The sequence below is a fragment of the Parapusillimonas granuli genome, from assembly GCF_013416525.1.
Lineage (GTDB): Bacteria > Pseudomonadota > Gammaproteobacteria > Burkholderiales > Burkholderiaceae_B > Parapusillimonas > Parapusillimonas granuli.
This window is the reverse complement of record NZ_JACCEM010000004.1, coordinates 1-111569: the sequence shown is the minus strand read 5'-3', so window position 1 is coordinate 111569 and position 111569 is coordinate 1. Positions and strand designations below refer to the sequence as shown.

104 protein-coding genes, 4 tRNA genes and 1 pseudogene (1 of these 109 running past the window's edge) are annotated in these 111569 nt (G+C 64.7%); 61 read left to right on the top strand and 48 right to left on the bottom strand.

The window, feature by feature from the left end:
• From H0A72_RS08145 to H0A72_RS08100, 10 genes are all read left to right on the top strand, one after another.
• A protein-coding gene (locus H0A72_RS08145) for an N-ATPase subunit AtpR (protein ID WP_180154586.1) crosses the window boundary here: on the top strand, positions 1-115 show its 3' end. The gene continues 194 nt to the left of window position 1, outside the view; 115 of the gene's 309 nt are visible here — the last part of the coding sequence; its start codon lies off the left edge, out of view; its stop codon occupies positions 113-115.
• Positions 99-791, top strand: a complete 693-nt coding sequence (locus H0A72_RS08140; protein ID WP_180154585.1) for a F0F1 ATP synthase subunit A — start codon at positions 99-101, stop codon at positions 789-791. The genes H0A72_RS08145 and H0A72_RS08140 overlap by 17 nt, the downstream gene beginning before the upstream one ends.
• A gap of 53 nt (positions 792-844) precedes the next feature.
• Entirely contained in the window at positions 845-1135 is a 291-nt protein-coding gene (locus H0A72_RS08135; protein WP_180154584.1) for a F0F1 ATP synthase subunit C, read from the top strand.
• 3 nt (positions 1136-1138) lie between these two features.
• Positions 1139-1921, top strand: coding sequence for a F0F1 ATP synthase subunit B family protein (locus H0A72_RS08130; protein WP_180154583.1), 783 nt, complete (start codon positions 1139-1141; stop codon positions 1919-1921).
• The gene (locus H0A72_RS08125) at positions 1912-3414 is read left to right on the top strand and encodes a F0F1 ATP synthase subunit alpha (RefSeq protein WP_180154582.1); all 1503 of its coding nucleotides are present in this window, start codon (positions 1912-1914) and stop codon (positions 3412-3414) included. The genes H0A72_RS08130 and H0A72_RS08125 overlap by 10 nt, the downstream gene beginning before the upstream one ends.
• Entirely contained in the window at positions 3414-4304 is an 891-nt protein-coding gene (locus H0A72_RS08120; protein WP_180154581.1) for a F0F1 ATP synthase subunit gamma, read from the top strand. Before H0A72_RS08125 ends, H0A72_RS08120 begins: the two co-directional genes overlap by 1 nt.
• Positions 4305-4441: 137 nt before the next feature.
• The gene (gene sdhC / locus H0A72_RS08115) at positions 4442-4810 is read left to right on the top strand and encodes a succinate dehydrogenase, cytochrome b556 subunit (RefSeq protein ID WP_180154580.1); all 369 of its coding nucleotides are present in this window, start codon (positions 4442-4444) and stop codon (positions 4808-4810) included.
• The gene (gene sdhD, locus H0A72_RS08110) at positions 4807-5142 is read left to right on the top strand and encodes a succinate dehydrogenase, hydrophobic membrane anchor protein (protein ID WP_180154579.1); all 336 of its coding nucleotides are present in this window, start codon (positions 4807-4809) and stop codon (positions 5140-5142) included. The genes sdhC and sdhD overlap by 4 nt, the downstream gene beginning before the upstream one ends.
• Before the next feature lie 30 nt (positions 5143-5172).
• Positions 5173-5871: a succinate dehydrogenase iron-sulfur subunit gene (locus H0A72_RS08105; RefSeq protein ID WP_180154578.1), complete on the top strand. Its 699-nt coding sequence runs from the start codon at positions 5173-5175 to the stop codon at positions 5869-5871.
• A 24-nt stretch (positions 5872-5895) separates the two neighbouring features.
• Complete coding sequence (locus H0A72_RS08100; RefSeq protein WP_180154577.1) at positions 5896-6342, top strand: CBS domain-containing protein; 447 nt, start codon at positions 5896-5898, stop codon at positions 6340-6342.
• Between the two features lie 196 nt (positions 6343-6538).
• Here the strand turns inward: H0A72_RS08100 and H0A72_RS08095 are convergent, their stop codons facing one another.
• Together H0A72_RS08095 and trxB are read right to left on the bottom strand one after the other, a co-directional pair.
• Positions 6539-7261 carry a Smr/MutS family protein gene (locus H0A72_RS08095; protein WP_180154576.1) on the bottom strand — a complete coding sequence of 241 codons (723 nt, stop codon included), beginning with the start codon at positions 7259-7261 and terminating at the stop codon, positions 6539-6541.
• On the bottom strand, positions 7248-8207 hold the full coding sequence (gene trxB / locus H0A72_RS08090) for a thioredoxin-disulfide reductase (protein WP_180154575.1): 960 nt from the start codon (positions 8205-8207) through the stop codon (positions 7248-7250). Before trxB ends, H0A72_RS08095 begins: the two co-directional genes overlap by 14 nt.
• A 44-nt stretch (positions 8208-8251) precedes the next feature.
• On the opposite strand from trxB, the gene H0A72_RS08085 reads away from it, so the two are divergent.
• The 5 genes from H0A72_RS08085 to H0A72_RS08065 all read left to right on the top strand — a co-directional run bounded on the left by H0A72_RS08085 (position 8252) and on the right by H0A72_RS08065 (position 14809).
• Positions 8252-10603: a DNA translocase FtsK gene (locus H0A72_RS08085; RefSeq protein ID WP_180154574.1), complete on the top strand. Its 2352-nt coding sequence runs from the start codon at positions 8252-8254 to the stop codon at positions 10601-10603.
• Complete coding sequence (gene lolA / locus H0A72_RS08080; protein ID WP_180154573.1) at positions 10593-11216, top strand: outer membrane lipoprotein chaperone LolA; 624 nt, start codon at positions 10593-10595, stop codon at positions 11214-11216. Before H0A72_RS08085 ends, lolA begins: the two co-directional genes overlap by 11 nt.
• Positions 11217-11227: 11 nt before the next feature.
• The gene (locus H0A72_RS08075) at positions 11228-12577 is read left to right on the top strand and encodes a replication-associated recombination protein A (RefSeq protein WP_180154572.1); all 1350 of its coding nucleotides are present in this window, start codon (positions 11228-11230) and stop codon (positions 12575-12577) included.
• A 64-nt stretch (positions 12578-12641) separates the two neighbouring features.
• Positions 12642-13994: a serine--tRNA ligase gene (serS, locus tag H0A72_RS08070; protein WP_180154571.1), complete on the top strand. Its 1353-nt coding sequence runs from the start codon at positions 12642-12644 to the stop codon at positions 13992-13994.
• A 26-nt stretch (positions 13995-14020) separates the two neighbouring features.
• Complete coding sequence (locus H0A72_RS08065; RefSeq protein ID WP_180154909.1) at positions 14021-14809, top strand: SDR family oxidoreductase; 789 nt, start codon at positions 14021-14023, stop codon at positions 14807-14809.
• Positions 14810-14881: 72 nt separating this feature from the next.
• On the opposite strand, the gene H0A72_RS08060 is transcribed toward H0A72_RS08065, so the two are convergent.
• Genes H0A72_RS08060 through H0A72_RS08030 form a run of 7 tightly spaced genes read right to left on the bottom strand, consistent with a single transcriptional unit; the run spans position 14882 to position 21312 of the window.
• The gene (locus H0A72_RS08060) at positions 14882-15781 is read right to left on the bottom strand and encodes an alpha/beta fold hydrolase (RefSeq protein ID WP_180154570.1); all 900 of its coding nucleotides are present in this window, start codon (positions 15779-15781) and stop codon (positions 14882-14884) included.
• Between the two features lie 12 nt (positions 15782-15793).
• Complete coding sequence (locus H0A72_RS08055) at positions 15794-16678, bottom strand: polysaccharide deacetylase family protein (protein ID WP_180154569.1); 885 nt, start codon at positions 16676-16678, stop codon at positions 15794-15796.
• 29 nt (positions 16679-16707) lie between these two features.
• Complete coding sequence (locus tag H0A72_RS08050) at positions 16708-17457, bottom strand: ABC transporter ATP-binding protein (protein WP_180154568.1); 750 nt, start codon at positions 17455-17457, stop codon at positions 16708-16710.
• A 7-nt stretch (positions 17458-17464) separates the two neighbouring features.
• Positions 17465-18256 carry an ABC transporter permease gene (locus H0A72_RS08045; RefSeq protein WP_180154567.1) on the bottom strand — a complete coding sequence of 264 codons (792 nt, stop codon included), beginning with the start codon at positions 18254-18256 and terminating at the stop codon, positions 17465-17467.
• Entirely contained in the window at positions 18253-19236 is a 984-nt protein-coding gene (locus H0A72_RS08040; RefSeq protein ID WP_180154566.1) for an ABC transporter substrate-binding protein, read from the bottom strand. Before H0A72_RS08040 ends, H0A72_RS08045 begins: the two co-directional genes overlap by 4 nt.
• A gap of 56 nt (positions 19237-19292) precedes the next feature.
• Entirely contained in the window at positions 19293-20102 is an 810-nt protein-coding gene (locus H0A72_RS08035) for an enoyl-CoA hydratase (protein WP_180154565.1), read from the bottom strand.
• A gap of 13 nt (positions 20103-20115) precedes the next feature.
• On the bottom strand, positions 20116-21312 hold the full coding sequence (locus H0A72_RS08030; protein ID WP_180154564.1) for a CaiB/BaiF CoA transferase family protein: 1197 nt from the start codon (positions 21310-21312) through the stop codon (positions 20116-20118).
• Between the two features lie 265 nt (positions 21313-21577).
• Here H0A72_RS08030 and H0A72_RS08025 point away from each other — a divergent pair, with 265 nt between their 5' ends.
• Positions 21578-22240, top strand: coding sequence for a GntR family transcriptional regulator (locus tag H0A72_RS08025; RefSeq protein ID WP_180154563.1), 663 nt, complete (start codon positions 21578-21580; stop codon positions 22238-22240).
• A gap of 47 nt (positions 22241-22287) precedes the next feature.
• Here H0A72_RS08025 and H0A72_RS08020 read toward each other — a convergent pair whose 3' ends face one another.
• The 5 genes from H0A72_RS08020 to H0A72_RS08000 all read right to left on the bottom strand — a co-directional run bounded on the left by H0A72_RS08020 (position 22288) and on the right by H0A72_RS08000 (position 25764).
• Positions 22288-22611, bottom strand: coding sequence for a virulence factor (locus H0A72_RS08020; RefSeq protein ID WP_180154562.1), 324 nt, complete (start codon positions 22609-22611; stop codon positions 22288-22290).
• A 191-nt stretch (positions 22612-22802) separates the two neighbouring features.
• Positions 22803-23120, bottom strand: a complete 318-nt coding sequence (locus H0A72_RS08015) for an NIPSNAP family protein (RefSeq protein ID WP_180154561.1) — start codon at positions 23118-23120, stop codon at positions 22803-22805.
• 5 nt (positions 23121-23125) lie between these two features.
• The gene (locus H0A72_RS08010) at positions 23126-24079 is read right to left on the bottom strand and encodes a Bug family tripartite tricarboxylate transporter substrate binding protein (protein WP_180154560.1); all 954 of its coding nucleotides are present in this window, start codon (positions 24077-24079) and stop codon (positions 23126-23128) included.
• Between the two features lie 43 nt (positions 24080-24122).
• On the bottom strand, positions 24123-25019 hold the full coding sequence (locus H0A72_RS08005; RefSeq protein ID WP_218953228.1) for an SMP-30/gluconolactonase/LRE family protein: 897 nt from the start codon (positions 25017-25019) through the stop codon (positions 24123-24125).
• 13 nt (positions 25020-25032) lie between these two features.
• Positions 25033-25764 carry an RraA family protein gene (locus H0A72_RS08000; RefSeq protein WP_180154559.1) on the bottom strand — a complete coding sequence of 244 codons (732 nt, stop codon included), beginning with the start codon at positions 25762-25764 and terminating at the stop codon, positions 25033-25035.
• A 139-nt stretch (positions 25765-25903) separates the two neighbouring features.
• On the opposite strand from H0A72_RS08000, the gene H0A72_RS07995 reads away from it, so the two are divergent.
• Positions 25904-26695, top strand: a complete 792-nt coding sequence (locus H0A72_RS07995) for an IclR family transcriptional regulator (protein ID WP_180154558.1) — start codon at positions 25904-25906, stop codon at positions 26693-26695.
• Positions 26696-26709: 14 nt separating this feature from the next.
• On the opposite strand, the gene mgtA is transcribed toward H0A72_RS07995, so the two are convergent.
• Together mgtA and H0A72_RS07985 are read right to left on the bottom strand one after the other, a co-directional pair.
• The gene (gene mgtA / locus H0A72_RS07990) at positions 26710-29307 is read right to left on the bottom strand and encodes a magnesium-translocating P-type ATPase (protein ID WP_180154557.1); all 2598 of its coding nucleotides are present in this window, start codon (positions 29305-29307) and stop codon (positions 26710-26712) included.
• A 391-nt stretch (positions 29308-29698) separates the two neighbouring features.
• Positions 29699-29788: transfer RNA gene (locus H0A72_RS07985), tRNA-Ser, on the bottom strand.
• 233 nt (positions 29789-30021) lie between these two features.
• Between H0A72_RS07985 and H0A72_RS07980 the strand changes: the two genes are divergently transcribed.
• The gene (locus tag H0A72_RS07980; protein WP_180154556.1) at positions 30022-30804 is read left to right on the top strand and encodes a 3-hydroxybutyrate dehydrogenase; all 783 of its coding nucleotides are present in this window, start codon (positions 30022-30024) and stop codon (positions 30802-30804) included.
• A gap of 89 nt (positions 30805-30893) precedes the next feature.
• Positions 30894-31676 carry a peroxide stress protein YaaA gene (yaaA, locus tag H0A72_RS07975; RefSeq protein WP_180154555.1) on the top strand — a complete coding sequence of 261 codons (783 nt, stop codon included), beginning with the start codon at positions 30894-30896 and terminating at the stop codon, positions 31674-31676.
• 12 nt (positions 31677-31688) lie between these two features.
• On the opposite strand, the gene H0A72_RS07970 is transcribed toward yaaA, so the two are convergent.
• A complete protein-coding gene (locus tag H0A72_RS07970; protein ID WP_180154554.1) occupies positions 31689-33920 on the bottom strand; it encodes an FUSC family protein in 2232 nt (743 codons plus the stop codon).
• A 130-nt stretch (positions 33921-34050) separates the two neighbouring features.
• Here H0A72_RS07970 and H0A72_RS07965 point away from each other — a divergent pair, with 130 nt between their 5' ends.
• Together H0A72_RS07965 and H0A72_RS07960 are read left to right on the top strand one after the other, a co-directional pair.
• A complete protein-coding gene (locus tag H0A72_RS07965) occupies positions 34051-34734 on the top strand; it encodes a GntR family transcriptional regulator (protein ID WP_180154553.1) in 684 nt (227 codons plus the stop codon).
• Positions 34735-34749: 15 nt separating this feature from the next.
• Positions 34750-36108, top strand: coding sequence for an MmgE/PrpD family protein (locus H0A72_RS07960; RefSeq protein ID WP_180154552.1), 1359 nt, complete (start codon positions 34750-34752; stop codon positions 36106-36108).
• A gap of 4 nt (positions 36109-36112) precedes the next feature.
• On the opposite strand, the gene H0A72_RS07955 is transcribed toward H0A72_RS07960, so the two are convergent.
• The 8 genes from H0A72_RS07955 to acnA form a co-directional block, all read right to left on the bottom strand.
• Complete coding sequence (locus tag H0A72_RS07955) at positions 36113-37114, bottom strand: Bug family tripartite tricarboxylate transporter substrate binding protein (RefSeq protein ID WP_180154551.1); 1002 nt, start codon at positions 37112-37114, stop codon at positions 36113-36115.
• Positions 37115-37183: 69 nt separating this feature from the next.
• The gene (locus H0A72_RS07950) at positions 37184-38569 is read right to left on the bottom strand and encodes an MmgE/PrpD family protein (RefSeq protein ID WP_180154550.1); all 1386 of its coding nucleotides are present in this window, start codon (positions 38567-38569) and stop codon (positions 37184-37186) included.
• 52 nt (positions 38570-38621) lie between these two features.
• Positions 38622-40025 carry an FAD-dependent oxidoreductase gene (locus H0A72_RS07945; RefSeq protein ID WP_246436899.1) on the bottom strand — a complete coding sequence of 468 codons (1404 nt, stop codon included), beginning with the start codon at positions 40023-40025 and terminating at the stop codon, positions 38622-38624.
• A 27-nt stretch (positions 40026-40052) separates the two neighbouring features.
• Positions 40053-41072 carry a Bug family tripartite tricarboxylate transporter substrate binding protein gene (locus H0A72_RS07940; protein WP_180154549.1) on the bottom strand — a complete coding sequence of 340 codons (1020 nt, stop codon included), beginning with the start codon at positions 41070-41072 and terminating at the stop codon, positions 40053-40055.
• Positions 41073-41269: 197 nt separating this feature from the next.
• Positions 41270-42277 (bottom strand): CobW family GTP-binding protein, encoded by a 1008-nt coding sequence (locus H0A72_RS07935; RefSeq protein ID WP_180154548.1) that lies wholly within the window; start codon positions 42275-42277, stop codon positions 41270-41272.
• Positions 42278-42302: 25 nt separating this feature from the next.
• A complete protein-coding gene (locus tag H0A72_RS07930; protein ID WP_180154547.1) occupies positions 42303-43028 on the bottom strand; it encodes an isochorismatase family protein in 726 nt (241 codons plus the stop codon).
• A 32-nt stretch (positions 43029-43060) separates the two neighbouring features.
• Positions 43061-44431, bottom strand: coding sequence for a dihydroorotase (locus tag H0A72_RS07925; RefSeq protein WP_180154546.1), 1371 nt, complete (start codon positions 44429-44431; stop codon positions 43061-43063).
• Between the two features lie 19 nt (positions 44432-44450).
• Positions 44451-47171 carry an aconitate hydratase AcnA gene (acnA, locus tag H0A72_RS07920; RefSeq protein ID WP_180154545.1) on the bottom strand — a complete coding sequence of 907 codons (2721 nt, stop codon included), beginning with the start codon at positions 47169-47171 and terminating at the stop codon, positions 44451-44453.
• 362 nt (positions 47172-47533) lie between these two features.
• On the opposite strand from acnA, the gene H0A72_RS07915 reads away from it, so the two are divergent.
• The 4 genes from H0A72_RS07915 to ilvC all read left to right on the top strand — a co-directional run bounded on the left by H0A72_RS07915 (position 47534) and on the right by ilvC (position 52132).
• Positions 47534-48424 carry an isocitrate lyase/PEP mutase family protein gene (locus tag H0A72_RS07915; protein ID WP_180154544.1) on the top strand — a complete coding sequence of 297 codons (891 nt, stop codon included), beginning with the start codon at positions 47534-47536 and terminating at the stop codon, positions 48422-48424.
• 392 nt (positions 48425-48816) lie between these two features.
• Positions 48817-50538: an acetolactate synthase 3 catalytic subunit gene (locus H0A72_RS07910; protein ID WP_180154543.1), complete on the top strand. Its 1722-nt coding sequence runs from the start codon at positions 48817-48819 to the stop codon at positions 50536-50538.
• A gap of 10 nt (positions 50539-50548) precedes the next feature.
• Positions 50549-51040 carry an acetolactate synthase small subunit gene (ilvN, locus tag H0A72_RS07905; RefSeq protein WP_180154906.1) on the top strand — a complete coding sequence of 164 codons (492 nt, stop codon included), beginning with the start codon at positions 50549-50551 and terminating at the stop codon, positions 51038-51040.
• Positions 51041-51115: 75 nt separating this feature from the next.
• Positions 51116-52132, top strand: coding sequence for a ketol-acid reductoisomerase (gene ilvC / locus H0A72_RS07900; protein WP_180154542.1), 1017 nt, complete (start codon positions 51116-51118; stop codon positions 52130-52132).
• Between the two features lie 48 nt (positions 52133-52180).
• Here ilvC and H0A72_RS07895 read toward each other — a convergent pair whose 3' ends face one another.
• The 12 genes and pseudogenes from H0A72_RS07895 to H0A72_RS07845 all read right to left on the bottom strand — a co-directional run bounded on the left by H0A72_RS07895 (position 52181) and on the right by H0A72_RS07845 (position 63877).
• Positions 52181-52642 carry an SRPBCC family protein gene (locus H0A72_RS07895; protein ID WP_180154541.1) on the bottom strand — a complete coding sequence of 154 codons (462 nt, stop codon included), beginning with the start codon at positions 52640-52642 and terminating at the stop codon, positions 52181-52183.
• A complete protein-coding gene (locus H0A72_RS07890) occupies positions 52639-54333 on the bottom strand; it encodes a flotillin family protein (protein WP_180154540.1) in 1695 nt (564 codons plus the stop codon). The genes H0A72_RS07895 and H0A72_RS07890 overlap by 4 nt, the downstream gene beginning before the upstream one ends.
• Positions 54334-54351: 18 nt before the next feature.
• Positions 54352-55188 carry a phosphoenolpyruvate hydrolase family protein gene (locus H0A72_RS07885; RefSeq protein WP_425502496.1) on the bottom strand — a complete coding sequence of 279 codons (837 nt, stop codon included), beginning with the start codon at positions 55186-55188 and terminating at the stop codon, positions 54352-54354.
• Positions 55189-55191: 3 nt separating this feature from the next.
• Positions 55192-56436, bottom strand: a complete 1245-nt coding sequence (locus H0A72_RS22420) for a Tm-1-like ATP-binding domain-containing protein (RefSeq protein ID WP_343060167.1) — start codon at positions 56434-56436, stop codon at positions 55192-55194.
• Positions 56437-56895: 459 nt separating this feature from the next.
• Positions 56896-57369, bottom strand: a pseudogene (locus tag H0A72_RS22415) (ABC transporter ATP-binding protein); the annotation flags it as partial.
• Positions 57370-57397: 28 nt separating this feature from the next.
• Positions 57398-58186: an ABC transporter ATP-binding protein gene (locus H0A72_RS07875; RefSeq protein ID WP_180154538.1), complete on the bottom strand. Its 789-nt coding sequence runs from the start codon at positions 58184-58186 to the stop codon at positions 57398-57400.
• A 32-nt stretch (positions 58187-58218) separates the two neighbouring features.
• Entirely contained in the window at positions 58219-59460 is a 1242-nt protein-coding gene (locus H0A72_RS07870; protein WP_180154537.1) for an ABC transporter substrate-binding protein, read from the bottom strand.
• A 44-nt stretch (positions 59461-59504) separates the two neighbouring features.
• Positions 59505-60617, bottom strand: coding sequence for a branched-chain amino acid ABC transporter permease (locus tag H0A72_RS07865; protein WP_180154536.1), 1113 nt, complete (start codon positions 60615-60617; stop codon positions 59505-59507).
• On the bottom strand, positions 60614-61579 hold the full coding sequence (locus tag H0A72_RS07860) for a branched-chain amino acid ABC transporter permease (RefSeq protein WP_180154535.1): 966 nt from the start codon (positions 61577-61579) through the stop codon (positions 60614-60616). The genes H0A72_RS07865 and H0A72_RS07860 overlap by 4 nt, the downstream gene beginning before the upstream one ends.
• A gap of 2 nt (positions 61580-61581) precedes the next feature.
• Complete coding sequence (locus H0A72_RS07855) at positions 61582-62862, bottom strand: metal-dependent hydrolase family protein (RefSeq protein ID WP_180154534.1); 1281 nt, start codon at positions 62860-62862, stop codon at positions 61582-61584.
• 11 nt (positions 62863-62873) lie between these two features.
• Positions 62874-63662: an alpha/beta fold hydrolase gene (locus H0A72_RS07850; RefSeq protein ID WP_180154533.1), complete on the bottom strand. Its 789-nt coding sequence runs from the start codon at positions 63660-63662 to the stop codon at positions 62874-62876.
• Entirely contained in the window at positions 63659-63877 is a 219-nt protein-coding gene (locus H0A72_RS07845) for a hypothetical protein (protein ID WP_180154532.1), read from the bottom strand. Before H0A72_RS07845 ends, H0A72_RS07850 begins: the two co-directional genes overlap by 4 nt.
• A gap of 201 nt (positions 63878-64078) precedes the next feature.
• On the opposite strand from H0A72_RS07845, the gene H0A72_RS07840 reads away from it, so the two are divergent.
• The 8 genes from H0A72_RS07840 to pssA all read left to right on the top strand — a co-directional run bounded on the left by H0A72_RS07840 (position 64079) and on the right by pssA (position 72466).
• Complete coding sequence (locus tag H0A72_RS07840) at positions 64079-64729, top strand: TetR/AcrR family transcriptional regulator (protein ID WP_180154531.1); 651 nt, start codon at positions 64079-64081, stop codon at positions 64727-64729.
• Between the two features lie 100 nt (positions 64730-64829).
• Positions 64830-67148, top strand: a complete 2319-nt coding sequence (locus tag H0A72_RS07835) for a TonB-dependent hemoglobin/transferrin/lactoferrin family receptor (RefSeq protein WP_246436898.1) — start codon at positions 64830-64832, stop codon at positions 67146-67148.
• A gap of 62 nt (positions 67149-67210) precedes the next feature.
• Entirely contained in the window at positions 67211-68257 is a 1047-nt protein-coding gene (locus tag H0A72_RS07830; RefSeq protein WP_180154530.1) for a hemin-degrading factor, read from the top strand.
• Positions 68257-69072, top strand: coding sequence for a heme/hemin ABC transporter substrate-binding protein (locus tag H0A72_RS07825; protein WP_425502490.1), 816 nt, complete (start codon positions 68257-68259; stop codon positions 69070-69072). Before H0A72_RS07830 ends, H0A72_RS07825 begins: the two co-directional genes overlap by 1 nt.
• A gap of 10 nt (positions 69073-69082) precedes the next feature.
• Positions 69083-70093, top strand: coding sequence for a FecCD family ABC transporter permease (locus H0A72_RS07820; RefSeq protein ID WP_180154529.1), 1011 nt, complete (start codon positions 69083-69085; stop codon positions 70091-70093).
• Positions 70093-70929 (top strand): heme ABC transporter ATP-binding protein, encoded by an 837-nt coding sequence (locus tag H0A72_RS07815; RefSeq protein ID WP_180154528.1) that lies wholly within the window; start codon positions 70093-70095, stop codon positions 70927-70929. The genes H0A72_RS07820 and H0A72_RS07815 overlap by 1 nt, the downstream gene beginning before the upstream one ends.
• A gap of 60 nt (positions 70930-70989) precedes the next feature.
• Positions 70990-71655, top strand: a complete 666-nt coding sequence (locus H0A72_RS07810; RefSeq protein WP_180154527.1) for a phosphatidylserine decarboxylase — start codon at positions 70990-70992, stop codon at positions 71653-71655.
• Positions 71656-71659: 4 nt separating this feature from the next.
• Positions 71660-72466: a CDP-diacylglycerol--serine O-phosphatidyltransferase gene (pssA, locus tag H0A72_RS07805; protein ID WP_180154526.1), complete on the top strand. Its 807-nt coding sequence runs from the start codon at positions 71660-71662 to the stop codon at positions 72464-72466.
• A 16-nt stretch (positions 72467-72482) separates the two neighbouring features.
• On the opposite strand, the gene H0A72_RS07800 is transcribed toward pssA, so the two are convergent.
• Positions 72483-72947: a hypothetical protein gene (locus tag H0A72_RS07800; RefSeq protein WP_180154902.1), complete on the bottom strand. Its 465-nt coding sequence runs from the start codon at positions 72945-72947 to the stop codon at positions 72483-72485.
• A 252-nt stretch (positions 72948-73199) separates the two neighbouring features.
• On the opposite strand from H0A72_RS07800, the gene rpsO reads away from it, so the two are divergent.
• Positions 73200-73469, top strand: a complete 270-nt coding sequence (gene rpsO, locus H0A72_RS07795; RefSeq protein ID WP_180154525.1) for a 30S ribosomal protein S15 — start codon at positions 73200-73202, stop codon at positions 73467-73469.
• A gap of 92 nt (positions 73470-73561) precedes the next feature.
• Complete coding sequence (gene pnp, locus H0A72_RS07790; protein WP_180154524.1) at positions 73562-75709, top strand: polyribonucleotide nucleotidyltransferase; 2148 nt, start codon at positions 73562-73564, stop codon at positions 75707-75709.
• 163 nt (positions 75710-75872) lie between these two features.
• Here pnp and H0A72_RS07785 read toward each other — a convergent pair whose 3' ends face one another.
• Both H0A72_RS07785 and H0A72_RS07780 read right to left on the bottom strand, forming a co-directional pair.
• Positions 75873-76148, bottom strand: a complete 276-nt coding sequence (locus H0A72_RS07785) for a pyrimidine dimer DNA glycosylase/endonuclease V (RefSeq protein ID WP_180154523.1) — start codon at positions 76146-76148, stop codon at positions 75873-75875.
• A gap of 137 nt (positions 76149-76285) precedes the next feature.
• A tRNA-Leu gene (locus tag H0A72_RS07780) sits at positions 76286-76371 on the bottom strand.
• Between the two features lie 256 nt (positions 76372-76627).
• Here H0A72_RS07780 and H0A72_RS07775 point away from each other — a divergent pair.
• From H0A72_RS07775 to H0A72_RS07720, 12 genes are all read left to right on the top strand, one after another.
• Positions 76628-77896: an MFS transporter gene (locus H0A72_RS07775; RefSeq protein WP_180154522.1), complete on the top strand. Its 1269-nt coding sequence runs from the start codon at positions 76628-76630 to the stop codon at positions 77894-77896.
• A gap of 38 nt (positions 77897-77934) precedes the next feature.
• Positions 77935-79323: a NarK family nitrate/nitrite MFS transporter gene (locus H0A72_RS07770; protein WP_180154521.1), complete on the top strand. Its 1389-nt coding sequence runs from the start codon at positions 77935-77937 to the stop codon at positions 79321-79323.
• A 147-nt stretch (positions 79324-79470) separates the two neighbouring features.
• Entirely contained in the window at positions 79471-83202 is a 3732-nt protein-coding gene (locus tag H0A72_RS07765; RefSeq protein WP_180154520.1) for a nitrate reductase subunit alpha, read from the top strand.
• Positions 83203-83214: 12 nt separating this feature from the next.
• Positions 83215-84804 (top strand): nitrate reductase subunit beta, encoded by a 1590-nt coding sequence (gene narH, locus H0A72_RS07760; RefSeq protein ID WP_180154519.1) that lies wholly within the window; start codon positions 83215-83217, stop codon positions 84802-84804.
• Positions 84801-85442, top strand: a complete 642-nt coding sequence (narJ, locus tag H0A72_RS07755; RefSeq protein ID WP_180154518.1) for a nitrate reductase molybdenum cofactor assembly chaperone — start codon at positions 84801-84803, stop codon at positions 85440-85442. Before narH ends, narJ begins: the two co-directional genes overlap by 4 nt.
• Before the next feature lie 17 nt (positions 85443-85459).
• The gene (narI, locus tag H0A72_RS07750; RefSeq protein ID WP_180154517.1) at positions 85460-86143 is read left to right on the top strand and encodes a respiratory nitrate reductase subunit gamma; all 684 of its coding nucleotides are present in this window, start codon (positions 85460-85462) and stop codon (positions 86141-86143) included.
• A 33-nt stretch (positions 86144-86176) separates the two neighbouring features.
• Positions 86177-86944: a peptidylprolyl isomerase gene (locus H0A72_RS07745; protein ID WP_180154516.1), complete on the top strand. Its 768-nt coding sequence runs from the start codon at positions 86177-86179 to the stop codon at positions 86942-86944.
• On the top strand, positions 86941-87936 hold the full coding sequence (gene moaA, locus H0A72_RS07740; RefSeq protein ID WP_180154515.1) for a GTP 3',8-cyclase MoaA: 996 nt from the start codon (positions 86941-86943) through the stop codon (positions 87934-87936). Before H0A72_RS07745 ends, moaA begins: the two co-directional genes overlap by 4 nt.
• 4 nt (positions 87937-87940) lie before the next feature.
• Positions 87941-88585: a carbonic anhydrase gene (locus tag H0A72_RS07735; protein WP_180154514.1), complete on the top strand. Its 645-nt coding sequence runs from the start codon at positions 87941-87943 to the stop codon at positions 88583-88585.
• A 1-nt stretch (position 88586) separates the two neighbouring features.
• Positions 88587-89108: a molybdopterin-guanine dinucleotide biosynthesis protein B gene (mobB, locus tag H0A72_RS07730; protein WP_180154513.1), complete on the top strand. Its 522-nt coding sequence runs from the start codon at positions 88587-88589 to the stop codon at positions 89106-89108.
• Between the two features lie 85 nt (positions 89109-89193).
• Positions 89194-91146, top strand: coding sequence for a type IV pili methyl-accepting chemotaxis transducer N-terminal domain-containing protein (locus tag H0A72_RS07725; protein WP_180154512.1), 1953 nt, complete (start codon positions 89194-89196; stop codon positions 91144-91146).
• A 40-nt stretch (positions 91147-91186) separates the two neighbouring features.
• A complete protein-coding gene (locus H0A72_RS07720; protein WP_180154511.1) occupies positions 91187-91870 on the top strand; it encodes a response regulator in 684 nt (227 codons plus the stop codon).
• Between the two features lie 89 nt (positions 91871-91959).
• On the opposite strand, the gene H0A72_RS07715 is transcribed toward H0A72_RS07720, so the two are convergent.
• Genes H0A72_RS07715 through H0A72_RS07705 form a run of 3 tightly spaced genes read right to left on the bottom strand, consistent with a single transcriptional unit; the run spans position 91960 to position 94708 of the window.
• Positions 91960-93207, bottom strand: coding sequence for a CoA transferase (locus tag H0A72_RS07715; protein WP_180154510.1), 1248 nt, complete (start codon positions 93205-93207; stop codon positions 91960-91962).
• A complete protein-coding gene (locus H0A72_RS07710) occupies positions 93204-93722 on the bottom strand; it encodes a MaoC family dehydratase (RefSeq protein ID WP_180154509.1) in 519 nt (172 codons plus the stop codon). The genes H0A72_RS07715 and H0A72_RS07710 overlap by 4 nt, the downstream gene beginning before the upstream one ends.
• Before the next feature lie 11 nt (positions 93723-93733).
• Positions 93734-94708, bottom strand: coding sequence for a Bug family tripartite tricarboxylate transporter substrate binding protein (locus H0A72_RS07705; RefSeq protein WP_246436897.1), 975 nt, complete (start codon positions 94706-94708; stop codon positions 93734-93736).
• A gap of 112 nt (positions 94709-94820) precedes the next feature.
• On the opposite strand from H0A72_RS07705, the gene H0A72_RS07700 reads away from it, so the two are divergent.
• On the top strand, positions 94821-95879 hold the full coding sequence (locus H0A72_RS07700) for a LysR family transcriptional regulator (protein ID WP_180154508.1): 1059 nt from the start codon (positions 94821-94823) through the stop codon (positions 95877-95879).
• Positions 95880-95888: 9 nt separating this feature from the next.
• Here the strand turns inward: H0A72_RS07700 and H0A72_RS07695 are convergent, their stop codons facing one another.
• Complete coding sequence (locus H0A72_RS07695) at positions 95889-97115, bottom strand: CaiB/BaiF CoA transferase family protein (RefSeq protein WP_180154507.1); 1227 nt, start codon at positions 97113-97115, stop codon at positions 95889-95891.
• A gap of 207 nt (positions 97116-97322) precedes the next feature.
• Positions 97323-97412 (bottom strand) — tRNA-Ser (locus H0A72_RS07690).
• Positions 97413-97593: 181 nt separating this feature from the next.
• Here H0A72_RS07690 and H0A72_RS07685 point away from each other — a divergent pair.
• The 5 genes from H0A72_RS07685 (at position 97594) to H0A72_RS07665 (ending at position 101594) form a co-directional block, all read left to right on the top strand.
• Positions 97594-98571 (top strand): NAD(P)H-quinone oxidoreductase, encoded by a 978-nt coding sequence (locus H0A72_RS07685; RefSeq protein ID WP_180154506.1) that lies wholly within the window; start codon positions 97594-97596, stop codon positions 98569-98571.
• Between the two features lie 129 nt (positions 98572-98700).
• A complete protein-coding gene (gene tpiA, locus H0A72_RS07680) occupies positions 98701-99417 on the top strand; it encodes a triose-phosphate isomerase (protein ID WP_343060156.1) in 717 nt (238 codons plus the stop codon).
• 16 nt (positions 99418-99433) lie between these two features.
• Positions 99434-99982 carry a preprotein translocase subunit SecG gene (gene secG / locus H0A72_RS07675; protein WP_180154504.1) on the top strand — a complete coding sequence of 183 codons (549 nt, stop codon included), beginning with the start codon at positions 99434-99436 and terminating at the stop codon, positions 99980-99982.
• Between the two features lie 74 nt (positions 99983-100056).
• A tRNA-Leu gene (locus tag H0A72_RS07670) sits at positions 100057-100141 on the top strand.
• A gap of 187 nt (positions 100142-100328) precedes the next feature.
• Positions 100329-101594: a tyrosine-type recombinase/integrase gene (locus H0A72_RS07665; RefSeq protein WP_180154503.1), complete on the top strand. Its 1266-nt coding sequence runs from the start codon at positions 100329-100331 to the stop codon at positions 101592-101594.
• A 9-nt stretch (positions 101595-101603) separates the two neighbouring features.
• Here H0A72_RS07665 and H0A72_RS22130 read toward each other — a convergent pair whose 3' ends face one another.
• Together H0A72_RS22130 and H0A72_RS07655 are read right to left on the bottom strand one after the other, a co-directional pair.
• On the bottom strand, positions 101604-102215 hold the full coding sequence (locus tag H0A72_RS22130) for a helix-turn-helix transcriptional regulator (RefSeq protein WP_246436896.1): 612 nt from the start codon (positions 102213-102215) through the stop codon (positions 101604-101606).
• Between the two features lie 308 nt (positions 102216-102523).
• Positions 102524-102877, bottom strand: coding sequence for a helix-turn-helix domain-containing protein (locus H0A72_RS07655; RefSeq protein WP_180154502.1), 354 nt, complete (start codon positions 102875-102877; stop codon positions 102524-102526).
• A gap of 227 nt (positions 102878-103104) precedes the next feature.
• Here H0A72_RS07655 and H0A72_RS07650 point away from each other — a divergent pair, with 227 nt between their 5' ends.
• The 4 genes from H0A72_RS07650 (at position 103105) to H0A72_RS07635 (ending at position 106582) form a co-directional block, all read left to right on the top strand.
• Positions 103105-103341, top strand: a complete 237-nt coding sequence (locus H0A72_RS07650; RefSeq protein WP_180154501.1) for a hypothetical protein — start codon at positions 103105-103107, stop codon at positions 103339-103341.
• A 274-nt stretch (positions 103342-103615) separates the two neighbouring features.
• The gene (locus H0A72_RS07645) at positions 103616-105622 is read left to right on the top strand and encodes a ParB/RepB/Spo0J family partition protein (RefSeq protein WP_180154500.1); all 2007 of its coding nucleotides are present in this window, start codon (positions 103616-103618) and stop codon (positions 105620-105622) included.
• A complete protein-coding gene (locus H0A72_RS22510) occupies positions 105558-105899 on the top strand; it encodes a DUF4113 domain-containing protein (protein ID WP_425502489.1) in 342 nt (113 codons plus the stop codon). The genes H0A72_RS07645 and H0A72_RS22510 overlap by 65 nt, the downstream gene beginning before the upstream one ends.
• Positions 105900-106198: 299 nt before the next feature.
• Positions 106199-106582: a hypothetical protein gene (locus H0A72_RS07635; RefSeq protein ID WP_246436895.1), complete on the top strand. Its 384-nt coding sequence runs from the start codon at positions 106199-106201 to the stop codon at positions 106580-106582.
• A 183-nt stretch (positions 106583-106765) separates the two neighbouring features.
• Here the strand turns inward: H0A72_RS07635 and H0A72_RS07630 are convergent, their stop codons facing one another.
• Positions 106766-107161: a diacylglycerol kinase gene (locus H0A72_RS07630; RefSeq protein WP_180154498.1), complete on the bottom strand. Its 396-nt coding sequence runs from the start codon at positions 107159-107161 to the stop codon at positions 106766-106768.
• A gap of 496 nt (positions 107162-107657) precedes the next feature.
• Between H0A72_RS07630 and H0A72_RS07625 the strand changes: the two genes are divergently transcribed.
• The 4 genes from H0A72_RS07625 (at position 107658) to H0A72_RS07610 (ending at position 111445) form a co-directional block, all read left to right on the top strand.
• Entirely contained in the window at positions 107658-108608 is a 951-nt protein-coding gene (locus H0A72_RS07625) for a glycosyltransferase family 2 protein (protein ID WP_180154497.1), read from the top strand.
• A gap of 136 nt (positions 108609-108744) precedes the next feature.
• Positions 108745-109452 carry a response regulator transcription factor gene (locus H0A72_RS07620; RefSeq protein WP_180154496.1) on the top strand — a complete coding sequence of 236 codons (708 nt, stop codon included), beginning with the start codon at positions 108745-108747 and terminating at the stop codon, positions 109450-109452.
• 116 nt (positions 109453-109568) lie between these two features.
• On the top strand, positions 109569-110729 hold the full coding sequence (locus tag H0A72_RS07615; RefSeq protein ID WP_246436894.1) for a sensor histidine kinase: 1161 nt from the start codon (positions 109569-109571) through the stop codon (positions 110727-110729).
• Complete coding sequence (locus tag H0A72_RS07610) at positions 110711-111445, top strand: LTA synthase family protein (RefSeq protein ID WP_180154494.1); 735 nt, start codon at positions 110711-110713, stop codon at positions 111443-111445. The genes H0A72_RS07615 and H0A72_RS07610 overlap by 19 nt, the downstream gene beginning before the upstream one ends.
• Positions 111446-111569 lie beyond the last annotated feature (124 nt).

Here is a 111569-nt window from a genome sequence, read left to right as displayed (position 1 = left end):
GGACCAGCCCGCCATCGCCTTGCCGGCGGCCCTGGCGGGCTTCATGCTGGTACGCTTGCTGGTGTTCTGGCGCGTGCGTCGCACTGAACGGAGGACCGATGCAAATCACGCCTGACGGCAACATCGTATTCATCCTGCCGGCCGGCCCGCTGGGAAGCCTTCCCATCTCGGCCACCATCGTCAACACCTGGATCGTCATGACGATACTGGTCGTTGGCGGGCGGCTGATCACCCTGGGCATGGGGCCGGCCGCGCCCGCTTCGCGCTGGCACCTGGCGCTGGAAATCCTGATCGAGCAAATCCGGAAGCAGATCCAGGACGTCGGCGGCGGCGACCCCGGCCGCTACCTGCCCTTCATCGGCACGCTTTTCCTGTTCATCCTGGCGTCCAATGTGCTGGGCGTGGTGCCCGGCTTCACGTCGCCGACCGGCTCGCTGTCCACTGCCGCCGCGCTGGCCATTTGCGTGCTGGTCGCCGTGCCGTTCTATGGCATTGCCGACCAGGGCCTGCTTGGGTATTTGCGGCATTATCTGCGGCCCACGCCCCTGATGGCGCCGCTGAACGTGCTGGGCGAGATCTCGCGCACCGTCGCGCTGGCGATACGGCTGTACGGCAACGTCATGAGCGGCACGGTAATCGTCGCCATCCTGCTGTCCATCGCGCCCCTGATCTTCCCCATCCTGCTGCAATTGCTGGGCTTGCTGACAGGGGTCGTGCAGGCATACATTTTCGCCGTCCTGGCCATGGTCTACATCGCGGCGGCACAAGGAGACGAGCCGGGCGCCGCCTGAACGCCGGGCGCCGCCAAGCCGATTTCACCACCTTCCGGAAAAGGAAACATCGAATGGATGTCACTACGATAATTGCAGCGGTTTCTATCATTACGGCGGGCCTGACCGTGGCCCTCGGCTCGGTCGGCGCGGCGGTGGGCGAGGCCCGCGCCGCATCGCAGGCGCTGCAGGCCATCGCGCAACAGCCCGACGAGGCCAATACGATCTCGCGCACGCTGTTCGTGAGCCTGGCCGTGATCGAATCCAGCGGAATCTATTGTTTCGTCGTGGCGTTGGTCATGATCTTTGCCAACCCGTTCTGGACCTGGGCGGTCGGGTCCGCCGCCCGGGCGGCGGGGGGCTAGGCGATGCCGATAGACTGGGTGACGGTCATCGCGCAGATCGCGAACTTCGCGATCCTGGTCTGGCTGCTGCAGCGCGTGCTGTACCGGCCCTTGATGCGGGCGCTGGACGAGCGCAGGGCGAACGTCGACCGCCGCCTGCTGGAAGCCGAGGCCGCTCGCCGGGAGGCGGAAGCCGAGGCCCGGGCGCACCGCGAGGCGCTGCAGGAGCTCGAGCAGGCCCGGGGGCTGCGGCTGCAGGAGCTGGAGGCCGAAATCGAGGCGCTGCGGGCTGAAATGACGCAAGCCGCGCGGGAAGAAGCCAGGCTGCGCCGCGAGGCCTGGCGCCGGCAGGTCGAAGACGAGAAGGCGGATTTCCTGAATCGCCTGCGGCGGCGTGCGGGGGATGGCTTCGTCACCCTGGCGCGCCGGTCCCTGGCCGACATGGCGGACGAAGACCTGTCCGATCGCATGGCGCGGGTCTTTGCGCGCCGCTTGTCGGAGCTGGGACCGGAAGACCGGGCCGCCTTGCGGCAGGCGGCCCGCGCCGACGGCGGCGCGCGCGTCCTGTCTTCGCTGCGGCTGTCGGCGGGCGCGCAGGCGGACATCGCCCGGGCCGTTGCGGCGCTGCTGGACGCTTCTGCGGACGTCAGCTTCCAGCAGGACGGCGAGATCGACTGCGGCGTAGCGTTGCAAGTCGGCTCGCGGCGCCTGGGCTGGACGCTGGGCGAGCACCTCGATGCGCTCGAAGAGGACGTGGCGGCCTTTCTGGACTTGCGGCTCGAGGGCGGAGGCGAGCCATGGAACTGAGCTCGCTTGCCGACAGCCTGTTCGATGCGCTGGAAGGCAAGAGCGACCGTCCGGCGCGCTTGTCCTCCGAGGAGCGCGGCGTCGTCAGCAGCGTCCTGCGCGGCGTGGTCGAGGTCCGGGGCTTCACCCAGGCGACGCAGGACGAGCTGATCGCTTTTGAAAACGGCGCGAGCGGCCTGGCGCTGAATCTGGCCGAGGGCAGCGCGGGCATCGTGCTGCTGCACGATCCGCGCGGGCTGCGGCCGGGCGACCATGCGCGCCGGACCAGGCGGGTGGCCTCGGTGCCGACCGGCGACGCGCTGCTCGGCCGGGTGGTCAGCCCGCTGGGGCGCCCGCTGGACGAACAAGGCCCGATCGCCGCGGACCGGCACGATGCCATCGAGCAGCCGGCGCCCGCCATCATGGAGCGCGGCCCGGTATCGCGCCCCCTGCAGACGGGCATCAAGGCCGTCGATGCGCTGGTGCCCATCGGCCGCGGGCAGCGGGAACTGATACTGGGCGACCGCCAGACCGGCAAGACGGCGGTCGCCCTGGACACCATGCTGAACCAGGCCGGCACCGGGGTCATTTCCGTCTATTGCGCGATCGGGCAGCGGGGGGACGCCGTGGCCGGCGTCATCGCGCGCCTGCGCAAGTACGGGGCCATGGGCAATTGCATCGTGGTCGTCGCGGGGGCGGAAGAACCCCCCGGCCTGCAGTACATCGCCCCTTTCGCCGCGACCACCATCGCCGAACGCTTCATGCGGGCCGGGCGCGACGTCCTCATCGTCTTCGACGACCTGACCCGGCATGCCCGCGCCTATCGCGAGCTCTCGCTTCTGCTGCGGCGTCCGCCGGGCAGGGAAGCCTATCCGGGAGACATCTTCTATCTGCACGCCCGCCTGCTGGAAAGGGCCACGCAGCTGCGGGCAAGCGCGGGCGGCGGATCGCTGACCGCGCTGCCCATCGTGGAAACCCAGGCGCAAAACCTTGCCGCCTACATCCCCACCAATCTCATTTCGATCACCGACGGGCAGATCTATCTTTCGCCCCAGCTGTTCCGCCTGGGGCAGCTGCCGGCGGTGGACGTCGGGCGCTCCGTCTCCCGCGTGGGGGGCAAGGCGCAGCTGCCCGCGTTCCGCGCCGTCGCGAGTCCTCTGAAGCTGGCCTATGCCCAGTTCGAGGAGCTGGAGTCGTTCGCCAGGTTCGGCGCCAAACTGGACGCCGATTCCCGGGCGCGGCTGGAGCGGGGGCGCCGCGTCCGCGAGGTGCTGAAGCAGGCGGAAGAGTCGCCCATGCCCGTCCTCCACCAGATCGGACTCTTGCTGGCGGTGTCGGAAGGCCTGTTCGACTCATTGGCGCCGGATCGCCTGGCGGCGGCGGAGCAGGCCGTGCTGCGCGCCATGGACGCCACCCGGCTGGAACGCGACATCCTGGCCGGCGCGGCGCTGCAGGGCGAGCTTCGCGCGGCCCTGCTGCAGGCGGCCCGGGCCGCGCTGGCGGAAGCGGGCTGATGGCGAGCCTGGAGGAACTCTCGCGCCACATCGCGGTGGCGGCCGACCTGAAGTCGGTGGTGCACACCATGAAGGCGATATCGGCCGTCAGCATCCATCGCCATGAACAGGCGGCGCGGACCATGAAGCAGTATCTGGCCAATGTGGAGCACGGCTTGCAGATCGTGTTGCGCACGCGCGGGCGCGGGGCGGGGCCGTCCCCGGCGCCCGCGGGCCGGGAGCGGGTGGCCGTGGTGCTGGCGGGTTCGGAAATCGGCCTTTGCGGCGCCTTCAACGAGCGGCTCACCGCGTTTGCGCGTTCCCATCTGGCCGCAATGGGCGTGCACGCCGGTCGCCGCCTCGTCCTGACGATAGGCGCGCGCATCGATGCCGGCTGGCGGGCGGAAGCGGAGCCCCCGGCCGCGCACCAAGAGGCCCCGGCCACGGTCGATGCGCTGACCGCGACCGTCGGGGCCGTGCTCACGCGGCTGGACCAATGGCGCAAGGACGAGGAGGTGGGCCGGCTGGAACTCTTCTTTCAGCGCCAGGACGCCGGCGGCGGTACGGTTCCGGCGCATATGCCGCTGTGGCCGCTGGACCAGGCCTGGCTGGACGACGTGGCGGCCCGCCCCTGGCCGTCGCGCAGGCTGCCGGTGGTGATGGGCGATCCCGAAGCGGTGTTCAGGCGGCTGGTCCGCCAGCTGTTGTTCGCGCGCGTCTTCACGGCGATCATCGAGTCGCGCACCGCGGAACATGCGGAGCGCCTTGCCGCCATGCAGGCCGCGGACCGGAGCATCGAAGAGAAACTCGAGGAATTGCGCATCGCGCACCGCCTCAAGCGGCAGGAAGTGATCACCTCGGAGCTGCTGGACATCGTGTCCGGCTATGAGAGCATCGTCGGCGACGCATAATCACCCTGCCGGCGAAAGCGGAATGGCCCCCCGCGGCGCCGGGCCGTGGTAAGGTATTTCGTTCGCAGCGGACTTGTCCGGCAAATATGGCGCAGCCTGCCGGATCCGGGACGCGGCGGTCCCGAAACGGAGGCGGCATGAAAAAACCCGTGTTTTTCAATGTGTTCCGAATCCAGATGCCGGTTGGCGCGGTCACTTCCATTACGCACCGCGTCACCGGCGTCCTGCTCGCCGTGGGCATTCCGCTTGGAATATACCTGTTCAGCACCTCTCTCGATGGGCCCGAAGGCTACGCCAGGGTCGGCGCCTTCTTCGACGCCTTTGCGGTCCGGTGCGCGGCGGTGGTGTTCGCCTGGGCGTTGGCCCATCACCTGCTGGCGGGCCTGCGCCACATGCTGGGCGACGTCGACATCGGCTCCCGCCTGGCGCCCGCCCGCCGCAGCGCCTGGGCGGTGAACCTGCTGGCCGTCCTGATCGCAGCGCTCGCGGCGGCGGTGTGGCTATGAAAAAAGCACCCCTGAGCGGTCTTCGGGCCTGGCTGATCCAGCGCCTGACGGCCGTCTATCTGCTCGTCTCGCTGCCGCTGTTCATCGCCTCTTTCGTGTTCGACCCGCCCGGCTCCTACGACGCCTGGCGCGAGCGCGCATCCAGCGCCTTCTTCGTGGCGGCGGGCGGCGTCTTCATCGTCGCCTTGCTGGTGCACGCCTGGGTCGGCCTGCGCGACGTGGCGCTCGATTACGTCAAGCCGCTGCCGCTGCGCATCGGCGTGCTGGCGCTGCTGGGCTTCGGCCTGGTCGGCATGGGAGCATGGGCCTTGCATGCGCTGTTCGGCGCCTGACGGCCGCCATTCGGAACACCGGAGGACGCAATGAAGTTTTCCATATACAGGTTCGATCCCGATGCGGGCGCCAAGCCCAGGATGCAGGACTACGAAATCGAGGTGGGCCCGGCCGACCATATGCTGCTCGACGCCATCCTGCGGATCAAGGCCGAACAGGACGATACGCTGAGCATACGGAAATCCTGCCGCGAGGGCATTTGCGGCTCGGACGCCATCAATATCAACGGCCGCAACGGGCTGGCCTGCATCACGCCGCTTCGCTCCCTGAAAGAGCCGGTGATGCTGCGCCCGCTGCCCACCTTCCCCGTGATCCGCGACCTGGTGGTCGACATGACGCAGTTCTACAAGCAGTATTGGTCGGTCAGGCCGTACCTGATCAACCCCGAGCCCCCGCCCGACAAAGAGCGGCTGCAGACGCCCGCGCAGCGGGAATCGCTCGACGGGCTGTACGAATGCATCTTGTGCGCCTGCTGTTCCAGCCAGTGCCCCTCATATTGGTGGAACCCCGACAAATTCGTGGGGCCGGCGGGCTTGCTGAACGCTTTCCGCTTCATCAACGACAGCCGCGACCTGGCCACGGACGAACGCCTGGACGACCTGAACGACGCCTATCGCGTGTTCCGCTGCCGCAGCATCATGAATTGCACGGAAGTCTGTCCCAAGGGCCTGGCGCCGTCCCGGGCGATCGAGCACATCCGCCTGGCCATGCTGAAGCATACGCTGTGACATCCCGACAGGAGGGTAGGCAAAATGAAATTGGTTCGAACCGTGCTGGAGACCGCCAGAAAGCATCTGGTGACCATTCCCGACGCCGCGCCCCTGGTCGAGGCGGCCCGGCTGCTCAGCGAGCGCGAAGCCGGCCTGCTGGTGGTGTGCGGCGCCGACGGCCGCATGCGCGGCGTCATCACGAAAAGCGACGTCGTGCGGCAGATCAGCCATTGCCAGGGCTGCAGCTGCACCACCATGATCGCCGACGTCATGAGCAAAGAACTGGTCGTGTGCCGGCCCGAAGACCGCCTGCACGATGCCTGGCTGCTGATGAAGGACCACGGGCTGAAGCAGCTGCCGGTCTCGAACGACGCGGCCGAGCCGCTGGGCCTGCTGTCCGTCAGCGACACCCTGGAGGCGCTGATCAAAGACAGCGAATACGAGGAATCCTTGCTGCGCGACTACGTGATGGGAATCGGCTATCGATAGCGCCGGGCCGAAAAGTGTGTTGACCTAGTGCATACCCTAAGTGTCGCGCCGCGAATTATGTTGCACAATTCGTTCCATGCAGGTGAGGAGACAAAGCCCTGCATGGGCAAGCCGGTAAGTCGGTAGAACAATAATGTAGCAGGTCCCATAAGAAATAAAAAAGCACGAAGGCTGACGACAAAATCGTCGGCCTTCGTCATTTCTGCAGCAAGACCTGCACGGCGCCCGCGCCGCCGTCCTGTTCGGAACACTCCACATAGGCCTGTACGGCTTCCAGCTGGCTCAGCCAGCGCCTGATCGTCTGGCGCAGCACCGGCTCGCCGTCCTTCGAGCCATAACCTTTTCCGTGCACGATGCGCACGCAGCGCAGCTGGTGCAGGCGGCAAGACTGCAGGAAGCGGTCCAGCCGCTCGCGCGCCTCGTCCAGCGTGCTGCCGTGCAGGTCCAGGCTGGCGCCTATGGGCCATTTCCCGCGCCGCAAGTCCCTCAGCAGGTCGGGGCCGCAGCCCGGGCGCAGGTATGAGGAATCGTCCCGCTCGATGCCGGGCGGGCTGTACTGGTCGGAGATCCGGGGCGCGGGCGGGGCGTCCCGGCCCATGGCGCGGGCGCGGCGCTCGGCCAGCAGGGCGGCCGGAGCCAGCGGCACGGGGGGCAGGACGGCGCGATCGCTGCGCTTCAGGCGAATCACCGACTTGACCGCGCGCCGGAAGAGTTCGGCGTCTTCCTGGGGCAGGGTTTCGGGATCGCCGCCGCGCCGGGCCGATGGGCCTCGCCCCGCGCGAGGCAAGGCCCCAGCCGGTTCCTTGCGGGATCTGGCCGCGGCCCGGGCCGCTTCGGCTTCCTTGCGCAGGCGCTTCAGGTCGGCGAGCCCGCGACCCGTGGCCCCGCCTGGATCGCGCCCGCCTTTATTCGCCGGCATTCTCCAGCCAGCGCTGTGCATCCAGGGCCGCCATGCAGCCCGTGCCGGCGCTGGTGATGGCCTGGCGATAGACGTGGTCCTGGACGTCGCCGGCGGCGAAGACGCCCGGGACGGAAGTCATGGTGGCAAGGCCGTTGAGGCCGCTGCGCGTGATGATGTAGCCGTTCTCCATGTTCAGCTGGCCTTCGAAGATGCCGGTGTTGGGCTTGTGGCCGATGGCGATGAACGCGCCGGTGACGGCCAGGTCTTCGGTTTCGCCGGTTTGGTTGTTGCGCAGCCGCACGCCGGTGACGCCCGATTGGTCGCCCAGCACTTCCTGGAGCTCGCAGAACAGCTTGAGCTTCATGTTGCCGTTCCGGACCTTGTCCATGAGCTTGTCGGTCAGGATGGGTTCGGAGCGGAATTTGTCGCGGCGGTGGACCAGGGTGACGCTGCGGCAGATATTGGACAGATACAGGGCTTCTTCGACGGCGGTGTTGCCGCCGCCCACGACGACGACGTCCTGGTTCTTGTAGAAGAAGCCGTCGCAGGTGGCGCAGCCCGATACGCCGCGGCCCATGAATTCCTGTTCGGACGGCAGGCCCAGGTACTGGGCGGACGCGCCGGTGGCGATGATGAGCGCGTCGCAGGTGTAGACGGCGCCCGTGTCGCCCGTGAGGGTGAACGGCCGCTTGGAGAGGTCGACGCTGGCGATGTGGTCGAAGACCATTTCGGTGTCGAAGCGTTCCGCGTGCGCCTGGAAGCGCTGCATGAGGTCGGGGCCCTGCACGCCTTGGGCGTCCGCCGGCCAGTTGTCGACGTCGGTCGTCGTCATGAGCTGGCCCCCTTGTTCCAGACCGGTGATGAGCACGGGCTTCAGGTTGGCGCGAGCGGCATAGACGGCCGCCGTGTAGCCGGCGGGGCCGGAGCCCAGGATCAGTACTTTGGCGTGTTTGGGAGTCGTCATTACACAAAATCCGAAAATGGTGAACAGCCAATTATAATGAGTCCATGGCTAGATTACCCGCTACATCCCCACGCTCCTCCCGCAATGTCCGCAACGGGCCGTCGCCCCTGCAGTCGCGGCTGTCAGGACTGTTCCGCGAGGCACGGTGGATCGTGTTCGCGGCGCTGGCGGCATGGCTCGGCCTGGTGCTCGCCACCTGGGATCCGGCCGACCCCGCGTGGTCGCATTCGGTCCAGGCCGCCACCACGCATAACCGCGGCGGCACGCTCGGCGCCCATATTTCAGATTTCCTGCTCTTTCTTTTCGGCTATTCGGCCTGGCTGTGGGTCGTGCTGCTGGCGCAGCGGGTCGCCATGGGCTTCTACCGGCTGACCAGCCTGCTGCTGCCCAGCGCCCAAGGGCCGCTGCCGCGCGTGCGCTGGGAGGTCGGCGGCGGCTTCTTCCTGCTGCTGGTGGGCTGCATGGGCATCGAAGCCCTGCAAATGAAGCAGCTCGGCGCCGCGCTCCCGGCGGGGGCGGGCGGGCAGCTGGGCCAGCTGCTGGCGAACGTCATGTCCGCCTCGCTGGGCGTGGCCGGCTGCACGCTGCTCCTGCTGGTCTTCATCGCGGTGGGCGCCAGCCTGTTCTTCGGCTTTTCCTGGCTGCACATCGCGGAGCGCGTCGGCCAGGCCGTCGAACGCGTCGTGAAGCGCCTCTTCGAATTCAAGACCGCCTACGAGGACCGCAAGGTCGGCCAGGTCAAGAAGGCGGAGCGCGAAGAAATCGTCGTCGCCAAGCAGGAACAGCTGGTGCACGAACAGCCGGTGCGCATCGAACCGGCCATCACCTCGGTGCCCAAGTCGGTGCGCGTCGAAAAGGAAAAGCAGAAAACGCTGTTCACCGCGCCCATCGAAAGCGGCGGCAGCGGCGACCTCCCGGCGGTGAGCCTGCTGGACGCCCCGCAGGACAGCATCGAAACCGTCTCCCCCGAAACCATCGAATACACCTCGCGCCTGATCGAAAAAAAGCTGTCGGATTTCGGCGTCAGGGCGGTGGTGGTGGCGGCGCAGGCCGGGCCGGTCATCACGCGCTATGAAATCGAGCCCGCAACCGGTGTCAAGGGCAGCCAGATCGTGAACCTCGCCAAGGACCTGGCGCGCGCCCTGAGCCTGGTCAGCATCCGGGTGGTCGAGACCATCCCCGGCAAGAACCTGATGGGCCTGGAACTGCCCAACCCGAAGCGCCAGATCGTGAAGCTGTCCGAGATCATCGGTTCGCAAACCTATCACGCCAGCCCGTCGCTATTGACGATGGCGCTGGGCAAGGACATCGCCGGCAATCCCGTCGTGGCGGACCTGGCCAAGATGCCCCACCTGCTGGTGGCCGGCACCACTGGGTCGGGCAAGTCGGTGGGAATCAACGCCATGATCCTGTCGCTGCTCTACAAGGCGGACGCCACCCAGGTCAGGCTGATACTGATCGACCCCAAGATGCTGGAAATGAGCGTCTATGAAGGCATACCGCATCTGCTGGCGCCGGTGGTGACCGACATGCGGCACGCCGCCAACGCCCTGAACTGGTGCGTGGGCGAAATGGAAAAACGCTATCGGCTCATGAGCAAGCTGGGCGTGCGCAACCTGGCCGGCTACAACAACAAGATACGCGACGCCCTCAAGCGCGAAGAGCCGATACCGAACCCGTTCTCGCTGACCCCCGACGCGCCGGAGCCGCTGTCCACGCTGCCCATGATCGTCGTCGTCATCGACGAGCTCGCCGACCTGATGATGGTGGTGGGCAAGAAAATAGAAGAACTCATCGCGCGCCTGGCGCAAAAAGCCCGCGCGGCGGGCATACACCTGATTCTGGCCACCCAAAGGCCCAGCGTCGACGTCATCACCGGGCTCATCAAGGCCAACATCCCCACCCGGATCGCCTTCCAGGTTTCCTCCAAGATCGATTCGCGCACCATCCTGGACCAGATGGGGGCGGAGACCCTGCTGGGGCAGGGCGACATGCTTTACTTGCCGCCGGGCACGGGCCTGCCCGCGCGCGTGCACGGCGCTTTCGTGCATGACGACGAAGTCCACCGGGTGGTCGAATCGCTCAAGCAGCAGGGCGAGCCCAACTACATCGACGGCCTGCTGGAAGGCGCCCTCGAGGGCGAGACGGGCGACGGCGTGGGCGGCGTCACGGGCTTCGCCGACGCCGAATCCGATCCCTTGTACGACCAGGCCGTCGAGGTCGTCCTGAAGAACCGGCGCGCGTCCATTTCGTCGGTGCAGCGGCATTTGCGCATCGGCTACAACCGCGCGGCCCGCTTGCTGGAACAAATGGAACAGGCGGGCCTGGTGTCGGCCATGCAGTCCAACGGCAACCGTGAGATCCTCGCACCGGGGAAGGCGTCCAATGAAGATTAGGCATATCGTGGCCGCGGCCGTCATGGCCGCCAGCCCCGTGCTCGCGTGGCCTGCCTCGGGCACCCAGCAGCTGCGGGATTTCGTCGCTCAGGTGCAGTCCGCCAGCGGCCGCTTCACCCAGCAGGCCGGCGACAGGCAGGGGGCGGGCAAGCCGGCGCAAACGGGCGAGTTCTCCTTCCAGCGGCCGGGCAAGTTCAAATGGGACGTGCGCAAGCCCTACGAGCAGCTGATCATCTCCGACGGCAAGCGGCTCTATCAATATGATCCCGACCTGGCCCAGGTCACCGAACGCAATGTCGACCAGTCCATCGGCGCCTCGCCGGCGGCGATTCTGTTCGGGTCGGGGGCGCTCGAAGATGTCTTCGAGCTGCAGGACCTGCCCCCCCGGGACGGCCTGGAGTGGCTCAGGGCCAAGCCGCGCAGCGCCGACGCCGGCTTCACCCACGTGGAGATCGGTTTCAAGGGCAGCATGCCGCAGCGCATCGACCTGCTCGACTCCTTCGGCCAGACCACCCGCATTAGCCTGACCGACATCCGCGCCAATCCCAAGCTGGATGCCGCGGCGTTCAAGTTCACGCCGCCGCCCGGGGTGGACGTCGTCAAGATGCAATAGAGCCCGCGTCCATGGCCGGATCCCAGGACCTCTTCTCCGGCGACCGGGCAAGCGCCCGGCATGCGCCGCTTGCCGAGCGCATGCGCCCGCGCGATCTCTCCGAAGTCGTCGGCCAGTCGCATCTGCTGGGCCCCGGCAAGCCGCTGCGGGTGGCGTTTGAATCGGGCCGCCCGCATTCCATGATCTTCTGGGGGCCGCCCGGCGTGGGCAAGACGACCCTGGCCCGGTTGATGGCCGACGGCTTCGACGCCCAGTTCATCGCCATCTCGGCCGTCCTGGGCGGCGTGAAGGACATACGCGAAGCGGTCCAGGTCGCGCAAGTGGCCCAGGGGCAGGGCCGGCGCACCATCCTGTTCGTCGACGAGGTGCACCGGTTCAACAAGGCGCAGCAGGACGCTTTCCTGCCCTATGTCGAAAGCGGCTTGTTCACCTTCATCGGCGCCACCACCGAGAACCCTTCTTTCGAGGTCAATTCGGCGCTGCTGTCGCGGGCGCGGGTCTACGTGCTGGAACCCTTGTCGGTCGAAGACCTGCTGCAGCTGATCGACCGTGCGGTCGCCATGCTCGGGCGGGACGCCGGCGCCGAAGCGGGCGGTCCGGCGCCGCTGGAATTCGCGCCGGAGGCGCGCGAGCTGTTGGCGCGCTGGGCCGACGGGGACGCCCGGCGCGTCATCAACGCCATCGAGGTCGTGGCGGAATCGGCGCGGGGGGCGGGCCGCACGGTTGTCGACAGCGCATGGCTGGAAAACTCGCTTTCCCAGAACCTGCGCCGTTTCGACAAAGGCGGCGACGCGTTCTATGACCAGATCAGCGCCCTGCACAAATCGGTGCGCGGCTCCGACCCCGACGCGGCCTTGTACTGGTTCGCGCGCATGCTGGACGGCGGCGCGGACCCCCGCTACCTGGCCCGCCGCATCATCCGCATGGCGGTCGAGGACGTCGGGCTGGCCGACCCGCGGGCGACGCAGCTGGCGCTGCACGGGGCCGACATCTATGAGCGGCTGGGCTCGCCGGAGGGCGAGCTGGCGCTGGCGCAAGCCGTGGTGTACCTGGCTTGCGCGGCAAAATCGAACGCGCTGTACATGGCCTACAAACAGGCCAGGCGCTACGCCGAAGAACACGGCAGCGCGCCGGTCCCCATGCATTTGCGCAACGCGCCGACCAAGCTCATGAAGCAAATGGGCCACGGCAGGGAATACCGCTATGCCCACGACGAGCCGCATGGCTATGCGGCGGGCGAGACCTATTTCCCCGAGGGCCTGGGCGCGAACTTTTATCAGCCTACCGACCGCGGCCTTGAAGGTAAAATCGCCGACAAGCTGGCTTTTCTCAGGCAACTGGACGAGCAAGGCAAATCATAGCGATCCGCATGCGCGCCGCGCCATGCCGGCATCTCCGTATCCTTAAACATTCTTTTGGTTAATTATGTTAGATCCCAATCAGTTGCGTAAAGACTTGCCGGCGGTGACCCGGGCGCTGGCCGTGCGCGGCATCGAATTCGACGCCGACCGCTTCAACCAGCTGGAAGCCCGCCGGAAATCCGTCCAGGTGGAGACCGAAGCGCTGCAGGCGCGGCGCAACGCGGTTTCCAAGCTGATTGGCCAATTGAAATCCAAGGGCGAGGACGCCAGCAAGGAAATGGCCGAGTCGCAGCGCATCCCCGCCCGCCTGAAAGAGCTGGAAGCCGAACTGGCGGCCGTGCAGGGGGAACTGAACAGCTGGCTGACCACCATTCCCAACCTGCCGCACGAAAGCGTTCCGGCCGGCAAGGACAGCGACGACAACGTCGAAGTGCGGCGCTGGATTCCCGCCGGCACCGAGGTCGGCCCCGACGGCTGCCCCAAGCCTCTGCCGTTCGAAGTCAAGGACCACGTCAGCCTCGGGGAGCCCATCGGCCTGGATTTCGAGACCGCGCGCAAGCTGTCCGGCTCGCGCTTCATGATGCTGCGGGGCCAACTGGCGCGCCTGCACCGGGCACTGGCCCAGTTCATGCTGGATCTCCAGACCACCGAGCACGGCTACCAGGAATGCTACACGCCCTACATCGTCAATGGCTCGACCCTGTTCGGCACTGGCCAGCTGCCCAAATTCAAGGACGACATGTTCTGGGTGACCAAGGGCGGGCAAGGCCTGGAGCCCGAACTGGACGAGCACGGCAATCCCGTCGAGCACGAAGACCTCTACCTGATCTCCACGTCGGAAATCACGCTGGCCGGGTCGGTGCGCGACACCATCGTGCCCCAGCAAGACCTGCCGCTGAAGCTGACGGCGCACACGCCGTGCTTCCGGTCCGAGGCCGGCAGCGGCGGGCGGGACGTGCGCGGCATGATCCGGCAGCACCAGTTCGACAAGGTGGAAATGGTGCAGGTCGTCGACCCGGCGAAATCCTACGAGGCGCTCGAGGAAATGGTCGGCCACGCGGAAACGGTGCTGCAGCGGCTGGGCCTGCCGTATCGGGTCGTGCTGCTGTGCGGCGGCGACATGGGTTTCGGCGCAACCAAGACCTATGACCTGGAAGTCTGGCTGCCCGCCCAGAATACCTGGCGCGAAATTTCCTCGGTATCGAATTGCGAGGCTTTCCAGGCGCGGCGCATGCAGGCGCGCTATCGGCCCGAAAAGGGCAAGCCGGAGTACCTGCACACCCTGAACGGCTCCGGCCTGGCGGTCGGGCGGGCGCTGGTCGCGGTGCTCGAGAACTACCAGCAGGCGGACGGCAGCGTCGTCGTGCCCGCGGCGCTGCGCCCCTACATGGGCGGCATTGAAAAACTGAACGCATGAACGACACCCAAAGGAGTGGAGACAAGATGGACCTGGAATTGAATGGCAAGGTGGTTCTGATAACCGGCGGCAGCAAAGGCATAGGGCTGGCCTGCGCGCACGCCTTCGCACGCGAAGGAGCGCGGGTCGCGATCGTCTCGCGCAGCGCCGAGAACCTCGAGGCGGCCCGGCGCGAGCTTGAAAGCGCCGGTCACGAGGTCATGGCGCAGCAGGCCAACCTGAGCCAGGCCGACGCCGCCCAGGCGGCCGTCGAGGCGGTGAGCCGCGAACTGGGGCCCATCGACATCCTGGTGAATTCGGCGGGCGCGGCCAAGCGCTATCCGCCCGCCGCCCTCACGCCGCAAGCCTGGCGCGACGCCATGGACGCCAAATACTTTCCCTACATCAACGCCATGGACGCCGTCATCAAGCGCATGGCCGAACGGGGCAAGGGCGCCATCGTGAACATCATCGGCACGGGCGGCAAGGTGCCCAAGCCCATCCATCTGCCGGGCGGCGCCGCCAATGCGGCGCTGATGCTGGTCTCGTCGGGCCTGGCCAACGCCTTCGGCCCGCAGGGCATACGCGTGAACGCCATCAACCCCGGGTCCACCCTCACCGGCAGGGTGCAGGGCTCGCTGGACGCCGAGGCGGAGCGGTCGGGCAGGTCGGCGGAAGACGTGCTCAAGGCGATGGAACAGCATCTGCCGCTGGGCCGCCTGGCACGCCCCGACGAAATCGCCAACACCGCGCTGTTCCTGGCGTCCGAACGGGCCAGCTACGTCAATGGCGCTTTGGTGGCGATGGACGGCGCGATGTATCCCATGGTTTGCTGAAGCGGCCGCGGGCCGCCCGGCCCGCGCGCTTCGGCTGGCGGGCGGCCGGCGTATTGCGCGCCGGCCATGGCGTCACGGCCGTGGCCGTGGGTCGGCCGCGACTTTCATGATTTCCTGAGTGGCGCGCGGGTCCCGGGCCGTCCAGCGCCCCGCTTCCACGCTGTGCAGGAAATCCAGAACCGCCCGGTTGAACAGGTCCGGCTCTTCCAGGTTGATCGTATGGCCGGTCTTGGGCAGGACCAGCAGGCCGCTGCGGGGCAGGGTCCGTTTCAGGAACAGGGACGGCTGCAGGCAATGGTCGTCTTCATCGCCGGTCATGATCAGGGCCGGCACATCGAGGCCTTGCAGGGCTTCCTGCAGCGTATACAGGGAAGGGCGGCGCGCCTGCACGCCGCGCATGGTGCGCGCGGCGCCCGCCGCGTCGTGCTGCGACAGATGCTCGACGAACTCGGCCCAGCCGCGCGGGTCCTTGTTCTGCAGCTGCACGCGGGAAGCCCCTTCGGCATAGATGGGAGCGAACCCCGGGCTGCCGAGCGCCTCGAACTGGTCGGCGACCTGGTGGGAAAGGCGGCGGAAGGTGTCCGCATGCTCGGCCTCGGAGCCATAGCCGACGCCGGCGATGGTCAGGGAAAGGGCGCGTTCGGGAAACATCAGCCCGAAGTGCAGGGCGGCGAAACCGCCCATGGACAAGCCCACGACATGGGCGCGCTCGATCCGCAGGGCGTCCAGCACGCAGCCGATGTCGCGGGCGGCCCTGGCTTGCGAGTAATCGTCCATGCTCGCCGGCACGCCGGAAGGCGGATAGCCCCGCGCGGCATAGGCGATGCAGCGGTAGCGCCGGGAAAAGAACCGCACTTGGGCTTCCCAGCTGCGGTGGTCGCCCGCGAACTCGTGCACCCAGATGATGGGCGCGCCTTGCCCGGTGGCTTCATAGTAAAGCTGTACGTGGTCGTCGGTCTGTATGTGGGGCATGGGGCCTCGCGGTCAGGCGTCGGGTTCGGGGGCGGGTTCCTGCGCGCGGTACCAGTCGGCGATCTGGCCGCCCGTCATGAAGCAGACATGCTGGCTTCTGAGCAGCAGGTCGAGCATTTCCTCGAAATAGCCGTAGCGGTGCGGCACGCCGATCAGGTGCGGGTGCAGGCCCAGGGCCAGCACCCGCGGCTGCTCTTCCGATTCGCGCTCGAACAGGCTCAGGGTTCGCTGCAGCCGCAGCAGGAACTCGTCGGACGAATGCTTTTCGATGGCGTAGATGATGGAGTCGTTCAGCTCCAGGTTGTAGGGCATCTGCATCAGGCTGCCGCGCTTGACGCGCATCCAGTTCGGCAGGTCGTCGACCACCCAGTCGCAGACGTATTCCACGCCGGCCTCCACCAGCAGCTCGGGCGTGTCGAAGGTTTCGCGCAGGCCCGGGCTCAGCCAGCCGCGGGGCCGGACGCCGGTGAAGGACTGGATTTTTTCCAGCGACTGGAAGATGTTGTCGGCTTCGTCCTCGCCGAAGTTCAGCGACTTCTGGTGCAGGCCGTGCCCGATGAATTCCCAGCCGGCCTCCAGCATCGCTTCCGCGGCGGCGGGGTAGGCGTCTATGACGCTGGCATTGAAGCTGGTGGAAGCCGGCAGGCCCCGCTGGACGATGGCGTCGAGGATCCGGGGCAGCCCGGCGCGCATGCCGTAGTCGGCCCAGCTGAAATTGGGCACGTCGGGTATCGTTTCCTTGCCGTGGGGAGGAGTGATGATGCTGCGCGGCATGGCTTGGTCAAAGCGCCAGTTTTCCACGTTGACCACGAGATGCACCATGATGCGCCCGGCTTCGGGCGGGGTGAGCTTGGGCCGGCGTGTGGACAGGCGGTAGGGAATGCGTGGGTTGGCCATAGTCGTTTCCGGTGAGTTGAATGGCGCGGTCAGTGCCGGATCTGCCTGAGGATTTCGCGCTTCAGTTCGTTGAACGCCGCGGTCGTGGTGTCTTCGATCGTCCTGGGGCGCTCGATCGGCACGTCGATGCGGGTCTGGATGCGGCCGGGGCGGGCGCTCATGACGTAGATGGTGTCGGCCAGCAGAATGGCTTCGTCGATGTCGTGGGTCACGAACAGGACGGTGGTGCGCAGCTTGCTCCATACGGACAGCAATAGTTCCTGCATGGTGAGCCGGGTCTGGGCGTCCAGCGCGCCGAAGGGCTCGTCCATCAGCAGGACCCGCGAACCCAGCGTCAGGACCCGGGCGATGCCGACCCGCTGGCGCATCCCGCCGGACAGCTGGACCGGGAGGTGGTCCAGGAAGCCGGACAGGCCGGTGATTTCCAGCATTTCCCTGGCGCGCGGCTCGTATTCGCTTTTTTTCGCGCCCGCCACCTGCGGGCCGAAGATGACGTTCTCCCAGACGGTGAGCCACGGAAAGAGCGCGGCCTCCTGGAAGACGACCCCGCGGTCGGGGCCGGGCCGGCTGACGGCGCGCTGGTTCACGAGCAGGGTGCCAGACGAGCTCCGCTCGAAGCCCGCGATCAGGTTCAACAGGGTGGATTTGCCGCAGCCCGACGGGCCCAGCAAGGCCACGAACTCGCCCGGCTGGATTTCCAGGTCGATGTTGTCCAGGGCCTGGACCGGCGTCGCCCCCGGATAAGTCTTGTATACCTGGCTGATTGAAATTCCCGACATGATTTCCTCAGTGACTTTGAAGCATGCGCCAGACCAGCACCCGGCGCTCTATCAGCACGATCAGGCGATCGCTGATGTATCCCATGATGCCGATGGACACCATGTCGGCCAGCACGATGTCCATGCGGCCTACATAATAGGCGTCCCAGAGCACGTAGCCCAGCCCCGATTTGACGGCGACCATTTCCGAGACGATCACGGCGGTCCAGGACACGCCCAGACCCAGGCGCAGCCCGGTGAACAGCGACGGCATCGCCGAGGGCAGGACGACGCGGCGCAGCAGCTGGGTGGGCGACGCGCCCATCATGGCGGCGGCGCGCACGAGGTTGCGCTCGACGTCCCGGGCGCCCTGCGTGGTGTTGACGACGATGGGATAGAAGCCGCCCAGGAAGATCAGGAAGACGGATCCGAAGTCGTGTATGCCGAACAGGGCGATGGAAAAGGGCAGCCAGGCGGTGATCGGTATGGGGCGCATGCCCTGTACCATGGGATCCAGCATGAGCGCCGCCGTGCGGTTCCAGCCTATCGCCAGGCCCAGCGGCACGCCCAGCAGGACCGCCAGGAGAAAGCCCTGGCCGACCCGCATGGCGGAATACTGCACGTTGCTCGCCCAGGTGCCCAGGTAGGGGTTCAGCCCCATGCCCGGATCGGCGAAGATCCAGTCCCACCAGGCATACGCCACGTTGACCGGGGTCGGGACGACCCCGGCCATGCCGGCGCTTTGGCCCAGCAACTGCCAAAGCGCCAGGAGTGCGATGGGTACGACGACGCCGAGCGCAAGCCGCCTTCTGGCATTCATTTCTTCATTACCTCATCCAGCAGGGATTGGTCCCACACCGTCGAAATCTGTCCGCTGGTGTCTTTGGGGATGACGCCCAATTCGTTGAAGACCTTGGCCTGGCGCTTCAGCTGTTCCAGGTCGAGCACGCCGCCCAGCTTGATGATCTTCACCGATTCACGCGTGACCTCCGGTGGCAGGCCGGTGTATTTGGTGTAGGCCTGCGCGAATGCCTCGGGGTCCCGGGCGAGCCGCTCTTCCGCGTTCTTGTAGGACCACAGGAAGCACTTCAGGGCGTCCCGCTTGTTCTTCATGGCATCGCGCGTGGCGGCCAGCAGGCCCAGTTCGGCGCCCACCGCCTTGGACCGGCTGTAGTCCATGGTGTCGGCGAAATAACCTATGCCGTTGGCCACCGCCTGGGATTCGAACGGCTCCCACAGCGCGACGGCGTCCACGTCGCCCCGTTCCAGCGCCTGCACGAAGGCGGTGCCGCCGCCTTGTATGTTGACGGCGGTGAAGGACTTGTAGGGTATGCCTTTTTCGGCCAGCGTCGCCGCCCATTGGAACCAGACGGCCGAGCCGGGGGCGATGCCGATTTTCTTGCCCGCGATGTCTTTCCAGTCGCGGATCTCGACGCCTTTGCGCACGACCAGGTACTTGGCCGACGACGCGACGCCGGTCAGCCCCACGATCTTGTCGCTGCCCTGCGCCAAGGCGATGGCCAGGTCCGCCGGCCCGATGCCGGCGACGTCGACCGAGCCGGACAGCAGCGCGGTGCGGGCGTCGGCATAGCGCACGAATTCCGCCGTCTTGACCTCCACGTTGCATTGCTTGAGGTCCTCGGGCACGAAGATGATGGGCGAAAGATGGCCCACCTTCACGTTGCCCACGGTCAGGGTCTGCCTTTCCTTTGCCGGTTCGGGCCGGGGGCCGACGGCCAGGCTGGCGGTGGCGAAGGCCGCCAGCGCCGCGCCGAGTGCGATTCTGTGTAGCGTGTTCATGATGTCTCCTGGTGAGGTCAGCGTGTTCGTTTGTGTGGTGGTGCTGCTGAGTACAACTAGGTGCCGCTGAATCGGGGGGGGCGCCTGCTCTGGAATGCCAGCCGCCCCTCCTGGTAGTCCTTGCTGTCGAAACAGTCCTGGACAGCCTGGTCGACGGCGGTTTCGTCTTGCGCGGCGGGGTCGCCGACGGCGTGCCGGATGGCCAGCTTCGCGGCGCGGATCGTCAGCGGGGCGTTGGCGGCGATTGCGCCCGCCAGCGCGGCGATCTCGTCCGCGAAGACGGCGCCGGGGAAGCTTTGGTGGACCATGCCTATGCGCTCCGCTTCGGTTCCGTTGAAATCCCTGGCCGTGAAGAACATCTCGGCCGTTCTCGCCGCCCCCAGCATCTGGACGGCCCGGCGAATGCCCGCTCGGTCGTAGCCCAGCCCCAGCTTGGCGGCGGGCATGCGAAAGCGCGAATCGTCGGTGCAATACCTGAGGTCGCACGCCAGCGCCAGCCCGATCCCGCCGCCCATGCAGACGCCGCGTATGGCGGCCACCACCGGCTTGGCGCATCGGCTCAGCGCTTCCTGGGCGTGATCGACCGCGATGCCGTAGGCCCGCACCTGTTCCGTGGAGCTGCGCAGGCTGTCGAATTCCGAAATATCGGCGCCGGACACGAAGGCCCGGTCGCCGTCGCCCTGCAGCATCAGCACGCGGACCGCGGGGTCTTGCTCGGCCTGCCGCGCCAGTTGGGCCAGTTGCCGCCACATGGCGAGGGACATGGCGTTGTAGCGCCCCGGATTGCTGATCGTGATGCGGCCGACGCCGCCGAGGACCTCTAGTGTGAGCTTGCCGGCGGGCTGGTCTTTCTGGGTCTGCGCCATTCTTCCGCCTCCGTCAGACTACGCCTGTTTCGTGGAAACGCGCAATGGTGGAATCATCGTAGCCGGCTTCGCGCAGGATTTCATCGGTGTGTTCGCCCCAGCCCGGCGCGGTCCGAGCCAGGTCGGCGGGCGTGCGCGCCAGGGTGACCGGCTGGGTGATGAAGCTGCGTTCGCCCCCTTGCCATGCGGGGAGGGTCCTGGCCACGCCCAGGTGCCGCACCTGCGGGTCCTGGAACATCTGGGGAACGGTGTAGACCGGGCCGGCGGGCACGCCCGCGTCGTTCAGCAGCGTCACCCAGTGCTCGACGCCATGCTCGCGGAAAACGCCCTGGATCATGTCGTTCAGGCGGGTCCGGTTCTTCACGCGCAGCTTTTCCGTGGCGAAATCGGGGTCGTCCAGCCACTCGGGCCGGCCTATGGCGGCGCAGAAACGGTGCCAGTTGCCCTCGCCCGACGCGCCCAGGTTGAATTGCCCGTCGGACGCGGTGAACAGGCCCATGGGGCTGCTGGTGGGATGGTCGTTGCCGGCCTGCACGGGCACGTCGCCATCGTTCAGATAGCGGGCGCCCTGGAAGTCCATCATGGCGATCTGGGAGTGCAGCAACGAGGCATGGACCCATTGCCCCTTGCCCGATCGCTCGCGTTCGAGCAGGGCCGTGAGTATCCCGATGGCGGTGTAAAGGCCGGTGCTGGAATCGGCGACCGCCAGGCCGGCGCGCACGGGGCCTTGCCCCGGCAGCCCGGTCACTGACATCAGCCCGCCCATGCCTTGCACGATCTGGTCGAAGCCCGGCCGCTTGGCATAGGGGCCGGTCTGGCCGAAGCCCGATATGCTGGCGAGTATGATGCGCGGGTTGACGAGGGCGAGCGATTCATAGTCCAGGCCCAGCCGGGTCTTGACGTCCGGCCGCCAGTTCTCGACCACGACGTCGGCATCGGCCACCAGCTTCTTCAGGACCCGCATGCCGTCCTCTTTCTTCAGGTTCAGCGTAAGCGAGCGCTTGTTCCGATTGAGATTCTGGAAATCGCCGCTCCAGCGGTCGGCGGCGAACATGGCTTCGTTCGGATCCACGCCGGGCGGAGGCTCTATCCGTATCACGTCGGCCCCGAAATCGGCGAGTATGCGCACGCAAGTGGGGCCGGCGCGGACTCTGGAAAGGTCCAGGACGCGGAAACGCTGCAGGGCGGAAGAAGCATGGATGCTGGGCATGGCTGCTCGATTCGTATGTGGAAGGCGCCGGCATGGCGCGCCGGCATGGGATGGCGCCGGCGGCTGATGTATTAATTCAGCCCATAAATATATTTATAACCGCTAGACAAAATAATACATATTGCTTTAAATACTTATTGATGCGGATGAAAATACATATTAGAGTGCGCGTTTTGCCGTGCGAGCGCAGAGCCCCATCGCGGGCCGGCCGGCGCGCCTCGCCGTGCCGGCTGTGGAAACTCCGCTGTTTTATATAATGGCGCCCATGAAGATCAGTGAAAAAATCCGGCAACACATCGAAGACGAAATCAGGGCGGGTGTCTTGCTGCCCGGCGACGTCATCGACGAACACGATCTCGCCCGGCGTTTCGAGGCCTCCCGTACGCCCGTGCGGGAGGCCCTGATCCAGCTGGAAGCGCAGAACATGCTCATCAGCCAGCCGCGCCAGGGCATGGTGGTGGCGAAAATGGACGTCAAGCAGTTGCTGGCCATCTGGGAGCTGCTGGTGGAAATGGAAGCGGTGTGCGCCAAGCTGGCATGCGAGCGCATGACGCCCGAAGAACGCGAGCAATTGGCGCAAATCCACGCCGACGGCCAGAAAATCGTCGACGCCGACGACATCGACGGCTGGCGCAAGGCCAACCATGCTTTCCACGACGCCTTGTACCTGGGCTCGCGCAACCCTTATCTGCGCCAGGAAATCCTTCGCCTGCGAGCCAGAACGGGCGCCTATCTGCGGCATGCGTTCAGCGCCCTGGGGCGCTTGCAGTCTTCGCAGGAACAGCACGCAAAGATCCTGGACGCCATCCAGAAGCGCGATGCCGCCCGCGCCCATGCGCTGATGCTGGAACACATCAGCCTGGATCAGGGCGCGCGGGGCCTGACGGACTTCATCATCAACCTGCCGAGCTCTTTGCTGAACTCATGAAAACGGGACCTCGATAGGCCCCGTCGCGCACGGCTTGCCGGCCAGGTTCAGCGGCCGTGGCCGCGATGGTGATGGTGCTTGTGCGGGCCCTTGAAATGCTTGTCGTAGTGCCTGGGGCCGCGGAAGTCGTGCCGGTAATAGCGGCCGGAACGGTACACGGGCACGGGCTGATAGATGCGTTCCGGGATCACCACCACGCGCGGCCGTTCCACATAGCGCACGGGCGGCGGGTAATAGTAGTAGTCGGGCTGTGTATAGATCACGCCGGGTATGCCTATGGAAATGTCCACGTCCACGCCGCCCCGCGCCGTGGCGGCACCGGAAGCCAGCACGGCCAGCATGGCGGCCCCGGCCAGGAATATTCGTTTCATGGAAGCACCTTTCTGATCTCATACGAATGGCCTATTGTCGCCCATCAGAAGTTTCAGAATGGTTAGGCCGGGCGCTGAAAGCGCGTCAAAACGTTTCAGAAGGCGCGCATTCCGGCGCGCCGCTTACCTTCCTTTACGCCGGCCGATGCGCCGCCCGGCCGGCGCCGCCTGCCTTTCAGCGTTGACCGGCCCTAGACGTGATGAGGACAGAAGCGCGTGTCGCGCATGATCTTCACTTCCTGCGCAACAAAGGTGCCCGCGTTCATCCGCTTGAATTCATGCCAGGCCGGGTCGGCCTCCAGGGCGGCGCGCCGCCTTTCGCGGTCGGCCATGTCGTCGTAGACCCAGATGTGGAGCACCTGGTTCAAAGGGCCGACGTCGCTGACGAAAAAGCCCAGCAGGCGCCCAAGGTGCTTCTTCTGCAGCGGCAAGGCGTACCGTTCGTAGCGCTCGAGGTAGCTGTCCATTTTGCCGTGCGCCACGGTATAGCTGCGGTGTTCGAATATCATGCGCGTCAGTCCGTATGGATGTTGGCTTCCTTGAGCCACGGCAGCCATTGGGCGAAGTCGCGGTCCAGGCGGGCCTGGAAGGCGTCCGCGCCCTGGGGGTTGCTGAATCCGGCCTTGGCGAGCTTGTCGGCGATGTCGGGTTCGCGCACGACCTTGGCCAATGCGGCTTCGAGCGTGTTCCGGACCGCGTCCGGCGTCTTGGCGGGAACGAGAACGCCATACCAGTTCGTCATTTGCAAGGCGGGCATCCCGGCTTCTTTGGCGGTGGGAATGTCGGGCAGCAGGGCCGAGCGCGTGGTGTCGTAGATGACCAGGCCCTTGATGCGGCCTTCCTTGATGTAAGGCTGCAGGACGGGCACGTCGGCGTTGACCAGGTCGACGTCGCCCGCGATCAGCGCCACGAGCGCGGGCGCGGCGCCGCGATAGGGGACATGGGTCAAGGGGATGTCGGCCGCCTTGCGCAGCAGCTCGGCGCCCACGTGCATGGTCCCGCCTACGCCCGTGGATCCATAGTTCAGGCCGTCGGGGCTGGATTTCGCCTTGCCGATGAGTTCGCCCAGGGTGTTGACGCCGAGCTTGGGCGACACCGCCAGCATGGTCTGCACCTCGCCAAGCAGGTATACCGCCTTGAGCGCCGTGCGCGGATCGTAGGGCAGGTTGCTGCGCGTGCCCGTGGACAGGATCAGGCTGGAGGTGGACAGCAGGATGGTATTGCCGTCGGGCGGCGCTTCGGCCACCAGGTGCGCGCCTATGGTTCCGCCGGCTCCGCCCTTGTTTTCGACGACCACCGTCTTGCCGAGCTTTTCGCCCAGGCTAGGGGCGATGATGCGCGCGATCAGGTCGGTCGGACCGCCCGCGGAAAACGGCACGATCATTCTTACGGCATCGGCGGCGAAGCCGGCGGAGGGCAGGGCGAGCGCGCCGACCAGCGCGGCGCACGTGGCGAGTTTTTTGAGCATGGTCGTCTCCTGGTTGTTATGGGTGTCAGCATGGATGGTGTCGTCAAGATGCGAACCTGGGTTCGGGCAGCCCGCGCACGCCCACGTCCAGCGCCAGGAGCGCGCCCGCCAGCGGTTCCCTGGCCTGCTGTTCGGGCGTGAATCGTTGCGAGTGCGACGTGATGTACAGCGTGGACAGGTCGTCGCCGCCGAAGGCCGGACAGGTGGGATTGGTGACCGGCAGCTGGATGCAGCGGTCCACCCGGCCGTCGGGCGCAAGGCGCACGAGGTGGCCGGCGGCGACCATGCAGTTCCAGACATAGCCTTCGGCATCGACGGTCGCCCCGTCCGGGCGCCCGGCCTGGTGGGTCCAGTCCTTGAAGACGCGCCGATTGGAGATGGCGCCGTCGTCGATGTCGTAGTCGAAGGCCCAGATCACCTGGCGGTGGGTGTCGGCGAAATACATGGTCTTGTCGTCGGGGCTCCAGGAAATGGCATTGGGCAGCACGAAGCCGCTCAGCATGCGGTGGCAGCCGAGGTCGGGGTCGAGCCGGTAGAGCGTGCCCAGGGGTTCGCGCAAGGTGTCGTGCATGCTGCCGCACCAGAAGCGGCCGCGCCGGTCGCACTTGCCGTCGTTCAGGCGCATGCCGGGCCGGTTTTCTTCGGGGTTGGCGATGAGCGTGGCCGGCGTGCCGGCGGCCGGATCGTAATAATGGAAGCCCGTTTGCGCCGCCAGCACGAAGCCGCCTGATTCGCGCAGGGCGATCGCCCCGGTGACCAGGTCGGGATGCAGGCGCAGCGCCGCGTGCCGCCCGGTGGACGGCTCGTAGTATTGCAATGCCGGGCGCCGGACGTCTATCCACCACAGCCGCCGGCTGCGGGCGCACCACAGCGGGACCTCCCCGAGGATGTCGGCGGCGCGCACCACGGCATGGATTTCCACATTCGTTTCTATGTTCATGTCTGCGCCCGGATCATTTGTACTTGGTTGCGGCGAGCGTGGCCAGGTCGATGCCGGCCGCGATGTCCGCCTTTTGCCGCGCATCGCCGGCGTCGATTCTTTCCGCCTCGGCCAGCACGCGCTCGGCCTGCTCGTAGGGAATGAACACGACGCCGGCCTCGTCCGCGGCGACCAGGTCGCCCGCCTGGACCACCACGCCCGATATGCGGACCTGGCCATTGATTTCGACGGTCTGCAAACGCCACTTGCCCGTAATGGGCGTGACCCCTTTCGCCCAGATCGGGAAGCCGAGCTCCCGCGACGCGCCGGGGTCGCGGAAGGAGCCGTCGATGACGGCGCCGGCGCATTGCGCCCGGCGCGCCACCGTGGCGGACTGGCCGCCCATGTTGGATACGCCGGTCAGGCCTTCTATGACGACCACGTCGCCCGGATCGGCCAGGTTGTAGGCCTCGTGTTCGGCCATTTTGCCGATGCCGGCTTCGGCGCATGCCCAGGCGTCTTCTTCGCGCTCGACGTTCCGCACCGTTACCGCCTGGCCGACGATGCGCGCCTGCGGCAGGCTGGGCGCCAGGACGGCGGCGGGAATGGCGCCATGCAGCTTCAGTCTGTCCATGGCGTCGGAAAGCGCGCCAGTGAGGTCGCCCAGGCGCGCGTAGCGCTGGAGGATGCCCGGCGCAAGCCGTGGGAGCTCCATGCGGCGGATTGCCTGGGCGGTTATGCGCCCGGTGAGTTTGCGTGTGGTCATGGGCCGCCTCTCCAGTTTGATTGAATATTATCCTGATATATGGGTTTTATCAATAATCCTGTTATATGAGATTTTATTTGAAGTTGATGGCGGCGTCGAGGCGCCTTGCGGTCTGCGATCCAGGCTATACAATCCGCGCATGACGAATAAGGCAAAAGAGGCCGCTTCCAGCCTGGCCCGCGCGCTGGACATCCTGGCGCTGTTCACGATGGACACCCCCTTGCTGACGGCCGAGGACATCGCGTCGCGCCTGGGATACACCCGCTCCACGGCGTACCGCTACATCAAGGAGTTGAGCGGCGCCGGTCTGATCGCGGCCGCGACCGGCGCGGCATACAGCCTGGGGCCGCGCATCGTCGAGCTCGAACGCATGCTGGCCCTGACGGACCCTTTGTACCGGGCCGGCGCCGCCGTGCTGGCCGGCCAGGAATGCGACAACCACGCCTTGCTGCTGCACAATCTGTATCAGGACAAGGTACTGTGCATATACAAGGTCGGGCCCGACGTGCTGCAGCATGGAGACCAGCAGGTCGTCATACTGAGGGCCAGGGGCATCCCTTTTTCGCTTTTCCAGGGGGCGGCGTCGCTGGCCATGCTGGCATACCTGTCGCCGCACCGCATACGCCAGACCTATCTCAGGAACGAACTGGCGATCAAGCAGGCCGGGCTCGGGCAGAACTGGGACGAATTCCGGCGGAAGATGTCGACAATACGGCGGACGGGATACGCCACCAGCCGGGGCCAGATCACGCCCATGGTCATGGGCGTGGCCGTGCCCATCCTGCTGCCCGGCGATCAGCGCCTGGTCGGCAGCCTGGCAAGCACCCACCTGAGCGCCGCCATGCCCCCAGAGAACGAAGCCGAGTGCGCGCGGGGGCTACATGCGCTGGCCGCGAGCATCGCGCAGGAATACTTGAACGTGGCGCAGTGAAAGCCGGCGGCAGCCTAGCTTTCTTTGCGGGAGGCGGGGCGGCGGCGCCCGGCATGCCGCCTTTCACGGGCGAAGAACCAGCGCTTCGTCGCCTCTGAGGCAGCGAGATAGGCCGCCGTGATCGCAATCAAGCCGGCCATGATCGGCACGGGCAGCGGCACGAAGCCCAGCCATCCCGCGCCCGGGAGATAGGGAATCGCGATGGCGAGCACGCCCGCCGCCAGCGTCAGCCAGGCCAGCAGGCCGCTAGGACGGCTTTTCCAGAACGGCTTGCGGGTGCGCACGATCATCACGATGGCAAGCTCGGTGATCAGCGATTCGACGAACCATGCGGTCTGAAAGACGTGCGCGGTCGTTCCCGCGACCAGGATGAGGAACGCGAAGGTGACGAAGTCGAACACGGAGCTGACGAGGCCGAAGGCAACCATGAAGCGGCGCACGTAGCCGATGTCCCAGTGGCGCGGGGCGCGTGTCTGTTCGGCATCCACGTTGTCCGTCGCGATGGCCATCGACGGCGCGTCCGACAGAAGATTGTTGAGCAGGATCTGGGGCGCGAGCAGCGGCAGGAAGGGCAGGAAAAGCGATGCGAGGGCCATCGAGACCATGTTGCCGAAGTTGGCGCTGGTGGTGATGGCGATGTATTTCATCGTGTTGGTGAAGGTCGCGCGGCCGTCGTCCACGCCACGCAGCACCACGCCGAGGTCGCGCTGGAGAAGAATCATGTCGGCGGCCTCGCGCGCCACGTCCACCGCGCCGTCGACCGAGATTCCGACATCTGCCTCGTGCAGCGCGGGGGCGTCGTTGATGCCGTCGCCCAGATAGCCCACGACATGGCCGCGCCGGCGCAGCGCGGCGATGATGCGCTCCTTCTGGTTGGGGTCGATCTCGGCGAAGATGTCGATCTCGGCCGCGCGGGCGAACAGCGCCTCTTTGGTCATCTTGGACAGCTCGCCGCCGGTCAGAACGTTGCGCCGCGGCAGGCCGATCGCTTCCGCAAGATGCTGCGCGACGTAACGGTTGTCGCCGGAGATCATCTTCACCTTGATTCCGCGCGCGGCGAATGCCTTCAGGGTTTCGGCCATGCCGGGCTTGGGCGGGTCGAAGAACAGCAGGAATCCGGCGAAAGCGAGGTCCGCCTCGTCCTCGCGGCCATAGGCGGCCTTGCGCGGAAATCGGCGCACCGCGACGCCGAGAACGCGGTAGCCTTCCGTGCTCCAGCACCGCATCCTGTCGTCGATGGCTTTTGCCTGGTCTTCGTCCAGGGGACGCGTGCTCGTTCCATCGAAGACCATGGAGCAGGCGTCGACGACGTTCTGCACCGCGCCCTTGCAGATCAACAGGTCGTCGCTTTGCCCTTCCCGCCTGACGACGACGGACAGGCGCTTGCGGATGAAGTCGTAGGGGATTTCTTCGGCCTTGATGTAAGGCGCCAGGTCGTCGTGGTCGCGCCGGCCGGCCACGATCGCTTCGTCGAGAGGGTTGGCCATCCCGGTCTGCAAGCTGGCGTTGAGCAGCGCCCACACTCGCAGCTGCTCGGAAGCCGCGCCGTCCGGGTCCATGCAGGCATCGAGGCGGATGGCGCCTTCGGTGAGCGTGCCGGTCTTGTCGGTGCACAGGAGGTCCATGCTGCCCAGGTTCTCGATGGCGTCGAGGCGGCGCACGACGACCCCGCCCGACGCCATGGCGCGCGCGCCGCGCGCCAGCGTGACGCTGATGATCGCCGGCAGCAGCTCCGGCGTCAGTCCCACCGCCAAGGCCAGCGAGAAGAGCAGCGAGTCGATTGCCGGCCGCTCCAGCAGGAGGTTGGCGAAGAAGACCACGATGACGATGGCCAGCATGACTTCGGTCATCAGGTAGCCGAAGCGGCGTATGCCCCGGTTGAACTCCGTCTCCGGCACGGCGCGCCCGATGGTGGCGGCGATCGAGGCGTACTCGGTGCCCCCGCCGGTGCGCACGGCCAGCATCTTGGCCGTGCCGCTGCGCACCGACGTGCCGGTGAAGACGGCATTGCCGCGCGCGCCGAGCCGGGCGTCCGGCGCGGACACGCCGGGCGCCTTCACGACGGGAAAGGTCTCGCCGGTCAGGGCGGATTCGCTGACATTGAGGTCGCGCGCCTGCAGCAGCACGCCGTCGGCGGGGATCAGGTTTCCGGCCGAAAGCAGGATGACGTCGCCCGGCACGATGTCTTCGACGGCGATCGGTGTTTCCTTTCCGTCGCGCAGCACGGACGCCTTGCGCGCGATGCGCGCCGTCAGGGCTTCCATCGCCCGGGAGGCGCCGTATTCCTGGGTGAACGACAGCGCGCAGCTCGCCAGCACGATGACGGCGATGATGAGCGCTTCGCTGCCCTCGCCGACGAAGGCCGAGACGGCGGCGGCGAAGACGAGTATGAGGACGAGCGGGCTGCGAAACTGCCGCGCAAAGGCGGCGATGGCCGGATGGCCGCCTGTTCCGCTGATCGTGTTGCGGCCGGCCATGCGCAATTGCGCCGCCGCTGCCGCAGAGGACAGGCCGTCAGGCGTCGAGCCGAGTTCCGCCAGGAGCTCGTCGGCGGGCATCGCCCAATAGGCGTCGGCGCCATCGGCGGGACGGGGGACCAGGCTGCGCTTCATGCGATTCTCCTGCCGTGGCGATCGAGCCCGACACGGGTTTCCGGAGTAGGAAAGACTACCATGCCGCGTCGATGTGGCGGTAGGGGAGGCGGGCTGCATCCGCTAGGCTATGTGGGGAAAATCAAACCGCGCCGGAATCGAAGCGCGGCCAAAAAACTGTCGCCACATCGAAAACGAAATTTTGAGAATTATCGCATGCGGGTCTTGGCCCAGTGCGGTTGGAATGGCGTGATTAACCGAGTCTGACGAATGCCCTGATCCCCCGAAAAATGGGGAAGAGCCCCCGCGTGATTGCGGGCGGATTCTAGGCCAGTCAAATATTCCCTCGCCACGACAAAATAAAAGCCACCCAAATGGGTGGCCGTGTCTTGCTGTAAGTGCCTGAATTCATTGGCGGACAGGGTGAGATTCGAACTCACGATACGCCTAAACGTATACCGGATTTCGAGTCCGGCGCATTCGACCACTCTGCCACCTGTCCTGGGTTCCCGCATGGCTGCAAGATTGCCTAGCCGGTTGCGCTGTAAAAGCCCCGGCAAGCAAGGCCCGCGTAGTCGAAAGCGCCCCTGCTAGATCGGCAAAGAGCGATATTCTAGCAAGAATCCGGAAAAAATCATAATGCCCTTGTTCTTCCCGGCCGCACAGGCAAAATGACGGGGCCGGGGCGGTAAACTACTGGGCATCGACCGGCTTTGATCAAAGGAATGGGACGCTATGCTTACAGGAAAAAACGCGGTTGTCACGGGTTCAACGAGCGGGATAGGGCTTGCCATCGCACGGGAGTTGGCCGCCAATGGCGCCAACCTGGTCATCAACGGCTTTGGCGATGCAGACGAAATAGAAAAGCAGCGCATCGACCTCGAACTCGAGTTCGACGTGAAAGTCAGCTACATCAATGCCGACCTGATGCGCGGCGAGGCCACGCGAGCCTTCATCGACCAGGCGGCCAGTGCGCTGGGCGGCGTCGACATCCTGGTCAACAACGCGGGCATACAGCATACCGACCCCATCGAGAACTTTCCCGTCGAGCGCTGGGACGCGATCATCGCGCTGAATCTCTCGGCCGTGTTCCACGGCACCGCCGCCGCGCTGCCGTACATGAAGAAAAAAGGCTGGGGCCGCGTCATCAATATCGCGTCGGCCCATGGGCTGGTGGCGTCGGCGTACAAGTCGGCATATGTCGCCGCCAAGCATGGCGTGGTCGGGCTGACCAAGGTCACCGCGCTGGAGAACGCCGGCTCCGGCATTACCTGCAACGCCATATGCCCGGGCTGGGTGCGCACGCCGCTGGTCGAAAAGCAGATCGAAGCGCTCGCGCAGAAGCACGGCATTTCGATAGAAGACGCGGCCAAAGAGCTGCTGGCGGAAAAACAGCCTTCGCTCCAGTTCGTCACGCCCAAGCAACTCGGCGCGGCGGCGGTGTTCCTGGCCTCCGAGGGGGCCGATCAAATGACGGGCACGACCTTGTCGCTCGACGGGGGCTGGACGGCCCGCTGATTCCATTGCGGTACTGACGCGGGCCGGGGTCCCGATGGCTGGCTCCGCCGGTTCGCGCTCATCCGCGCGTCATTCAAAGAAGGATGGAAATGCTGTTGCTACTTTCTCCGGCCAAGAAGCTGGATTACGATACGCCCGTCAGAACGGCGCTGCACACGCAGCCGCTGTTCGTCGACGACGCGGCCGAGTTGATCGCCGTCCTGAAGAAGAAGTCCGCGCCGGAAATCGCCGGCCTGATGAAGCTCAGCGACGCCCTGGCCGAACTGAATGTCCGGCGCTACGCCGAGTGGCGGCCGGTCTTCGACTTGTCCAATGCCCGGCAGGCGGTCCTGGCCTTCAATGGCGACGTCTACGAGGGGCTGGACGCGTCCACGCTTTCCGATGCGCAACTGAAATGGGCGCAGGAGCACATCGCTTTGCTGAGCGGCCTGTACGGCGTGTTGCGTCCGCTCGATCTCATGCAGCCTTATCGTCTCGAGATGGGCACCGGCCTGGCCACGAAGCGGGGCAAGAACCTGTATGAATTCTGGGGCGGCAAGATATCCGCGCAGCTGAACGAGATGCTGGCGGCCCTGCCGGGCGAGCGCGAGCCGGTGGTGCTGAATCTTGCGTCGGAGGAATACTTCAAGTCCGTGGACAGGAAGACGCTCCGGGCCCGGGTCGTGCAATGCGTGTTCCAGGATCACAAGAACGGCGCCTGGAAAGTCATCAGTTTCCATGCCAAGCGCGCCCGTGGCTTGATGGCGCGCCACGTCATTGAAAACAAGATCGTCAAGCCCGAGGACTTGCGTGGCTTCGATCGCGAAGGCTATGCGTTTGCCGCGGCCGAGTCTTCGGCGGACAGCCTGGTGTTTCGGCGCAAGCGGGACTAGGATCTGTCGACGCTACTGGATGCTGCGCATCTCTTGGCGGACCAATTGCGAGGCCTTCAGCATCTGCTTCAGCGGATAGGCGAGCGCCGCCAGCTCGCCGTCCGTTTCCAGCGAAGCCGGCGCCTCGGCGTCCTGGTCGTCCAGATGAGCCTGGATGGCGTCCAAAGACGACTGGATGCCCGGCGGCACATGCTCGAGACTGCACAATAGCGGTATGGCCGACGTGATCTGCAGCGCCAGGACATGGTTCTGGATCAGCAGATTGTTCAGTTCCGGCACATTCCTCTGGCGCTTGATCGGCTCGTCCATCATCCGGTAGAAAGCCGCCGCGAAATTACTGAACGCGATGTGCATGTTCTTGCGCGCCAGCCGCCAGCGCAGTTCCGCCTCCTTCACGACCTCGTCGCTGGGCATCGCCTGCACGCCGCCGGACGAGTCCGCCGCGGCCGCGCCGTTCGCCGCCGACAGCGACCGCAGCCGCGCCCTGGACAGCTCGGCGAACACCAGCCCGGCGCGCAGGAATTCCTGATTGGCGTTCTTCAAGGCGCGCGCCAGCGATCCCATGTAATTGTGTTCCCACCAGGGCAGGACGTAGCTGCACAGCAGCGCGATCCCGCAGCCGAGGACGGTGTCGATGAGCCGCTCGCCGATGACGGAGCCGCCGTCCGGGGTGAGGAAATGGAACACCAGCAATACGAAGACCGTATTGAAGATGGCGGCGAGCATGAAATTGACGAGTATCAGGCTGTAGCCCAGCACGCAGGCGACCACGAGCACCGCGAAATAGACGTCGGAGCTCTGGGTGGACTTGAACAGGGCCAATGCCAGCCCGCAGCCGATCAGCGTGCCGGTCAGGCGCCAGCCATTGCGCTGCCGCGTCAGCGCAAAGCCCGGCTTCATCACCACGAGGATGGTCAGGACGATCCAGTAGCTGTGGGCGCTCAGGCCCGGGACCATCCGGTTCAGCAAGCCGGTCCGGGCCAGCGCGGCGGATACGGTCAGCGCCAGCAGCGCGGCCATGGCCACCCTGAGCGCATAGCGGCAATGCGAGGAATCCAGCCGCAGGTTGCTGGTGAACATGCCCAGCCGCCAAGTCTGCCTCGACAAAAAGCGGTCCAGGGATTTGTCCAGCCGCATGTCCACCAGCTCGCTGCCGGCCTGCCTGCCGGTGTGCTGCGCCATGCGCTCCACCAGGCGCGCCGCGTTGCGCAGGCGGCGCAGGATCTGCACCAGCAGCGCGTAGATTTCCGGCTCGTTTTCCGCCATGCCGTCGCCACGGTAGCCCACCAGTTCATATTCGATGGCGCGCAGTTCCGCCTTGACGCTGTTGCGTTCGCTGGCGGCCTTGCCGCGCGCCACGCACAGCGCGATATGCTCCACATTGCCCGCCAGCTTGCGCAAGGCGTCGCGCGCGAAGATCATGACGTCGCCGTCGGGCAGGCGGCGGCGCAGCGTGGCGTAGTCGGTGTGGGTCGCCACCAGCGTGTCCAGCAGGGCCACCATGTCGATGAAGACGTTCAGCGACGCGATCCGCAGCCGGTCGTTCCGCCCGTGGCCGCGCGGCAGTTCGCGCAGCACGGTGTCGCGGGCCGCCTGGTGTTTTTCCGTCATGGACGACTGCGCATGGATCAGGCGCCGGTAGTTGGCTTCCAGTTCGGTGTTCACGTCGTAGAAGGCGGAGCGCGCCGCCATGTAGTCGGCCGTCGCGAACAGCGCGGCCGACAGCGCGTGCTGCTCTTCCCGATGCCAGAAGATGCGATGGGTCGCGAAGCTGAAAAGAAAATAGAACGCGCCGCCGCCGAAGGAATAGAGCGTGTGCTGCAGCACTTCGTGCGGGCTCAGCGGGACGCGCATCGTCAGCGTCATGATCAGCAGGCAGGCGAAGCCCAGCAGGCCGCCCTGCTTGCCGAACACCGTGAGCATGGAGAACACGAAGCACAGAGCCGGGACGAGCAGCCAGATGAGCAGGCCGTGCGCGGAGGCGAGCCCGGTCAGCAGGGCGGTCGCCGAACCCAGCAGGATCGCGGCCAGCATGCCGTTGACGCCGTAGCGCCGCGGGCCGCCCGGCTGGTCGAGGATGGCCACGCAGCCGGCGCCTATGGCCGCGATCATGCCGATGCTGTACATCTGCATGGCGCCGGCGAGGACGAGGGCCGGCAGCAACACGCCCATGGCCTGTCGCAGTCCGCCATAGAAATAATGGCTGTACACGAAGCGCTGGAGCTGCGGAATGCGGGATACCATACTAGACCGAAACGGAGATGGAACAGGAAGTATAGACAACTCCGGGGCCGGGCTCCGGACCGATTCATTTCGTTATTGAAAAGAGTTGACACTTTTACAAAGTGTTTGATAGGCTAGGAACATGACCACCATGAGCGCGACTGAAACGGCAATCAACAAACAAGAGACTCAGGTTCCCTTGGCGGACGCCGTCTTCCAGAGGATCCTGGACGCCATCTACGATGGCCGCCTGCCGCCGGGCAGCATCATCAACGAAGTGTCGATGGCGCAGGAATTCGGCGTGAGCCGCGGGCCGGTCCGCGAAGCCGTCCGGCGGCTGCAAGGCATACAGCTCGTCACCCGTGAGCCGTACATCAAGGCCCGGGTGATGTCGCTTTCGGCGGAGTCCGCGCTGGAGCTGTTCCAGATGCGCATGGCCCTGGAAGGCATGGCCTGCAATCTCGCCACGCAACGCATGCCCGACGACGAGATCGACGCGCTCCTGAACGAAATGGAGCAAGACCGGCAGCAGCGCGTCAGCGGGGCCCGGCAGCCACGCGTCTTCGATTTCCATGAACGCATCGTCCGCGCCTGTGGCAACCAGCGCATCATCGCCGCGCTGTGCGGCGACCTGTATCACTTGCTGCGCATCTATCGCCGGCATTCCGGCACCGTGCTCGAACGCAAGGACGACGCCTACGCCGAGCACTGGCAGATCGTGCGGGCCATCAAAAGCCGCGACAGCGGGCTTGCCGAGTCCCTGATGCGTTCGCACATTGAGCGGGCGGCCAACCATCTCGTCCGGCACCTGCCCGATACGGTCCGGCCAACCTGAACAAGGAAAGAATCCGTGAACCAGACCGACGATTTCTCCGCGGGCTTGCGCCGGCTCTGCGATTGGGCGGCGGCCTGCCGCTGGGAAGACATACCCGCGCCCATGCGGCGGCGGGCGGCCTTCGTCGTGTCGGACGATATTTCCGCCATGATCGCCGGCTCGCTGGAGCCCGAACCGGCGCGCTATCGCGCAAGAGTGCTGTCCCGGCCGTGTTGCGGCGAGTCGGCGGTATTCGCCGCCGGCCTTCCCCTGGCCGACCGCCACCAGGCGGCTTCATTGAATGCGCTGGCCGGGAACTGGTGCGAACTGGACGAAGGGTTCCGCAAGACCATCTGCCATGCCGGCATCTATGTGCTGCCGGCCTTGCTGGCAGAGGCGCAAGCCCTCGACCTCCGGTATGAACAGGTCTTGCGGGCCCTGGTGCTGGGATACGAAGTGGTCACGCGGATTGCAATGAGCTTCCGGTTCGCCCGGCCCGCCGTGCACGGCCACGCCCTCTGGTCGAGCGTAGGCGCCGCCGCGGGCGTGGTGATGGCGCGCGGCGGCGACGGCGCCGAGCTCTTCGGCGCCGTCACGGCGGCGGCAACCACCGCCTCGATGGGCCCTCGCCCGCATCTGGTGGAAGGGGTGCTGATCCGCAACGGCTGGGCCGCCGCCGGGGCGGTCAACGGCCTGCAGTGCGCCGACTGGGCGGCTTGCGGCATTCACGGCGCGGAATCCAGCATCCCGGCGGTGTACCGCGACATTCTCGGCGCGACGGAAAACTTCAGCGCGCTGGACGACCGTCTGGGCGCGGAATGGTCCATCGCGTCGGGCTATCACAAGATCTACGCCTGCTGCCAGCACGGGCACTCCGCGGTCGAGGCGGTGCTCGATCTCGTCCGCGAGCACGCGCTGGACGCCCGCGATCTTCGCAGCATCCGCGTCTATACGCATCCTCTGGCGCTGACGCTGTCCAATCCGGAACCGACGACCACCCTGGGCGCGAAGTTTTCCATGCCGCACATGGTGGCCGCGCCCTTCGTGTTCGGCACCGGCGGCGCGCCGGCCTTTTCCAGCGACGCGCTGCACGACCCATTGGTGGCCCGCTTGCGCAAGATGGTCGAATTGCGGCCGTACGAGGCGGCCTTGGAGCCGCCCCACGACCGGCCAGCCCGGGTGGTCGTGGACACCGCCGCGGGCGCAACCCATGAGGCGGAGTGCCTGAGCGCCCAAGGCGGCCCCGACCGCCCTTTGCCCGATTCCATGCTGGAAGGGAAGATCCGCGAACTGTCGGCGCCGGTGCTGCCCGGCCTGGCATTCTTGCTGGCGCCCGACGGCGTCGAGCGCTACGGCGCCATGTCCTGGAGCCGCTTGCTCGACGCCTTGCGGTGACGGCTCAGTTCATGACGATGTTCGCGTCCTTGATGACCTTGGCCCACTTGGCGGTGTCCTTGGCCACCAGCTCCGCGAAGCTGGCCGGTGTCCCGGTGGCGGCGTCGGTCCCCAATTGCCGCAGGCGTTCGATGATCGCGGGCTTGGCCATTGCCTGATTCACGGCCGCGTTGATTTTTTCTATGACGGCGGGGGGCGTGCCGGCGGGGGCGAACAAGCCGAACCAGGTGGTGGCTTCGAAACCGGGCAGGCCCGATTCGGCGATCGTGGGCACGTCGGGAAGCAGGGCGCTCCGCTTCGCGCCGGTCACGCCCAGCGCCCTCAGCTCGCCACGCTGGATATGCGGGGAAGACGAAGGCAGGTTGTCGAACATCATCTGCACCCGCGCCGCCAGCAGGTCGACCATGGCGGGGCCGCTGCCCTGATACGGAACATGGACGATCCTGGTCTGCGCCATGCTGTTGAACAGCTCGCCGGACAGATGCGTGGTCCCGCCGTTGCCGGACGAGCCGTAGTTCAGCTCTCCCGGCTTGGCCTTGGCGAGCTCGATCAGCTCCTGCACCGATTTGACCGGCAGGGACGAGGGCACCACCAGTACGTTCATCGACGAGCCCATGAGCGCCACGGGCGCGAGGTCCTTGGACGGGCTGTACGGCATATTGCTGAAGAGCGACGGGTTGACGGCGATGTTGCCGGCCGCGCCGAACAGCAGCGTATAGCCGTCGGCGGAGCTTTTGGCGACCTGGTTCGAACCTATGTTCCCGCCGCCGCCCGGCTTGTTCTCGACGATGAACTGCTGCTTGAGCGTGCCGGTGAGTTCCGACGCGATCAGGCGTCCGAACAGGTCCGTCGCGCCGCCCGCCGCGAACGGCACGACGATGCGCACGGCCCGGTTCGGGTAGTCTTGCGCGTCGGCCGGGCTTGCCGCGCCCGCCGACATCGGCAGCGCCGCCAGGGACGCGACCCATGCCATCTTCCCGATGGCCGAGAGTACCTTCGCTTTCATTTCGATCTCCATGTAGAAACGTAAAAAGGCAAAGCGGGGGCACGCGCGCGCCCGGGACGGATCGCTGTCCTAGCCCGCCAGGAGGCGCATCAGCGTGCGAGCGTCGGGCAGCGCGTTGCCGGCGAGGCTCGAGACCGCCAGCGCCCGGGTCTCGTCCCGGCTCGGTATTGCGGCCGTGGCCAGGCGGAATTTCTCGATCAGCGCCTGGTCGGACAAGGGCAGGTCCGGCGAACCGATGGGTTCGGGCACGAACAGGCTGTGCGAGGCGCCGTCGTTCAGCGTGATGGTGACTTGCGCCGGGCCGTTGGCCGGGTAGAGCGCCTGGCATTGCGGGTCGACGTGGACACTGACCTTGGCCGCCAGGCGCCCGACCGCCGCGCTGCCGCGCTGCGCTTCGGAAAAGGCCGGCAGATCGACCGCGCCGTTCATCATGGCGATCGCCATGACGTAGGGAAAACTCAGTTGCGCCACGTTCAAGGTGTCCCAGGGAAGCGCCGCATGCGGCATCGCGGCTTCGTAGGTTCCCACCGAGATGGCGGCGACGTCGTCCGGCCGGATGCCGTGGTCGAGCCGGAGCCGGAGCAGGGCGTCGATGGCCGGGTGGATGTGCCTGCAGCAGGGGTAGGGCTTCAGGTAGGAGCGCACCACCGCCAATTCCCGCCGGCCTTGCGGTTTGCCCGCCCATTCCTCCAGCCCGCCGAATGCCTGCAGGACGCCCCAGCGCGTTTCCACGGCGTTGCGCGGGCCCTGCACGACGCCTTGCCGCGCCAGCAGCGCGGCGAACACGCCTTCGCGGGCCGCATGCGCGGGGTGCAGCTTCTTGATGTTGCCGCCGCCGGACAGATAGGCGAAGATCCCCGACGACGAACTGGCGGCGATGCCCAGCGCGTTCTCCATGTCCTCGGCATTCAGGCCGAGCACCCTGCCGGCCGCGGCGGCCGCGCCCAGCGTTCCGGCGACCGGCGTGGTCTGGAAGCCGCGCTTGCTGGCGTGCGGATGCAGGCATTCGGCGACCGAGACGGCGACCTCGTAGCCGGCGACGACCGCCGACAGCAAGGTGTTTCCGTCGGCGTTCTGTTGATGGGCCATGGCCAGGGCGGCCGGAACGACGACCGTGCCGGGGTGGATGGAGCCTTCCCGGTTCCCGTCGTCCATTTCCAGGGCATGCGCCGCCGCCGCCATGAGGTAGCTTGCCGTCAGGACATCGGTGGTCAGCGCGGAAGCGACCACCGGGACGTCGCCCCGCATCATGCCGTTTTGGCCGCATAGGGCGGCCACCGCCTGGACGATGGGCTGGTTGATTCCCGCCGCGCACGCGCCGAGCGTATCCAGCAGATGCCGGAGCGTCTCGTGCTTCTCATGTTCGGCCAGGCGCTCGCAGGCCACGCCGCTGGCAAAAGCCGCCAGCGGTTTCGTGGGAGTGGAAGCGCCGCCGGGATCTTTCTCTGGATTCATCTTGCCTACCTTTCCGCGTTGGCGGCTTCTGCCGCCTGATGCAAAACCGAATTCATGCGCGGGCGGCCGAGGCGTCGCTCGCGGCGGCTTTGCCCGCGAGATAGCCCAGGCCCAGCGCGCCGAGCAGGCCGTTGCCCGACATATAGCCCAGCCCGCCCTTGGCGCCGCTGATGCCGCAGGCGGCGCCGCCGCCTGCGTACAGCCCAGGAATGGGCCGGCCCCGCTTCAGCACCCGGCCGTCCAGGTCGACCCTCAGGCCCCCCTGCGTATGGAACAAGGCGGGCCCGATGCGCGTGGCGGTGTATGGGGCGCTCAAGGGGCCGAGGCCCCAGGCCTGGCGCCCGTGCCGGTCCTGCGCCACGCCCTTGGCCGCGGCGATGGCGCCGTCCAGCGTGGCGGACAGGTTGGCGGCGTCGATCCCCAGCCTTTGCGCCAGGCTTGCGGCATCCGGCGCTTCGATCACTCCGCCGTGCGCGCATAATTCCGCGTATTCTTCCTGGCCGGCGGCGGTGACGTCGCGCACGCGCGTGTCGGCGATCACGTAGAACGGCCCTTCGCGCTCCAGCTCCTGGGCGGCGAATGCGGAATACCCGATGGTCTCGTCGCCGAAGCGCAGGCCGTGCCGGTCGACGATCACGCCGCCTTTTTCGACGACCGTCCAGGTGACCAGCGAGCCATGCGGGTCGGCCAGGCTCGCGTGCGCCTGATAGGCGCCCATATTGGCCAGGTCCGCACCGAGCTGCTCGCCCCAGCGTATGGCTTCGCCTTCGCTGGCGACCGAGCCCCCGTAGGGCACGGCGGCGAGTTCCGGGCAGAACCGCGCCAGCAATTCGCGATTGGCGCCGAAGCCGTTGGTGGCCAGAATGACGGCCTTGGCGCCGATGGCGGTGCGTTCGCCCGTCCTGGTTTCGGTGACGGCCCCGACCACTCTTCCGTCGGGCGTGGCCAGCAGCTCGATGGCCGGGTTGCCGAACGCGATGGGGATTTCGCGCTTTGCCACGGCCGCGAGCAAATCGTCGACCAGGTCCGAGCCGCGCCTGGACGGCGGCGAGTGGAGGCGATGCACCCGATGGCCGATGTGCTTGTAGGTTTCCACCAGCGTCATCTCGACCTCGGCCTTGTCGACCAGCCACTCGACCAGTTCCGCTGAAATGCTCGCGAGCCGGTGCGTCAGCTCGGGCGCGTCGTGGCGGCCGGCCACGCGCTCCAGGTCCGCGACAAAGGTGTCGGGGCTGTCCACGACGCCGGCGGCGCGCTGGAAGCGTGTGTTCGCCGCCGGTATCGAACCGCTGGAAAGCAGGGTGTTGCCTTGGACGCGGTCCATCTTCTCGACGATCGCCACGTCCATGCCGTTGTCATGGGCGGCCAAGGCCGCCGCCAGCCCGCAGCCGCCCGCTCCAATGACGAGCACGTCGAATTCGGCATCGAAGCTCATCGGATCATGCATGGAATCCATCTTCAAGAACACCTATCGAGCAGCCGTTCATTCCGCGCGCGCGCCGGAGATCTCGACCGCCTTGGCCCAGTTCGCCGCTTCCTGGGCCAGTTCGGTCTTGAATTGCTCAGGCGTGTTGGGCAGGGGCTGAAGGCCCAGGCCTTTCATTTTCTCTTTCATTTCGGCGCTGTTCATGATTTCGTTCACATCCTTGGAGATCTTCGCGACGATCTCCTTGGGCGTGCCTTTGGGCGCGAACAAGCCGGACCACGGAGCGGCCGCGAAGCCGGGGAATCCCTGTCCGGCGATCGTGGGGTAGCCTTTTTCGCTGTAATCCTTGTCCGTGGTGATTGCGATCAGCTTCACCTTGCCGGCTTGCAGCAGGGTTTCAGCCGAGGGCAGGCCGGTGATGCCGACCTGGATGAATCCCGCCGCCAGGTCGTTCAGCATGGGGGATGCGCCCTTGTATTGCACGGCGTCGAGCTTGAAGCCGCCGCGTTCCTTCAGCAGTTCCATCGTCAGGTGCGAGGCCGTGCCGTTGCCGTCCGTGCCGTAGCTGTGCAGCTCTTTGTCTTTCTTCGCCAGCGCGATCAATTCCTGGAGGTTGTTGGCGGGCAGGGCCGGGTTCGCCAGGATGGCGTTCGGATAAATGACGGCGCGGCTGATGGGCTCGAAGTCGGCCTGCGGATCATAGGGCAGCTGCTTGTAGAGCGAGCCGGCGATGGAGTGGGAGCCCGTGACGCCCAGCACCAGGGTATAGCCGTCGGGCGCCGCTTTCGCAACGCTTGCCGCGCCTATCGTGCCGCCGGCGCCTGCCCGGTTCTCCATGACCACCGGCTGGTTCCATTTTTTGGACAGCGCCTCGCCGATGAGGCGCGCGGTGATGTCGGTGGGGCCGCCGGGCGCGAAGGGAACGACGAGCTTGACGGGCTTGTTCGGATAGCCTGCCGCGCCGTCGCCCTGGGCCGCGGCCGGCAAGACGGCCGCGGCGCCGAGCACGGCGGCGAGCGCCGCGGCGATGAGACTGCGGCGATGAGGCTGGAAGGACGGAACGATGGAGTGAGACATGGCGACTTCCTTGTGCATTGAATGTGGGCGGCGGCGCTTTGCGCCGCATAGTGTTGACACTGTATTGGTGGAGTCAGTAAATGTCAACAGTTGTATGGGGTTATATCGGGAAATTGGCTTGGTGATTACCCTAAATACCGCGCTATTCAGCATGGCGATGAAAACTGATCTCTATTAACTGTTGACATTAATAGGGCTTAGCCCCGCAGCAGGGCGACGGTCTCCTCCAGTTCCTCTCGGCTGAGGTTCTCGGTGATCAGGACCAGCGCGCCTTGCTGGGGCCCTTCGACGGCGCGCCGCAGCTTGAGCGGGGGACTGAAGAGATGATGCACGGCATGTATGGCGTAGAAATCGCCGTCTTCCATGCGCAAAATGCCCTTGGCGCGCAGCAGCGATGCGCCGTGGCGGCGCTGCATGGCGTGGACCCAGTCGGCGTAGGCCGGCCAGCTTACAGGGTTGCGCAGATGGAAAGTCTGTGCCGTGATGCCGTATTTGAAGATATGGCCCAGCGCGGGGTTGCGCATGCCGGAATGGGCCGAGGCCGGTTCAAGGGCCCGGGTCTCGGCGCTCGTGAACAGCCGGCGGATTCCCGCCGCATCGAGCGCTTGTCCGATCTGGATTTCGGCATGGGGATTCCGGGTGCCGAGCTCCCGGCGCAGGTCCATCGCCGCCGCCGGGTCTTCCAGCAGGTCGGTCTTGGTGAGGACGATCTGATCGGCGACCGCGAGCTGGGCCGCCGCCTCGCGATAGGCGCCGATGGCGTCCAGCCCATGGATGGCGTCGACCGTGGTGATGACGCCCGCCAGCCGGAAACGTCGGGCGATCGCCGGATCCCCGCCTATGGTGTTGATGACGGCGCCGGGATCGGCCAGCCCCGAGGTCTCAATGACGATGCGCTCGAAATGGGGGATCTCCTTCCGGAGGCGCCGGTAATAGAGCGATTCCAGGCTGTGCTGCAGGGATCCGCTCATGGCGCAGCACAGGCATCCGGAGTCCAGCAATACGATGTCGGCGTCGCTGGACCGATCCACCAGCATGTGGTCCAGGCCGACCTCCCCGAACTCGTTGATGATGACCGCGGTGTCGGAGAATTCGGGCCGGTGTATCAGCCGGCTCAGGAGGCTGGTCTTCCCGCTGCCGAGGAATCCCGTCAGCAGAAAGACCGGAGTATGTTGCGGGCTGATCGAGCCGGTCTGGTCGGACATCGGGCGGAGCCTCCGGCCTGGCCGTTCACGCCGCGCCGCCGCCGGGCGCCGGCAGATCGCGCAGGTAGCCGGCGACTTCGGCGGCGGGAATCACGTCCGCGTACTTGCAGTTCAGATCGAACAGGTTCACGGCATGGCTGGCCTGGAAGCGGTCGAAGCAGGCTTCTTCGGGAACGATCACCTTGAAATTGTACGAATACGCATCCACCGCGGTCGCGCGCAGGCAACCCGATGTTGCGCAGCCCACCAGGATCAAGGTGTCGACGTCCAGGAAATTCAGGTGGCTCATGAAGATGGTGCCGAAAAAGCACGACGGCTTCTGCTTGGTGATCCGGATATCCTGCGGGCGCGGCGCCAGCGGAGCGACGGTTTCGGTGGCGTGGGTATTCGCCACCACGGTTTTCTCGGTGCCCCGGTGGTTCTTGCCGACCTGGACGCCGCTGTCCAGGAGGTCGGGCCGCCGGCCGCTTTCCGTGTAGAAGACGGGAATGTTTTTCTCGCGGGCCAGTTCGAGCAGCGGCACCATGTGCGCCACCGCATCCCAGGCTTCCTTGCCGCAATGCGTGCGGTACTGCTTCAGGCCTTCCAGGATGTCTTCGGGCTTGTCGCCGCAAAAATTGTATTGCACGTCGATGATGAATAGCGCCGGCCGCTTGCCGAAGCCGCCGCGCTTGCCGTAGCCGGCGGCCTTGAAGACCTGCTTGTCGCGTTCGGTCAGGAAGTCGTCCCAAATTCTCTTGGTTTCGCTCATGTCTGTTCCTAATGAATCAAAGTTCGGGGGTGTCAGGGATGCAGGCGCCGCAGAAAGCGTCCGCCGGGTGATCTGCTTGCTTCTTCCGTGATGCGGCCGTCCAGCGCGACGGTGCGCCCGCGGACCAGGGTACGCACCGGCCAACCCTTGAGCGTCATCCCTTCATACGGCGAATAGTCCGAGTTCGATTCGAGAGTGGCCGGGTCGACCGTTTTTTCGAGTTCGGGGTCGACGATCACGAGATCGGCGTCTTTGCCGATTTCCACGCTGCCCTTGCCCGGCATCCCGTAGATCCGGGCGGAATTCTCGCTGGCCACCTTGACCAGGGTCTCGAGCGGAACCCGGCGCTTGTGATAGCCTTCGTGCAGCAGGATGGGCAGAATCATGCCCGTGCCCGGAAAGCCATTGCTGGCCGCCCAGATGTCCTTGTCCTTGGTTGCGCGCTTGCGCGGCACGTGGTCTGAGCCTATGGTGGTGACGGATCCGTCCAGGACGCCTTCCCACATCGCTTCCACGTCGGCCTGCCCGCGCACCGGCGGATTGACTTTGGCGTAGGTGCCGGCGGGGGACTCGTCGTTCAGGAAAAGATAGTGCGGGCAGGTCTCGACATACATGGGCGGCGCATCGGGGCTGAGCCGGTGGCGGCGCACCTCGTTCAGCGCTTCACGGCTGCTCAGATGCACGATGTTCACCGGGGTGCCGGTCTTGGTGGCGAAATAGCACACGCGATGCACGTTCTCGGCCTCCAGGAAGTCGGGGCTCTGTTCATTCCATGCCTTCAGGTCGTCGCGCCCCGCGGCGCGCAAAGGGTCGCGCAGCAAGGGGATCACCTCGACGTTTTCGCAGTGCACGCCCAGCACGGCGCCGGGAATCTTGGCGGTTTCACGCAGGGCGGCGAACAGCAGGCCGTCGTCGATGTCGGTGAAGCCCTTGGACAGGCCCGCGGCGCCCTTGTACATCATGTAGAGCTTGTAGGAAGGGACGCCGAAGCGGCGGGAGATCTCTTGCAGGGTCTCCACGTGCAGATGGCTCGTGATGCCGAAATGGAAGCCGAAATCGATGCAGCTCTGGCGTTCGGCGCGTTCCCGGACCGGCTCGAAGGACTCGCGGATGTCGGCCGAGCGATGGAAGGACAGCACGGTCGTCGTGCCTCCGAGCGCGGCGAAGCGCGATTCGGTCTGGAAGTCGGTCTCGGGCGAGCCGAAGCCGAAATGCACGTGCGGATCGATCACGCCGGGCAGCGTCCAGAGCCCTTGGCAGTCGATGGTTTCCTTCGCCCGCAAGGCCAGGCCGGGCTCGGCGATGGCCGCGATGCGGCCGTCGTGTATTCCGATCTGCCCCGGCGTCAGCCCCTTGCTCGGCAGCATGATTTGGGTGTTGGTCAGTACGAGGTCCAGTTCCATGATGTCGTCTTGAGTGTCGTTAGGTGTTCGAGTCCCGGCTTGCGGCGCCCGCCTCGGCGGCGTCGTTCAGGAAGCCGCGCAGCACGCTGGAGGGGATGCCGCCTTCGGCGATGAGATGGCGTTCCGCCGCGGTGAGCACTTGAGGGCGGGCCTGGAAGCGAGTTTCACGGCCGCCGTCCCGGGCGACCACGGTGATGAGCGCTCCGTCCCTGACGCCCGCCTCGACGTTTTCGAAGTGGAAGGATTCGTTCCCGGCAAGGCCGAGCTGCCGCCAGCCTTGCCCTTCCAGAAAGGCCAGGGGCAGGATGCCCATGCCCACCAGGTTGGCGCGGTGGATGCGCTCGTAGGATTCGGCGATGACGGCCCGTATGCCCAGCAGGGCGGACCCTTTCGCGGCCCAATCGCGGCTGCTGCCGGTGCCGTACTCTTTGCCGGCCAGGACGATGACGCCGCGTCCTTCCTGCTGGTAGCGCATCGCGGCATCGAAGATCGTCATCGTCTCGCCGTCGGGAAAATGCCGGGTGACGCCGCCTTCTACTTCAGGCACCAGCAGATTCTTGATGCGGATGTTGGCGAAGGTGGCGCGCGTCATGACTCGGTGGTTGCAGCGGCGCGCCACGTAGCTGTTGAAGTCGCGCGGCGCGATGCCGGCCGCCAGGAGGTACTGGCCCGCGGGCGTATCGCCGGGAATCTCGCCGCCGGGGGAAATGTGGTCCGTCGTCAAAGAATCGCCGAAGGCGGCCAGCACGCGCGTGGCTTCCAGGCCGCGCGCCAGGCGCGCCAGCCCGTCGCGGTCTGGAAGCCGCTCGAAGAAGGGCGGCTCGACCAGATAATGCGAGTCGGGGTTCCAGGGGAACAGGAGGCCTTCCGGCGCGCGCATGTTGCGCCATATTTCCGTATCGAGGTCTTCGGCCAGGTAGGTTTCCTGGAAGGTTTCGGGCTTGCTGGCCAAAGGCAGCAACGCGGCGATCTCCTGCGGGGCCGGCCAGACGTCGCGCAGGTGGACGGCGTTGCCGTCCGGGTCGTGGCCCAGCGGCTCGCTGTCGAAGTCTATGTCGATTCTTCCCGCCAGCGCGTAGGCGACGACGAGCGGAGGCGCCCCGATGTAGTTGGCGCGTATGAGCTTGTGTATGCGGCCTTCGAAATTGCGGTTGCCCGACAATGCGGCCGCGACGACGAGGCCTTTGTTTTCGATCTGGGCCGCCACGGCCTCGTCCAGCGGGCCGGATTTCCCGCCGCAGGTCGTGCAGCCGTAGCCGATCAGGTGGAAGCCGAGCTGCGCCAGTGGCTCCAGCAAGCCGGCTTCGCCCAGGTAGCGCGTGACGGTGCGTGAACCCGGCGCGAGCGAGGTCTTGACCCAGGGCGGCACCTGGAGCCCGCGCTCCACCGCCTTGCGGGCGAGCAGGCCCGCCGCGAGCATGACGCTGGGGTTGGAGGTGTTGGTGCATGAGGTGATCGCGGCGAGCACCACGGCCCCATGGCCAAGATCGCCGATGCCGCGCGGATGCGCGGACGCCGGATGCGGCGCGATGTCCGGCACGCCGAAACCGCCTTCGGACAGCGGCTTGCCCAGGCGTTGCTTGAAGTCCCGGGCGACGGCGTCGATCGGCATGCGGTCTTGCGGCCGGCGCGGCCCCGCCATGGAGGGCATTGCGTCGGACAGGTCGATTTCCAGCACGCGGCTGTATTGCGGCCTGTGCTCGGGCGAGGGCCGGAACAGGCCGTTGGCCTTGCAGTAGGCTTCGATGAGTTCTATGTGTTCGGGCTTGCGGCCCGAGTTGCGCAGGTATTCGAGCGTTCGGTCGTCCACCGGGAAGAAACCGCAGGTGGCGCCGTATTCGGGCGCCATGTTGGCGATGGTGGCGCGTTCCTGCACGGACAGAGCCGGCAGCGCGGGGCCGAAGAACTCGACCATGCTGCCCGCGACGCCCGCTTTGCGCAGAGCCTGGGTGATGAGCAGGGCGGCGTCCGTCGTCAAGGCGGGGGCCGCCACGCCGCCGACCAGCCGGACGCCGACGACTTCCGGGATGGGAAAGGTGTAGGCATGGCCCAGCAAGGCCGCTTCGGCGTCTATGCCGCCCACGCCCCAGCCCAGCACGCCAAGGGCGTTGACCATCGGGGTGTGGGAATCGCCGCCGATCACGAAGTCCGGATACAGCCAGGTTCCGTCTTGGCGTTGCTCCTTCATGACCACGGAAGCGATGTATTCCAGGTTGACCTGGTGGATGATGCCGGTTCCCGGCGGAAATACGCGCAGGCCGCGGAAGGCCTGCTGGGCCCACTTCAGGAATTCATAGCGTTCGCGGTTGCGTTCGAATTCGCGCCGAAGATTGAGCGGCATGGCGTTCGCATGCCCCCAGTTGTCCACCTGCAGGGAGTGGTCCACGACCAGATCGACGGGGATGCGCGTGTCGACGGCGCCGGGGTCGCCGTTGTGGCGCGCCACGGCGTCGCGCAGCGCGGCCAGGTCCTGGAGCACCGGCAGGCCGCTGGAGTCGGGAAGAATGACCCGGGCCACATGCAGCGGCAATTCGGCGCCGATGTGTTCGTTCCACTTGAGCAGGGCGCCCACTTCGCCTTCCGTGATGTTCGAGCCCCAGGCCTTGTGGCGGCAGAGGTTCTCGAGGAGGATGCGTATGACGTACGGCAGAGTGGCCAGGTCGAGGCCGGATGCCGCGGTGATTTCCTGTATGTCGGCGTAGCGCAGGGACTGCTGGCGTATCTGTATCTGTTCTGGCATGGCAATGGGTTTTGCGGCGCATGGGGTGTCTTGCAAGATTATGACGATTGTTTGTTATTGTCAACAGTTTGTCGTCATAGTGATAATAGGCGCCTGCCGATGCAAAATGAAGCAGAAACACAAAAACTGCGTTATACAAGAAATATAATCAATGTTATCAAAGAGTTGTTCTTTGTTGGAGGCGGCTGGAAGGTAGTTGTCCAATCCGGTGGGTCTTGGCGCTGAACAGGCTTAAAGAGTTGACACTTTTGAAGATGGTTGATAATCTTGCGGACATTCAGGCAGGGCATTCCATGGTTCTCGTTTACCGGCGGCATGCCGATGAATGCCGTGTATGTCTACTTTTGTGGGAATGAACAAGAATGAATAGTGCCAGCAAGTTTCGGGCGTTGCTGAAGAGTGAAGCCTTCATCGTTTCACCCGGCGTCTACGATGGCTACAGCATACGGCTGGTCGAAGCCGCGGGCTTCAAGACCGCCTGCACCAGCGGCGCCGCGCTGTCCAATTCGCTGCTGGGCGTGCCCGACATCGGCGTGATGGGCCTGGCGGAAAACGTCGACCATTGCCGCAACCTGGCGCGTTCGGTGTCCATCCCGCTGACGGCCGACGCGGATACCGGCTATGGCAATCCGGTGAACGTCTTCCATACCGTCAGGCTGTTCGAAGAGGCGGGCGTGGCCGGCATCAATCTCGAAGACCAGGTAAGCCCGAAGCGTTGCGGGCACATGCCCGGCAAGGACGTCGTCAGCCAGGCCGAAATGGTCAAGAAGATCGAGGCCGCCTGCCTGGCGCGCCGCAACGACGACTTCGTGATCATCGCGCGCACGGACTCCCTCGCCCTGGAAGGCATCGAGGGCGCGGTCAAGCGGGCCAAGGCATACGCGGCGGCGGGCGCCGACATGCTGTTCCCCGACGCGGTGCGCACCGAAGAAGACATCGCGCGCATCGTCGACGCCGCCGGCATCCCCGTGAGCATCAACATGGGCTTCGGCATACGCGCGCGCCCCACCACGCCATTGATCCCGCTGCCCAGGCTGCGGGAGCTCGGCGTCAAGCGCATCAGCCTGCCCCGCATGCTGCCGGCCGCCGCCATCCACGGCATGCGGCAGGCCTTGGGCGTGATGCAGGAAGTGATCGCCACGGGCCGGCCGGCCGATCGCCCCGATCTGCTGGTGGGCATCGAAGACATCATGCAGCTCATGGACTATGACAACATGCGCGCCCTGGAAAAGCGCCTCACCACCTTCGATTGATCGCAGGGGCGGGGCCGCTCGGCGGAACTCCGGGGCGGCCGATTTGATTCCGGCCCGCTTCCGCGCTACATTAGCGTCTTGGTCCGCTCGACTATCCAGGGCGGGCCGCACAAGGCACCGTGTTCCGGGCTATCCGCCCGGTTTTTTGCGCCTGTAATACTTTGCTGTTGGCCGCGCCACAAGCGTGCGATGCCAGGCTTCCGTTTCTACCTCCCGCGTTCATGTGAACGCTCGCGCTGCACATTCGATGAGTTCGATCCGGGTCGGTAAGGTGTCTGGGTGGCATGGCTCCGTGAGCCATAAAACGCCAGGTCATGTTGCTGGTTGCCGGGTGGGCTCGGGCCTCGAGGGCCGGTCGGGGTGACAGCGCTGGTCATGAAAGGAATTTCAATATGGAACTCAATGGCGCCGATATCGTCGTGCGTTGCCTTGCCGAAGAAGGCGTAGACCATGTGTTTGGCTACCCCGGCGGCGCGGTACTGTACATCTACGACGCAATCTACAAGCAAGACAATTTCAAGCACATACTCGTTCGGCACGAGCAGGCCGCCGTGCATGCGGCCGATGCCTACTCGCGCTCGTCGAACAAGATAGGCGTGGCGCTGGTCACCAGCGGCCCGGGCCTGACCAACGCGGTCACCGGCATCGCCACCGCCTACATGGACTCCATTCCCATGGTGATCATCAGCGGCCAGGTGCCCACCCAGGCCATCGGCGAGGACGCCTTCCAGGAGTGCGACACGGTCGGCATCACGCGGCCCTGCGTCAAGCACAACTTCCTGGTGCGCGACATCAAAGACCTGGCCGAGACCATGCGCCGGGCCTTCTACATCGCCAGGACGGGGCGTCCGGGCCCGGTGCTGGTCGACATTCCCAAGGACATCACCGTCGCCACCTGCAAGTTCGCGCCCAAGCGCGGCGAAGTGAAGATGCGCTCGTATGCGCCCGTCACCAAGGGTCATCTGGGCCAGATCAAGAAAGCCGTGCAAATGCTGCTGACGGCCGAACGACCCATGATCTATTCGGGCGGCGGCGTGGTGCTGTCGGACTCCGCCGCCGAACTGCGCGAACTGGTGAGGCTGTCCGGAGCGCCCTGCACCAACACCCTGATGGGGCTGGGCGCCTTCCCCGCCGACGACGACAAGTTCGTCGGCATGCCGGGCATGCACGGCACCTACGAAGCCAACATGGCCATGCAGAACTGCGACGTGCTCATCGCCGTGGGCGCGCGCTTCGATGACCGGGTGATCGGCAACACCAAGCACTTCGCCCAGGTTCCGCGCAAGATCGTGCACATAGACATCGACCCGTCGTCGATCTCCAAGCGCGTGCGGGTCGACGTTCCCATCGTCGGCAGCGTGAAGGAAGTGCTGCAGGAATTCAACGGCCTGTATGCCCAGGCGCTGGCCGACGCCGCGCCCAACAAGGCGGCGCTGGCGAAGTGGTGGCAGCAGATCAACACCTGGCGCGGCAAGCAATGCCTGGCCTACGAGCCGTCCACCGAGCTCATCAAGCCGCAGTTCGTGGTCGAAAAGCTCTGGGAAGTCACCGGCGGCGACGCCTTCGTCACGTCCGACGTCGGGCAGCACCAGATGTGGGCGGCGCAGTACTACCGCTTCAACCAGCCGCGCCGCTGGATCAATTCCGGCGGGCTGGGCACCATGGGCGTAGGCCTGCCCTATGCGATGGGCGTGCAGATGGCCAATCCCGGCAGCGACGTGGCGGTCATCACCGGCGAAGGCTCCATCCAGATGAACATCCAGGAACTTTCCACCTGCAAGCAGTACCGCCTGTCGCCCAAGATCCTGTGCCTGAACAACCGCTACCTGGGCATGGTCCGGCAGTGGCAGCAGATCGACTACGGTTCGCGCTATTCCGAATCCTATGTGGACGCGCTGCCCGATTTCGTGAAGCTCGTCGAAAGCTACGGGCACGTGGGCTTGCGCATCGACAAGCCGGCCGACGTCGAGCCCGCGATCCGCGAAGCCTTCGTCAAGCACAAGGATCGCCTGGTGTTCCTGGATTTCATCACGGACCAGACCGAGAACGTCTGGCCCATGGTGAAGGCGGGGCGCGGGCTCACCGAAATGCTGCTTGGTTCCGAAGACCTGTAAGGAGAGAATGATGAAACACGTAATTTCCATCCTTCTCGAGAACGAGCCAGGCGCATTGTCACGCGTGGTGGGGCTGTTTTCCGCCCGTGGATATAATATCGAGACCCTTACCGTCGCGCCCACGGAAGACTCCACGCTGTCCCGCATGACGATCGTCACGCATGGTTCCGACGAGATCGTCGAACAGATCACCAAGCACCTCAATCGCCTCGTCGACGTCGTGAAAGTCGTCGATCTTTCCGAAGGCCCGCACATCGAGCGCGAACTGATGATGATCAAGGTTCGCGCGGTGGGCAAGGAACGGGACGAAATGAAGCGCATGGCCGATATTTTCCGCGGGCGCATCATCGACGTCACCGACAAGGTCTACACCATTGAACTGACGGGCGATCAGGAAAAGATCGAAGCCTTCATCGGTGCGCTGGATCGTAGCGCCATACTGGAAACGGTCCGTACCGGGGTGTCCGGTGTCGGGCGTGGCGAGCGGGTCCTGAAGCTTTAAATCACTTTAACCTTGGCATCTGGATGCTGGCATTCAGAAAAATCAAAATACACGAACAGTATTGGAGCACCCTCAATGAAAGTTTTCTACGATAAAGATTGTGATCTCTCCCTCATCAAAGGCAAGACCGTCGCCATCATCGGCTACGGCTCGCAAGGCCACGCGCACGCGCTGAACCTGCACGAGTCGGGCGTCAATGTGGTGGTGGGCCTGCGCAAGGGCGGCGCCTCCTGGAGCAAGGCCGAGAACGCCGGCCTGAAGGTCCAGGAAGTCGCCGAGGCCGTCAAGGGTGCCGACCTGGTCATGATCCTCCTGCCCGATGAAAACATCGCCGAGGTCTACCGCAGCCAGGTGGCCGGCAACATCAAGGCGGGCGCCGCGCTGGCGTTCGCCCATGGTTTCAATGTGCACTACGGCCAGGTGCAGCCGCGCGCCGACATCGACGTGATCATGATCGCGCCCAAGGCGCCCGGCCACACGGTGCGCGGCACGTACCGCCAGGGCGGCGGCGTGCCGTCGCTGGTCGCGGTGCACCAGGACACGTCCGGCGCGGCGCGCGACATCGCCCTGTCGTACGCATGCGCGATCGGCAGCGGCCGCGCGGGCATCATCGAGACGAATTTCCGCGAGGAAACGGAGACCGACCTATTTGGCGAGCAGGCCGTGCTGTGCGGCGGCACCGTGGAGCTGATCAAGGCCGGTTTCGAAACGCTGGTGGAAGCGGGCTATGCGCCCGAGATGGCTTATTTCGAGTGCCTGCACGAGCTCAAGCTGATCGTCGACCTGATCTACGAGGGCGGGATCGCCAACATGAATTATTCGATCTCGAACAACGCGGAATACGGCGAGTACGTCACGGGTCCGCGGATCGTGACCGAAGAAACCCGGCAGGCGATGCGCCAGTGCCTGAAGGACATCCAGACGGGCGAGTATGCCAAGAGCTTCATCCTGGAGAACTCGGCCGGCGCCCCGACGCTGATTTCGCGCCGCCGCATCAATGCGGAATCGCAGATCGAGCAAGTGGGCGGAAAGCTGCGCGCGATGATGCCCTGGATCGCCGCGAACAAGCTGGTCGACCAGACGAAGAACTGATCGTTGCGTGCGAAGAGGCCGGGTCCGTCAGGGCCGGGCCTCTGTTGCTCACCGAGTGGGCGGAGTCTCGGGACGCCGCCCCTCCATCATCGACCGCAGCGATTTCAAGGCGGCCAGAAAGACTTCCTGGCCGATGAGCCGCCGAAGCTCATTCTCGCGTCCCGCCTCGCACGCGAACTCGGCCGACCACTCCACGAAGCTGCGGTTCCCGTCGGTCACGGGGATGATCTTGAGCGTGGCGACATAGTCGCTGACCCCCATCGGGCTTTCCAGTATCGAATAGACGCAGCAATAGTCATAATCCGACAAGGCAAGCAATTGCTCGCGTATCGTCCCGCCCTGGCGCAGCTCGAAATTGCGCACACAGCCCACCGCATCGGAAGGCGTGCCGCCTTCGATCCTGCTGCGCGCCACGAACGGCGTCCAGTCCGGCAGGCCGTTGAAGTCGCGGATGATTCCCCAGACCGCTTGCGCGGGCGCGTCGATGACGCTGCTGACGTAGACTTTCATGACGCGCTCTTGTCTTGCCGTTCACCGCGCTCTGCGGCCGGCGTGGGCAGCATGGCGCCTGCCGCGGCCGGCAGGTTGCCGCCGTCCAGGCCGATTTCGCGCAGCAGCTGATCGACCACCGGCGCCTGGGCGCGATAGCGCAGGGCCGAGTTCACCACGCCGTCCGCGATGCCGCCGCCGTCCCGGTCGTCGGCGCCCTTGCCCAGGTTTCCGAAGCCGTCCAACTGCAGTATCTTGATGCTGTCGATGTTTTCCATGGGCTTGACCGACTCGCGGATGATGCCTTCCATCTTGTCGACGATGCGCAGGCGCAGGGCGGAGGCGCGCGCGTCGGCCGTCAGGACGTTGGACGCCTCGTTCATTAGACGCAGGCCCTGGGCTTCGACTTCGCTGCGCACCTTGCTGGCTTCCGCGCGTATTTTTTCCGCGTCCGCTTCGGCCTGCGCCTGGGCCCGGATCGCCGTGGCGCGGTCGCCGCTCGCGGCCTTCTCGGCTTCCGCGGCCAGGCGCAGCCGCAGCGCTTCTTTTTCGGCCGCCTGCCGGGCGGCAATCAGTTCGACCTGCTTGCGGCGTTCGGCGACTTCCAGTTCGCGCGCCGAGAAGACGCGCTCCTCCGCGGCGACGGCTTCGGCGCGCGCCAGGTCGGCGGCGGCCTGTGCCTCCGATTGGAGCCTGGACTGTTCGGCGATGGCGATGGCGCGCTGCTGCTCCGCCAGTTCCAGGGCCTTGCGGCGCTCCAGGTTGGCGGCCTGCAATTCCTTTTCCTTGGCGATGCGTTCCTGCTCGATCTGCAGCTCCGCCCGGACCTGGGCCTGTTCGACCGCCTGGCGCGCTTCGATCCGGGCCCGTTCGGCGCGGTGTTCCGTTTCGGCGCGTTCGCGCGCCACTTCCGCCCTCTGCTGGGCGCGGGCGATTTCCACCTCGCGCTCCTGGGCGAGCCTGGCGTATTCCGCTTCGCGGTCTATGTCCAGCGCCAGCTTCTCGGCTTCCAGGTTCTTGCTGCGTATGGATATCAGCGTGTCCTGCTCGATGTCATTGCGCTGTTTCTTGCGCCGCTCGATCTGCTCGGTCAGGCGCGTCATGCCCTCGGCGTCGAACTGGTTGGACGGGTTGAAGTATTCCATCGCCGTCTGGTCGAGCTGGGTAAGCGAGGCGGCCTCCAACTCCAGGCCGTTCTTGGTCAGGTCGTCCGCCACGTCGGCGCTGACCTTCTTGACGTATTCACCGCGTTTCTCGTGCAGTTCTTCCATGGTCATCTCGGCGGCGGCGGTGCGCAGCGCATCCACGAACTTGCCTTCCACCAGCTCGATCAGCCGCTCGGGCTCCATGCTGCGCTCTCCCAGCGTCTGCGCGGCCGTGGCCACGGCGTCCGGATTCGCGGCGACGCGGACGTAGAATTCGGCCGTGACGTCGACCCGCATGCGATCCCGGGTGATCAAGGCCTTGTCGCGGCCGCGCGTGACTTCCAGCCGCAAGGTGTTCATGTTCACGGGTATGACGTCGTGGACGATGGGCAGCACGAAGGCGCCGCCGTCCAGCACGACTTTTTGGCCGCCCAGGCCGGTGCGCACGAAAGCCCTGCCTTTGGACGACCTGAGATACAGCCAATGCAGCAGCCATATGCCGATGGCCGCGACGATGGCCACAGCCAGAAGGCCCAATAAGAAAACTCCGAATTCCGAACCGGTCATGGTCGACTCCTTGGCTTGTTAACGCTTGATGTTCTTGAATGCGCGCGTGCGTTCCGTCAGCGCGGTTTCCACCGGCAGGCGTTCCATGCTCGAGGCGCCGTAGAAGCCATGGCAATCGGGGCAGTGCTCGAGAATGAAGGCTGCGTCGGCGGGGGTGGCGATGGGGCCGCCGTGGCACAGGACGATGACGTCGGGATTGACGCGCCGGGCGGCCTCCGCCCAGGCGTTGACGGCCGGGATGCAATCCGCCCGCGTCAAGGCGGTTTCCGCGCCGATGGCTCCGCCGGTGGTCAGGCCCAGGTGGCAGACGATGATGTCCGCGCCGGCGCGCGCCATGTCCGCCGCGTTGTCCTCATTGAAGACGTAGGGGGTCGTGAGCAGGTCCAGTTCGCGCGCCTTGCGTATCAGGTCGACCTCCAGGCCGTAGCCCATGCCGGTTTCCTCCAGATTGGCCCTGAAGGTTCCATCGATCAGCCCGACGGTGGGGAAGTTCTGGATGCCCGAGAATCCCAGGCTGATGAGCCGGCGCAGGAAATGGTCCGGGATCATGAAGGGATCGGTGCCGTTGACCCCCGCCAGCACCGGGGTGTGTTTCACCACCGGCAGCACTTCGCGGGCCATTTCCAGCACGATCTGGTTCGCGTTGCCGTATGCCAGCAGGCCGGCGAGCGACCCGCGTCCGGCCATGCGATAGCGCCCCGAGTTGTAGATCACGATGAGGTCTATGCCTCCGGCTTCCTCGCATTTCGCGGACAAGCCGGTGCCTGCGCCTCCGCCGATGATCGGTATCCGTTTGCGTATCATCTCGCGGAAATTCTCGAGCAGGGTTGAGCGTTGGATGCGGGGCATGGGGATTTCCTAGCGTTGATATGACGGGCGCGCCGGCGGGCGGATTTCATGGAAGGCCAGCACGAGCGCATCGGCGAAGGCCGGGTCGTTGATGTTGTATGGAAGCCTGATCAGCTTGCGCTGCGGACCTGGCTTGAAGTGTTTTTCTATGGTCGAGAACAGGGCGCGGTCCGCCGCGGGATCGTGAAAGGGCTGGCCGGGGGCGTCGATGGCCGAGACGCCGCCTTCCGGAATCAGGAAGCGGACGGGGCCTTCCATCTGGTTCAGCTTGCCCGCGATGAACTCGCCGATCGCGATGTTCTCTTCCGGCAGCGTGCGCACCAGGGTGACGTTCTCGTTGTGCTGGTAGACGTTGCGCCCCCGGAAGCGCGCGGGCAGGGTGGCCATGGCGTGGAAGTTCGCCATGTCGAGCGCGCCGCAAGACCCGACGTAGGGCAGGCGGCTGCGGATGACGGCATCCATGCGCGTGTCGCCGGCGGAAAAGACGCCGCCCACGATCAGGTCCGCGATTTCCGTCGTCGTGATGTCGATGATGCCGTCGAGCAGGCCCGAATCGGCCAGCATCTCCATCGAGCGGCCGCCCGTGCCCGTGGCATGGAAGACCAGGCAGTCGTAGCCGGACGACAGGGCCCTGGTGACCGCCTGCACGCAGGTCGTGGTGACGCCGAACATGGTGAGCCCGATCGCCGGCTTGGGCTCGTCGGCAAGCCGGACCGGGTTGGCGATCATGCCCGCCAGCGCATGGGCGGCGTTGCCGAGCACCTGCGCGCTGATGCGGTTCAAGCCGGACACGTCGGTAATCGAATACATCATGCAGATGTCCGACTCGCCGACGTAAGGGGCGACGTCGCCCGAGGCGACGGTGGAGACCATGACTTTCGGTATGCCTACCGGAATCGACCGCATGCCCGCCGTGGCCAGCGCCGTGCCGCCCGATCCGCCAGCGGAAATGATGCCGCCCAGGTCGCGGCGGCTGGCCAGGAAGCGCCGGAACGCTTCGGTCATGCCGGCGACGGACGAACCGCGGTCCTTGGTGAATACGGCGGCCTCGCCCTTGGGGTGGAACCGGGCGACTTCACGCGCGCTGATGCCGGCCGGCGACATCGCGCCGCTGGTGGCGAGATCGACGGTGGTCACCCGTATGCCCAGTTTCTCGATGCAGTTGCGCAGATACTGCAATTCGGGGCCTTTGGTGTCGAAGGTGCCGACGACATAGGCGGTCCGGTCGGCGCTCGCCGAACCGATGGGCCTCATGCGGGCGGCCCGTGGAGCGGCCGCCCCGCCGGCCGGGCTCGCGCCGGCATCGGCCTCGCCCGCTTGACGGGGCATCCTGGGCAAAGGCGGGTCTTCATCCTGGTGGGCGCGCCGGACGACCCAGACCGGCTGCCGCGGCGCGTCCCCGCCGCCGGCTTCCGGGCGGGCGGCCGCGTGCGCGCCTTCCGCCGACCCGCCGGCGTACCCTTCTTCTTCGATCGACGAGCGCACGCCCAGCAGCCGTTGCTGGAGCTCGCGGTCGGCGGCCAGTTCGGACGCGGGCAGCATGCGGCTGATGCGGCCGTTGGTCATGACGGCGACGGTGTCCGCGACATCGATCGCAACGCCCAGGTTCTGCTCGATCAGGAGGATCGAGACATCGGTTTCCCTGGACACCGTCTTGAGCATGGACGCCACGTGCTCGACGATGACGGGCGCCAGGCCTTCGGTGGGCTCGTCCATCACCAGCAGCCTCGGGTTGAACAGCAGCGCGCGTCCTATCGCGAGCATCTGCTGTTCGCCGCCCGAGAGCTGGGCGCCGCCGTTGTCCTTTCTTTCGGCCAGGCGCGGAAACAACTGGTAGATGCGGTCCACCGTCCAGTCGCCGCGGTTTGCCGTGCGAGCCGAAAGCCGCAGATGCTCATCGACCGTCAGCGACGGCCATACGCGGCGCCCTTGCGGCACATAGCCTATGCCGGCATGCGTGATGCTGTGCGGCGGGCGGCCCAGCAGTTCCCGTCCGTTCAGCCGGACGCTGCCTCGTGCGGGAATGAGGCCGGTGATGGCATTGCAGACAGAAGTCTTGCCCATGCCGTTCTTGCCGACGATGGCCAGCACATTGCGGTCCACCGTGAACGTGACGCCCTGCACGGCATGCGCCTGCCCGTAATAGACGTCCAGGCCGGATACTTCCAGGAGGGCGCCGCCTTCCATGCGCGCGGCCGCCGCTTGATGCCGCCCGTCAATGCTGGCCATAGCCGTGCTCCCCCATGTAGATGGCCTGGACTTGCGGGTTCTCTTCGATTTCCCGCGGGGTGCCATGGCACAGCACGCGGCCGTTGTGCATGACGGTGACGCGTTCCACCACGTTCAGCGCGATCTCCAGATCGTGCTCGATAATGACGTAGCTCAGGTGCTGCGGCAACGCCCGCAGCAGGGCGACCAGCTCTTTGCGTTCGGCGGGCGACAGGCCGGCGGCCGGTTCGTCGAACAGGATCAGCCGCGGGGATCCGGCCAGCGCCATGCCGATCTCCAGCTGCCGCTGCTGGCCGTGCGAGAGCTCGGAAACCATGGTGTCGGCCAGATGGCTCAGGCGGATGTGGTCCAGCAGTTGCGCCGCCGAAACATTGCTCGCGTCGTCGTGCGCCGGGCGCAGGAAGCTGAACCTGCCGCGCGTGACGCCGCGCACGGCCAGGAAAAGATTGTCGCGGACCGTGAGGTCACGGAACAGCAGGGAGGACTGGTAGGTGCGCCGCAGGCCGCGCCGTATGCGCTCCTGCGGCGGGAACGGCGTGACGTCTTCGCCGAACAGCAGCACGCGGCCGCTGCTCGGGAAAAAGTCGCCGGTGATGGCATTGAACAAAGTCGTCTTGCCGGCGCCGTTGGAGCCCAGCACGGCGTAGCGCTGTCCGGCCGCGACGCTGAAGGAGACGTCGTCGATGGCCTTGAGCGCGCCGAAGCTGCGTGATACGCGCTGCAATTCAAGCGCATTGCCGGACTGGAAGCCGGAGCCGGGTGGAGAGTTGGTCATGGTTCAATGCCGTGTCGGAGGATGGCGAAGGATTATTTGCATTCGGGATTCGTGCGCGTGCCGAAGCCCATCTTGGCGAATTCTTCCTTGCTCAGCCCCAGCGTCTGCGTGACGTTCGCCGTGACCTTCACCACCCGGTTGTACAGCGCGCCGTTGTCCCCCTTGGCGACCTCCGTCAGGAAGATATTCGCCACGCCGTTTCGGTTTTCGTCCAGCTTGACCGGGCCGGTGGGGGTTTGCACGGTCATGGTCGCCAACTGCTGGCCGAGCTTGCCGACGTCGCCGTTCACCGCGTCCAGGCCGGTCAGGACCGCCTTGGTGTTGACGTAATAGGCGTGCGCGAACAGGCCCGGCGTCGGATAGGCGTTGTCGAACTTGGCGTCGCGATAGGCCTGGACGAATTTCTTCCATTCCGGATCGTCCCAGTTGTCGGCGGTGGGCCCCGCCGCCGGCGTGCCGACCAGCGCATCGCGCCGCTTGCCCTTGTAGCTGAGCACGGTCTGGTCCACCGTGATGGAGCCGCCGATGAAGGGCTTGTTGCCGCCGGACTGCTCGTATTGCGAGAAGAAGTTGACGGCGTCGGACCCGCCCAGGGCGACGTAGATGGCATCGACGTCCGAAGGCAGCTTGGCGATGACCGAGGAGTAGTCCTTGGTGCCCAGGGGCACCCACTGCTTGTCGGTCACCTTGCCCCCGGCCTTGCAGTATTCGATCATGAAGCCTTGAACCTGGGCGTAGGGGAAGGAATAGTCTTCCGCGACGACCGCCACTTTCTTGTAGCCCTTGTCGTTGTAAACATAAGAGCCCAGGCCCGCCGACCATTGGGCGCCGTCGGTCGAGAAGCGGTAGAAGTTGCTGGCGGGATCCTTCAGCGTGGTCTCCTGCGCGGCCGAGGACCCGTTCACGAAGACCACGTTCGGCTGGGTCTTGGCATAGTCCTTGACGGCGATACCTTCGGAGCCGGACAGCGGGCCGATCAGGATGGCCACCTTGTCCTGCTCGACCAGCTTGCGGGCCGCATTGACGGCCGTGTCCGGCTGCCCGGTCGACGAGGCGCGGATCACCTCGATCTTTTTTCCTCCGGCCGTGAAGTTGTGCTGCCGCATGGCGAGCTCCATGCCGCGCATGCCGTCCTGGCCGGAAACGGTCAGCGCGCCCTCCAGCGTCGCCAGAACCCCTATCTTCAGTGTCTCCTGGGCTTGCGCCGCGGCGCCCATGCCCGCCAGCGCAAGGGCCAGAACGGTGCCGCAGTGGCGGATCTTCGTCGATTTCATGTTGTGTCTCCGGATGTCGTGATGATTGAACTCGGTCCTTCACCCTATTGTTTCCGGGCCGGGCGAAGCAGGCCACGTACGCGGTGCCAGAGGCCCAGCAGGCCGTCGGGCGAGAAAACCAGTATCAGCAGGAAGGCGCCTCCGATGATCAGGTTGAAGCGCTCGCGGTCTATCATGTCGATCGCGAAGTTCTGCAGGAGCACGAAGGCGAGCGCTCCGATGAACGCGCCCAGCGGGTGGCGCAGGCCGCCGATGACGGCGATGATGAGGATGTTGATGAGGGCCGAGGTGCCGATGGTGCCCGGCGAAATGCGCGCGTTGTACCAGACCAGCAGCACGCCGCCGATGCCGGCCAGCAGGCCGGCGAAGGCGTGGGCCGCCACGCGGTGGGCGGCCACGTTGAAGCCCAGGGCGCGCATCCGCCGGGCATTGTCGCGCGTGCCCTGCAGGGCGATGCCGAACGGCGTACGCACGATGTACTTGACCGCGGCGTAGGACAGCAGGGCGAAGAACAGGGACAGATAGTAGAAAGGCACGGGATCGCGCAGGTCGAGCGTTCCGAACCGGGGCGGGAATATGCTCGAGAAGCCCTGGAAGCCGTTGAACACGGTGTAGTTCTGCTGGGCGAGGTAGAACATGGCCACGCCGATGGCCAGGGTGATCATGATAGTGTAGATGCCGTCCGTGCGCACCGACACGATGCCGATCAGCGTCGCCGTGCCGACGGCCAGCAGCACGGCCAGCAGGGATGCCAGCCACCAGGGCCATTCCATGCTGATCTGGCTGACGGCCGAATGCCCGAATATGGCCATGACGTAGCCCGCGATGCCCGCGACCGTCATCTGCGACAGGCTGACCATGCCGCCGTATCCGGCCAGGAAGGCCAGCGAGAGCGCGATGATGCCCAGGATGAGCGATTGCGCGCCGATCTGGAAGGTGAAGAAGCTGGACGCGACCGCGGGGTAGGCGAGCAGGGCCGCCAGGACGACGGCATATCGCAGCAGCTTGCCGCCGGCCCAGGCGGGCCGGCTCGCCTCCGGTGCGGCGGCCCGCGGCCGCGCGGCGGGCGCGAAAGACGGCGGCTTCGCGGGGGATGGGCCCTTGTTCGCCGCGGAGCCGCCCGTGCTCACGGCATGCCGCCATTTGTTCGCGCTCATGCTTTTTTCCCCATGATGCCTTGGGGGCGCAATGCCAGCACGACCACCATGATGATGAACGTGAACACGACGCCGTAGGTGGGCGCGTAGGCCATGCCCATGGTTTCCGCGACGCCGATGAGCAGGGCGCCGATCACGGCCCCCGTGATGCTGCCCATGCCGCCGACGATGACGACGATTAGCGAGGCGAGCAGGTAGCGCACGTCTTCGCCGGGGGCGATGGAAAGCGCCGTGCCGCCGATCACGCCGGCCGCCCCGGCCAGGCCCGCACCCAGGGCGAAGGTGACGGCGAAGACGCGCTGCACGTTGACGCCGCTGGCCGACAGCATGCGCTTGTCGTCCACGCCCGCCCGTATCATGGCGCCGATGCGCGTGCGGTTCAGGAACAGCCATAGCGCGACGCCGATCACGACCGCGACCAGCAGGACCAGCAGCCGGAAGGCGGGATAGGCGTTGATGACAGGCATGGGCACCGGGAACTGCGTCCACTCGGGCGGGTCGAACTGATAGGTGTCGCCGCCCCATATCCACATGTAGAGATCGGCCAGGACGATGGAAAGCCCGATGGTGACGAGCGTCTGCCTGAGCTCCTGGCCGTCCATGTAGCGGAAGACGAAAACCTGGAGCAGCAGGCCGGTCAGCGCCACGGAGACAAAGCCGGCGACCAGGGCGGCAAACCAGGAGCCGGTCAGGTCGCCCACGCTATAGCCTATGTATCCTCCCAGCAGGAACAAGGACCCGTGCGCCAGGTTGACGTTGCGCATGAGGCCGAAAATGAGGGTGAAGCCGCTGGCCACGAGGAAATAGAGGGCGGCGAGCGTGAGCCCGTTCATGAGCGTCAGGATGAAAAGGCGAGCGTTGCTCGCCAGCGCCGCGATGCCCAGCGCCAGCAGGGGCAGGCCGATCAGCAGCCAGGCGATCAGCGCCCGGCGGCGGGGACGTTTCCACTTGCTCGCGTCCATGGTCAGGCCCAGCGCGTCATGTTGCGGCCGCCCTGGATCTCGGGCTTTTTGTGGAACTCGCCGTCTTTCATCACCGCGAGGATGCGCGCGGGGTCCTGCAGGACGCGGATGTCGGACAGCGGATCGCCGTCGACCAGGATCATATCGGCGAGGTAGCCTTCCTTGACCTGGCCCAGCTCCTGCGGGCGCAGCATGATCTCGCCGCCGAGCCGCGTGGCGCTCAGCAGGGCCTCCATGGCCGAGAAGCCCAGATACTTGACGAAATATTCAAGATCCTGGGCATTGGTCGCATGCTTGATCCAGGCAAAGCCGTAGTCGCCTCCCGGCAATATGCGGACCCCGCGCTTATGCATTTTCTTCAGCGACTCGATCGCGGTTTCCAGTTCGCGGTGATAGCCCATGGATTCCGCGATGGCCGGCGTGATGCCGTATTCCGACGCGTGGTAGCTGGTGTTCACGAGCCAGGCCAGCCCGGGAGCGACGAAAATTCTGTGGCGGTTGGCCTCGAGCATGTCCAGCGCCTCGTCGTCCGTGAAGCTGGCGTGGTAGATGATGTCGATGCCGTGGCGTATGCATTGCTTGATGGATTCGCATGAACGGGCATGGGCGGCGACCCGCCGGCCGTTCTTGTGCGCTTCTTCGACCAGCGCGGCGATTTCGGCGTCCGTGAACGGGGTGGTCTCGGCCGGCATGCCGGCGATGTACTCGCCGGACAGATTGATTTTCAGCGTGTCCACGCCGTACTTGATGTAGGTGCGCGCGGCGCGGCGCATTTCGTCCGCGCCGGTCACGACGCAGCCGAAGCTGAGCTCCGGAAAGGGCAGGTGAGGGCGGGATTCATCGCCCAGGCCGCCGATGGTGGTGATTTCCTGGCTAGCCGCCAGATAGCGCGGCCCCGGGAACTCCCCGGCGTTGATGGCGTTGCGCAGCACCACGTCCAGCCGGGCCTTGGCGGTGGCCGCGCCCACACAGGACGTCCAGCCCATTTCCAGATAGCGTTTGGCGACCCGCACGCACCACAGGATGTGTTCTTCGGGCGGCATCATCTGGATGGCGGTCAGCGAGGGCTGATCGTTCCAGGAAAAGTGCGTGTGGGCTTCGGTCATGCCGGGCATCAGAAAGGCGCCCGCGCCGTCGATCAGGGTGGCGTCGCCGCCCTGGAAAGAGCGCGCCGAACGCGCGACCCGGGTGATCCGCTTGCCTTCGACCAGGACTTCGCCGTGGTAGGGCTGCGCGCCCGAGCCGTCGAAAATGCGGACATTGGTGAATAAGGTGTTGGCCATGCTGCCGTCCTTTACTGAAAGCGACCGGAATAGAAGTCCTTGAGATCGCGCATGCAGTCGTGCGCGCGTTCGAATGTGGTCCAGTGCCCGCACTGCGAATACACGACGCTGCGGCTGCCGGGCAGGCGGTCGGCGATGGCGCGCACCGCCTGCGGCGGCGCCACTCCGTCCTGGTCGCCCGTCACCAGCAGGACGGGGCATTCGATGGCGTCGATGGCCGGCGCCTGCGCGTTGGCCAGTGCGTCGCAGCAGCGCGCATAGCCTTGGGCGTCCTGGCGCATGATGCTTTCCCGGACCAGCGCCGCGACCGCCGGCTGCTCGCGCCGCGTGGTGGCGGAAACGGCCGTGGCGACGATGGCGTCGGCGATCTCCTGCATGCCTTTCACCCCTTCGTTGCGCGCCTTGTCGGCCCGGGCACGTATGTTGGGGCGCGCCGCCTCGGGCGGGCACAGCAAGGGGCCGAATAGGGCCAGGCTTCTTGCCAGCCCGGGCCGCGTCGCGGCGATGTGGAAGCATACGATGGTGCCGAGCGAATGGCCGAGGAAGTGCGCGCGGGCAATGCCCAGCCTCCCGCAGGCCTGGACGATGCGCTCGGCGATGTTCTCGATGGAAAGCTCGCCGCCGACGCCGGCCGAGCGTGCGCTGCCGGGCAGGTCGAAGCGGACCAGCCGGAAATTGGCCAGCGCGGGCTCGACCGGCGTCCAGTTGTTGGATGAGCCGCCAAGGCCGTGCAGGCACACGATGGGCTCGCCTTCGCCGGTGATTTCCACGGCCATGCCCTCGATGAATTGTGTCGTCATTTGAGTGGGTGCTCCGGGATGCCGGGGTGGTGGACTGCGGTGCGCGGGGCACCGGTGTTTTCCGGGCGAGCGGGGGCATTCGTGCCCATGCCGGCGCCGGCGGGTGCGCCGCTGGCGGCATGGCGGCGGGTGCCGGCTTGCGGCCCGGCCGCGGCATCCATCGGCGGCGGGCCGGCGTGGCGCGCACCGCCCCGCGAGAAGGTGGCGATCTTCACGGTTTTGTCTCCTCGCCCGATGAAACCTTGGGGTTTTCTGCAATGCGTCGGGCGCTTGTGGGTATTTTTATTTACTATATTAAGACATGAGACTCAAAATGAGACTGCTGTCTTAAAAGTCGATTTGATTCTATGGATCCTTTTGAGTATGGTCAAGCAATTTTTTGACTTTTATCAAGAATAAGAAAAGGGAACAGGTATATGAGATACGTCGTCACCGCAGTGCCCAAGGCGCCCGCGAGCGGGCCGCGCGCCCGGACCTATGCGGCGCTGCTGCAGGCCGCCATGGAACTGATCCGCACGGGCGTCATGCCGTCCGTCGCGCAGGTGGCGGCGCGCGCCGACGTGTCGCGCGCCACCGCGTATCGCTATTTCCCGAGCCGCAGCAAATTGATCGCCGCGGTCGTCGACGCATCCTTGGGCCCGGTGCGCACCACGGCTTCGCGGCACGAGAGCGCCCGCGAGCGAGTCATGGAACTGTTCGATCACACCTTTCCCCGGTTCAAGGAATACGAAACCGAAATGCGCGCCGCGCTGCAGCTCGCCCTGGAGCACCGGGCGCTGGAGCGCGCCGGCTTGCTGGACGAAGAGCCCTACCGGCGGGGCCACCGCGTGAAGATACTTGCGCAGGCTCTGCTGCCGTTCGAGAACCAGATCCCCAAGCCCTTGATCCGCCGCCTGCACAAGGCGCTGTCCACCATCTATGGATACGAAGCCTACGTGGTGCTGAAAGACATCTGGAACGCCTCCGACCGCGAGGTGGAATCGACGGTGCGCTGGATGGCCACGGCGCTGATAGACGCCACATTGGCGGAAGCGGCGAAGCAAGCGGGCGGAAAACAACAGAGCTGATTCCCGTTGAATCTTGATCTACATCATTTTTAATTGCAAAAGATAATAGGAATGGTTATCATTTTCCCCTTTAATACACTCTTACAAATAGGCAAGAAAAATGGGGAAATCGATTTTTTGGTGGAGTGGCGTCTTCATGGCGGTGGCGGCCGCCCAGGCGGGCGCGCAATCGGGGAGCGCCGGAGCGGCAGGCGGCGTTCAACAGCTGAGCCCCCTCACCGTGCAGGGCCAGAAACTGGAAACCGAGCTGCCCGAGGGGGCCTCCATCATTACCCGGCAGGAACTGGACGACCGGTCCATCACCAGCTGGGAGGACTTCTCCAGGCGCGCCGAGCCGGGCGTGAACTTCAACGCCAACAACAAGAGCGTGAACATCCGCGGCATGGACCAGGACCGCGTCGTGACGCGGATCGACGGCATCCGCCTGCCCTGGCTGAATGACGGCGCGCGCGGCGAGAAGGGCGGCCTGGACATGCTGAACTTCAACACGCTGTCCGCCATTGACGTGGTGCGCGCGAACGGCGCGGTCCAGTCGGGCTCGCTGGTCGGGTACCTGGATCTGCGCACCTTGTCGCCGGGTGACCTGCTGGCGCCCGGCAAGGATTTCGGCGCGCTGCTCAAGACCGGCTACGACGGCACCGACAACAGCTGGGGCGCGGACGCCGCCCTGGCGGGCCGGCTGGGGCAGGGCACGAGCTGGCTGCTGCAGGCCGGGCACCGCAAGGGCCACGAGCGCGAGAACATGGGCGAGGTCGGCGGCTACGGCCCCAACCGCGAACAGGCCAACCCCGAGACCTACAAGCAGAACAACTTCATGCTGAAGCTCCAGCATGCCCTGACGGAAGAGCATCGGCTCACCCTGAGCGGCGAGCATTTCGAGCGCAAGTCGGACATCGACAACATGCGCGAACAGAACACCTCCACCTATTCCATCGGCAACAACAGCACCCGCAAAGAGCTGAGCCGGCAGCGTGTGCTGCTGGGCTACGACTACGAAGCCCGCGCGGAGCGCGCCGCCGTCCAGCGCGGCGAGGTCAAGCTCTATTGGCAGCGCAGCTACCTGGACGGTGTCCAGGAAGCCTTCCGCAACATGGACGGCCGGGGCAGGTCGCCCGTGGGCGCGGCCTACGGCTATGGCTATCCTTACGGGGAATACCGCCGCGACAACAACGTCGAGGAATCCGGCGTGGGCGCCCTGACGCAATGGAGCGGCTTCCTGCGGTCGGCGTCCGTCCAGCACCACTGGGCGGCAGGGGCGGAATGGTACGGCAGCAAGAACAAGCAGGACTCCTCGGGGTTCGACAACTGCCCCGCGGATCTCCGGCCGGTGCCCGCCTCCGTCTCGGGGATGTTCGGGCCGCGCAGCTGCGACCTGCTGCATACCAACCAGGCCGACGTGGCCAATTCGAAGGGCCAGCAATGGGCGTTGTGGGCCCAGGACGAAATCTCCTGGAGCGACGGGAAATACGCGCTGACTCCGGCCTTGCGCTTCGATTCCTACAAGCACAAGCCCCAGTCCAGCGCCGCCTATGACAGCAACCCGAACGCCAGCGTTACCGAACTGGGCTCGGCCAGCGGCCAGCGCCTGTCGCCCTCCCTGCTCGCCACCTACAAGCCGGCGCAGGACCTGTCTTTCTATGCCCGGTACGGCTATGGGTACAAAGCGCCCACCGCCACGCAGCTCTACATGAACTACGGGGCGCCGGGAACGTATCTGCGCACGGGCAATCCCAATCTCGAGGCGGAAATCAGCCGCGGATGGGAACTGGGCATGGACGTCGGCAATCGCGACCTGGGCGGACGCCTCAGCGTGTTCGACAACCGCTACAAGAACTTCATCGATCAGGAAGTGCCCCTCAATCCGAATTCGCCCGAATGGAACCCGGCCTGGACGGGCCTCTACCCGATGGGGGTCACCGCCTATGCGAACCGCGCCCGCGTGCGCATCTACGGTGCGGAGCTGAGCGGCCACTGGAGCATCGATCAGAACTGGTACACCTGGGCCGCGCTTGCCTGGGCCCATGGCCGCGACCAGGATACCGGCCGCTATCTGAATTCCGTCGCGCCCTTGAAGGCTACGCTGGCGCTGGGCTACCGGACGGAAGGCTGGGGCGCGGAAGCCTTGGCGTCGTTCGCCAAGCGCCGCACGCAAGTGGAATATGCGGCGCCGGACGTCGTGCCGGGCACCAGTGTTTCGGATTTCGAGGCGCCCGGATACGGCGTGCTGGATCTGAACGCCTGGTGGAAGCCGGCCGCCGTCAAGGGCCTGCGCCTGCAGGCGGGGGTATACAACGTGTTTGACCGCAAGCATTGGAATGCGCTGAACGTGCCGCGCGCAGGCGGCCGGGACGCCGCGCCCATCGACAGCTATACCGAGCCGGGGCGCAGCCTGCGCGTATCCTTGACCTATCAATATTGATAGAATCAAGAATCAATCTTATTGTCGATATAATTAACTTTTACTTAAAGGAGTCCCTGGTCATGACGCATCCCTTCGAAGGCAAGGCGGCGGCGCTGCGCGAACGCTACGCCGAGCTCAAGGCGCAACATCCCAAGATGCGCATCCGCAATGTGGCCGAGTCGATGCAGGTTTCCGAAATGGAACTCGTCGCCGCCGGCTGCGGTGCCATCCAGTCCATCTTGCTGAAGGAGCCGCCCCAGGCGATATTCAAGGAACTCGGCAGCCTGGGCCGAGTCATGGCGCTGACGCGCAATGATTGGTGCGTGCATGAACGGCACGGCGTCTATGAAGACATCCGCGCCGGCAATACCATGGGCATCGTGCTGGGTCCCGACATCGACTTGCGCATGTTCTTCAGCGATTGGAAGTTCACCTTCGCCGTCAACGACGACGGCCGGCAAAGCCTGCAGTTCTTCGACAAGGCGGGCAATGCCATCCACAAGGTGTACATCACCGATGAATCGGACCGGGCGGCCTACGACGCGCTGGTCCAGAAGTACACGGATCCCGATCCGGCCTGGCCCCAGACCGAAGCGCCGGCACAGGAAGAGGACACCACGCTGCCCGAAATGCCGGCCGCCATGCGGGCCGACTGGCTGGCGATGGAAGACACGCACGAGTTCTTCGGCCTGCTGCGCAAGCATAATGTGTCGCGCCTGACGGCCTTGCGCGGCATCGGCTCCGATCTTGCCCAGCAGGTGGACAACGGCCTGGCGGAGCGCGTGCTGGAAGACGTCGCGGCACGGGACATCTCCTTTATGTGCTTCGTGGGCAACCGCGGCATGGTCCAGATCCATTCCGGGCCGGTCAAGAAGCTGATGCGCAGCGGCCCCTGGTTCAACGTGCTCGAGCCGCACTTCAACCTGCATCTGGACACCACCGCCATCGTGTCCAGCTGGATCGTCAACCGGCCGACCAAGGACGGCTGGGTGACCTCGCTGGAATGCTACGCCGAAAACGGCGATCTCATCGTCCAGTTCTTCGGTGCCCGCAAGCCCGGCGTGCCGGAGCTCGCCAGCTGGCGCGAACTGTTGGTCGGCTATTGTTCCGAACCTCTGGCGGCGTAATGATGTGGCGGTGTCTACTGGCGCTTTGCATCCTGGTCTCTGGGCCGGTGCATGCCGCGGCCGAACGCATCGTCACCCTGGGCGGCAGCGTCACCGAAATCGTCTACGACCTGGGGCAGGGGCAGCGCCTAGTCGCTGACGACGAGTCCAGCATGTATCCCGAAGCGGCCAGGCAGCTGCCCCGCGTGGGCTATTACCGCTCCGTGCCCGTCGAAGGCGTGCTGGCCATGCGGCCGGACCTAGTCCTGGCTTCCGAGAACGCCGGGCCGCCCCAGGCGCTGGAGCGCCTGAAAGCGCTGGGCGTCGCCCTGACCCCGGTGTCCGACAAGCCCACCATCGATTCCCTGTATGCGCGCATACAGGAGATCGCGGCGGCGCTGCAGGTTCCCGAACGGGGCCGCGAACTGGCGGAGCGCGTGCGCGCGGACGTGGCCGCCGCCCAGGCGCAGCCTTCCACGCCGCGCCGGGCCGTCGTCCTGGTCAACCGGACGGGGCCGCTGCTCGGGGCGGGCGGCAATACCGCCGCCGGCGCCGTCCTGGGGCTGGCCGGGCTGACGAACGCGCTTGCGCAGCAGGCGGGCTACAAGCCGGTATCGGCCGAAGGCCTGGCCATGCTCGCGCCCGACATGATCATCGTCACCGAAGCCTCCGTAAAGGCCGCCGGCGGCATGGACAAGCTCGTCGGCAATCCGGCCGTCGCCGCGACGCCGGCGGCGCGCGCAGGGCGGGTCGTCGCCATGAACGACCTGCTCATCCTGGGAATCGGCCCGCGGGTGGGCGAAGCCATACGATCGCTGAAAGCAGCGGCGCGCTAGGAGGCCCGACATGCTGTCCGAATCGCGCAAGCTGGCTCCCCAGCCCATCCTGCTCATCCTGCTGCTGTGCCTCGCGCTGGCCATGCTCGCCGCCAGCGCCAGCGGCGCCGTCTACATTCCCTGGAGCAGTTTCCCCCGCCTGCTCTGGGGCAGCTTGTCGCCCGGCGAAGACCTCCTGCATCGCGTGCTGATGGACATCCGGCTGCCCAGGGTGCTGTTCAGCACGGTCGCCGGGGCGGCCCTGGCGGCCACGGGCGTGACCATGCAGGCGCTGTTCCGGAATCCGCTGGCCGAACCCGGCCTGGTGGGGATTTCCGCCGGCGCCGCGCTCGGGGCCGTGTCCGCGATCGTCATGACGGCGGGGGGCTTCCTGACCGTCGCCGGCTTCGCTTTCCTGGGCAGCCTGGCGGCGACCTTTCTTGCCTATTCGATCGGCCGGCGCTATAGCGGCGTGGCGGGCCTGCTGCTGGCCGGCATCGCCATCAACACGATCGCCGGCAGCGCCATCGGCGTGTTCACCTATCTGGCCGACGATGCCCAGCTGCGCGACCTGACCTTCTGGAACATGGGCAGCCTGGCGGGGGCGAACTGGTCCACGCTGGCCTGGCTGGGGCCCTGGACCCTGCTGCTGATGGCGTATCTGTGCGGGCAATGGCGGGTGCTGAACGCCTTGCTGCTGGGCGAGCGCGAAGCCGCCCACCTGGGATTCGAGCTGGCGGTCGTCCGGCGCCGCCTCATCGTGGTCACCGCCCTGGTCATCGGCCCGCTGGTGGCGGTCACCGGCGGCATAGGGTTCATCGGCCTGGTGGTGCCCCATCTGATACGCATGCTGCTGGGGGCGCATCACCGCTATCTCATGCCGGCCTCCATGGTGGCCGGCGGCTTGCTGCTGACGCTGGCGGATTGGCTGGCGCGCCTGCTGGTGAGCCCTGCGGAACTGCCCATCGGGCTGGTCACCAGCCTCGTCGGCGGCCCGTTTTTCTTCTTTCTGCTTGCCCGGGGCCGGGCTGGAAGCCATTGATGGACACCCTTACGGAAAACCGCCGGGACGACGAATTCGCGGCGGCCGAGATCGTTCTGCGGCGCCGCCGCAGCCATGTGCTGGACCGGGCCACCCTGTGCATCCGGCCCGGAGAAGTGGTGAGCCTGCTCGGGGCGAACGGGGCGGGGAAGTCCACTTTCCTGTCCATCCTGGCCGGCGAGCTCGAGGCCGACGAGGCCCGCGACGGGCATGCCGGCGTGATGCTCAACGGCTCCGCCCTGGCGGCGCTTTCCGCGGCGCGGCAGGCGCGCACCCGCAGCGTGCTGCCGCAAAAGCCGGCGCTGTCCTTCGACCTGGACGTCGGCGAGGTCGTCGCGATGGGCGCCTATCCCTTTCCGGGCCTTTCCGCCTCGGAGGTCGACGCAGCCGTGCGCGCCGCGCTGCAGCGCGCGGGCATCGAGCATCTGGGGTCGCGCCGCTATCTCGAACTTTCGGGCGGCGAGCAGCAGCGGGTCCAGTTCGCCCGTGTGCTGCTGCAGGTGCTCGCGCAGCGGCGCGCCGATCCGCGGGGCCGCTACATGCTGCTGGATGAACCGACCGCCAGCCTGGATCCGCTGCATCAGCGCACGCTGCTCGAAACGCTGCGGCAGCTGGCGCGCGAAGAAGGCGTCGGCATCCTGGTGATCATCCACGACGTCAACCTGGCGGCGCTCTGGAGCGATCGCATCGCCCTGCTGGTGAATGGCAGGATACTTGCTTGCGATGCGCCCGCCAGAGTGCTGACGCAGGAAAATCTGGATGCGGTATACGGCGTGGATGTGCACGTGATGGCGCACCCGCTGCATCCCGACAAGCCGCTGGTCGTGTTCGGCTGACCGCGCGGCTGGCGCTCTGTGCTATAAAGCCGGCACTTTTCGGTTATCCTTCGGCTTAAGATGAATAAACCTCCCTATCCCCATCCCATTATCGCCCGCGAAGGGTGGCCGTTCCTGGCCGGCATCGTGCTGATATCCCTCCTCGTCAGCCTGTGGTCCGGGCCGGCCTCCATTCCGTTCTGGATACTGTCGGTCTTCGTGCTGCAGTTCTTCCGCGACCCGGGGCGGGTCGCGCCCGCGGGGGAACTGAACGTCCTGTCGCCCGCCGACGGGCGCGTCGTCGCGGTGGAGGAAGTGCGCGATGCCTATGCCGACCGCGAGGCGCTGAAGATCAGCGTGTTCATGAACGTATTCAACGTGCATTCGAACCGTTCCCCGGTGAACGGAACGGTGCGTCACATCAGCTATTTCCCGGGCAGCTTCGTCAATGCGGCCCTGGACAAGGCATCGCTCGAAAACGAGCGCAACGCCATGGTCCTGGACACCGAGCATGGGCATGTGGTCACCGCGGTCCAGGTGGCGGGCCTGGTCGCCAAGCGCATTCTTTGTTATGCAAAGCAGGGCGATCGGTTGTATGCTGGGCAGCGTTACGGCTTCATACGTTTCGGTTCGCGTGTCGATGTCTATCTGCCGCTTGGCGCCCGCCCGCGCGTCGCCATCGGCGACAAGGTCCAGGCAACCAGCACGGTACTTGCTGAGCTGCCGGACACCACCGTCAAGCCATAGAACTATGCCCAACTTCTCCATGGATGAAACCCGCCGGCGTCGCAGCATCTATCTGCTTCCCAATGCGTTCACCACCGCCAATCTGTTCGCCGGCTTCTATGCCGTCGTGCAGGCCATGAACGGCCAATTCGAAATGGCCGCCATCGCGATCTTCGTGGCCATGGTGTTCGACGGCATGGACGGCCGGGTGGCGCGCCTGACCAATACCCAGTCGGCTTTCGGCGAGCAGTACGATTCGCTGTCCGACATGGCCTCTTTCGGCATCGCGCCCGCGCTGGTCATGTACGAATGGGCCCTGCGGGACCTGGGCCGCTGGGGCTGGCTGGCGGCCTTCATCTATGTGGTGGGCGCCGCCCTCAGGCTGGCCCGCTTCAACACCAACATAGGCGTGATCGACAAGCGTTTCTTCCAGGGCCTGCCCAGCCCCTCGGCGGCCGCCCTGGTGGCGGGCTTCGTGTGGCTGGCGGTCGACAACAAATTCCTGCTCGATCCCGAAACCATACGCTGGCTGGCATTCGTGTTCACGGTGTATGCCGGCGTCGCCATGGTGACCAGCGCGCCGTTTTACAGCGGCAAGACCTTCGCCCTCGGCCGCAGCGTTCCGTTCTGGGTGATCCTGCTGGTGGTGGCGGCTTTCGTCTTCGTTTCCAGCGATCCGCCCGTCGTCCTCTTCGGCCTGTTCGTGGTCTACGGCCTGTCGGGCTGGTTCATCATGCTTTGGCGCTGGCGGCGCGCGCGCCAGCTGACCCGCATGCGCAGCGAAGCCGAAGCCCCGCGCGATGCGGGCCCTACGCCTCCTCCGGCGGTCTGACTGGCGGTCCGGCGGCCTACCAGAAGGTTCCGGGCTCGATCGGGTCGAACATGGGGTCGGGCCCCGCGTGGTGGCGGGTGACCCGCCGGCCGTCAGCCCCGAAATAAACGTACATCAGCGAATTCCACACCCCGTCCTGCTTGTAGCGGTAGCTCCAGACCACCTGGCGGGCGCCGGGCAGGCCGATCAGCGAGACTTCCGCCGGCGGGCCGAATTCGCAGCGGACCTGCTCGGGCGTCCAGGAGCCGGTGTCCAGGGCGCGGAAGCGGGCGTCGGTCAGGGCCGGGACGATGCGGTCGATTTTCCCGCTGGCGTCGGCGACGGCCGTCCAGGCGTATTGGCCGTAGGGCTGCTGGGTCCAGATCAGCCTTTGTCCGCCCTGGCCGACGGGGCAGGAGTAATCGGCCTTGCCGTAGCGGGCCTCGACGTCCTGCAAGGAGGCGCCGGGCGGCGTGTCCGACATATTGGCGCAGGCCGACATCAGGCCGGCCGCCGCCAGGGCGACCGCCACCCGGGTCAGGCCGCGCGCGCCCGGGAGCCGGGCTCCGGCCGGGGAGTATGGTGCATGTGGGCTCATGGGATCTCGCTTTCCGGTATAATGCCAGCTTCCCAAGCCGATGCCGGTGCCGCGACACCAGCGCGCCTTGGGGGAAATAGTCTGAATAATTGTAGTTTGTTTAATCATCTCACGTCAGGGCACCTCGGCTCTGTCGCTAGTCAAAGAGGCTGAATAATGTCTGTTGCCGACATCAAGAAATCTGAAATCGTTGCACAATTTCAACGTGCGCAAGGTGATACGGGTTCGCCCGAAGTGCAGGTCGCGCTGCTTACCGCGCGCATCAATGAACTGACCGACCACTTCAAGGCGCACATCAAAGACCACCACTCGCGTCGTGGCCTGCTGCGCATGGTCAGCCGTCGCCGGAAATTGCTGGACTACCTGAAAGGCCGCAACCCTGATTCGTATCGCGCACTGATCGAAAAGCTCGGTCTGCGTAAGTGATCACCGGGGCTGGCTCCCCACGATGTGCAACCGTGGACGCCGCGATGTATTTCGCGGTGTGCACGGTTTTTTTATTGTAAGGATAATCCCTAATGTTTAATAAAGTGAGCAAATCGTTTCAGTACGGCGAGCACACGGTGGTTCTGGAAACTGGCGAGATTGCTCGCCAGGCCTCCGGCGCCGTACTGGTTTCGATTGAAGATACTGTCGTGCTCGCCACGGTGGTGGCGGCCAAGAATGCCAAGCCCGGCCAGGACTTCTTCCCCCTGACCGTCGACTATGTCGAAAAAACCTATGCGGCCGGCCGCATTCCCGGCGGCTTTTTCAAGCGCGAAGGCAAGCCGTCCGAAAAAGAAACCCTTACCTCGCGCCTCATCGACCGCCCCTTGCGGCCGCTGTTCCCCGAAGGCTTCTACAACGAGGTCCAGGTCATCATCCACACGGTTTCGGTCAATCCCGAAATCGATCCCGACATGGCCGCGATGATCGGCGCGTCGGCGGCGCTGGCGATTTCCGGCATTCCCTTCGATGGGCCCATCGGCGCCGCGCGCGTCGGCTATGTCGACGGTCAATACGTATTGAACCCGACCAGCACGCAATTGAAGCAGTCGGCCATGGACCTGGTGGTCGCCGGCACCGAAGCCGCCGTGCTGATGGTCGAATCCGAAGCCAAGGAGCTTTCCGAAGACATTATGCTGGGCGGCGTGGTGTTCGGCCATGAGCAGATGCAGGCCGTCATCAACGCCATACACGACCTGGTCGCCGAGGCCGGCAAGCCCGAATGGGACTGGCAGCCCGCGCCCAAGAACGAAGCGCTGGTCACGGCGGTCGTGTCGGCCGCGCAGGAAGAGCTGCAAGCTGCCTACCAGATACGGCAGAAGCAGGACCGCACGGCCAAGCTGCGCGAAGCCTATGCCAACGTCAAGGCCAAGCTGGCCGAACATGCCGCCGCCAAGGGCGAAGAAGCGCCCGACGGCGTCGAGGTCGACAACATCATGTTCGACCTCGAATCCCGCATCGTGCGCGGCCAGATCCTGAACGGCGAACCGCGCATCGACGGCCGGGACACCCGCACGGTGCGCCCCATCAGCGTGCGGCTGGGCGTGCTGCCCCGCGCGCACGGTTCGGCCTTGTTCACCCGCGGCGAAACCCAGGCGCTGGTGGTGGCCACGCTGGGCACCAAGCAGGACGAGCAAATCATCGATTCCATCATGGGCGAGCACCGCGACCGCTTCATGCTGCACTACAACATGCCACCCTTCGCAACCGGCGAAACAGGCCGCTTCGGCGTGCCCAAGCGCCGCGAAATCGGCCATGGCCGCCTGGCGAAGCGTGCGCTGGCATCGCTGCTGCCGGCGCCCGAGGATTTCCAATACACCATACGCGTGGTGTCCGAAATCACCGAATCCAACGGCTCTTCCTCCATGGCGTCCGTTTGCGGCGGCTCGCTGGCCATGATGGACGCCGGCGTGCCGATCAAGGATCACGTGGCGGGCGTGGCCATGGGCCTGATCAAGGACGGCGGCAAGTTCGCGGTGCTGACCGACATCCTGGGCGATGAAGACCACCTGGGCGACATGGACTTCAAGGTCGCCGGAACCGTCCAGGGCATCACCGCCCTGCAAATGGACATCAAGATCCAGGGCATCACCAAGGAGATCATGCAGGTCGCCCTGGCGCAGGCCAAGGAAGGACGCCTGCACATCCTGGGCAAGATGAAAGAAGCGATCGAAGGCTCGCGCAACGAGCTTTCCGAATTCGCGCCGCGCATGCTCAGCATCAAGATCAACCCCGAGAAGATCCGCGACGTCATCGGCAAGGGCGGCGCGACCATCCGCGCCCTGACGGAAGAAACCGGCACCCAGATCGACATCAACGACGACGGCACCATCACGATCTCCAGCGCCGACCTGGACAAGGCGCGCGAAGCCGAGCGCCGCATCAAGGAGCTCACGGCCGACGTCGAAGTGGGCCAGGAGTACGAAGGCCCGGTCCTGCGCCTGCTGGACTTCGGCGCCATCGTGCAGGTGCTGCCGGGCCGCGACGGCCTGCTGCACATTTCCGAGATCGCGAACTATCGCATCGCCAACATCAATGACGTGCTGAAGGTCGGCCAGATGGTGCGCATCAAGGTCATCGAGGCCGATGACAAGGGCCGTCTGCGTCTGTCGATGAAGAGCATAGGCGGCATCGAGGCGCAGGGCGGTCCTCAGGGGCCGATCGCCTCGGGCGACGAGTGATCATCGCGCCGTTGTAGCAAACGGGTCGCAGTGAAAGAGGGCATTGCCTTGGCGGGCAATGCCCTTTGTTATGGGCGCTGCGGCCCGGGACGGCTGTGGTTTGCCGGCGCCTGGGGCTGCGGGCCGGCGGTGGCGGCCTGGCGGCGCCCAGGCGATGACGCCTTTATGAGGCGAGGGCGGTCTTTGCGGTTCTTTCCTGGATGCGCTGCCGGTTGAGCCGCAAGGCTTCCTCGGTGGGGGGCCAGTCGTTCCAGCAGCTGTCGGGTATGCCTGGAAACTGGCTGCGGTCGATGCCGGTGAACGAGGGCTTGTAGCCGCGGCGCTTCATTTCCCGTATCAGTTCGGCGTGCCGTTTGGCCAGGTAGCCGAGGCGGCTGTAGAAGAACAGAAGATGGCCTTTGCCCATGAGGCATTGCGCATGCAATGGGAATGTTCTCATGCGGGCGGCGCGGCGCTGGTGTTTGCCGCGCTGTGCTGCATGACGAGCTCATGCTTGACGTGGGAAAAGACACGGTAGAGAGAACAGGCCCAGGCAATTTCCGGCAGGCCCGGTTTCGTCCAGGCGCTTGATTTTGCTGGTGCACCCAGCCGGAATCGAACCGGCACGATCAAGGATCGAGAGATTTTAAGTCTCTTGCGTCTACCAATTCCGCCATGGGTGCGCGGTGGGACGACGGCCCAGGTAGGTGGCGGAAGCGGTGGGAAAGACAATCACTTCCATGCAATGCCAATGAAATCAACCGATTGACATTTGGACAGGGGTGCATTATGGCATAGTTCCTTCGCACACCGCAACGCGCTTGTTCGAAGCTGACTAGTCACTTCGACATGGTCCGCCTGTTCCGACGGTGAATAGGCAGCGCGCCTTCGCATGCGTACGCTAGCAATCATCGAGCAACTTGTATGCGGAGCGCCAATATGGCCAGTCAATCCCAGTCCAGTACCGCCACGCGCGTGCTGGTGTCGAGTACGTTTGCATTCACCATCTGCTTTGCGGTGTGGATGATTTTTGCCGTTCTGGGCATCCCGATCAAGACGGAGCTTGGGCTGTCGGAGACCGAATTCGGTCTGCTGGCGGCCATGCCCGTGCTGTCGGGGTCGCTGGTGCGGGTGCCCCTGGGCATCTGGACGGACCGCTACGGCGGCCGCATCGTCTTCTTCCTGCTGATGATCTCGGCGGTGATACCGGTGTGGCTGCTGGCCTATGCCACCGAATACTGGCAATTCCTCGTGCTGGGGCTGTTCGTGGGCCTGGCGGGTGGTTCGTTTTCCGTGGGCACGCCCTATGTGGCGCGCTGGTTCCCCCGTGAGCGCCAGGGCCTGGCCATGGGCGTGTTCGGCGCCGGGAATTCCGGCTCGGCCATCACCAAGTTCGTCGCGCCGGCATTGATCGCGGCGGCGGGCGGCGCATGGGCCATCGTTCCCCAGGTGTACGCGGTGGCGCTGCTGGTGACGGCGATCGTGTTCTGGGTCTTTTCCGCCTCCAACCCCGCGCATGCCGTCAAGGGCAGCGTACCCCTGTCGCAGCAGCTGGCCATGCTCAAGGACCCGCGCGTCCTGCGCTACTGCCAGTACTACTCCGTGGTGTTCGGCGGCTACGTGGCGCTGGCGCTGTGGATGACCAAGTACTACATCGGCGAATACGGCTTCAGCATCGAGCTGGCGGCTTTGCTGGCGGCCTGTTTCTCTCTGCCCGGCGGCGTGCTGCGCGCATTGGGCGGCTGGGTGTCCGACCGCTACGGCGCCTATCACACCACCTGGTGGGTCATGTGGGTGTGCTGGGTGGCGTTCTTCATCCTCAGCTATCCGCAGACCAAATTCACCGTGATGGGCGTGGACGGCCCGCTGGACTTCACCATAGGCCTGAATCCCTGGATGTTCACCGCGCTGCTGTTCATCGTGGGCATCGCCACGGCCATAGGCAAGGCGTCGGTGTTCAAGTTCATCTCCGACGAGTTCCCGCAGAACATCGGCGCGGTGTCCGGCATCGTCGGCCTGGCCGGCGGCCTGGGCGGCTTCGTCCTGCCCATCATGTTCGGCGCGCTGCTGGACTTCACCGGCATCCGCTCCAGCGCTTTCATGCTGCTCTACGGCACCGTGTGCGTGTCCCTGATCTCCATGCACTACAGCTTCCGGCGCAACGGCGCCACTTCCACCCCACCCGCCGCCAAAGCGGCCACCGCCTGACGTCCCTACCAACCCCACTCACTTAATCGGTCAAAGCCATGTCATCTTCAGCCCTACTCTTACGCTGGGAGCCGGAAAATCCGGAATTCTGGCAAAACACCGGCCAGCGGGTGGCCTACCGCAACCTCGCGATCTCCATTCCCGCCCTGATGCTGGCATTCAGCGTCTGGATGCTCTGGAGCGTGGTCGTCGTCAATCTCGGGAAAGCCGGCTTCGATCTCTCGAAGAACCAGATGTTCTGGCTGACGGCGCTGCCGGCGCTCTCGGGCGCCACGCTGCGGGTCTTCTATTCCTTCCTCGTGCCGGTCTTCGGCGGGCGGCGCTGGACGGCGATCTCGACCGCCTCGCTGCTGATCCCGGCGGTGGGCATGGGTTTCGCCCTGCGCGATCCCAGCACCAGCTATCCGGTGCTGCTGGCGCTGGCCCTGCTGTGCGGGCTGGGGGGCGGCAATTTCAGCTCCAGCATGTCGAACATCAGCTTTTTCTTCCCCAAGGTGAAGAAGGGGCTGGCCACCGGCCTGAACGCCGGCATCGGCAACCTGGGCGTGTCGCTGGTGCAGTTCGTGGTGCCCATGATCATCGGCGTGGGCATTTTCGGCGCGCTGGGCGGCGGACCCTACATGGCCGAGGGCGTCGCCGACGCACAACCCATCTGGCTGCAGAACGCGGGCTTCATCTGGGTCATTCCCATCATCCTGACGACGCTGGCGGCATGGTTCGGCATGAACGACCTGGCCGACGCCAAGGCGTCCTTCGCCGAGCAGGCGGTGATCTTCAAGCGCAAGCACAACTGGCTGATGTGCTGGCTGTACGTGGGCACCTTCGGTTCCTTCATCGGCTTCTCGGCGGGCTTCGCCATGCTGACCATGACGCTGTTCCCCGACATCGACCCCATGACCTACGCCTTCCTCGGGCCGCTGGTCGGTTCGCTGACGCGGCCGGCGGGCGGCTGGGTGTCCGACAAGCTGGGCGGCGCCCGGGTCACGCTCTGGGTCTTCGTGGGCATGGCCATCACCGTCCTGGTGGTCATGCAGTTCCTGCCCGGGTCCGGCCAGTCCGGCAATTTCATGGGCTTCCTGCTGAGCTTCATCGTGCTGTTCGCGCTGTCCGGCGTGGGCAACGGCTCCACCTTCCGCATGATTCCGGTGATCTTCCTGCACGAGCACACCGAGGCCGCCAAGGGCCGCGGCGAGGCCGCCCAGAAGCAGGCGGTGAGCAATGCGTCCATGGAATCGGCCGCGGTGCTGGGCTTTTCCGGCGCCATCGGGGCCTATGGCGGTTTCTTCATTCCCCGCAGCTTCGGCACTTCGCTGGAACTGACGGGCGACGTGCACGCCGCCCTGTATTTCTTCATCGGGTTCTACATTTCCTGCGTGCTGGTGACCTGGTGGTATTACGCGCGCCGCAACGCCCCGGTCCCTTGCTGAGGCCGGCGCCGGCCGGATGACTAGTCACTCCGGCCGGTTCCGCCTGTGCCACCGGGCAATGGCGCGAAAAGGCCATGCCCTCTACAGTATCCACGATACTCCAGCCATGAATTACACGGGCGATCTGGCGCCCTCACGGAGAAAAGAATGAGTCATTTTCTGGACAGGCTGAAATTCATGTCCAAAGTGCGGGACACCTTCTCGAACGGACATGGGCAGACCGTCGTCGAAGACCGCCGGTGGGAAGACGCCTACCGCTCCCGCTGGCAGCACGACAAGATCGTGCGCTCCACGCACGGGGTCAACTGTACGGGTTCGTGCTCCTGGAAGATCTACGTCAAGAACGGCCTGATCACCTGGGAAACCCAGCAGACCGACTACCCCCGCACCCGTCCCGACCTGCCCAACCACGAACCGCGGGGCTGTCCGCGGGGCGCTTCGTACAGCTGGTACGTGTATTCGGCCCAGCGCATCAAATACCCCATGATCCGCGGCCGCCTGATGGAAATGTGGCGCGAGGCCCGCAAGACCATGGACCCGATCGCCGCGTGGGAATCGATCAGCCAGAACCCCGAAAAGGCCAAGCGCTACAAGTCCGTGCGCGGGCTGGGCGGCTTCGTGCGCGCCGACTGGGATACCGCCACCGAGATCATCGCCGCGGCCAACGCCTACACCATCGACCGCTACGGGCCCGACCGGGTGATCGGCTTCTCGCCGATTCCCGCCATGTCCATGGTCAGCTATGCCGCCGGCGCGCGCTACCTGAGCCTGCTGGGCGGGGCCTGTCTGAGCTTCTATGACTGGTATTGCGACCTTCCTCCGGCCAGCCCGCAGATCTGGGGCGAGCAGACCGACGTTCCCGAATCGGCCGACTGGTACAACTCCACCTACCTGATGGTCTGGGGCTCCAACGTGCCGCAGACTCGCACGCCGGACGCCCACTTCTACACCGAGGTGCGCTACAAGGGCACCAAGACCGTGGCCGTGTCCAGCGACTACGGCGAAATGGTCAAGTTCGGCGACATCTGGCTGGCGCCCAAGCAGGGAACCGACGCCGCGCTGGCCATGGCCATGGGCCACGTGATCCTGAAGGAATTCCACCTGGAGAACCCTTCGGCCTATTTCACCGACTACGTCAAGCGCTATACCGACATGCCCATGCTGGTCATGCTGGAAGAACGCGACGGCTGCCACGTGCCGGGCCAGTTCCTGCGCGCCTCGCACCTGGACGGCGCGCTGGGGGAACGGAACAACCCGGAATGGAAGACCCTGCTGATCGACGGCGCCACCAATGAAGTCGTGGTGCCCAACGGCACCATAGGCTTCCGCTGGGGCGAAGGCAAGGTCGACGGCGGCGCCAAGGTGGGCCGCTGGAACCTCGAGTCGCGCGATGGCGGCAGCGGCCGCGAGATCGACCCCGTCCTTACCCTGAAAGACCGCGACGGCGTGGTCTGCCCGGTGGGCTTCGCATATTTCGGCGGCGAGGGCGACGACCTGCAGGTGCGCAACGTGCCGGCCATGCGCATGCGCCTGGCCGACGGCCGCGAGGTGCTGGTCGCCACCGTGTACGACCTGCAAATGGCCAACTACGGCATCGACCGCGGCCTGGGCGGCGGCAACGTGGCAAGCGACTATGCCCAGGACGTCCCCTACACTCCCGCCTGGCAGGAAAAGCATACCGGCGTGCCGCCCCACCTGGTGATCCAGGTCGCGCGGGAATTCGCGCAGAACGCGCACGACACCGAGGGCAAGTCCATGGTGATCGTCGGCGCGGCGCTGAACCACTGGTACCACATGGACATGACCTACCGCGGCATCATCAACATGCTGATGATGTGCGGCTGCGTCGGCAAGAGCGGCGGCGGCTGGGCCCACTACGTGGGCCAGGAAAAACTGCGCCCGCAGTTCGGCTGGGCGCCGCTGGCCTTCGCGCTCGACTGGTCGCGCCCGCCGCGCCAGATGAACGGCACGTCCTTCTTCTACGCGCACACCAGCCAGTGGCGCCACGAGAAGCTGCACGTCAACGAGGTCCTCGGCCCGACCGCCGACCCCGCGCGCTACGAGGGCATGAGCATGATAGACCTCAACGCCAAGGCCGAGCGCATGGGCTGGCTGCCGTCCGCCCCGCAATTGCGCACCAACCCGCTGAACGTGGTGGCGGAAGCCGAGGCCAAGGGGCAGGACCCCGTCGCCTACGCGGCAGAACAGCTCAGCAGCGGCGCCCTGCGCATGAGCTGCGAAGACCCGGACGACCCGGCCAACTTCCCGCGCAACATGTTCGTGTGGCGCTCCAACATCCTGGGTTCCAGCGGCAAGGGCCACGAGTACTTCCTGAAGTACCTGCTGGGCACGCAGAACGCGGTCTTCGGCGACGAGGCCGACGCCATCAAGCCGGGCGAGGTCGAATACCGCGCGCAGGCCGCCGAGGGCAAGCTGGACCTCCTGACCGTGCTGGATTTCCGCATGAGCACCACCTGCCTGTACGGCGACATCGTGCTGCCCACGGCCACCTGGTACGAGAAGGACGACCTGAACACCTCGGACATGCACCCCTTCATCCACCCGCTGTCCGAAGCCGTGCAGCCGCTGTGGGAAAGCAAGACCGACTGGGAAATCTACAAGCTGATCGCCAAGCGCTTCAGCGAGATCGGCGGCCCCTTCCTGGGCACCCGCAAGGACATCGTGCTCACTCCGCTGCTGCACGACACCCCGGGAGAACTGGGCCAGGCGTTCGAGCCGCGCGACTGGAAGTACGGCGAATGCGACCTGGTGCCCGGCAAGACCGCGCCCAACATGACGGTGGTCGAGCGCAACTACAACGACATCTACCGCAAGTTCACCTCGGTCGGTCCGCTGCTGGACAAGCTCGGCAACGGCGGCAAGGGCATCAACTGGAACACCGAGCATGAAGTGAAGGAGCTGGGCCAGCTGAACGAAGTGGTGAGCGAGCCCGGCGTCAGCCAGGGCCGGCCACGCCTGGATACCGCCATCGACGCGGCCGAAATGATCCTGACCTTCGCGCCCGAAACCAACGGCCACGTGTCGGTCAAGGCCTGGGACGCGCTCGGCCGCGTCACGGGGCGCGACCACACCCACCTGGCGGTGGGCCGCGAGCACGACAAGATCCGCTTCCGCGACGTCCAGGCGCAGCCGCGCAAGATCATTTCGGCGCCCACCTGGTCGGGCCTCGAAAGCGAAGAGGTCAGCTACAACGCCGGCTACACCAACGTGCACGAGCTGATCCCATGGCGCACCCTGACCGGCCGCCAGCAGTTCTACCAGGATCACCGCTGGATGCTGGACTTCGGCGAAGGCTTCTGCGTCTACAAGCCGGCGATCGACACCAAGACCGTCAAGCCCATGCTGGGCAAGCATTCCAACGGCGAGCACGAGCTGGTGCTGAACTGGATCACGCCGCACCAGAAGTGGGGTATCCACAGTACCTATTCGGACAACCTGCGCATGCTCACGCTCAGCCGCGGCGGTCCGCACATCTGGGTCTCCGAGATCGAGGCGGCGCAGGCCGGGCTGGTGGACAACGACTGGGTCGAAGTGTTCAACGTCAACGGCACGCTCACGGCGCGCGTCGTGGTCAGCCAGCGCGTGCCGGTGGGCATGTGCCTGATGTACCACGCACAGGAAAAGATCGTGAATGTACCGGGGGCGCAGCTCAGCGGCCAGCGCGGCGGCATTCACAATTCCGTGACCCGCGCGGTGCTCAAGCCCACCCACATGATCGGCGGCTACGCCCAGCTTGCCTGGGGCTTCAACTACTACGGCACCGTCGGCAGCAATCGCGACGAGTTCGTGGTGGTCCGCAAGATGAGCAAGGTCGACTGGCTGGAAGGTCCGTTGGTCGAAGAAGCACACTCCAAATAAGAAGGTTCTGCAATGAAAATTCGCGCGCAAATCGGCATGGTGCTGAATCTGGACAAGTGCATCGGCTGTCACACCTGTTCCGTCACCTGCAAAAACGTCTGGACCAGCCGTGATGGCGTTGAGTATGCATGGTTCAACAACGTGGAAACGAAGCCAGGCGTCGGGTATCCCAAGGAATGGGAGAACCAGAAGAAATGGAAGGGCGGCTGGGTCCGCGACGGATCCGGCAAGCTGGTGCCGCGCCAGGGCGGCAAGCTGCGCATCCTGGCCAACCTGTTCGCCAATCCCAACCTGCCGCAGATCGACGACTACTACGAGCCGTTCACCTACGACTACGAGCACCTGCGCCTGGCGCCGCTGTCGCAAACGCCGCCGACGGCACGGCCGGTGTCCGTGCTGACCGGCAAGAAGATGGAAAAGATCGAATGGGGTCCCAACTGGGAGGACGACCTGGGCGGGGAATTCAGCGCGCGCAGCCGCGACGCGCTCTTCGAAGGCGTGCAGAAGGAAATGTACTCCACCTTCGAAAACACCTTCATGATGTATCTGCCCCGCCTGTGTGAGCACTGCCTGAACCCGGCCTGCGTGGCCAGCTGCCCCTCGGGCTCGATCTACAAGCGCGAGGACGACGGCATCGTGCTGGTGGACCAGGACAAGTGCCGCGGCTGGCGCATGTGCATCTCGGGCTGTCCCTACAAGAAGATCTACTACAACTGGAGCAGCGGCAAGGCCGAGAAGTGCACCTTCTGCTACCCGCGCATCGAAAGCGGGCAGCCGACGGTGTGCTCGGAAACCTGTGTGGGCCGCATCCGCTACCTGGGCGTGCTGCTGTACGACGCCGACAGGATCGCGGAAGCCGCCTCGGTCGCCGACGAACAGGACCTCTATCAGTCCCAGCTCGACCTGTTCCTCGATCCGAACGATCCAGCCGTGATCGCCGAAGCGCGCCGCCAGGGCATTCCCGAAGGCTGGCTGGAGTCGGCGCGCCAATCGCCGGTCTACAAGATGGCCTGCGAATGGAAGGTCGCCTTCCCGCTGCATCCGGAATACCGCACCCTGCCCATGGTCTGGTACATTCCGCCGCTGTCGCCCATCCAGTCGGCGGCGGAAACCGGCCGCATGCCGCACCGGACGGTGGGCGAAAGCGCCATGATCCCCGACGTGGCCAGCCTGCGCATTCCGGTGCGCTACCTGGCGAATCTGCTGACCGCCGGCAAGGAAGCGCCGATTCTGCACGCGCTGGAACGCCTGCTGGCCATGCGGGCCTACAAGCGCCACGAAACGGTGCACGGCCAGCGCGACCTGGCGCTGCTGAAGGACGTGGGGCTGGATGAAGCCACGGTGCAGGACATGTATCGCATCATGGCCATCGCCGACTACGAAGACCGCTTCGTCATTCCCACCAGCCACAAGGAACAGGTCGAGGACGCCTTCAACGAGAAAGGCAGCTGCGGCTTCACCTTCGGCAACGGCTGTTCCGGCGGCGCCTCCGAGGGCTCGCTGTTCGGCAGCAAGCCGCGGGGCAGCGCCATCTTCGAGGAGATGCCGCTGTCGCGCAAGCGGCCCACGGTGCGCCCGCGCAGCGAGGAGGGCGTGGCATGATGATCCATCGCATTCTGTCCGCTCTGCTGAGCTACCCGCAGGACGACTTGCTGCAGGCGCTGCCCGAGATCGACGGCGCGCTGGATTCCTTCCCCGCTGAAAAGCGGGAGCTCCGGGCGCTGCTGGCCTTCCTGGGCGAGCACACGCTGATCGAGCTGCAGGAAAACTACGTCGCCACCTTCGACCGCAATCCCTCGCACTCGCTGCATTTGTTCGAGCACGTGCACGGTGAAAGCCGCGACCGGGGCCAGGCCATGGTGGACCTGCTGCAGACCTACCGGGCGCGGGGCTTCGAGCCCGCCGCGTCCGAGCTGCCCGACCACGTTCCGCTGTTCCTCGAATTCCTCAGCGTGCTGGACGCGGCGGAAGCGCAGACGCTGCTGGACGACGCCATCCACGTGCTGGCGGCCATAGGCGGGCGGCTGGCGCGCAACGGCAGCCCCTACGCCGCGGTGTTCACCGTGCTGCGCGGGCTGAGCACCGTCACGCCGGTCGAGCGCCAGGCGCCCCCCGTGCGCGACATGGACGAGGCCATGGAAACCTTCGGCCCCGGCGCGGACGGCGTCGAGCCGCTGCTGCGCCCCCGTCACGCCGATTTCCAGCCGCTGCGGTTCCACCCCCGCGGCGCGTCACGCTGAGCTTTGGAGACACCATCATGAGCGGCATCAATCAATTCCTGTTTGGCATTTATCCCTACATCGCCCTGACCATATTCCTGGGCGGCAGCCTGCTGCGCTTCGAGCGCGAGCAATACACCTGGAAGTCGGACAGCTCGCAGCTGCTGTATGCGGGCCGGCTGCGCCTGGGCAACATCCTGTTCCACGTGGGCATACTGGGCCTCTTCTTCGGCCATTTCGTCGGCCTGCTCACGCCCACGGTGGTGTGGGACGCGCTGGGCGTGTCGCACAGCCTCAAGCAACTGGTGGCCATGGTCGCCGGCGGCATCATGGGCGCGATCTGTCTGCTGGGCCTGCTGCTGTTGCTGCACCGCCGGCTGACCGATCCCCGCATCGCCGCCGTCACCCGCAAGGGCGACAAGCTGCTGCTGGCCTGGCTGCTGATCACGCTGCTCCTGGGCCTGTCCACCATCTGGGAGTCCGCCGGCCACTCCGACGGCGAGCTGATGGTCGCGCTGATGCACTGGGCTCAGCACGTGGTCACCTTCCGGGGCGATGCGGCGCAGTTCGTGGCCGATGCGCCCTGGCTGTTCAAGGCGCACCTGTTCATGGGCATGACGCTGTTCGTGATCTTCCCCTTCACCCGCCTGGTGCACGTCTGGAGCGGCTTCGCGTCCGTGACTTACCTGGGCCGCGCATGGCAGCTGGTTCGTCCGCGCTGAGCGGCGTCCCGCCACTTTTTTCAGGAGAACGACATGCCCATCACCGTCAACGGCGTGGAACTGTGCGACGACGAGATCGAGCAAGAGCTTCCCATGCACCAGGACGGCGACCAGCCGCTGCACCGGGCGGTGGTGACTCGCATCCTGCGGCGCGTGCTGCTGGACGAGGCGCAGCGCCTGGGGATGGACGTCAGCGACGAAGAGCTGGCCATATCGCGGCTGTTGCAGGAACACGCCGGCAGCCCCGAACCCGATGACGCCGCCTGCCGCCGCTTCTACGACGCCAACCCGGTGCGCTTCACGGTGGGCGCCTGCGTCGAGGCCGACCACATCCTGTTCCAGGTCACCCCGAGCGTCAACCTAGAGGCCCTGCGCCTGCAGGCCGAAGACGTATTGGCGCGGGCCCTGCAAGAGCCCGAGCGCTTCGCCGAATTCGCGCGCGCCTATTCCAACTGCCCGTCGGCGGCCGTGGGCGGCAGCCTGGGCCAGCTGAGCCGGGGCGAGACCGTGCCCGAGTTCGAGCGCGTGGTTTTTTCCGTTCCCGCCGGCACGGTCCACCCCAAGCTGGTGCACAGCCGCCACGGCCTGCACATCGTGCGCGTGGCGCGCAGCGAGCCGGGGCGCCTGCAGCCCTACGAGGCGGTGGCCGGCGACATCGCCCAGGTGCTGGGCGCCATGGCGCGCGACCACGCCTGGCGGCAATATGCCAAGGTGCTGGTGGCGCGGGCGCAGATCGACGGCGTGGACCTGGGCGACGATGCCGAGGCCGATCGCCTGATGGGCGTGGCGCAAGGCCTATGAATACGGAACGCCCCCCGCGGCTGGTCGATCGCTTCGGCCGCCGCATCGATTACTTGCGCGTTTCGGTCACCGACCGCTGCGACCTGCGCTGCCAATACTGCATGCCCAAGGATTTCAAGGGCTTCGAGGAACCGTCGAACTGGCTGACCCACGACGAAATGGCGCGCCTGATCGGCCTGTTCGCCGGCCTGGGCGTCGGCAAGGTGCGCCTGACCGGCGGCGAACCCTTGATGCGCCGCGGCGTGGCGGAACTGGCGGCGCGCATCAGCGCCATGCCGCAGGTGCGCGATTTGTCGTTGTCCACCAACGGCACCACGCTGGCGCGCCATGCCGCCGCGCTGAAGGCGGCGGGGGTGGGGCGCTTGAACGTCAGCCTCGACTCGCTGGATGCCGCGCGGGTCCGGGAAATCACCGGCCGCGATTGCCTGCAGGACGTGCTCGCGGGCCTGGCCGCGGCGCGGCGCGCGGGGTTCGCGCCCATCAAGCTCAATTGCGTGGTGCACGCCCAGACCCCGGAGGCGGAGCTGGCCCGGCTGCTGGGCTATACGCTGGCCAGCGGCTTCATCCTGCGCCTGATCGAAACCATGCCCATGGGCAGCAGCGGGCAGCAGTTCCAGCCCGCCAACCTGACCCTCATGGGCGCGCGCCTGGCCGAGCGCTTCGGGCTGGTGCCCGCGCTCGACACCAGCGACAGCGGTCCCGCGCGCTACTGGACGGCGGGCGACGACCTGCACGCGCTGGGCGTGATCACGCCCATGTCGCGCCATTTCTGCGCGACCTGCAACCGCGTGCGCCTCAGCGTGGACGGCACGCTGTATCTGTGCCTGGGCCAGGAAAACCAGGTGCCCCTGGGCCGCTTGATGCGCCAGGGCGCCGACGACGACGAACTGATCGGCCACATTCTGGCCGGCATCGCGGCCAAGCCCGAACGCCACGAATTCGACACCGCTCCGCGGCGCATCGTCCGCTTCATGTCCCAGACCGGGGGCTGATTCCTTGAAGAAAATCGAGAACTTCATCGACGGTTTCGCACGCTTCCAGCAGCACTACTTCGAGAAGCACCCGGAGCTGTACCGCGGGCTGTGCCAGGGCCAGCGCCCCAGCACCCTGCTGATCGGCTGCTGCGATTCACGGGTGGATCCGGCCATGCTGCTCGGCTGCGACCCGGGCGACATCTTCACCATACGCAACATGGCCAACCTGGTGCCGCCGCCCGACCGCGACAACGGACCGCAAGGCGTGCTGGCGGCCATCCAGTTCGCGGTCGAGGACCTGCAGGTCGAGCGCATCATCGTGCTCGGGCATTCGCAATGCGGCGGCATCCGCGCCCTGATGCAGGGCCGGGCGGCGAGCGACAAGCCCGTGGATTTCGTGCGCGACTGGATGGGCGTCGCCGAATCGGCCCGCGAATGCGTGCTGCGCCAGCTTCCGGACGCCTCCGAAGAAGAGCACCACCGCGCCTGCGAGCAGGCCTCCATCCTGATTTCCCTGCAGAACCTGCAGCGCATGGACGGCGTGCGACGAAGAATGGAAGAAGGGTCGCTGAGCCTGCACGGCTGGTATTTCGACCTGGCGTCGGGCAACCTGCTGGCCTATTCGCCCCGCGCCGACGCCTTCCTGCCGATTTTCTGCACCACTTGACATGACAAGAATACTGGGATTCGCCGGCCATTCCGGCAGCGGCAAGACGGCCCTGATCGAGGCCCTTCTGCCCTTGCTGGCGGAGCGGGGGCTGCGGGTGAACGTCATCAAGCACAGCCATCATGACGTCCCGCTGGAGCCGGCCGGCAAGGACAGCGCCCGCTTCCGCGCCGCCGGCGCCCAAGAGGTCGTGATCGCCTCGCCCTACCGCTACGCCATCATGCACGAACTGCGCGGCCGGCCGCAGCCGGACCTGCGCGAGCAGGTCGCCCGGCTGGCGCCGGCCGACCTGACCCTGGTGGAAGGCTACAAGCGCGAGCCCATCGCGCGGATCGAGGTCTACCGCCCGGCGCTGGGGCGGCCGCCGCTGCATGCGCAGTATCCGGGCGACTTCATCGCCGTGGCGACCGACGCGCGCCTGGAGGTCACGCTGCCCTGCCTGCCGTTGAACGAGCCCGAGCGGGTGGCCGATTTCGTCTGCCGCCACCTGGGCCTGGAGCAGCTGGCCGGGGAAGAACGGTGAAAATCGCGGAAGCCGTTCGCCGAATGGAGGAAAATGGGGCAATATTGTGAAAGCGGCGCGTTTTCCGTGCCGCGCGGAGTTCCCCATGAGTACCGAATATTCCATGAACTGGGCCGAGCACCTGACGCCCGACAGCCTGCCCAGGCCGCGCCACCGGCTGTCCACGCGCATCGTGGCGAGCTCGCTGGTCGCCCTGGTGGTGGTGCTGGGCATGATCGGCACCACGCTCTGGCTGTCCTGGCGCCTGGAAGGGGCCGGCGCCGCCATCAACGACACGGGCAGCCTGCGCATGCGCGCGCACCGCATCGCGGTGGAACTGATGTGGCCCCAGGACCAGCGCGACGAACGGGTCCGTGAACAGTTCCGCATCATGGACGAGACCCTGGCCCTGCTCGCCAAGGGCAGCGAACAGCGGCCCCTGCTGCTGCCCGGCGACCCCCAGATCCGGGAGCAGCTGGAAGACGTCACGCGCTATTGGCGCGAGGTGGCGCGGCCGCGCGCCGAACAGGCCCTGGTCAGCGGCGGGGCCGGCGCCTATCTGGAAAGCCTGCCCGAGCTCGCCGGCCGGGCCGACACGCTGGTGGGCATGATCGAGCGCGACAACGCGGGCAAGACGGCGGCGCTGCGGGTGGCGCAGGGCGGGCTGGCCATGCTGGCCGTCATGGGCACCCTGGCCATGATCTACCTGTTGTATTTATGGATCATCGCCCCGGTGCTGCGGCTGCGCGACGGCCTGCAAAGCATGGCGGCGCACGAGTTCAGCATGCGGCTGCCCGTCGAAAGCCGCGACGAATTCGGCGTGCTGGCCACCGGCTACAACCGGATGGCGGACGAGCTGGAAAGCCTGTACAGCGGCCTCGAGGAAAGGGTGGAAGAAAAGACCCGCCAGCTGGCGGCGCAGAACCTGGAAATTTCCGCCCTGTACGACATGGCGGCCTTCCTGAACCAGCCCAACGACATCGAGGCCATGTGCGACGGCTTCCTGCAGCGCGTGGCGCGGCAGTTCGAAGCCGACGGCGCGAGCATCCGCACGCTGGATTCCGAACACCAGCGCGTCAGCCTGGTGGCGTCCGTCGGGCTTTCCAAGGACCTGACCGAAGCCGAGCACTGCATGCGGGTGGACGACTGCTATTGCGGCCAGGCCACCCTGAACGGCAGCATGTTCGTCATCCGCGACGTCAGCCGCTCCACCGTGGTGCAGGAACCCAAGTGCTATCGCGACGGCTTCGCCAGCGTGGCGGTCTTCCGCATCGTTGCGCGCGAAGAGGTCATGGGCACGTTTTCCCTGCATTTCCGCCGCTATCCGGCGCTGTCGCCGTCGGCGAGACGGCTGCTGGAATCCTTCGGCCAACTGATGGGCGCGGCGCTGGAAAACCGCCGCCTGGACGCCAAGGCGCGGGAACTGGCCATCGTCCAGGAGCGCAGCCTGGTCGCCCAGGGCCTGCACGACAGCCTGGCGCAGGGCCTGAACTTCCTGAACCTGCAGCTGCAGCTGCTGGAAGACGCCGTGCGCCGCAACGACACGGCGGAAGTCGAGGAAATCGTGCCCCTGCTGCGCATGGGGGTGGACGGCAGCTACCAGGACGTCCGCGAACTGCTCACCAACTTCCGCAGCAAGCTGGAGCAAGGCGACCTGCGCAGGGCCATTGAAGAGACGGTCCAGCGTTTCCGCCGCCAGACCGGCTGCGAGACCACGCTGGAACTGGACTATGCGCAAGGCACCCCGCTCGCGCCCGAGCAGCAGCTGCAAGTGCTGTTCATCCTGCAAGAGGCCTTGTCCAACGTGCGCAAGCATGCCGCGGCCAAGCACGTGCACATCAGTGTCCGCAATGCGCGCGACTTCACCCTGGAAGTCACCGACGACGGCCAGGGCTACGACCCCCGCGAGGTCGCCGAGCGGGGCGAGGCGCACATCGGCCTGGACATCATGCGCGAGCGCGCGGCGCGCATGAATGCCGTGATCACGCTAGAATCGGCGCCGGGAGAGGGCGCGCGCGTGGCGTTGCTGCTGCCGGCCAGCGAAAGGCAGCCGGCCTGACGCTGCAAGCGCCCCTGGAAGACCATACATCGCAAGCACCATGACCATCCGAATCCTGCTCATCGATGACCATACCCTGTTCCGTTCCGGCGTGCGGCTGCTGCTCAAGCGGCAAAGCGATTTCGAGATCGTGGCCGAAGCCGCCGACGGCATCGAGGGGCTGAAGCGCGCCCGCGAGCTCACGCCCGACGTCATCCTGCTGGACCTGAACATGCCGGGCCTGAGCGGCCTGGAAGTGCTGCAGATTCTTTCCCAGGACCTTCCGGACTGTGCGGTGATCGTCCTGACGGTGTCCGAAGAGGGCGACGAACTGGCCGAGGCGCTGCGCCACGGCGCCCGCGGCTACCTGATCAAGAACATCGACGCCGATGCCCTGGTGACCGGCATACGCCGCGCGGTGGCCGGGGAACCGGTCATCGATCCCGCCATGACGGGCAGGCTGATCGATCAGTTCCGCAAGCAGGCCGCCACGCCGGCGCGGCCCGAGAACGACGCGCAGCGCAGCAAGCTGTCCACGCGCGAGATGCAGGTGGCCCAGCTGCTCGCGCGCGGCGCCAGCAACAAGGTCATCGCCCGGGAACTGAACGTGACCGAAAGCACGGTCAAGATCCACGTGCAGAACGTGCTCAAGAAGCTCAACCTGACCAGCCGGGTGCAGATCGCCGTGTACATGGTCGAAAGAGGGCTGGCCGGGGCGGACGAGCAGCCCGCGGACAAGCCCTGACGCCGAAGCGGGCGGCGGGCTTCGGCCACGCCGCCGGTCTTTTGGCGGGCGCCGGCGGTCGGCGCTGGAGGGCGGCTTCCGTTCTCCCGTCAAGCCTTTGCCGCCGGATCGCGCTCCGGGCCGGCCACGATGCCCGCATCGTGCAGTTTTCCGATGGCGGCCCCGCTCAATCCAAGGACTTCATGCAGGACCTCGTCCGTGTGCGTGCCGAGCAGCGGCGCGGGCCGTGACGGCGCTCGCGCCAGGCCCGGAATCCGCGCGGCGGCGCCGGCGCTCAGGTGCGATCCTATGCCTGGCGTGTCGAGGCGCTCGAACACCGGATTGGCAAGGCTGACGCGCGGATCCGAGTCCAGCAGTTCGGCCACGCTCCGGTAGGGGCCGAACAACACCCTTTCCGCTTTGAAAAGCGTTTCGACCTCAGACCGCGAGCGCTTGGCGAACCAGGCTTCGAGCGCCTGGGCGATCGGCTCGCGCGCTTCGAAGCGCTGCGCCTCGTCGCGCAGGTCCAGGCCCGAGTTTTCTTCGATGCGCGCCACTTCGTCCGACAGGGAGCAGGCCTCGACCAGGCTCGCCCACTGGCCGGCGGAGATGGCGGCCACCATCAGGCGATGCCCGTCCGCCGTCACGAAGTCGCGGCCGAAAGCGCCGTATAGATAGTTGTCGATGGCGGGGCGCTCTTGTCCCAATACTTCGGTTTCGGCCAGAACGCCCAGATGGGACAAGGTCGAGAAGGCAATATCGGACAAAGCCAGGAAGATTTCCCGGCCCTCGCCGGTGCGCCGCCGCCGGCCGACGACGGCGGCGACCAGGAAGGCCGCGTGGTGCGCGCAGGCGACGTCCCAGGCCGGCAGCACATGATTGACCGGGCCGTCCCGGCCGGAGCCGGTCATCATCGGGTAGCCCGTCGCGCTGTTGACGGTGTAGTCCACGGCGGGGCTGCCGTCGCCGTTGCCCTGGATCGTGCAGGTGACCATGTCGTGCCTGAGCGCGGCCAGAACGCCGTGCGACAGCCAGGGCGCGCCGAGATTGGTCAGCAAGACGCCGGCGTCCGGCCCGGGCGCCGCCGCCAGCTGTTGGACCAGCTCGCGCCCCTCGGGCCGGCGCACGTCGACCGCAATCGAACGCTTGCCCTTGTTCAGCCCCGTCCAGTACAGGCTGCGGCCTTGCCCGTCGCGCCGGGGCATGCGCGGCATGCGGCCATAGTCGATGCCGCCGCCGATCGCGTCGACGCGGATGACGTCGGCGCCGTATTGCGCCAGAATCAGACCGGCAAGGGGCGCGGCGATGAAGGCGGCGCTTTCCACGACCCGCAGCGGGCCCAGCATTTCGTAGCTCACTTTTGTCGGTCCTGGAATCCGGCGGCGGATGGCGCTTCAGCCTGGGCCCGCTCGGGCACCAGGCAGCTGCGCACGAAGCGCAGGAAAACCGTGCCGTCCGCCTTGAACGCTTCGGTGCGCGTCGTCACGATGCCCTGGCCCGGGCGCGACTTGCTTTCACGCACGGACAGCACCTCGGAACGGGCATAGATCGTGTCGCCCGGGAAAACCGGGGCGCACAGCTCGATGTCCTTCCATCCCAGGTTGGCAACCGCGTTCAGGCTGACGTCGTCCACCGTCATGCCCAGCACGATCGCCAGGGTCAGCCCGCTGTTGACCAATGGCCTGCCGAATTCCGTCGTCGACGCATAGGCGGCATCGCAGTGCAGGGGATGGCGGTTCATGGTCATCAAGCTGAACTGGATGTTGTCGGCCTCGGTCACCGTGCGGCCCGGCCAGTGTTCATAACGATCGCCCGCGGCGAAGTCTTCAAGAAACCGGCCGGGCCGTTTGGGAAGGTAGGGAGGGTTCATCATGGAATCGCCGGTTATTTCTTGATGCCCGCGGCATTGAGCAGCTTGCTCACGCGTTCGTTCTCGTCGGCGATCACGCGCGCCATATCGGCCCGCGTCGACTTGGCCAGGTCGATGCCCAGGCTGCGGTAGCGGTTTTGCACCTCCTCGCCCACGAGGTTCGAATTGATCTGCCGGTTCAGCGCGTCCAGAACGTCGTCGGGCGTGCCGGCGGGCGCGAGCAGCCCGATCCAGGCGATCAGGTCGAAGTCTTTCAGCGCCGTGGTTTCCGCAATGGTGGGCACGTCGGGCAGGGTCTGGCTGCGATTCTTCGACGAAACGGCGTAGGCGCGCACTTTGCCCGACTGGACGTGCGAGGCGATCGACGTGGGCGAATCGAACATGAAAGTCACCTCGCCGCTCATGACGTCGGTCAGCGCTTTGGCGCTGCCGTTGTAAGGAATGTGGGTCGCTTTGATTCCAAGGCGGTTGGTGAACAATTCAGCCGTCAGGTGGCCGATGGACCCGACGCCCGAAGAGGCGAATGTGTACTTGTCGGGGTTCTTGACGAGGGTCTCGACCAGTTCCTGCGCCGACTGGGCGGGGAAGTCGGAACGCGTCACCAGAACGTAGGGCACTGTCGCGATCAGGCTGACGGGGGCAAAGTCCTTGGCCGAATACGGCGCTCCGTTCAGCAGCGGCCCCGTGGTGATGGAACCCGTGGATCCCGCCAGCAAGGTATAGCCGTCGGCTTTGGCGCGCGCCACGTACGACGCGCCGATCGTGCCGCCCGCGCCCGCCTTGTTTTCCACGATGAAGGACTGCCCCATCGCGGCGGAAAGTTTGTCGGCGGCCGTGCGCGCCGCGGCGTCGGTCGCTTGGCCCGGCGTCCAGGGCACGATGACTTGAACGGATTTTGCGGGATACGCCTGCTGGGCAAGCGCGCCTTGGCCGAATGCGAGCATTGCCGCGCCGACAATGGCGCCGGCGATTTTTTGGGTCGTAACCATGGGTTTCTCCACCTTTGATGAGTTGATGTTCGAGGTGGAGGCATGTTAAGAGCGCGCCAATTTTTCAACAAATTAAATTATCATATCCATTATTTAGTTTTATCGATAAATAATGGAACCCGTACACGACGCCCTGAGGCGGCCCTTGCCCAACGTGAATCTCAAGCTCCTGAGCGCCTTCATGCTGGTCGCCGAGCACAAGAGCTTTCGTCTGGCGGCCGATGCCTCCTTCCGGTCGCAATCGGCGGTCACGACGCAAATCAAGCAACTGGAAATGCAGTTGGGGGTTACGCTTTTTCATCGCACCACCCGGCAAGTCAGCCTGACGAACGAAGGCCGGCAATTGCTTGAAAGCGCCCGGCGCGCCATGTCCGAGGTCGAACTGGGCTTGCGCCGCATACAGGAAGCGGCGGACCTCAAGCGCGGCCGCATTTTTTTGTCGTGCTCGACCACGGTGGCTTCCACGCGGCTGGCGCACATATTGGCCGTATTCGAACAGGACTATCCCGGGGTCCAGGTCTACATCAACGAATTGACGCTGAGCGAGATGCTCGATTCCGTGCGCCGGGAGACGGTCGATTTCGGCATCGGGCCGATAGTCGACGCGCCCGAGTTCGATTTCGAGGAAATTCTCCAGGAATATCTGTATGCGCTGGTGCCGGGAAAATTCATGTCGGCGGCGGGAGGGTCCATCACCTTGTCGCAGCTGTGCGAAATGCCGTTGCTGCTGCTGAGCCCCGCGACGGCGCTGCGCGCCACGCTGGACGATGCCGCGCAGCGTCTCGGCCTGACCTTGCAGACCAAATACCAGTTTTCGCAGGCGCAAACACTCGTGTCCATGGCCAATGCCGGGCTGGGGGCGGCGATCCTGCCCGGCCTGGTCGTGCCCGAGCAGCCCGCGCCCAACACGCACACCCTGCTGATCGACATGGAGGCCGATAAGGCGCTCGCGGCCCCGTCCAGGCAGCTCCGGCCGGCTGCGGCGGCCCCGGACGCCGCAGCCGGTCATGCAGCCGGCCCCGTCTATCTGACCCGCAAGGTCGGGCTGGTCACGCTCAAGGGCCGCTCATTGAGCCCGGCCGCCTCGCGGCTTACGGAAATCGTCAGGAAGCGGATAGGAGGGGGCCGCCACGGCGCGGTGGGCCCCCAGGATGCGCACGATGCAGGATAGCGGCGGGTGTCAGATCACGCCCGTCGCCTTGAGCTCTTGCAGCTTGCCTTCGCACAGGCCCAGCAGGCGCGCATAGACGGTGTCGTTGTCCGCGCCCAATGCGCCCCCCAGGTTCTTGAAGCGGGCCGGTGTTTCAGACAGGCGGGGCACGGACGCGGGGATGACGGTCTCGCCGAAACGCGCGTCGTCGACTTTCATCAGGTTGCCGCGCGCCTGAAACTGCGGCTCCTGGAAGATGTCCGCGATCGTATTGACGCGGCCGCAGGGCACGCCGGCCTCTGAGCACAGGGCGATGAGTTCATCGTAGCCCAGCGACCCGGCCCAATCGGCCACGATCCGGTTTATGTCTTCGCGATGCCTGGCCCTGGCGGGCGCATTGGCGAACTCGGGGCGCTTGACGAGCTCGGCCCGCCCCATGAGCGTGGCCAGCCGCTCGAACATGCGATCGTTGCTGCAGGCGATGGCGACCCACTCGCCGGTCGCCGTTTGGTAGTGGCTGTGCGGCGCGACGTTGGCGACGTCGGCGCCGAGCCGTCCCCTGACGGTGCCGAACTTGGCATAAACGGGGGCGATTTCATCGAGCAAGCGAAAAACGGATTCGTACAGGGCAATGTCGATGAACTGCCCGGCCCCCGTGCGGTTGCGATGCTGCAAGGCAATCAGCACGCCGATGGCGCCCCACAGCCCGGAAATGTAGTCCGCCAGTGACGTCGACCCGGGAACGACCGGCGGGCCGTCGGAGTCGCCCGCCAGATGGCTGAGGCCGCCGAAAGCGTGGGCGATCCGCGCAAAACCCGGATCGTCCTTCTTGGGGCCGTCCTGACCATAAGCGCTGACCCGCAGCATGATCAGCCCCGGGTTGACCTGGCGCAGCGCTTCGTAGCCCAAGCCCCATCTTTCCAGTGTGCCGGGCCGAAAGTTCTCCAGCACGATGTCCGATTTTGCCACCATTTGCCGGAAGATATCGGCTCCTTCGGGCGTTCTGAGGTCGAGCGTCGCAAACTGCTTGTTGCGCGCCTCGCTCATCCACATATAGGTGTCGCCGCAGTCGGCGGGCGTACCGAACTGACGCAGGGAATCGCCCCCGTCCGGCTGTTCGATCTTGATGACCTCGGCCCCGAAATCGGCGAGGATGGTGCCGCAAAAAGGCGCCGCGAGGAAGGTGGCGATATCCAGCACGCGCACGCCCGACAAAGCCTGGCCCGCTGCATGTGCAGAATCCGTAGAAGTATCCATAATTACCTGAGTTTTATCGGTTTAAGCTCGGCAACAAGGATACGGGACGGCGAATAGAACGAACAAATTGAATAATTAGATTGATTGTTCAATTTCACGCGGGATAATCGAACTGGCCTCGCCATCAAGGCCATCTCGGGGCCTGGCCCGGCGGCCACGGCGGAAAGGGGGAGCACGCGAGAACTATGACGCTTGCGAAGGGGTAGTTGGCGGAAGCGGTGAGATTCGAACTCACGGACGGGTTGCCCCGTCGCTGGTTTTCAAGACCAGTCCATTCAACCGCTCTGGCACGCTTCCATTTTGCTCTGGCGGGCCGCGGGAAGAACGATCGCGTTCGTCGCGATTCGCCCGGGCTTTCAGAGGCAGGAAAGTTTAGCCCATGTCGGCCGGCTTGTGGGCCGGATTCTTGCGTTTTCGGGAAAAAAACAGGATATCAGGCGATAATGGGGCTTTATGCCTTTTGCGTGATGGAGACCATATGAAAGCGGTGGAAATATCGAAGCCCGGCGGCCCGGAAGTTCTTGTGCTGGTGGACAGGCCCATGCCCCAGCCTCAGGCCGGGGAAGTCCTCATCAAGGTGTCCGCCGCGGGCATCAACCGCCCCGACGTCTTTCAGCGCAAGGGCAATTACCCGCCTCCTCCGGGCGCCTCCGACCTGCCCGGGCTGGAAGTCGTGGGTGAAATCGTTTCGGGCGACCTGGGCGACAGCGGACTGGCCGTGGGCGACAAAGTGTGCGCCTTGCTGGCCGGTGGCGGCTATGCCGAATACTGCGTGGCGCCCACCGCGCAGTGCCTGCCCGTTCCCAAGGGACTTTCCGACGTCGAAGCCGCGGGCATACCGGAAACCTATTACACGGTATGGAGCAATGTGTTCGATCGCGGGCGCTTGTCGGAAGGCGAAACCCTGCTGGTGCACGGCGGCGCCAGCGGCATCGGGACGACGGCCGTGCAATTGGCCACGGCAATGGGGCACAAGGTGTACGCGACCGTCGGCAGCGACGAACGCGCCCGCGCCGTCGAAGCCCTGGGCGCCGCGCAAGCCTTCAACTATCGCACGCAGGATTTCGTCGAGGAAGTCAAAAACGCCACGGGCGGCAGGGGCGTGGACGTCATCCTGGACATGGTCGCCGGCAGCTACGTCAATCGCAACATCAATTGCCTGGCCGACGACGGCAGGATCGTGATCATCGCTTTGCTGGGCGGCGCCAAGGCCGAGCTGGACTGCAGCCAGATACTGCGCCGCCGCCTGACCGTGACGGGCTCCACTTTGCGCCCGCGCCCCGTTCCGTTCAAGGCCGCGATCGCCCGGTCGCTGAAAGAGCGGGTCTGGCCTTTGTTCGAGGCGGGCAGGATCAAGCCCATCGTGCATGCCACCTTTCCGCTGGAGCGCGCCTGCGACGCCCACGCCATGATGGACGCGGGCGAGCAAATCGGCAAGATCGTGCTGACGGTGTAGCAATCCCGCCCCTGCGCGGTAGGCGAAAAATGCCTTTCCAAGCTACAATGCCGGGTTGTTCAATTTTTTTATTCTTCTTCAATGCTTAGTGCCACCACTCTTAGTGCCACGACTCGCAAACGCCTAGTCATGGGCAACTGGAAGATGCACGGCAGCCTTGCCGCCAATGCCAAGCTGCTGGACGGCATATGCGCCGGTGTTGCCGCCGTGCACAACAGCGATATCGCGGTTTGTGTTCCGTTCCCGTATCTCGCCCAGGCCCGGGACAACCTGCGGGGCACGGGCGTGTCCTGGGGCGCCCAGGACGTCAGCGTGCACGAGCAGGGCGCCTATACCGGCGAGGTGTCGGCCGCCATGCTGAACGACTTCGCCTGCCAATGGGTGCTGGTCGGCCATTCCGAACGCCGCAGCCTGCATGCCGAAACCGACGAGCAGGTCGCCGGCAAGGCGCTGGCTGCGCTCAAGGCGGACATCACGCCCGTCGTGTGCGTGGGCGAAACCCTTGAAGAGCAGCAATCCGGCCGCACCACGGAAGTCATCGCGCGGCAGCTGGCGCCTGTGCTGGCGCTGGGGGCCGACCGGGTCGCCGGCCTGGTGCTGGCTTACGAGCCCGTATGGGCGATCGGGACGGGCCTGACCGCCACGCCCGAACAGGCCCAGGCCGTGCATGCCTTCATCCGCGGGCGGCTCGCCGAATTGGGTGCGCCGCAAGTGCGGGTGCTGTATGGCGGCAGCGTCAAGGCGTCCAATGCCGGCAGCCTGTTTGCAATGGAAGACATCGACGGCGCCCTGGTTGGCGGCGCCTCGCTGGTGGCTGAAGAATTTTTACGTATAGCGGCCGCATAGGCCTCGGAGTTTTTTCATGCAATGGTTGTCTCCCGTTTTCCTGGCCGTCCAGGTGATTTCCTCGCTTAGCATCATCGTCCTGGTCTTGCTGCAGCAGGGCAAGGGCGCCGATATGGGCTCGTCTTTCGGTGGCGGTTCGGCGGGAAGCCTGTTCGGCGCGGCCGGCGCCGCGAATTTCCTGTCGCGCATGACCAAATGGGCGGCCATCATTTTCTTCGTGTCGACAGGCGGCCTGGCCTACATGGCGCACCATCCCGCGGGCAAGGGCCTGATCGACGGCGGTGTCATGCAGGGCTACCAGGGCTCCGCGGTGCCATCGGCCGGCGACGCGGTGCCCGCCGTGCCCGGCGCAGCCGTTCCGGCAAACCCTGGCGCACCGGCGGCTTCATCATCCGCTCCGGCCAGTGTGCCGTCGGCACCTGCGGCGAGCTCTGTTCCGTCGGCGCCCGCCGCGTCGCAGAAGCCGGCATCGGAAGCGGCCACGCCCGCGACTGAGCCCAAGGCGGCTTCTTCCGGCTCCGGCGCAGCGGCGGACAAGCCTGCGGAAGGCGGCGCCGGCAAGTAATCTTGGGTGGCGTGCAGGGGCGTCGCCCTTGGATGCAAGGGTGAAAAACTGTGCTAGAATGCTGGTCTTTCATCGCCGACGTGGTGGAATTGGTAGACACGCTATCTTGAGGGGGTAGTGGCGAAAGCTGTGCGAGTTCGAGTCTCGCCGTCGGCACCACAGTTAAAAATCAGGTTGTTTCATAACAGCTTGAGAAGTACCGGAAACCCGCATGAACATTAGGTTTGTGCGGGTTTTTTGCGTTCAGGGCGTCTCATGGGGTTTCAGTAAATCCCGCGTTTTTGGGTACTTGTTTGGGTACTTTATAATTCAGGTACCCAAACTATGCCCACTTTGAGACAAATCCATGCCAAAACTAGCTTCGCAGTTGACAGAATTGGTGGCCAGCAAGGCGAAGCCGAAGAAAACGGCATACACCCTTGCATCGGGTCAGGGACTGCATTTGCTCGTGCTGCCTAGCGGATTGAAGCAGTGGCAGGTCCGATACCGTGAACAGGATGGACGCCGTGGAAAGAGAATTGTGGGCGTCTATCCAGAGATGGGTATAGCGGCGGCTCATCAGGCGGCTGCTGAACTTCATCAGCGAGTCCGTATGGGACAGCCGGTGGAGGGTTTTTATGACCGTCTCAAGATAGAACGTGAAGCGCTTACACAGGAAGAAATTCAGCAAAGGCTGGAAGCGGAAGAAGCGCGCAAGCACTCGTTCACTGTGGTTTCAGATGCCTGGCTGGAGAGTCGGAAATCCGGTTGGGCGCCTGCCACCTATACGAAATCAGTTTTCATTGTTCAGAAACGCCTGCAGCCAATGCTTGGCGACCTGGATATGAGAACAATGGCCAGCAAGGATGTCGTCCCGGTTTTGGTGGATTTGGCAACGACGACGCCTTCCATCGCTATTAAGGCTCGCCAGTGCCTGAATGGCGTTGTCGATTACTGTATCGTTCGCGGCATTCGCGGAGATGATCAGGTTCTTCGGTTGCAGCGGGCATTGCCCCGGCATCGGGGAGGTCATATTCCCGCTGTGACGAAAATACAAGGGGTGGGGCCGTTGATGCGTGCCATTCTGTCCTACGAGGGGCGGGTGGTGCGCGGTGGCCTGCTGTTGGCCGCCTATACGGCCTGCAGGCCGGGGGTAGTTGCTTCTGCACGTTGGGCTGAGATAGACCTGGATCATGCGGAATGGTGCATTCCGGCCGATAAGATGAAAACCCGGATTGAGCATATCGTCAGTCTGCCAAAGCAGGCGGTGGCGATGCTGGATGAGATGCGCCAGTATGGGGGAGGCGAGTACGTCTTTCCGGGGGTCGGGAAGCGGGGCAACCCCCACTTGCACCGCGATGCGCTGAGCAAGGCTTTGCGAGATATGGGGTTTCAGGGGCAACATGCGACCCATGGGTTCAGGGCCATGTTGCGCACGGTGGCACGTGAGCGTCTGAAGATTGATATTGACGTATTAGAAGCCCAACTGGCTCATGCCAAGGCCGATGAGGTTCAGGCTGCATATGACCGCGCCCGTTTTGAGGACGAGCGCCGGGTGGTCATGCAAGTGTGGGCGGATTTCCTGCACGAGCAGGCTGATTCCGCCAAAGTTCTGCAAATGAAACGGGCTTAGCGTTGCCGATTAGTTCACCAGCGCCTTGTTCCGCTCAATCAACGCATGAACACTAGCTGCAGTGATGCCGCTGGAGCGCTTCCCTATTTTTATGAGCACCAGCTCCCCTTCGTTGACCAGTCGGTAGATGGTTGATCGCGACACGCCCAGCTTTGCCTGTGCCGTGTGTACGCGGTACAGAAGTGCCTCGTCGGGTTGTTTCGGGGCTTGCCTGCTGGGTGACGGGTAGCCAAAGATGCTGTTTGGCATTGCCTGCTCCTTCATATACTCCTCCGTTAGACCTTGGGAAGCACCCTGGGCATCAGGATGCTTTCCAAAGCCGACGCTGTCTGCGCCGTTGCGTCCGGCCCGCCAAGATGCCACGATGGAGGCCGGGTGCTTTGATCGTTCCCAGCAGCGCCCGCCGCTGGCTCCGCTGCTGCGGTTCGTCGGGATGCTGGGAACTGCGGTCTTTGCCGCTGTCATCGACGGATTACGCGCCATCCATCGAATGTGGCCTGCCTTCGGCAGTGCCGGCGTCCGTGTAAACGGATCGTCACTCACGCCTTCCAGTTCGCACCAGTCGCTACCGGCCCGGAAGGGGAATGATTTTTCACCTGCTTTACTCCTACCCAGGTGCATGTCGCCCCGCATGAAGCTGACGACACGGGTAGCCGCGCACTCGCACCGCTCACAGGGAGCAGGGCGCGGTATTTATCGGTGTTTTGTTGTTAAAGAGCAGGGTTGGTGTAATCATTACGTATCTATTGAAATCGGTCAATACTAATCTAATACTAAAAAGTCATATCGTTAATGAGAATTGATGTCAATTAGGCTTAAAGGAGGAGGAAATGACGCAACGAGATGCAGCCTGAGCCGTCCAGAGAACGAACGCAGGCGTTAAAGAAATTGTGGCTTTTCTGCAGGCTAATAGCAGGAAAATTGCAGATTCAGGCGTCTGGGCCTGGCTTGTCCGCTTTGCGGGCGTGCTTATTCAGCTTCAGCTGAATGTAATCGCTGATGTCTTCTTGAACGTGCTCAGGCAATTCTGCCACGGCACTACGGGAAATAGAGGGCCAGGGCCATGGTTCCTCGAACATTTCCCCTTTGCCAGTGACCAACCATTCTGCGCGTACGTGCAATGCAGCAGCGATCCAAACGATATGCCGTGAGGATTCGCTGCGGCCGCCTTCAATGTGGGCGATAGCACCTTGAGTGAGGGGCGTCTGAACGAGGTTTGCCAGTGCTTCCTGTGTCAGACCGCGTGTGGTGCGTGCAATGCGTAGGCGTTCGCCAATACTCATGCTGTGTGTGAGTTGGAGGGGTTTTCAGTAGTTAGATACATTATGACAGGCTTCTGAGTCAAAGTATGACTGTAAATAAAAATAAATAACTAATAAATTTGAGGTGTAAAACGTCAGTTTTGCGACATTGTGGCAGGTATTGGATCATAGTGGAACGCACGTTTACCATGCTTTGCGCTTGCACAGCAGGATTCAGACCCGATGAAATTTAATCACGAGCGTGATGCTTGCAACAGCAGACAGAGCATCTACCCGTCAATCTGTGCGTCCCTGCTTCGCAGACCGCGCTGTTCCAGGTTCGCGGTTCGCTCATCCCTGACAGGACTGGCTCGCGCCAGCCTTTCGCATCGCTGACGCCTCCGGCCCGGCTTCCTGACCGGGCCTGCGCGCTTCGCTTGCCTGCTGGCGACACCAAAGACCTGGCTGTTGCCGGCGCAGCCATCTTTCCTGACCTCATCACCTGATCCGCGACTGTAGCCCGTGGCCGCGTGCCGTCAAGGCGCGCCAGGCCGTGTCCTCGGCTGCGCCTGCGGGCCGCACCCTCCTGGCGCTTCTTTCCTTGACGGCCCACGTTCGTGGGCTACTGGCCGTCGCGGGCGATGAACTCAGGAAAGACGGTGGCAACGAGGCCAACCGGGTTCTTCGTGCCGACCGCATATCAACAGCAAAAGCGGGCTCCGAATCTTGGAATCCGGTATGCGGTGAACAGCAAACCCTTCAACGTCAGGAGTATTTATCATGAATGCGATCAATCACAGCGAAGTCCAGGCCATTGAAACGGCGAACGAGGACGTAGTCATTCCCGAGCAGAGCAACATCGTGGTGCCGTTGTCGCAGTTGCGCGTGTCCAAGCGCAATGTGCGCAAGATTCGCAGCAGCGGCCCATCCATTGATGCCCTGGCCGCAAGTATTGCCAGAGTCGGGCTGTTGCAGAACCTGACCGTTGTGCAGGCCCGCGGCGGCAAGTATTACGACGTAGTGGCCGGGGGCCGGCGCCTTGCAGCTTTGAAGCAGTTAGCCAAGGCCAGGCGCATTCCCAAGGAATGGGCGGTGCCGTGCATGCTGGTCGCCAGTGCCGATGCCCGAACCGTTAGCCTGACGGAAAACGTGCAGCGTGAAGCCATGCACCCGGCAGATCAGTTTGAAGCCTTTGCTGCGCTGGTGGCAGAAGGCCAGCCCATCGAAGATATTGCAGCAGACTTTGGTGTCACGCCCCTGGTGGTGCAGCGGCGCCTGAAGCTGGCGAATGTGTCGCGGCGTCTGCTGGCCGACTACCGGGCCGACGCGGTGAGCCTTGAGCAGTTGATGGCGCTTGCCATCACAGATGACCATGCAGCCCAGGAAGCCGCCTTCTACGAAGCGCCCGAATGGCAGCGGCAACCCCATTCTTTGCGGGCCAGACTCACTGAACAGGACATTGACGCGGGCCATGCCCTGGTGCGCTTTATTGGGCTGGATGCTTATGAAGCGGCCGGTGGCGGTGTTCGTCGTGATCTGTTCGCGCAGGATGACAACGGCACCTATATCACCGATACAGCGCTATTGGACCGGCTGGTGAAGGAAAAGCTTGACAGCCATGCTGCCCAGGTCAAATCTGAGGGGTGGGCTTGGGTGGATGCCACGCCGTCCATGACCCATGCCGATCTTCACGCTTTTCAACGAGCGCCGCGTGAGCGCCGTACTCCGGGCAAGCGGGAAAGCGCACGGATAGAAAAGCTGGAAGCCAGGATGCAGGCCATCGGCGAGGAACTGGATGCCGCGCTGGACAGCGATGACGAAGAAACCGCAGATGCGCTGCAGGAAGAGGGTGACAGTCTGGCTGCGCAGTTGCAAGATTTGGAAGAGCGATTACTGGACTACAACCACACTATCAAGGCGGCGGCGGGTGCCGTTGTGACCATCGACTGGCAGGGGCAGGTGGTGATTCATCGCGGTCTACTGCGGGAAGCCGAAGCCAAGGCGTTGCGGACTTTGGAGCGGCTGCAGCAAGGGCTGACCGAAGAAGAAAGCAATGGTGGCGATAGTGGGAACGATGACCAGCCCAAGGCGGCTACTATTTCCGACAAACTGGCCCAGCGCCTGAGCGCACACCGTACCGCTGCGCTACAGATCGAACTGGCCCGCAACCCCCAAGCCGCCCTGGCTGCTGTGGTGCATGGCATGGTGCAGACTGTGCTGCGAGTGGGCCGCTATCCCCATTACAGCTTACCGTTAGACATGCGTTTGAACGTACAAAACCGGCTGGACAGCATGGCCCCGGACTGGCCGGAATCGCCCGCTGCGGTGGCTTTGCGCGAGTTGCAACAGGCAGCAGGTGCAGACTTGCCGCAGGATAGCGCCGATCTGTTTGCCGTATTGCTGGCAAAGCCGCAGGATGAACTGCTGCAATTGCTGGCAGTGTGCGCCGCCGCTACAGTAGATGCGGTGATTCACCGCGCCAGCGAGCACCAGCCAGGGGCAGAACTGGCGCAAGCGGTGGGCCTGAACATGGCTGCATGGTGGCAACCGACTGCCGAAGGCTATTTCCAGCATATTTCCAAGGCCATGATTCTGGCTGCCGTGGGTGAGTTCGCACCTGAGCAGGTGGCAAGGCTGGAAAAACTGAAGAAGGGTGATCTGGTTAGTGAGGCAGAGCGCCAGGTGGCAGGTACGGGGTGGATGCCTGCAATCTTCCGGGTGGATGCGTCGCAGGAATCTGACTGCGATTCAGGCACTGACGAAACCGCTAATTCCCTCGCTGCGTAAGCCTGACTATAGGCCCGCGCCCCGGTTCCGGCCGGGACGCTTCGCTGTCCAGTCAGCATCATCCCCAAAGCCTTGGCGTTTTTGGGGTCGATGGTCAGAATTCGGGCGTCGCATCGCCGCGCCCGGTCTTCCTCCAGGATATACCCGCTACGAGCGCGACACGGTCAAACTCGCCGGCATCGTGCATGACGAGATTGCTGCTTGGCAGATGCGCCAGGAGCGGATGTCGCCTTCCTATACGACGCGATGGGAAGATTTGGTACAGGTGTGGCGGTAGGCCGTCCTGTGAGCCTTCCGTAAGAAAACCAAAAGGATTCAGAGCCGCGCAAGTCGCGGCTATAGGCGCTCTCCGCGCTGGCGAGCGGCCTTGTCTAAACTACGCGTTTGGAACTTCAGTACTTCTACGCATATTTGTCTCTAAATTTTTGTAATATCTAGCGATGGTTGGAAAAACTAGGGCGGATTTTGATCTGGCGCGACAAAAGGAAGTAGATGCTCTAGCGTGCCGTGCTGACCAGTCACGGGATCACAGTTACGCCGCATGTAGTGGTAATGGAAAAAAGGAAAGTAATCGACATGCTTGGACTAACTCTACGAGATGAGTTTCGAGGCCGGCGCCTCAAAGGGACGGCTATTGAGCTTTCCAACGACTCCAATACGGGCGCGACACAAATCGCCGCACAGCAATTTTTGGGTATTACTTATCCAACTCATGACCTTTTGAAAGGCATTGAAGCTGTGGGTCCTGAGCAAGGGCGGCCAGTCGTCGTGATTGGCGAGCGCGGGCTAGGTAAGTCGCACTTGATGGCGGCGCTCTATCACGCCGTCAATGATGCTGCATCAACAGGTGATTGGCTGCGATCCTGGGCCTCAACCTTGGGCGATCCAAGTGTCTGGGTAGGTCACGCCGGGATTCGGTGCTATTACGCAGAAGAGATTCTTTGGAGGCATCAGCATTAAGATGCTTGACGGGTTTACGTATCCGTCTCCTACCTTTGTGGGTGGCGTTAGCGGCGCCAAGGGTATGGCTGCGGCGCAATGCGCGCCGATTTATCAGGACCTGTTCGTAAATTGAATTTGTTTCCGCGGGTATAGGGCCGCAGACCTTACGGACTATGAAGGTTCGAAAGTTGCAGGTCCGCGCTACTCAAAATGGAAAAAATGAGACAGAAAGACGCCGGTCCAGATCACGATGGTAAACGCAATTGCTAAGAATACTGCAGCACTGCCGAGGTCTTTGGCGCGTCCGATCATGGGATGATGGTCGAGGGTGATTGTGTCTGCGAGGGCTTCGATACTCGAGTTCAGTAATTCAACGATCAGTATCAGAAAAAGCGGGCCGAGGAGTAGAAATATTTCGGTAAGGCTGCGACCGAGCCAGCCGGCTATCGGTATCATCACAATTATCAGAAGCAGCTCTTGACGGAAAGCGGCTTCATGACGGAACGCAGCAGCGAAACCTCTGGTTGAGTAACGTATAGCGTTAAGCAGACGGGCGGGGCCACCTCTGCTCTTGTAAGGGGAAGTATCGGAACTCATTGATTTGTCATCCACTGGTCGGCACTCATTATACGGTCGCATAAGCGCTAAATCCGACGACGTACTTTCTCTTTATACGCGATGAAATCCGCACTGAAAATCTCTGGCAGGAGGCACTGTTCGAGAGGCACTGCGTGGTTGAAGGTGGCGACGCCCGAGAGGCTGATGCAGGAACGTGTTCAGCGACCGCCCTAATAACGACCGAAGTACCGCTCCTCGGGATGCTCTTCAAGGCAGATCGCGATAACGGTAGTGGGCATCGCAGACAGCTTCAGGTGGAGTTGGTATCAGCAACTGAAACGGGGGCTCTTGTTGTCACTGCCTGCTTTTCCGCTACGGCGGGCGTGTGCCTCCGACTGCCAAAGCTATGCTGCACGTGAATTGCAGCATCGTGCCTCGCCCAGCTGTTTTGATATTTATTTGATATTTCATTGATATATGCTTGTTGGTGGCTCCGATATGCTGCTGCACTTCATAACGCATGTCGTAAGATGCCATGAGCTTGCAACGTTACTCTGCTGGGCCATCCGCGATGAAGCGGGAGGGACGTTCGCCCGCCGCCGAAACAAGGCAGGAGGGGAGCGTGGAGGTGTCTGTGGTTCTCCCGATGTTCAATGAGGAAGAAGTCGTTCTACGAATGTATCGACGGCTAAAGGCAGTTGCAGAGCAGCTCAATGCGAGGTATGAGCTACTGTTCGTAGATGACGGAAGCAGCGACAGCACTGCAGACACCATACTTGAGATTTCGCTAAACGATGAGTCCGTCACGGGCGTGTTCCTTTCTGGCCATTTCGGCAAAGAGGCGGCTTTACGTGCCGGGCTGGAGTACGCGGCTGGGCAAGCGATCGTCACCATGGACGGTGACCTGCAGGATCCGCCGGAGCTAATTCCCGAAATGGTCCGTGCTTGGCGTTCAGGGGTGGACGTGGTCCGTATGCGCCGACAGTCGCCTACGCCTGATCGCCACTTAGACTTCCTGTTGTACAGCCCAAGGGCAGCCACCGTGCTAAGCCTGGTGGTAAATCGCCAGCGCTACATGAAGGACGTCATCGAATGGGCCGGCCTTAGGGAGACTGTCATCACGTACGAGCGGCAGCCCCGAGTTGCGGGCAGATCCAAGTGGACCGTCGCACAGCTCCTTGGATACTCCCGAGACGGTACGAAGACGCTTTCGAGCGTATGCGCGCGTATCTTAATGCTGATGGGGTTCCTGGGTTTCTTTGCTGGCCTGACATATGCCTGCTACATCCTGATAGCTCCGATCGGTTGGAACGATCCCGCCTCCTTGGTTCCTCTGACGTCAGCCACCCCGCTGCTCTTCGGCGGCTGTGTGTTGTACTTTCTTGGCTGGTTAGCCGAGGGGATGGAGCAAAGAGCTCCGCCTATGAGGCATCCCAACTTCTCGATCCGAATGTTTGCGCGTAATGGTCGGATGTCGGCACCGTGACGGACGGCGCGGCTGTACTTGCACGGGCGTCCGCAGCCGTGCGCTGAGGTGAACTGGCTGAATGCGCCCTCATGAAGGGTACAGCGAAGAACTATTTTGGACGCAGGCGAGCAGGCAATTTGGAGAACAGGTCGAAATGAGTACTAAGCACACGATACGAATGCTTATTGTGGAAGATCACGCCGGGCTGGCGACGAACCTCTATGAGTTTTTTTGTGATGATCGTTATATCCTCGACTTTGCTTCCGATGGCCTGACCGCTCTGCATCTCATCGCCACGAACGACTATGACGTCATCGTTTTGGATGTAATGCTTCCGGGCCTTTCTGGCTTTGAAATATGTCGTCGCATCCGACATGATATCCATTCCTCCACGCCGGTCATCATCATGACCTCAAAGGACCAGCTGCAAGATAAGGAAGAGGGCTTTTCGGTAGGGGCAGACGACTATTTGGTTAAACCGTTCAATCTCCGTGAGCTTCAGTTGCGAGTGGACGCCCTCTACCGCCGCAAGGCGGGGTTCTCCAGGACGCCCGAGCTTCGTGTGCCTGGCATAAGTTTTGATCCTGGGAATCTGGTGGTGCGAACAGATAACGGCGAGCAGTTGGAGCTATCTGGAACGGGGGCAAGGATATTTGAGGAACTCATCAAGGCCTATCCCGATCTGCTTTCATATACACAGATTCAGGATGTGGTCTGGGGTGAACGCGAGGTAGATATGAACACATTGCGCACTCACGTGTACTCACTTCGCAAACTACTTCAGGATACTTTCCAGTATCCGATGATAAAAACCATACACGGTCGTGGATATCGGTTGCATCCACCAAGCAAAGTCGCCTGATGAAGCCGAGGTCTATCTCACGGCGTGTCTACCGCGCCATACTGGCCGTCAGTGTAGTTGCTACGCTTTCAATGGTAGTCACAGTGCTTCTAGTCAATGAAGATCTGGAGCACACGATGCTTGATGTCGAATTTGCACAGGAACGTGACTTCATACTGATGAATCACACCGGTGAAGAGGCCTTCATATGGGATACGCCGGAGCTCGCAGTCGTATTTGCTCCCTCTGACGATGTCCACCCCAATGTATTGCCGGAGGTGTTCCAGGGACTGCCCCAGAATTATTCAGCTGAAATAGAACGAGGCGATGAAACTTATCTGGTCGCCGTAGAGAGCGTCAGTGGTGGCGTGCTTTATATTGCGAAAAACATCACCCACTTTGAAAAGCGTGAGGCGCTTTTTGGACTTGCGCTAATAATCATCGCAGTAGTTATTCTAGCCTTCAGCTTGCTGCTCGCAGTGTTCAGCAGTCGGCGAATTGTCAGGCCGCTGAAACTTCTTTCAGAGCGGATCAGCAGAATTCCTGTGGGACCCAACATGCCTCGCATGGAGTCGGACTACAGCGATGTCGAGTTGCACTCCATCGCATTGACATTTAATAGATTCTTGGATGAACTCGAGTCGTACGTGCGCCGCGAGCAGTCTTTGTTGAACCTGGCCAGTCATGAGCTGAGAACGCCTATAGCCGTGATGTCAGGCGCGCTGGAAATCATCGAGTCGCGTAATCAACTAAGCGAAAAAGATCGCGCCACACTTTTGCGGGTGCGGAGATCTTGCGACGAGATGAGGGATAACGTCAATATTTTGCTCAAACTGGCGCGCCGAGAATCGGAAGAAAGAGTGCACGAGATCATCGAAGTAAGCCCCGTTGCGCGGCAAGTTATCAGTGATCTCAAGTTCAGCCTAAACGGCACCGACCGAGTAAACCTGACTACGGTCTCTGAGCTTCGTGTAAAAGCTGACCCTGCCATAGTGGGCATGCTCTTGCGCAATATTATCCAGAACGCAGTGCAGCATACCAAAGGCGAGATTGACGTAATGGTGTCGGAAACGTCCGTCGAGATAGAAGACAGCGGTACCGGTCTGTCGGCCGACCAGCAGGCGATTCTTATGCGCCAAAAGTCACTTTCGAACGACGGTACGGCTTTAAGCGGATTGGGCCTCTACATCGTCACCCTGATGGCCGAAAGACTCGACTGGCTGCTTGACATTACGCAAACGAACGAAAACGGCACAAAAATACGCCTGAGTCCCCAGCAATGCGTCAACAAACTCTAATATTTATTATTTCGAGCTTGGGGTTACTGACGCTGAGCCGTCTCTCGCTCGTTGCGTGGCAGTGGCAACGTGTGAGTGCGGGCGGAGGTCTGTGGCCGGTACTGAAAGGTGGACTGCGTATTGATGCGACGCTAGTGGCTATGTTGGCCGGGCTTCCCTTGTTGCTATCGCCTTGGTTGGGTCACTATGAATTAGCCAGCATTATCACCACTGCATGGCTTCTGGTCTCTTGGTTCTTGCTCGTGCTCTTAGAGGCATCTACCCCACAATTTATTGTTGAGTATGACACGCGGCCCAACCGATTGTACGTAGAGTATCTCAAGCACCCTAAGGAGGTATTCGGCATGCTGTGGAGGGGCTATAAGCTGGTGATCCTGGGCGCATTGGTTGTTATCGTCCTTCTGGTTTGGCTAGGATTTCAGCTCTTTGGAGACATGCGAACAGATACTCCGCTTCCTTGGTGGCAAGCACTTCTATACACCGTCGTGTACGTGCCGTTACTGTTCTTAGTTATTAGAGGGACGCTCAGCCATCGGCCGATTAATCCATCAACCGTCGCCTATTGTGGCGATGGCATGCTTAACACTTTACCGCTCAATTCGTTATACAGCGTGCTGTATGCGCTCTACAGCATAAAGAACGAGCGCTCCGCTTCAGACGTCTACGGAAAAATGGATGAGGAGGAAATTCGGGATGTCGTGAACCGGTGTGCCTGACCTGTCCCGGCTTTTTCGATCCAAGGTAACTTGAGACAATGGCCTCTCAGAGAGTGAGAGGCATATGAAGAAGACGCGATACAGCGACGAGCAGATAGTCCGGATCCTGCGCGAAGCCGATAGG

Bases quoted from the DNA above. Each gene is read 5' to 3' on its own strand.
- H0A72_RS08140 (WP_180154585.1), top strand. From the start codon at position 99: ATGCAAATCACGCCTGACGGCAACATCGTATTCATCCTGCCGGCCGGC.
- H0A72_RS08135 (WP_180154584.1), top strand. From the start codon at position 845: ATGGATGTCACTACGATAATTGCAGCGGTTTCTATCATTACGGCGGGC.
- H0A72_RS08130 (WP_180154583.1), top strand. From the start codon at position 1,139: ATGCCGATAGACTGGGTGACGGTCATCGCGCAGATCGCGAACTTCGCG.
- H0A72_RS08125 (WP_180154582.1), top strand. From the start codon at position 1,912: ATGGAACTGAGCTCGCTTGCCGACAGCCTGTTCGATGCGCTGGAAGGC.
- H0A72_RS08120 (WP_180154581.1), top strand. From the start codon at position 3,414: ATGGCGAGCCTGGAGGAACTCTCGCGCCACATCGCGGTGGCGGCCGAC.
- sdhC (WP_180154580.1), top strand. From the start codon at position 4,442: ATGAAAAAACCCGTGTTTTTCAATGTGTTCCGAATCCAGATGCCGGTT.
- sdhD (WP_180154579.1), top strand. From the start codon at position 4,807: ATGAAAAAAGCACCCCTGAGCGGTCTTCGGGCCTGGCTGATCCAGCGC.
- H0A72_RS08105 (WP_180154578.1), top strand. From the start codon at position 5,173: ATGAAGTTTTCCATATACAGGTTCGATCCCGATGCGGGCGCCAAGCCC.
- H0A72_RS08100 (WP_180154577.1), top strand. From the start codon at position 5,896: ATGAAATTGGTTCGAACCGTGCTGGAGACCGCCAGAAAGCATCTGGTG.
- H0A72_RS08095 (WP_180154576.1), bottom strand. From the start codon at position 7,261: ATGCCGGCGAATAAAGGCGGGCGCGATCCAGGCGGGGCCACGGGTCGC.
- trxB (WP_180154575.1), bottom strand. From the start codon at position 8,207: ATGACGACTCCCAAACACGCCAAAGTACTGATCCTGGGCTCCGGCCCC.
- H0A72_RS08085 (WP_180154574.1), top strand. From the start codon at position 8,252: ATGGCTAGATTACCCGCTACATCCCCACGCTCCTCCCGCAATGTCCGC.
- lolA (WP_180154573.1), top strand. From the start codon at position 10,593: ATGAAGATTAGGCATATCGTGGCCGCGGCCGTCATGGCCGCCAGCCCC.
- H0A72_RS08075 (WP_180154572.1), top strand. From the start codon at position 11,228: ATGGCCGGATCCCAGGACCTCTTCTCCGGCGACCGGGCAAGCGCCCGG.
- serS (WP_180154571.1), top strand. From the start codon at position 12,642: ATGTTAGATCCCAATCAGTTGCGTAAAGACTTGCCGGCGGTGACCCGG.
- H0A72_RS08065 (WP_180154909.1), top strand. From the start codon at position 14,021: ATGGACCTGGAATTGAATGGCAAGGTGGTTCTGATAACCGGCGGCAGC.
- H0A72_RS08060 (WP_180154570.1), bottom strand. From the start codon at position 15,781: ATGCCCCACATACAGACCGACGACCACGTACAGCTTTACTATGAAGCC.
- H0A72_RS08055 (WP_180154569.1), bottom strand. From the start codon at position 16,678: ATGGCCAACCCACGCATTCCCTACCGCCTGTCCACACGCCGGCCCAAG.
- H0A72_RS08050 (WP_180154568.1), bottom strand. From the start codon at position 17,457: ATGTCGGGAATTTCAATCAGCCAGGTATACAAGACTTATCCGGGGGCG.
- H0A72_RS08045 (WP_180154567.1), bottom strand. From the start codon at position 18,256: ATGAATGCCAGAAGGCGGCTTGCGCTCGGCGTCGTCGTACCCATCGCA.
- H0A72_RS08040 (WP_180154566.1), bottom strand. From the start codon at position 19,236: ATGAACACGCTACACAGAATCGCACTCGGCGCGGCGCTGGCGGCCTTC.
- H0A72_RS08035 (WP_180154565.1), bottom strand. From the start codon at position 20,102: ATGGCGCAGACCCAGAAAGACCAGCCCGCCGGCAAGCTCACACTAGAG.
- H0A72_RS08030 (WP_180154564.1), bottom strand. From the start codon at position 21,312: ATGCCCAGCATCCATGCTTCTTCCGCCCTGCAGCGTTTCCGCGTCCTG.
- H0A72_RS08025 (WP_180154563.1), top strand. From the start codon at position 21,578: ATGAAGATCAGTGAAAAAATCCGGCAACACATCGAAGACGAAATCAGG.
- H0A72_RS08020 (WP_180154562.1), bottom strand. From the start codon at position 22,611: ATGAAACGAATATTCCTGGCCGGGGCCGCCATGCTGGCCGTGCTGGCT.
- H0A72_RS08015 (WP_180154561.1), bottom strand. From the start codon at position 23,120: ATGATATTCGAACACCGCAGCTATACCGTGGCGCACGGCAAAATGGAC.
- H0A72_RS08010 (WP_180154560.1), bottom strand. From the start codon at position 24,079: ATGCTCAAAAAACTCGCCACGTGCGCCGCGCTGGTCGGCGCGCTCGCC.
- H0A72_RS08005 (WP_218953228.1), bottom strand. From the start codon at position 25,019: ATGAACATAGAAACGAATGTGGAAATCCATGCCGTGGTGCGCGCCGCC.
- H0A72_RS08000 (WP_180154559.1), bottom strand. From the start codon at position 25,764: ATGACCACACGCAAACTCACCGGGCGCATAACCGCCCAGGCAATCCGC.
- H0A72_RS07995 (WP_180154558.1), top strand. From the start codon at position 25,904: ATGACGAATAAGGCAAAAGAGGCCGCTTCCAGCCTGGCCCGCGCGCTG.
- mgtA (WP_180154557.1), bottom strand. From the start codon at position 29,307: ATGAAGCGCAGCCTGGTCCCCCGTCCCGCCGATGGCGCCGACGCCTAT.
- H0A72_RS07980 (WP_180154556.1), top strand. From the start codon at position 30,022: ATGCTTACAGGAAAAAACGCGGTTGTCACGGGTTCAACGAGCGGGATA.
- yaaA (WP_180154555.1), top strand. From the start codon at position 30,894: ATGCTGTTGCTACTTTCTCCGGCCAAGAAGCTGGATTACGATACGCCC.
- H0A72_RS07970 (WP_180154554.1), bottom strand. From the start codon at position 33,920: ATGGTATCCCGCATTCCGCAGCTCCAGCGCTTCGTGTACAGCCATTAT.
- H0A72_RS07965 (WP_180154553.1), top strand. From the start codon at position 34,051: ATGAGCGCGACTGAAACGGCAATCAACAAACAAGAGACTCAGGTTCCC.
- H0A72_RS07955 (WP_180154551.1), bottom strand. From the start codon at position 37,114: ATGAAAGCGAAGGTACTCTCGGCCATCGGGAAGATGGCATGGGTCGCG.
- H0A72_RS07950 (WP_180154550.1), bottom strand. From the start codon at position 38,569: ATGAATCCAGAGAAAGATCCCGGCGGCGCTTCCACTCCCACGAAACCG.
- H0A72_RS07945 (WP_246436899.1), bottom strand. From the start codon at position 40,025: ATGGATTCCATGCATGATCCGATGAGCTTCGATGCCGAATTCGACGTG.
- H0A72_RS07940 (WP_180154549.1), bottom strand. From the start codon at position 41,072: ATGTCTCACTCCATCGTTCCGTCCTTCCAGCCTCATCGCCGCAGTCTC.
- H0A72_RS07935 (WP_180154548.1), bottom strand. From the start codon at position 42,277: ATGTCCGACCAGACCGGCTCGATCAGCCCGCAACATACTCCGGTCTTT.
- H0A72_RS07930 (WP_180154547.1), bottom strand. From the start codon at position 43,028: ATGAGCGAAACCAAGAGAATTTGGGACGACTTCCTGACCGAACGCGAC.
- H0A72_RS07925 (WP_180154546.1), bottom strand. From the start codon at position 44,431: ATGGAACTGGACCTCGTACTGACCAACACCCAAATCATGCTGCCGAGC.
- acnA (WP_180154545.1), bottom strand. From the start codon at position 47,171: ATGCCAGAACAGATACAGATACGCCAGCAGTCCCTGCGCTACGCCGAC.
- H0A72_RS07915 (WP_180154544.1), top strand. From the start codon at position 47,534: ATGAATAGTGCCAGCAAGTTTCGGGCGTTGCTGAAGAGTGAAGCCTTC.
- H0A72_RS07910 (WP_180154543.1), top strand. From the start codon at position 48,817: ATGGAACTCAATGGCGCCGATATCGTCGTGCGTTGCCTTGCCGAAGAA.
- ilvN (WP_180154906.1), top strand. From the start codon at position 50,549: ATGAAACACGTAATTTCCATCCTTCTCGAGAACGAGCCAGGCGCATTG.
- ilvC (WP_180154542.1), top strand. From the start codon at position 51,116: ATGAAAGTTTTCTACGATAAAGATTGTGATCTCTCCCTCATCAAAGGC.
- H0A72_RS07895 (WP_180154541.1), bottom strand. From the start codon at position 52,642: ATGAAAGTCTACGTCAGCAGCGTCATCGACGCGCCCGCGCAAGCGGTC.
- H0A72_RS07890 (WP_180154540.1), bottom strand. From the start codon at position 54,333: ATGACCGGTTCGGAATTCGGAGTTTTCTTATTGGGCCTTCTGGCTGTG.
- H0A72_RS22420 (WP_343060167.1), bottom strand. From the start codon at position 56,436: ATGAGGCCCATCGGTTCGGCGAGCGCCGACCGGACCGCCTATGTCGTC.
- H0A72_RS07875 (WP_180154538.1), bottom strand. From the start codon at position 58,186: ATGACCAACTCTCCACCCGGCTCCGGCTTCCAGTCCGGCAATGCGCTT.
- H0A72_RS07870 (WP_180154537.1), bottom strand. From the start codon at position 59,460: ATGAAATCGACGAAGATCCGCCACTGCGGCACCGTTCTGGCCCTTGCG.
- H0A72_RS07865 (WP_180154536.1), bottom strand. From the start codon at position 60,617: ATGAGCGCGAACAAATGGCGGCATGCCGTGAGCACGGGCGGCTCCGCG.
- H0A72_RS07860 (WP_180154535.1), bottom strand. From the start codon at position 61,579: ATGGACGCGAGCAAGTGGAAACGTCCCCGCCGCCGGGCGCTGATCGCC.
- H0A72_RS07855 (WP_180154534.1), bottom strand. From the start codon at position 62,862: ATGGCCAACACCTTATTCACCAATGTCCGCATTTTCGACGGCTCGGGC.
- H0A72_RS07850 (WP_180154533.1), bottom strand. From the start codon at position 63,662: ATGACGACACAATTCATCGAGGGCATGGCCGTGGAAATCACCGGCGAA.
- H0A72_RS07840 (WP_180154531.1), top strand. From the start codon at position 64,079: ATGAGATACGTCGTCACCGCAGTGCCCAAGGCGCCCGCGAGCGGGCCG.
- H0A72_RS07835 (WP_246436898.1), top strand. From the start codon at position 64,830: ATGGGGAAATCGATTTTTTGGTGGAGTGGCGTCTTCATGGCGGTGGCG.
- H0A72_RS07830 (WP_180154530.1), top strand. From the start codon at position 67,211: ATGACGCATCCCTTCGAAGGCAAGGCGGCGGCGCTGCGCGAACGCTAC.
- H0A72_RS07825 (WP_425502490.1), top strand. From the start codon at position 68,257: ATGATGTGGCGGTGTCTACTGGCGCTTTGCATCCTGGTCTCTGGGCCG.
- H0A72_RS07820 (WP_180154529.1), top strand. From the start codon at position 69,083: ATGCTGTCCGAATCGCGCAAGCTGGCTCCCCAGCCCATCCTGCTCATC.
- H0A72_RS07815 (WP_180154528.1), top strand. From the start codon at position 70,093: ATGGACACCCTTACGGAAAACCGCCGGGACGACGAATTCGCGGCGGCC.
- H0A72_RS07810 (WP_180154527.1), top strand. From the start codon at position 70,990: ATGAATAAACCTCCCTATCCCCATCCCATTATCGCCCGCGAAGGGTGG.
- pssA (WP_180154526.1), top strand. From the start codon at position 71,660: ATGCCCAACTTCTCCATGGATGAAACCCGCCGGCGTCGCAGCATCTAT.
- H0A72_RS07800 (WP_180154902.1), bottom strand. From the start codon at position 72,947: ATGTCGGCCTGCGCCAATATGTCGGACACGCCGCCCGGCGCCTCCTTG.
- rpsO (WP_180154525.1), top strand. From the start codon at position 73,200: ATGTCTGTTGCCGACATCAAGAAATCTGAAATCGTTGCACAATTTCAA.
- pnp (WP_180154524.1), top strand. From the start codon at position 73,562: ATGTTTAATAAAGTGAGCAAATCGTTTCAGTACGGCGAGCACACGGTG.
- H0A72_RS07785 (WP_180154523.1), bottom strand. From the start codon at position 76,148: ATGAGAACATTCCCATTGCATGCGCAATGCCTCATGGGCAAAGGCCAT.
- H0A72_RS07775 (WP_180154522.1), top strand. From the start codon at position 76,628: ATGGCCAGTCAATCCCAGTCCAGTACCGCCACGCGCGTGCTGGTGTCG.
- H0A72_RS07770 (WP_180154521.1), top strand. From the start codon at position 77,935: ATGTCATCTTCAGCCCTACTCTTACGCTGGGAGCCGGAAAATCCGGAA.
- H0A72_RS07765 (WP_180154520.1), top strand. From the start codon at position 79,471: ATGAGTCATTTTCTGGACAGGCTGAAATTCATGTCCAAAGTGCGGGAC.
- narH (WP_180154519.1), top strand. From the start codon at position 83,215: ATGAAAATTCGCGCGCAAATCGGCATGGTGCTGAATCTGGACAAGTGC.
- narJ (WP_180154518.1), top strand. From the start codon at position 84,801: ATGATGATCCATCGCATTCTGTCCGCTCTGCTGAGCTACCCGCAGGAC.
- narI (WP_180154517.1), top strand. From the start codon at position 85,460: ATGAGCGGCATCAATCAATTCCTGTTTGGCATTTATCCCTACATCGCC.
- H0A72_RS07745 (WP_180154516.1), top strand. From the start codon at position 86,177: ATGCCCATCACCGTCAACGGCGTGGAACTGTGCGACGACGAGATCGAG.
- moaA (WP_180154515.1), top strand. From the start codon at position 86,941: ATGAATACGGAACGCCCCCCGCGGCTGGTCGATCGCTTCGGCCGCCGC.
- mobB (WP_180154513.1), top strand. From the start codon at position 88,587: ATGACAAGAATACTGGGATTCGCCGGCCATTCCGGCAGCGGCAAGACG.
- H0A72_RS07725 (WP_180154512.1), top strand. From the start codon at position 89,194: ATGAGTACCGAATATTCCATGAACTGGGCCGAGCACCTGACGCCCGAC.
- H0A72_RS07720 (WP_180154511.1), top strand. From the start codon at position 91,187: ATGACCATCCGAATCCTGCTCATCGATGACCATACCCTGTTCCGTTCC.
- H0A72_RS07710 (WP_180154509.1), bottom strand. From the start codon at position 93,722: ATGATGAACCCTCCCTACCTTCCCAAACGGCCCGGCCGGTTTCTTGAA.
- H0A72_RS07705 (WP_246436897.1), bottom strand. From the start codon at position 94,708: ATGGTTACGACCCAAAAAATCGCCGGCGCCATTGTCGGCGCGGCAATG.
- H0A72_RS07700 (WP_180154508.1), top strand. From the start codon at position 94,821: ATGGAACCCGTACACGACGCCCTGAGGCGGCCCTTGCCCAACGTGAAT.
- H0A72_RS07695 (WP_180154507.1), bottom strand. From the start codon at position 97,115: ATGGATACTTCTACGGATTCTGCACATGCAGCGGGCCAGGCTTTGTCG.
- H0A72_RS07685 (WP_180154506.1), top strand. From the start codon at position 97,594: ATGAAAGCGGTGGAAATATCGAAGCCCGGCGGCCCGGAAGTTCTTGTG.
- tpiA (WP_343060156.1), top strand. From the start codon at position 98,701: ATGGGCAACTGGAAGATGCACGGCAGCCTTGCCGCCAATGCCAAGCTG.
- secG (WP_180154504.1), top strand. From the start codon at position 99,434: ATGCAATGGTTGTCTCCCGTTTTCCTGGCCGTCCAGGTGATTTCCTCG.
- H0A72_RS07665 (WP_180154503.1), top strand. From the start codon at position 100,329: ATGCCAAAACTAGCTTCGCAGTTGACAGAATTGGTGGCCAGCAAGGCG.
- H0A72_RS22130 (WP_246436896.1), bottom strand. From the start codon at position 102,215: ATGCACCTGGGTAGGAGTAAAGCAGGTGAAAAATCATTCCCCTTCCGG.
- H0A72_RS07655 (WP_180154502.1), bottom strand. From the start codon at position 102,877: ATGAGTATTGGCGAACGCCTACGCATTGCACGCACCACACGCGGTCTG.
- H0A72_RS07645 (WP_180154500.1), top strand. From the start codon at position 103,616: ATGAATGCGATCAATCACAGCGAAGTCCAGGCCATTGAAACGGCGAAC.
- H0A72_RS22510 (WP_425502489.1), top strand. From the start codon at position 105,558: ATGCGTCGCAGGAATCTGACTGCGATTCAGGCACTGACGAAACCGCTA.
- H0A72_RS07635 (WP_246436895.1), top strand. From the start codon at position 106,199: ATGCTTGGACTAACTCTACGAGATGAGTTTCGAGGCCGGCGCCTCAAA.
- H0A72_RS07630 (WP_180154498.1), bottom strand. From the start codon at position 107,161: ATGAGTTCCGATACTTCCCCTTACAAGAGCAGAGGTGGCCCCGCCCGT.
- H0A72_RS07625 (WP_180154497.1), top strand. From the start codon at position 107,658: ATGAGCTTGCAACGTTACTCTGCTGGGCCATCCGCGATGAAGCGGGAG.
- H0A72_RS07620 (WP_180154496.1), top strand. From the start codon at position 108,745: ATGAGTACTAAGCACACGATACGAATGCTTATTGTGGAAGATCACGCC.
- H0A72_RS07615 (WP_246436894.1), top strand. From the start codon at position 109,569: ATGCTTGATGTCGAATTTGCACAGGAACGTGACTTCATACTGATGAAT.
- H0A72_RS07610 (WP_180154494.1), top strand. From the start codon at position 110,711: ATGCGTCAACAAACTCTAATATTTATTATTTCGAGCTTGGGGTTACTG.